This is a genomic window from Xanthobacter autotrophicus (assembly GCF_005871085.1).
GTDB lineage: Bacteria > Pseudomonadota > Alphaproteobacteria > Rhizobiales > Xanthobacteraceae > Xanthobacter > Xanthobacter autotrophicus.
In genome coordinates this window covers 1-113,874 of record NZ_VAUP01000004.1, presented here as the reverse complement: position 1 = coordinate 113,874, position 113,874 = coordinate 1, and the positions used below count along the sequence as shown (strand labels likewise).

Below are 113,874 nucleotides of genomic sequence, written 5' to 3'. Positions count from 1 at the left end.
GTCTATGTCCACAAGGTGCGCGCGGCGGTGGATGCCTCCGGCAAGCCGGTGGCCTGGCATCACCATGTGGTCGGCCAGTCCATCATCGCGGGCACCTTCTTCGAGCCCATGCTCGTGAAGGACGGCATCGACGACACCTCCGTCGAGGGCACCCACGGCGCCTACGACATCCCCAACATGAAAGTGGAGCTCACCACCATGAAGGCCGGCGTGCCGGTGCTGTGGTGGCGCTCGGTGGGCCACACCCACACCGCCTATGCGGTGGAGGTGGTGATGGACCAGCTCGCCCGCGCGGCGGGGCAGGACCCGGTGGCCTTCCGCCTCGCCCATGCCACGGACGAACGGCTGAAGGCCGTCATCCGCCTTGCCGCCGACAAGGCCGGCTGGGGCACGCCGCTGCCGGCAGGCCGCACCCGCGGCATCGCCGCCCACAAGAGCTTCAACACCTATGTGGCGGAGGTGGTGGAGATTTCCCTCGCCGATTCCGGCGTGAAGGTGGAGCGCGTGGTGGCGGCGGTGGATTGCGGCGTGGTGGTCAATCCGGACGTGGTGCGGGCCCAGATCGAGGGCGGCATCGGCTTCGGCCTCGGCGCCGCGCTGCATGATGCCATCACCCTCGACAAGGGCGCCGTGGAGCAGGGCAACTTCGACACCTATGCCCCCCTGCGCATGTCCGAAATGCCGAAGGTGGAAGTACACATCGTGGCCTCGGATGTCGCGCCCACCGGTGTGGGCGAGCCGGGCGTGCCGCCCCTCGCGCCCGCCGTGGCCAATGCGGTGCTCGCCGCCACCGGCCGGCCGGTCCACCGCCTGCCCTTCGCCGGGCAGGCATTCAAGCCGGCCTGATCGAGGCGCCCTGTCGCCACGCTCCGGGGGATGGACCCTTCCGTTCCCCGGAGCAGCTTTCCCCCAGAACAGCTCCGGGATGCCCCGGCCACCGCCGGACGCATTGTCCCGGCTGTGCGATGAGATCCGCGTCCGCGATCAGGCTTCAGGCACGCGCCCGGGTTGTCCGCCGAAGACGGGCGGCCGCTTCTGGGTGAAGGCGCGCACGCCCTCGGCATAATCCGGCGCGTATCCCGCCAGCCGCTGAAGGTCCCGTTCCAGATCCAGTTGCTGGTCCAGCGTATTGCCGGGCGAGGCATTGAGCGCCTGCTTCACCAGGCCCAGGGCATGGGTGGCGCGGGCGGCGAGGCGGGCGGTGATCGCCTCGGCTTCGCCGGCGAGGGCCTCGTCCTCCGCCACCGCCCAGATGAGCCCCCATTGGGCGGCCGTGGCGGCATCAAGCGGCAGGCCCAGCAGGGCGAGGGCGCGCGCCCGGGCATCGCCGATCAGGCGTGGCAGGAAGAAGGTGCCGCCGGAATCCGGGATGAGGCCGATATTGGAGAAGGCCTGGATGAAGGTCGCGGAGCGCGCCGCCAGCACGATGTCGCAGGCCAGCGCAATATTGGCGCCGGCGCCCGCCGCCACCCCGTTGACCGCGCACACCACCGGCTTGTCCAGCGCCCGCAGCTGCCGCACCAGCGGGTTGTAAAGCCGGTCGAGGGAGGCGCCGAGATCCGGCGCGCCGCCGGTCTGGACCCGCTCCGCGAGATCCTGCCCGGCGCAGAAGGCCCGCCCGGCGCCCGTCAGCAGCACCGCCCGACATGCGGCATCGCCGGCGGCCTCTTCGAGCGCCCGCCGCAAGGCGAGGTGCATCTCTTCATTGAATGCGTTCAGCCGCGCTGGCCGGTTCAGTGTCAGAACCATCCAGCCCGCGCGGCGATCGACCAGAACCGTCTCCATACCACCGTCCCCTTCCTGCTCCATGGTCGCCCTGACACCCGATCCTCATCCGGCCCGGGGCCCGCTGCGAGCGAGATCGCACGTGCCGAAGCGCCCGCCGCTGCACGCGAGCTCCAGCAGGAGCGGGGCGGGCTCGGAGCCGGTGCCGCCGGCGGCATGGGCCGCCTCCACCTCCTTGAACACCTCCAGCAGGCCCAGTTCGTCCGCTGCCCACATGGGCCCTCCCTTTGTGCGTGGGAAGCCGTAGCCATGGATGAAGGCGAGATCAATGTCGGATGCGCGCAACGCGACGCCCTCGCCCAACGCCTTCGCCCCCTCGTTGGCCATCACCGCCAGCGCCGCGAACAGATAGAGCGCATGCTGGCTCGGCCGCAGGGCCGGGTTGAGGAACAGGCCGACCGCGCCGCCGGTCACGTCCGGCAGCATCAGGGCGGCGATGCGCAGGCCCTCGGACAAGGCGAGGGTGGCGATGGCGAAGACGATTCCTTTCAGGGTTCCCGTCACCGACGCCAGGATCGCCCCCAGGACGGCGCCCATCACCAGGGCCGCGAGGACGGTGGCAAAGGGGCCCGCCTGTGGAAACCCATGAAAGGCGAGATCGCGCCAAGGAAGCTCATGATGACGCCGGTGGCCGCACCAAGGGCCGCCGACCGGCCGAAGGCGAGGGCATGCATCTGGGACACGTTGATGCCCACCAGCACCGCCGCCTCGCGCTGCTCGGCCAGGCACGGGTGGCCCGCCCGAACTCGGCGCGTTTCAGCCACAGGAACAGCGCCACCACCAGGGCGAGCGCCACGCCGGCCGCCCTGTGAATGATTGACGGGATTTGCGCACGGCGCCGGTAGGTAAGCGGTTGCGCGACCATCCGAAGCAGGCAATAATTCAATGTCTAACGATGTGCATGGCAATATATGCTGCGCTGTATTACGGTATATATTGAATGCACCGCAACTAGGATTTGGCTGCGCGGAGGACAAATGGCAATGCCTGCTTTTGACGACGACATGATTTCTGACAGCTACGTATCCACAGGTCATCTGCCTGAAGCTGAGATGGTGGAAGGGTTGGTGAATTCGGCCTACCACCGCTTCAAATCCAACGACGAGGGAGAAAACTCGCAGGTCTATCCTGCGCTGGCCCGGGTGTCGCGCGACCTGTTCGGCGTCTGCGTCGTGGGCACCAGCGGACGAGTCTATGCCGCGGGCGACACCGACCACGACTTCTCCATCATGAGCGTATCGAAGCCCTTCATCTTCGCCCTGGTCTGCCAGCTCTTCGGCCCCGCCGAGGCGCGCGCGAAGCTCGGCGCCAATGCCACGGGACGCGCCTTCAACTCGTTGGCCGCCATCGAGACCATGCCCGGCGGCCTGACCAACCCGATGGTGAATGCCGGCGCCATCGCCGCCACCAGCCTCGTTCCAGGGGCGACGCGAGAGGAGAAATGGGCCTTCATCCACGAGGGTCTTTCCCGCTTCGCCGGGCGCCGCCTGTCGATGAACGAGGAGGTCTGCGCCTCTGCCCTCGACACCAATTTCCGCAACCGCGCCATTGCCCGGATGCTGCAAAGCATGGGGCGCATCTATTGCGATCCGGGCGAGGCGGTCGACCTCTACACCCGCCAGTGCTCCCTCAACGTGAATGCGAAGGATCTGGCGGTGATGGGGGCGACCCTCGCCGACGGCGGCGTCAATCCGGTCACCGGTGAGCGCGTCGTGAATGCGCATGTCTGCCACTACGCCCTCGCGGTGATGACCACGGCGGGGCTCTACGAGACCTCCGGCGACTGGCTCTACGAGATCGGACTGCCGGGCAAGAGCGGCATTGGCGGCGGCATCGTCACTGTCTCGCCGGGCAAGGGCGGCCTCGGCACTTTCGCGCCCCCTCTCGACGGGGCCGGCAACAGCATCAAGGGCCAGTTGGCGGCGCGCTATCTATCCCAGCGCCTCGGCATGGACCTCTTCGTCTCCGCACCGGAGGTCTGAGGCCGCGCGCCACCCCAGACCGTGCCTCGAGCCCGCAAAAAAAGAAGAACGAGAGGAAGCACTCATGACCAGTCTTTCGACGCCCCGACCTGGCACCGGCGTGGAAGTGCGGGATTCCTGGGTCCCCATGATCGCCATCGCGCTCGGCCAGGTGCTGATGTCCTTCAACGTCGCCTCGCTGCCCGTGGCCCTCGGCGGCATGGTGGCGAGCTTCAATGTTCCGCCCACCACGGTCGCCACCGGCATCATCATGTACTCCATGCTCGTGGCTGGCTTCGTCATGCTCGGTGCCAAGCTGAACCAGCGTTTCGGCGCGGTCCGGGTGTTCCGGATCGTGGTGCTGCTGTTCGGCCTCGCGCAGGTGCTGATGACCTTCAGCCCCAACGCCACGGTCATGATCATCGCCCAGGCCCTCTCGGGCGCCGCAGGGGCGGCGCTGTTGCCCTCGCTGGTGGCATTGATCGCGGAAAACTATCGCGGGGCGCAGCAGGCCACGACCCTCGGAGCGCTGGTCTGGCTCGCCTTCGTCGTCCGCACCACCTGGATACCATGACCTGGCGACAACTCACGCCTTTCGGTGAGCCGACCTTTTCAACCCTCCCCTTTGGTACGCCGATGGCGGTGGCCCATGCAGCGGAACACAACCGGCCCCATGTCGTTGTGGCCTTAGTCCGTGCAGGCCCAGGCTGCCTCCGGCAAGCTTTGATCAAACAAACGGGAGCGTACATCATGGCACAGGACAAGTCCCTGCATGACCTTTTCACGGAAACGCTCAAGGATATCTATTACGCCGAGAAACAGATCCTGAAGGCCCTGCCGAAGATGGCGAAGAGCGCCCAATCGCCAGAGCTGAAGTCGGCCTTCCAGCATCACCAGGAGCAGACCGAAGGCCAGATCGAGCGGCTGGAGCGGGTATTCGAACTGCTGGGGAAGGCGGCACGCGGCAAGCATTGCCCCGCCATCGTCGGGATCATCGACGAGGGGAAGGAAATCATGGAGGATTTCGCTGGCTCGGATGCGCTCGACGCCGGCCTGCTTGCGGGGGCGCAAGCGGTGGAGCACTACGAGATTTCCCGTTATGGCACGCTGAAGACCTGGGCGGCGCAACTCGGCATGCAGGAGGCGGTTCCCCTCCTTGAGGCGACGCTGAAGGAGGAGGAGGAGACTGACGCTCTTCTCACGCGCCTGGCCAACGCCGACGTGAACAGAAAGGCGGCCTGAGGCGCCACGCTCCGCCCGCCGCCGCCCATAGATCCGGCGGCAGGCGCGGCGTCGCCATTGGCGCCGCAGCTGATGGGTTCAAGCAGCCGTCGGACGATTGTTGAAGTCGCCCGACGGCTCCCCGCCGGCATCTCCACGGATGGCGTGCCGAGGCGCTGGAAAAGGCCGGGTCGGGGGACGCCTTGTCAGGCGGCCATTCCTCCGACGAGGGGATCCGCGAAAGCTGCAATCCGATGTGCAAACCTTCGGTCTGGCCGGCGAACACGTTGCCTTTCTCGCGCTGGAAGGCCGTGCTGCCGGTCAGCATCCTCGGGACATGCCCGCACCCGTCCTGACCTGAAAACCTGTTCAAGCTCGTCCCTGATTGGAAACACCGGATTCACGCCGCATAGCGGGCGACCGCCTCTTCGCTCCATTCGATCCCGAGGCCCGGCTCTTCGCTTGCGCGGACCCTGCCGTCGATGGCCTGCAAGGGAACCCGGAGGATCGGGCCGGCAATGTCGAAAAACTCGACGAGATGAGCGGTGGGCGTCGCCGCCATGAGATGGGCGCTCGCCTCCTGGAAGAAGTGGTTGCTCACCGGCATGCGCGCCGCTTGGCAGATGGCGGAGGCGGCAAGCCACCCGGTTACGCCGCCCACCTTGATCAGGTCCGGCATCATCAGGTCGGAGGCCCCGCCCCGGATGCTGTCCGCGATGGCCTGCGGCCCAAACAGGCTTTCACCCAGCTGAAGCGGCGTCTCGATCTCGGCGGCGATACGGGCGTGCCCCGCCGTGTCGTCGGCCCGGGTCGGCTCCTCGATCCACGACAGGCCCTCATGGTCGAGCGCGCGGCAGCGCAGGACCGCTTCGGGAACGGTGAGGCTCTGGTTGTAGTCAACGAGCAACGCGACGGCATCCCCCAAGGCGTGCTTCGTCGCCCGGACCACGGCAAGGTCCTGCGCGAATGTCTCGTAGCCGATCTTGATCTTGACCGCGCCGAACCCTTCCGCCGCCGCGCCGGCGGCCGCCGAGGCAGTGTCCTCCAACCCATCCATGCCGAAGCTCGCATAGGCTGGAAGGGGGGCGACATCACCGCCGAGAAGGCGCGCGAGTGGCAATCCGGCAAGCTTGGCGTGGGCGTCCCAAGCGGCAATGTCCAGTACGGCGAGAGCCATGTCGAGCAGGCCGGACGTACCGGCGATGACGAAGCGCCCGCGCAGCCAGCGGGTGAGATCGGCGGGATAGATCGCGCGTCCTTCCAGCAGCGTCCCCACATCGCCCGTCAGCCGCGCCAGGGCGCCCAGCAGCACCGGCGTGTAGGCGAAGGCATAGGCATGCCCCGTGATGCCGGCCGAGGTTTCGATATCCACGAGAACCAGTGGCGCGCTCTCCATCATGCCGCTCGCGGTTCGCAGCGGGCGAGGCAGAGGGGCGACGACCGGGCGCACGACAACGCGGGTGATGGCGGGAGCAGGCATGGCAGTTCTCCGGAATGTCAGGTCGGGCACAAACGCGCCGGGGGGATCAGGGCAGCGGCGAGAACGCAGGCGACATGCCGCGCCTCCACTTGCGCGCAGTCGAGGATCTGGTGGCGGCAGCTCGTGCCATCGGCGATGACGATCGTCCCGGGCGAGGCCTCCCGCACGGCCGGCAGCAAGGTGAGTTCGCCCATGGCGCGAGACATGGCGTAATGCTCCGCTTCGTAGCCGAAGCTTCCGGCCATGCCGCAGCACGAGCCTTCCACCTCGCGGACCTCGAGCCCCGGGATCCAGGACAAGACGGCTCGTACCGGCCGCATGGCGTCGAATGCCTTCTGGTGACAATGGCCATGCAGCAGGGCGGTCGTGGCGTCGAGGGGATGGAGAGCCAGCTGCATGCGGCCGGCGGCGCGTTCGCACACCAGAAATTCCTCGAACAGATACGCGCTCTGCGACAGCTTGTGGGCCGCATCGCCGAAGCCGTAGCCGAGAAATTCGTCCCGGAGTGTCAGGAGGCACGACGGCTCCAGCCCGACGATCGGAACACCCCGCTCCACGAAAGGCAGAAGCGTGTCCAAGACCCGCCGGGCTTGGGCCTTCGCCGCGTCGACGAGGCCGGCAGCCAGCAGGGTGCGCCCGCAACACAAGGGTTGCTTGCCCCTGCCGCCATGCAAATGCACCCGATAGCCCGCCGCCTGAAGCACGTCGCGAGCAGCGGCCGCGTTCTCGGGCTCCATGGAATTGTTGAAGGTGTCGATGAACAGGAACACCTCCCTGTCGGCGGGCGCGGCGTGGCGTGGCGCGGGCCTCGCAAGGAACGGCCGGCGGAAGCGCGGCAGCGAGCGTTCGGGTGCAAGGCCGATGCGCCGCTTCAGCCACGGCGAAACGACGGGAATGTTCTCGCCGATCGCCAACAGCCAGGACAGGCGGCTGACGACAGGCGCATAGAACGGCATGTAGGCCACGAGCCGGTCCCGCAGGCGAAGGCCGTGCCGTGCGGTCCAGGCGGCCCGCGCCTCGATTTTCACGCGGGCCATGTCCACCCCGGTGGGGCAGTCTCGCTTGCAGCCCTTGCAGCTCACGCAAAGGTCCAGAGCTTCCTTGACCAGCGGGCTGGCAAGCCCGTCGCGGCCGATCTGGCCCGACAGGGCGAGGCGCAGCGTGTTGGCGCGCCCGCGCGTGACGTGTTTCTCGTCCCGGGTGACACGGTAGGAGGGGCACATGGTGCCCGCATCGAATTTACGGCAATGCCCGTTGTTGTTGCACATCTCGACGGCCTTGGCCAAGCCACCGGTGCGATCGCCGCCGGTGCCAGGTGCGCTCTCGATGCCTGTCGCCGCATCGCGCCGCACGTTCCACCGTGACCAGTCGAGCCTGGGCTCAAGCGGCGTTTCGCCATAGCCCGGCGGAAACCGGAACAGCCGGGCATCATCCATGCGCGGCGGATCGACGATGCGGTCCGGGCTGAAGCGGTTGTCCGGGTCGAACAGGGCCTTGATGGCCCGGAACGCGGCGTTGACCTTCGGCCCGTATTGCCAGGCGACCCACTCGCCCCGGCAGATGCCGTCGCCATGCTCGCCCGAATAGGCCCCCTTGAAGCGGCGCACCAGCGCGGAGGCTTCCTCCGCCATAGCCCGCATTTTCGCCGCCCCGTCGCGCCGCATGTCGAGGATCGGGCGCACATGCAGCAACCCCACTCCTGCATGGGCATACCAGGTACCCTCGGTGCCGTATCGGCGGAACAGCTCGGTCAGGGTCTGTGTGTATTCGGCGAGATGTTCGAGAGGAACCGCGCAATCCTCGATAAAGGAAATCGGCTTGCCGTCCCCCTTCATGCTCATCATGATGTTGAGCCCGGCCTTGCGCACGTCCCACAGGGCCTTCTGCTCCGCAGCGCCGGCCATTTCCACCACCGAGCCGGGCAGGCCGAGGTCGCCCATGAGGGTGGCGAGATGCTTCAGGGCTCGCCTCTGGACATCCAGATCGTCGCCGGCGAACTCCACCAGCAGCAGGGCCTGGGGCGAGCCCACCAGCGCGCTCTCGATCACTGGACGGAAGGCGGGATTGTGGAGCGCCAGATCGATCATGGTGCGGTCCACCAGCTCCACCGCCATGGGGGCGAGGCCGACGATGTGCCGCGTCAGATCCATGGCCTGGTGGAACGTGGGAAAGTTCACCACCCCGAGCACCTTGTTAACCGGCAGGGGAGAAAGGCGCAGGGTGATCTGCCGGCTGAAGGCAAGCGTGCCCTCGGAGCCCACCAGCAGGTGGGACAGATTGGGCATTCCGTCCAGCGTGTAGGGCTTCGGATTCTGGCAGTTGAACAAGTCGAGGTTGTAGCCGGCGACGCGGCGCAGCACCTTGGGCGTGTTGGCGGCAAGCTCGCCATCCACGCCCCGCGCGATGGACTGAATGGCCCCGACGAGATGCTGCGCGTATGGCGTCGCCTCCATCTGCGCAAGGGGACCGAACTCCAGCTCCTTGCCGTCCGGCAGCACCGCGTCGATGGCCTCCACATTGTGAACCATGTTGCCGTAGTGCAGCGAGCGCGAGCCGCACGAGTTGTTGCCCGCCATGCCGCCGATGGTGGCTTGCGCGCTGGTGGAGACATCCACCGGATACCACAAGCCATGGGGCTTCAGGATCGCGTTGAGATGATCGAGGACGATGCCGGGCTCCACGGTCACCATCCGCCGCGACGGATCGAAGTGGATGACCTTGTTGAGCCACCGCGTGGTGTCGAGGACAAGCGCCTCACCTATGGTCTGACCGCACTGGCTCGACCCCGCACCCCGGGCCAGGAACGGCATGCCATGGTCGCGCGCGATATCGAGTGCGATGCGCGCGTCGGCCTGGTCGCGGGGCACGACCACGCCGATGGGCATGATCTGGTAGATGGAAGCATCGGTGGCATAGCGTCCCCGGCTCCCCTCATCGAACAGCACGTCGCCGCGCATTTCCCTGGCGAGGCATCGGGCGAACGGGGATGCAGAACCCTGGCCGGTCTCCCGTCTCGGTGAACGTCCGGGGAGGACTGTGTGCGTCATGGCGCGTCCGATCACAGATGGCCGGGCCGTTCAGGCGACCTTGGTGAGGCTGTGCACCTCGGTGCGCGCGAGCAGATCCATGGCAGCGACCACCCCGCTGCCGGCGAGCCGCACGCCAGACAGCTTCAGCCCCATCTCGCAGCCGGTGAGCGCAGCCATGAGCGACAGGTCGTTGCAGTCGCCGAGGTGACCGATGCGGAACATGCGGCCGGCCATCCTGCCGAGGCCAGTGCCAAGGGAAAGGTCGAACGTCTCCGCAATACACTGGCGAACGGCATTGGCGTCCACACCCTCGGGCATCATCACGCCGGTGAGCACGGGGGAATAGACCTGTGGGTCCGCGCACTGGATGTCGAGGCCCCAGCCGCGCACCGCCGCCCGGCAGGCCTCGGCAAGGCGCGCGTGGCGCGCGAACACGCGATCAAGGCCCTCCTCCTCGATCATCTCGATGGCTTCGGACAGCGCATAGAGCAGGTTCGTGTTGGGAGTGGTCGGCCAGTATCCCGTCTCGTTAGCCTTCAGGATCGGCGTCCAATCCCAGTAGCTACGGGGTAGCCGCGCGGCGGCGTGGGCGTGCAGGGCCTTCTGCGACACGGCATTGAAGCCGAGGCCGGGTGGCAGCATCAGCCCCTTCTGCGATCCCGAGACCGTCACGTCCGCGCCCCAAGCGTCATGCCGGTAGTCAGCCGAGGCGAGGCCGGAGATGGTGTCGACGAGAAGCAAGGCAGGGTGGCCGGCGGCATCGATGGCGCGCCGCACCGACGCAATGTCGGACGTCACGCCGGTGGAGGTCTCGTTATGGACCACGCAGACTGCCTTGATGGCGTGACCACCATCCGCCCTCAGGCGTTGCTCGATCAGGTCGGCTTCAACCCCCCGGCGCCAGCCCTCGACGCCGTCGCGCCCGATGCGTTCCGGCCTCAGGCCGAGGTTTTCCGCCATCTCACGCCACAGGCTGGCGAAGTGACCGGTCTCGTACATGAGAATGTGGTCGCCCGGGCAGAGAGTATTGACCAGCGCACCCTCCCAAGCACCGGTCCCCGACGAAGAATAAATGATGACCGGCTGGGTGGTCTTGAAGATGCGCTTGATTCCGGCAAGGACCTTCAGTCCGAGCATGGCGAATTCCGGGCCGCGATGGTCGATCGTCGGGTAGCTCATGGCTCGCAGGAGGCGGGCGGGCACCGGGCTCGGGCCTGGGATCTGGAGGACGTGGCGGCCGGACGGATGAAAATCGAGCTTGAGCATGGAGGTCTCCGGGCGCCAGCGGCGCGCGGCACCGGCCACGGCTGCGGGCAGAAATTCTTGGAAACAACTATTTCATCATCGATTATTTCTGTGAATTCATGATATTCAGCGAAATAATTTCCTGCCGGAGAATTTAGCGGCGTGGCATCGCCGGTGTTTCCTCGCCAGGACACCGGACAGCCGCACGGATCTGCGCGATAAAGGCCTTCGTCGCCGGAGCCCATTCGGTACGCCGGAAAGCCGCCGCGATCTCCGACAGGATCGGAGATGTCGAAAGCTGGCGATACACCACGTGCTCCACGCTCACCGCACGGAACAATGAACCCGGCACGATGGCGATCCCGGCGCCAAGCGACACCAGAATGACCACAGCGGCAAGGCTGCCCGGCCTCGGGCCAAGCTTGGGATCGAAGCCCCCGCGTCGTGCCACTTCCCAGGTCCCCGCATCCTGTTCGGGAAGCACGAAGATCTCACCCGCGAGATCGCGCGGCTCGATCACCGCGCGGGTGCCGAGCGGGTGCCTTTCCGGGAGCGCGACCACGAATGGATCGCGCAGCAGCGGCACAGCGAAGATGCCGGGCGGATACGCCATGGGTGGACGCAGAAAGGCAATGTCGATACGCCCGTCGTCGAGCATCTCGGGCAGGAGGTCCATCGCCACCTCCCTGAATTCGAGGTCGATGCTGGGGTGCGTGCAGCGGAAGGCTGCCACCTGCTCCTGGAGCACGCCGGCATAGCCGGTGGACGCGACATAGCCGATGACGATGCGGCCCAGTTCCCCCCGACCGGCGCGGCGGGCGGTGTCTTGGGCCCGCTCTGCCTGTTCCAGAACCCGCCGCGCGTCATCCAGGAACAACGACCCGGCGGCAGTGAGCTGGACCGACCGCTTGGTCCGGTGGAAGAGGCGCACGCCCAGGGCGCGCTCCATGTCCTGGATCTGCTTCGTCATGGAGGGGGCCGCCATGCCGAGTTGCTCTGCCGCCCGGCTGAAATGCAGTTGCTCCGCGACGGCGACAAAGCAGCGGAATTGACGGATTTCCATGTGCACCTCGCTCTTCATGTGCACCTTGCTCGGGGCCGATGCGGGCCAGGGATTTCGCTAGAATGAAAGAGGCTACCCAGAATAGAGGCGGCGTGATGCGCTCGATTTAACGGCACCCTGACCCACATTTGAGCGATCCTGACAGCGGTCGCACGGCCCGAGGATCTCCCTGCATCACACGGAAATGCCACCGGGCTTCGAAAAAGCTTGCCTTGCAGCCGGGGTATGCATTTTGCTTGTCCATAGCCTCGGCCCTCGCGAACCAGACGGCAGCGTGCTTTTTCCCATTGGCATCTGGCGTGCCCGGCGTCCGGCATCGAGCCATAAAACCTTGAACCATCAGATGATATGAGCACCAGATACCAGCTTCCGCCCACCCATTGCCTGCTCGCCTTCGAGGCGCGGGCGCGTCTCGGCACGGGGGTTCTGGCGGCACGGGAATTGTGCATCACGCCGAGCGCCCTGAGCCACCGGATCAAGCAACTCGAAACTTTGATCGGCACGCCGTTATTCGCCAAGACCGAAGGCGACCTCATCCTGACCGCAAAAGGCCACGAATATCTCGGCGCGGTGCGAGAAGCGCTGGGCGTGCTCAGCCACCTGTCGGATGGCGCCGCCCAGCGCGTCCAGCGCCGGCGCCGGATCCAGGTCTGCGCGCCACCCACCTTCGCGACGCAGATCCTGGTCCCCCGGCTCGATCGCATCCGCGAAGCTTTTCCTGATGTCGACCTTGAACTCCATCTGTCGGTGCCACTGGTCGGGCTGAAGGCCGAGCATGCGGACGTGGAAATCCGCTTCGGCAACGGGGTCTACCCGGGCTTCAACGCCGTCAGCATCCTTGAGGAGCAGGTCTTTCCGGTCTGCAGCCCCGCCTACGCCAGGGCGCACGGGCCGTTCATGGAGCCCATCGACATTCTCAAGGGCAGCCTGCTGCAATGCATCATCGAACCGTGGCAACCCTGGTTCCGCGCGGCGTCGCTCCAATTCCCCGAACCGTGCTCCGCCATCCAGTTCGTCGATATCGGCCTGGTCGTGGAAGCCGCGGCCTGCCACCAGGGCATCGCGCTGGCGCGTCAGAGCATGATCGTGAACTACCTGTCCGCCGGCCGGCTGGTTCGCCTGTTCGATCTGGAAGCGGTTCCGGCTTACGCCTATTACGCGACGGCCACGCCGGAGGCCCTGGCGCGCCCACAGGTCAGCGCCTTCATTGCGTGGCTCCAGGCGAACCTTCAGCATGATCCGCCTGAACGGTTGCCGACGGCCATCAACACTGAAAGCCAACCGGTCGCGCAGCGGCGGGGCTCCCGCATCGCCAGGTGAGCGGCGCGCCCGCAAGGGCGCGCCGCCTTCTGTCTGGAGCGTACCCTGGGTCACGACGCCTGGGCGACCGCGGTGAATGGCGTCGTCTCGCTCAACGGCCAAGATCCGCCCGTGCTGCCGCCCGTCCCGCCATTCGTGGCGGAGCTCTCGGAGAAGGAGCCGTCCTGGAACTGCGCCGGTGCGAGCGCACGCCGGTTCACCTTGAACTCGAACACGTCGAAACGGTTGTAGTAACCGACCACGTCCTGGAATTGCTTGGGAACGACACAACGCGAGAGGTCGATGTCGCCGTAGACGATACCCTCCTGATCGCGGATCACGTCGCTGACGGGCGTGCCGTCGGGGCCGAGGATCATGGAGATGCTCTTCGACGCGCCTTCCAGCAACTCATGGACACGCGCGTTGCCGCGGCTGATCATATCGATGGCCTCGGGCGGCAGGAAGCCGGATACCACCACGTTGAACAACTTGCCTTCAAACGCGTGGGCCCCGGTGCGTAGCCGGATGGAGGCCTCCAGATCATAGGCCGCCTCGCCCGGGGGATGGGTCGGATAACGCGGCGAGAAGCAGGAAATGTGAACGCTCTCCCCCTGCGACATGAGCGCGAAGCGGGCGAGGGCATTGGTGTTCTCGCCGCAGATCAACGCGCCGATGCGGCCGATGCTGGTGTCCACCACGCGCAGGCCGCTGCCATCGCCCGGGGCCCATGCCAGGCGCTCCCAATGGGTCGGCATCAGCTTGCGATGGCGGTTCAGGATCGTGCCGTCATCGCCGATCAGCACGTTGGTGTCCCACACGCAGCCAAGGCTGATGGGCGTGCCCTCGTTGATGCCGATGGAGACAAACACCTGGTGACGCCGCGCGGCTTCCCGCAGGCGCGCCATCTCCGGGCCGTCGATGCGGATCGCGGAGCCGGCGAACTTTGCGAAGAACTCGTGGGTGTCCACCGGCGCCCATACACCGCACCAGACCGGGAAGGAGGAGATGTAGGCCTCCGGAAAAGTCACCAACGTGGCCCCGTTGCGCGCGGCCTCGGCGATCAGGGCGCAGGCCTTGTCCACCGTGGCTGGCGTATCGAAATAGATGGGGGCTACGTGGCACGCGGCCGCCTTGAACCTTGGATAGGAAGTCACGATCTGTTCCTTCAGCTGATGGAAAAATGGAGCCGCTGATTTGGTGGGGCTTGTCTTGACGCATTTTCTTCACGCGAACCGGTATCCACTTCGCGCGAAAATGCTTTAGTTCGCTGCCAGGGCACCGGCGATAAAGCGGCCGCCGACGAACGTTTCGAAATCAGGCTGGGCATTCAGGTTGCCGAGGGAAATCTGGGTTTCCATGGCGATCTTCAGGGCGGCGGGGGAAATCTCCACCGATGCCGGATAGACCTGCTCGTCGAGCATACGCCCCACCGCGCTCTCGATCACCGCGGGCTCGATGCTCGGAAACTGCGCCTTCGCCACCTCCGTTGCAGCTTTTGGATTGGCACGCATGAAGGCCAGCGCGTGCTGAAGACCCGTCACGAACCGCTGCACCATGTCAGGGTCGGCGTCGCGGCGGGTGGTGATGGCCGACAGCAGATAAGGTCCGTACTGGGCCGGGAAGCTGTGGATCACCTTCATGCCCTTGGCCGCCACCTGGTCGAGGGCTGGCTCGTACAGCACCGCCACATCGGCCTTGCCCGCCAGCAATGGGCCGAGCTCGGAACCGGCCTGAACCTGCATCACCTGGATGTGCTCTTTGGCCGGATCAACGCCGCTCTCTCGGAGCAGCTTGGTGAACAACGAGGTACTGGCGATCGGCATCATGCCGGTTGCGACAGTCTTGCCGGAGAAGCTCGCCGGGTCCTTGTAGTCGATGTCGGGCCGGGCCGCGATCCAGACGGCGGCCCGGTTCACCACCCCGGCGACGATCTGCACCGGCGCTCCCTTGGACGCGGCTATGGCGGTCCATTCGGGTCCATGGAGCGAGAAGTCGGCGCTCCTGGCGATAACCGCCGACAGGGAGGCATTGGGCGAGCCGGAGGTGTCCTTGCGCACATCAAGCCCCTCCTGGGCGAAGAAGCCCTTGTCGATGGCCACGTAGACCGGCAGGAACATGACCGACTGGAACAGCTGGGACAGGACCACCTTGCGGTTTTCGGCGGCGGCGGGTGCGGCCACGCCGATGGCCAGCGTCGCGGCAATGATGCCGGCAAGCAGGCGTTGGAAAAGCGAAGTCATGCTTCGATCCTTCATCTGTGGGAGGACGACGGACATCTCAGGTCAGTTCGCCGAGAGACCCTTGCGCGTGTGGGTGTCCTTGCGCGCATGGGTGTCCTTGCGCGCGTAGGTGTCGTTGACCACGTCGGTGTAGCCGGGCATGGCCTTCAGGTTGCCGAGGTCGACCTGGGTCTGCATGGCCGCCTCGAAGGCCTTCTGCGAGATGGCGACCGAAGTGGAGTAGATGTGCTCGTTCAGCATGCGCGTGACCGCGGCATCGACCACCGCGGGCGGCAGGCTCGGAAACTCCTGCCGGGCGATGTCCTTCGTGCGCTCGGGATTGTCCTGCATGAACACAAGCGCGTTCTGGAGCCCGGTGACGAAGCGCTGAGCGGTGTCGGGATCCACGTCCTTACGGGTGGAGATCGCGGCAACGGTGTATTCGTCATAGAGCTGAGAAAAGCCGTAGACGACTTTCATGCCCTGTGCCACCGCCTGGTCCAGGCCCGGCTGGTAAAGCACCGCGACGCGCGCCTGCCCAGCCAGCAGAGGTCCAAGCTCGGACCCGATCTGGACCTGCGTGATCTTCACGTCTGTCTTGGGCTCCAGCCCGTTCTGCTTGAGCAGCTTCATGAAGAGGGAGGTGCTGGTGGTCGGCATGAGGCCAGCCACGACGGTCTCCCCCTTGAGGTCGGACACGCTCTGGAACTTGAAGTCCGGAGCCGCCGCGATCCAGAACGACGGCCGCGATACGACGCTGGCGACCACCTGCACCGAAGCGCCCTTCTCGGCCGCGATGGCCGTCCATTCCGGCCCATGAAGGGAGAAATCGGCGCTCTTGGATATCAGGGCCGACAGCGCGGCGTTGGCCGACCCCGCGGTCTGCTTCGTCACGTCCAGGCCCTGGGCACGGAAGAAGCCGCCATCGATGGCGACATAGACCGGCAACAACTGAATGGACTGGAACAACTGGGAAAGCACGACCTTGCGATATTCCGCGCGGGCGGGGGCCATCGCGCCACAGGCACAGGCCAGGGCCACGAACGCGCAACTCAGTATATTTCTCACATTTTTCATGATGTCACCTGTTCGTATCAGACGTGAAACGCGTTAGCCGTGGCAGCTTCCTTCCAGGGCAACAGGCGGCGTTCGATGAAGTCTATGACGAAGTACAGCAGGAAGCCGATCAGCATCAGCATGAACAGTCCCGCCCACACCGTGTTGAGATCGTAAAGTCCCGAGGCCGTGAAGATGAGATGCCCAAGGCCGCGTTCGGAGGATATGAATTCACCGACTACCGCCCCCACGAGACCGAAGCCGATGTTGATGTGGAAGGTGGCGATGATGGCCGGCAGGGAGGACGGCACCACGAGATTGAAGAACACCTGGTTCTTGTCCGCGCCCAGCGTGAGCAACAGGGCCTGAAGGTCCCGGTCGGCAGTCTTGGCCGCCTGATAGGCGGCGATGAGTGCCACGATGGCGGTGAGCGAGACGGCCAGCGCCACCTTGGAGACCAGGCCGGTTCCAAACCACAGGATCACGATCGGCCCGAAGGCGATTTTCGGCACGCTGTTGATGGCGATGAGGAACGGCTCCGTCAGCCGCGCCACGAGGGGCGAGTACCACAGGGCAAGGCCGGCGAACGAGCCCAGCGCCGTGCCGATGACGAAGCCAAGGACCGCTTCGACCACCGTGTAGTACGTGTCCACGAGCAGACTGCCGGATACGATGCCATCCACCAGAACCTTCAGGATCTGGCGCGGAGCGCCCACCATGAAGGCGGAGACCCAGCCCATTTCGACCCCGACCTGCCACAGGGCAAGGACAGCGGCGACGGAAACGAGCTGGATGAGGCCTCGGCCGAGGGAGGTGTTGATCAAGCCATGCCTGGTGCGGCGCGGATTCATAGACCGGGCGCGGGAGCGGGAGAGGGCTGTGGCGCGGCTCATTGCTTCACCTTCGTCTGGATATCGAGTTCCCCGCAGAGCGTATGGAAGTATTCAGAGAAATGGGGGTCGCTGCGTGCCCCGACGGGAGAACGGCTTCCAAGATCGATCTGGTGAACGCTCTTGACCTGGGAAGGCTTGCCGCCCAGCACCACCACCCTCTTGGACAGCGCAACGGCCTCGTCGATGTCATGAGTCACGAGGATCACGGTCTTGTTGAAGGTCTCCACGGCATCGACCAGCACGCCTTCGAGATAGAGCCGCGTCTGGTAGTCGAGCGCGGAAAAGGGCTCGTCGAGCAAGAGAATATCGGGATCCGTAAGCAGAGTGCGGATCAGCGCCACCCGCTGGCGCATGCCACCCGAAAGCATTTTCGGATAGGCATTCTCGACCCCCGCGAGCCCGAACGTGTTGAGATACTCCATCGCGTTGTCGCGGGCCTCGGCCTTGGGCAGCCGCTGCATCTCCGGACCCAGCATGATGTTCTCAAGCACCGTACGCCACGGAAACAACAGGTCCCGCTGCATCATGTAGCCGACGCGTCCACGCAGGTTGGAGACCCGTTCGTGCCGATAGATGATGTCCCCGTCGTCCGGCGCGAGCAGGCCGGCGACGATATTGAAGACCGTCGACTTTCCGCAGCCGCTTGGCCCGATAATGCTAACGAAGTCACGCTCGTAGACATCGAAGTCGACGCCCTTCAGGACATCAATCCTGCCATTTTGCCCATCGAACGACTTTCGTATCGACCGAAGTCTGAGTTGAATATCTTGTGCCATAATTTCCCCATCTGGACCTGTCCTTCCAATCTCTTGTCCGGATCGGATTGAACGACGGGATTATGACCTGCGCGGCGCCCGTTGTGCGCTGCCGCATAGTTGAAATTGTTCGAACGGTGCATCGCAATTTTTGCCATCCCTCGACATCGCCTCGGGACAAGGGTGCCGCAGATCAGCGAGCCCCTGGAGTGGCATGGACGTCGTCGCGCGCAAGTCCCGCTGCAGCGGGAGAAACGGATGGCGGTTCGGGTGCATCACCCTCCGAAATGACAGAAGATTCGCTTCGGTTCGATGTCCGCACGGCGCCTTCATGCCATGCCGTCGTTGACCCAGACGCCCCATATTGGGATTGGGGCGCAATCGAAGTTGCGCTCCGGGTTCCAGCACGCGGCCAACGCCGGGGAAGTCGCTTTAAGCGAGCCTGCCACCGGGGCACTGGGCAAACTGGCGAAATGGGGTACGTCGCGTTCCCAAGAGAACGCGTTTATTCGGTTGCCTCGCGTCAACCGGATCCGCCCACGTCGCAACTCCCGGCACCTGCATGTAACTTCGCCAGCTTCGCTACTTTATGGCGATCGCCGACCAGGGCTCATTGTCGAGTGCCGTCGGTGTGCTCAACGTCGCACGAGCCGCCCTCTCCTCTGCCATCAGCTTCGCCCCTTGGAGACGAGTGGGCACTCAGCTGCTCCATCGTTCCGCCCAGGGCGTCAAGCCCACCGAGGCAGGGTAGACCTTCTATGAGCACGCTCAGACGATCCTGAAGCAAATCGACAATATGAAGGCTGCGGTCGCCACTTCGGGTTCAAAACCTGCGGGCATTGTTTTCTCGGTCTCCCGGCGCGTGTCTCGCCGCAACGGGCTCTTCCCCTCCTTCGCGCCGTGAAGATGCATTATCCCGATATCAACCGCGCTTGACCGAAGAGCTGACCGCAACGACGACCGAACAGCTCAAGGCCGCTCGTATCGCTTTGGATATTTTGTTCGACGATGGCCAGCTCACATCATTTTTGTTCAGCAGCGCGTTGAATAAAACGCTTTTCACTGTCAGAGTGAAAAGTAATTTTTGCCGCAAATAGCATACGACCATCCAATTCGCCGACACCCTAAGCTATCTTTTATTGCTCGCAGACCACGAACAGGGCGCCCATCCACGTGCGCGAACCTCATCATGGCCTGACTGCAACAGCAGCCCACGCGCGCGAGAGCGGATGCATTATGCAACCGGTATCGTCATCACCGATGTCCCGAACCCTCGCACGGACGGGGCGGAGCTTACGTTGGAAGAGTTGGAGGCTTGTCTCGCCTTCCGAGCGTGCCGATTCGTGCTTCGGCGAGCGCGATACGGCCGGATCGCAAACTTTGGCGAAAGCCGTTTCAGGTCGTGAGACCGAAACGGCGAAACCGCCCGAAGTCGTTGATTTAAGTGGTGGGCGCACTAGGGCTCGAACCTAGGACCCGCTGATTAAGAGTCAGCTGCTCTACCAACTGAGCTATGCGCCCGTTCCGAAGGTGTGCCCCCGGAAGGAGGCGTTCGTGTACCAAATGCATTCGGGGCTGGCAAGAGCGGGAGGGGTGGTTTTTCCACAGGGATGTCGTTACCCCGTTCTGGAACCCGCCCCTCCCCGCTTGCGTCCTATTCCTTGAACGCCTCCTCGCGGGTCTTCTGCACGGAGGGCAGGAGCACCACCACCAGGGCCGCCACCGCCAATCCCAGCAGGACGGCGGAGATGGGCCGCGTCACGAACACCATGGGATCGCCACGGGAGATCAGCATGGCGCGGCGCAGATATTCCTCCAGCATGGGGCCGATGACGAAGCCCAGCAGCAGCGGCGCCGGCTCGCAGTCGAGCTTCACCAGCGCGTAGCCCAGCACCCCGAACAGGGCCATGGAATAAACGTCGAACGTATTGTTGTTCACGCTGTATACGCCGATGCAGCAGAACGCGATGATGGCCGGGAACATCACGTGGTACGGCACGGTCAGGAGCCGCACCCACAGCCCGATCAGCGGCAGGTTCAGCAGCACCAGCATGAAATTGCCGATCCACATGGAGGCGATGACGCCCCAGAACAGGTCTGGCTTCTCGGTGACCACGTTCGGCCCCGGCGTGATGCCCTGGATGATCAGCGCGCCGATCATCAGCGCCATCACCGGGTTGGAGGGGATGCCCAGCGTCAGCATGGGGATGAAGGAGGTCTGCGCGCCGGCATTGTTGGCGCTTTCCGGCCCCGCCACGCCCTCGATGGCGCCGCGTCCGAACTCCCGCGGGGTCTTCGAGATCTTCTTCTCGATGGAATAGGACGCGAAGGACGACAGCATGGCCCCGCCGCCGGGCAGGATGCCGAGGAAGGAGCCCAGCGCCGTGCCGCGCAGCACCGGGCCGATGATGCGCTTGAACTCTTCCCTTGTCAGCATCAGGCTCTTCACCTTGGCCGCCACCAGCGAGCGCTGGTGCTCGTCCTCCAGGTTGCGGATGATCTCGCTGATGCCGAACATGCCCATGGCCAGCGCCACGAAATCGAAGCCATCGGAGAGTTCCGGCAGGTCGAAGGTGAAGCGCGGGGCGCCGGTGTAGATGTCCTGCCCCGACAGGCCCAGCAGCAGGCCCAGAACGATCATCGCGATGGCCTTCACCACCGATCCCGACGCCAGCGTCACCGAGGCGATGAGGCCCAGCACCATCAGCGAGAAATATTCCGGCGGGCCGAACTGGAGCGCCAGCTCCGCCAGCGGAGGCGCGAACACCGCGAGCAGGAAGGTGGCCACCGTGCCGGCGAAGAAGGAGCCCAACGCGGCGGTGGCCAGCGCCGCCCCGGCGCGGCCCTTCCGCGCCATCTGGTGGCCGTCGATGGCGGTCACCACAGAAGAGGATTCGCCCGGCAGGTTGATGAGGATGGCGGTGGTGGAGCCGCCATATTGGGCGCCGTAATAGATGCCCGACAGCATGATGAGCGCCGACACCGGGGGCAGCCCGAAGGTGATGGGCAGGAGCATGGCGATGGTGGCGATGGGGCCGAGGCCCGGCAGCACGCCGATGAGGGTGCCGAGCAATACGCCCACGAAGCAGTAGAGGACATTCTGCAGCGAGAGGGCGACGGAGAAGCCGAGGGCGAGATTGTCGATGAGTTCCATGATCGCCCCCTCAATAGCCGCCGAGCCACGGGCCGAGCAGCGGCAGCGGCAGGCCCAGCCCCTTGATGAACACCGCCCAGGCGAACACCACCATCACCGCGGTGATGGCCAGCGCGGTCACCACGTGGAACTTGCGGCTGGCCAGCGCCGAGACGAACACCGAGGCGGCGAGCGCCGGCAGGAAGCCGAGCGGACGTACCGCAAAGCCGAAGAAGACGACGGCGAGGGTGATGATGCCGAGCGCCCGCCAGGCGATGCCGCTCGGCATCTCGCCGGGAAAGCGCAGGCCGTTGACGAGCACCACCAGCCCCAGCCCCCCGAGCAGGATGGCGAGCAGCAGCGGGAAGTAGCCCGGCCCCATGCGCACCGCCGTGCCCATGGGCAACTCCTGCGTCTGCCAGGCGAACAGCAGCGCAAGGACGATGAACAGAATGCCCGAAAGGACGTCCTTGGGATTGCGGATGATCTGCATGAGCCCCTCGGCAGCGAGGTGGAAGGTGAGGACGCGGCCGGGCACAAGGGTGCCGGGACGGGTACGCCCGGAGGATGTCTCCCCCGGGCGGAGCGTTTGGCAGCCCGTTCAGGCCGTCTGTTGTTGGGTTCCATATGTCGGCGCCGGCTTTGCCGCCGTGCGCTTCACCAGAGACCACACCGTTCGCCGGACAGCGTCCGGCGGATCGACCGATCAGTCGGCGTAGACGCCGGCGGACTGGATCACGGGCTTCCACTTGGCGATCTCGGCGATCACGAAGTCCTTGTGGAAGGCCGGGCTGCGGCGATCCTTGGGCTCCGGCTCGGTGCCGAGGTCGGCGAAGCGGGCGATCACCTTGGGATCATCCAGCGCCGTGTTCAGGGCGGCGTTCAGCTTGTCCACGATGTCCTTCGGCGTGCCCTTGGGCACATAAACGCCGTGCCACACCGCCACCTCGAAGTCCTTCAGCCCGCTTTCCTGCATGGTGGGCACGTCGGGCAGCGACTTCACCCGGTCCTTGGTGGTGACGCCATAGACCTTCACCTTGCCGCCCTTGATCTGGCCGGTGGTGTTGGTGGTCTGGTCGCACATGAGGTCGATCTGGCCGCCCACCAGGTCATTCATGGCCGGGCCCGTGCCCTGATAGGGCACCGTGGTCATCTGCGCGCCCATGGAGGACATCAGCAGCATGCCGCACAGGTGCGAGGCCGAGCCGACGCCGGCATTGCCGTAAGTGACCTTGTCCTTGTTCACCTTTACGAATTCCACCACCTCGCCCATGGTCTTGGGGGCGAAGCCGGTCTTGGCGATGAGGGTCATGGGCACGGCGGTGACGAGGCCCACCGCCTCGAAATCCGTGGCGGGATTATAGGGCAGCTTGCGGTAGAGGCTGGCGGCGGTGGCGTGGCCGATATGGTGGAGCAGCAGCGTGTATCCGTCCGGCGCGGCCTTGGCCACCTGGCCCGCGCCACGGGTGCCGCCGGCGCCGCCCACATTCTCCACGATCACCTGCTGGCCCAGCGACTTCGACATGGATTCGGCCACCAGCCGCGCCACCGTGTCGGTGGGCCCGCCGGCGGCGAAGGGCACCACCATGGTGATGGGGCGGCTGGGGTAGGCCTGGGCGCCGGCGACGGTGGCAGTTCCGGTCGAAAGTCCGAGCGCGGCCGCGAAGGCCAGCGCCGCTGACAGGATACGCATGGGATTTCCTCCTTGAGGGTGTTTCTGACGAACGCCCTTCTCTCTTTTGAAGGTCGCGTAGCGGCAACCGTCAAGTGCGAAATGGAGGTAACCCTCCCCGTGGGATGCCGCTCGGGAATGGACGCCGGCCCGTCACCTGCCGCGCGGGCGTCCGAACGCACCGCACAATCTCCAACAGGTCATTGAACCCAATAGGTGTTTCTCAAGACCTCATGCGGCGCCGCAATACAGAAGTCCGCTCCGAAGACGCCAGCAGAATTTCACAGCCCCCTCGCCGCAATGCACGGCGCACGGCCGGCGAAGTCTATTGGCGCGATCCCCCGCCCAAAGAAAAAGGCCGCCCAAACGGGCGGCCTTTCGCATCAGGACAGGGCCGAAGGGCTCAGCCCACGGCGCTCTGCGGGTTCATGGTCTGGCGCTTCATGTGCAGCTTGTTGAGCGCGGTGATGTAGGCCTGCGCCGAGGCGACCAGCGTGTCCGGGTCCGCCGCGCGGGCGGTGACGGCCTTGCCGTTCTCCTCCAGCCGCACCGAGACCTCGGCCTGGGCGTCGGTGCCCTCGGTCACGGCGTGGACCTGGTAGAGGTCGAGCTTCACCTGGTGGGGCACCAGCGCCTTGATGGCGTTGAAGGTGGCGTCCACCGGGCCGTTGCCCTCGGCCTCCTCGGTCTTCACCACGCCGTCCACCTCCAGCCGCATGGTGGCGCGCTGCGGGCCGCGAGTGCCGGCGATGACCGACAGGGAGATGAGCTTGATGCGGTCGTAGGCCGCCGCGATGCCCTGGTCCACCAGCGCCTCGATGTCCTCGTCGTAGACCACCTTCTTGCGGTCGGCGAGGTCCTTGAAGCGGGTGAAGGCATCGTTCAGGGCGTTCTCGCCCAGCTCGTAGCCCATGGTCTTGAGCTTGTCGCGGAAGGCGGCGCGGCCCGAATGCTTGCCCATGACCAGCGAGGTCTTGGAGACGCCGACACTCTCCGGCGTCATGATCTCGTAGGTCTGGGTGTGCTTGAGCATGCCGTCCTGGTGGATGCCGCTCTCATGGGCGAAGGCGTTCCGGCCCACGATGGCCTTGTTGTACTGCACCGGGAACGAAGTCACCGCCGACACCAGCTTGGAGGCGCGGGTCAACATCTTGGTGTTGATGCCCGAGCGATAGGGCAGCACGTCCGAGCGGGTCTCGATGGCCATGACCACTTCTTCGAGCGCCGCATTGCCCGCGCGCTCGCCGATGCCGTTGATGGTGCATTCGATCTGCCGCGCGCCGCCGGCGAGGCCGGCCAGCGAATTGGCCACCGCCATGCCGAGGTCGTCATGGCAATGCACCGAGAAGATGGCCTTGTCCGAGTTCGGCACGCGCTCGATCACGGTGCGGAACAGGGCCTGGTACTCGGCCGGGGTGGTGTAGCCCACGGTGTCGGGGATGTTGATGGTGGTGGCGCCGGCCTTGATGGCGGCTTCCACGCAGCGGCACAGGAAATCGATCTCGGTGCGGGTGCCGTCCTCGGACGACCACTCCACGTCCTCCACATGGTTGCGGGCGCGGGTGACGGACGCCACCACCATCTCCAGCACCTCGTGGGGCTGCTTCTGAAGCTTGTACTTCATGTGCACCGGCGAGGTGGACAGGAAGGTGTGGATGCGCCCGCGGCGGGCGTGCTTCACCGCCTCGGCGCAGCGGTCGATGTCGTTGAGCGCGGCGCGGGAGAGGCCGGCGATGGTGGCGTTCTTCGTCCGGCGGGCGATCTCCGCCACGCTCTCGAAATCGCCGATGGAGGCGATGGGAAAGCCGGCCTCGATCACGTCCACGCCCATCTCGTCGAGGAGCGCGGCCACTTCCAGCTTCTCCTCGAAGGTCATGGAGGCGCCGGGGCACTGCTCGCCGTCGCGCAGGGTGGTGTCGAAGATGACCACGCGGTCGCGGTCGGATACGGGCTTCCCGGAGACGGGGGCAGAGGAAGTGTCGGTCATCGGAAACGGTCCTTCTGGCGGTCCGGCGGTGCCCTTCATCGGTCGGGCGCGGTTTTGCCGGATCATAAGCCGAAACGGGCGCCGGGTCTTCAACCCGGCGGCGGCGTGTCCCCTGAGTGCCCAGGCAAAGCCCGGCCGGCCCTCAGGGGCGGCTAAGGAGAAGAAGCGCGCGCAGAATCAGAGCGTTGCCCGGAACCTTGATGGTCCGGGGGGCAGAGGCGGCAGTCTTGGTCGCACGGGACGACACGGGGCGCTCTACTCTTCGCTCAATAGATCGGGAGGAAGCTCATACCGGAGGGAGGGCGCGGGCGCAAGGGGGTAACGACCGCCGCGTGGCCCCCTACCCCCGCTCCGCCCAGCGCGCCCGCATGTAGTCCACCGCGAACGGCGCCATCTGCGGGGTGATGTCGGCTTCCGAATGCACCACCGCCACGTCGGACAGTTCCGGCTGCTCCTCCCGCGCCAGGAACGCGCGGATGCGTGCGGCCAAAGCGTCGGCCGGGGCGTCGAAGACCAGGCGGCCCAGCAGCGCCACGCGCGGGCCGTCGAACAGGCCGGTGAAGCCGTCGTCGCGGGCGATGTCGGAGGGCAAAAGGCCGGTCTCCTCCTCCAGTTCGCGGAGCATGGAGGCGTGGAGGTCCACCCGCCCGTCGGCGGTGATGTCGGAAGGATCGGGGGTGCCGCCGGGAAAATAGGTGCGCCCGGCCGAGGCCGTGGTCGGCCCCATCACCCCCAGGATGAAGCCGCCGTCCGCCCCCTCGATGGCGGCGAGTGCGAAGGCGTTGACCATGCCGAGGTCGCGCCACCCCTCATCCCGCCAGAAGGTGAAGGCGGCAAAATCCGTGTGCCGGAAACCGCCGGAGAGCACCCCGTCGGCAAAGGCATAATCGCGCAGCAGCAATATGGGACCGTTCCACAAATGCGGATTGTCCGCCGCCCTCCGGGCGAAATGGGCGTCCACCTCCGCGCGCTGAGCCTCCAGCTCGGGCCAGCCGCCCGGCTCGGCGCGCAGATCAAGGCGATGGACCGGCGCGATACGCCGGTCCACGTTCCATTTGAAACCCCAGCCGGCGTCGGTGGTCACGCCGCCGCATCCGCGAGGGTGGGATAGTCCGTATAGCCCTTGGCGCCGCCGCCGTAGAAAGTGTCGCGGTCGGGCTCGTTCAGCGGGGCGTTGCGGCGCAGACGCTCCACCAGGTCCGGATTGGCGATGAACGGCTTGCCGAAGGCGACGAGGTCCGCCTTGCCGTCGCCGATGGCGCGCTGGGCCAGCTCCAGGTCATAGCCGTTGTTGACGATCCAGGGGCCGGTGAAACGCTGGCGCAGCGCATCGAAGGAGAAGTCCGGGGCCACGTCGCGCGGGCCGCCGGTGGCGCCCTCCACCACATGGACGAAGAGCAGGTGGCGCTTCTCCAACTGCTCGGCCACGTAGTTGAAGAGAGCCTGCGGATTGGAATCGCTTACGCCGTTGGCCGGGGAGACGGGCGACAGGCGCAGGCCGGTCCGGTTGGCGCCGATCTCGGCGACGATGGTGTCCACCACCTCCAGCAGGAAGCGGGCGCGGTTCTCGATGGAGCCGCCGTAATCGTCGGTGCGCTGGTTCGAGCCATCCTTCAGGAACTGATCGATCAGGTAGCCGTTGGCGCCGTGGATCTCCACGCCGTCGAAGCCGGCCTTGATGGCGTTGGCGGCGGCGCGGCGATAATCCTCAAGGATGCCGGGGATCTCGGCAAGCTCCAGCGCGCGGGGCTCGGAGGTCTCGACGAAGCCGTTGTTCACGAAGGTCTTGGTGGCGGCCGTGATGGCGGAGGGCGCCACCGGCGCGCCGCCGTTCGGCTGCAGCGCGGTGTGGGAGACACGGCCCACATGCCAGAGCTGGATGACGATGTGCCCGCCGCGCGCATGCACGGCGTCGGTCACGGCCTTCCAGCCCTCGACCTGGGCGTCGGTATAGATGCCGGGGGTGTCCTGATAGCCCTGACCCTGCTGGGAGATCTGCGAGGCCTCGGTGATGAGCAGGCCCGCATCGGCGCGCTGGGCGTAATATTCCGGGGCCAGCGGGCTCGGCACGAAGCCGGCGCCGGCGCGATTGCGGGTCAGAGGGGCCATGACGATGCGGTTGGGCAGGGTCATGCCGCCGAGTTGGAAGCTGTCGAACAGGGTGGGTGCGCTCATGATGATACCCTCCGGAAGGGCCAGTGGGAGTGTTGCGATGCAGCACACATAGGAGCGATCCCGCCATCGCCAAGGTCACACTGCACGCTATTCCCCACGCTTTCCGTGAGTTCTGTCAAATCCACATATTGATAAGTCTCAGATGTGGAGCACGCCCTCGGCGATCACCACGGCGGAGCCGCCGATGGTGGCATCGAGCACCTGCCCGCCCTTCACCGTGAAGCCGAGGTCCACCCGGCTGGGGCGGCCCATCTCGAAGCCCTGGTCGATGCGCACCTTGTGGTGGCCATCCACCCGGTTCTCGGCATCGAGCAGGACGCAGGGGAAGGCGGCGGCGGCGGCACCGGTGGCGGGGTCCTCCTCGGTGCCGAGGCCGGGGGAGAACATGCGGGCGCGGAAGTCGGCGTCGCCCTCCTCATCCAGGGTGTAGAGGTAGAGCGCCTCGCCGAAGCCGCCCAGGGAATTGATGAAGGCCGCCTCGTCCGGCCGTGCACGCGCCAGCGCCGTGAGGTCGGCCAGCGGCACGAACAGGAAGGGCACCCCGGCCGAGGCCACCACCGGACGGTGGGCGTCGAAGCCGATGTCGCTCTCATCGAGACTGAGCGCCTCGGCGCAGGCGGCGCGGGAGATGTCGATCTCCTCCAGCTCACCCTTGCGCGGCGCGGTGAACACCGCCGCCCCCTTGCGCGAGCCGGCGCCGAGGGTCGTCACCTCGCAGGTGACGGTGCCGATGGGCTCCTCGATCTTCAGGGTGCCCTTGACCAGCTTGTCCTCCAGCGCCAGCAGCACCGCCGCCCCCACCGTGGGATGGCCGGCGAACGGCATCTCGTGGGCCACCGAGAAGATGCGGATGCGGGCGCGATTGGCCGGGTTCTTCGGCGGCAGCACAAACACCGTCTCGGACACGTTGAACTCGCGGGAGATCTGCTGCATCGCCGCCTCGTCGAGCCCCTGGGCATCGAGCACCACGGCGAGCGGATTGCCCCCGAACGGGCGGGAGGTGAACACATCCAGGGTCACGAAGCGGCGCGGCATACGAGCAGTTCTCTGCGGCAAGGTCTCGGTGACAGGGCAACCCCACGCCTCTGGGCACGGCGTCTTCCGGTCATGGTAGCCACGGGGGTGGCTGCCACATTTTTGCCTCAGATCACCGAGGCAGGAAAGAGCCGGGAGGGCCGCACGAACTCGTCCTGGGCCTCCACCAGCAGCAATTCCGCAGACTGTGCTTTTTCCGTCCGCTCCAGCACCCCGTAAATGGAGGATGCGGCAGCGGAAACGGCCTCCGCCGTCGAGCCCGTGCGCTGCACGTGGAAGAAGAACAGGGCGGCGATGGCATCTCCCGCCCCGTTGAGCGACACCGCGAGGCGCGGCGTGCGCACCAGGAAGCGCCCGTCCGGCCCCGAGGCGATCAGGTCGATGCAGTCGGGCGGCGTCTCCGCCACGTTGAGGCTGGTGACGAGAATCACCTTCGGCCCGCGCGCGTGCAGGGCCTCGCAGGCGGCGATGGCATCGTCGAGGAAAGCGCAGCTGCGGCCCGAGAGCAGCTCCAGCTCGAACTGGTTGGGGGTGATCACATCCGCCGCCGGCACCGCGAGATCGCGCATCAGCTCGGGAATGCCGGGGCGCACGAAGATGCCGCGCCCCACGTCGCCAATCACCGGGTCGCAGCAATAGGCGGCATTGCGGTTGGCCGCCTTCACCCGCGCCACCGCATCGAGGATGGCGGCGCCGATGTCCGCCGAGCCCATGTAGCCCGACAGCACGCCGTCGCAGCGCGGCAGCACCCCGCGCTCGGTGATGCCCTCCACCAGATCGCCGATGACGGCCGCGTCGAACACCTGCCCACGCCACGCCCCATAGCCGGTGTGGTTGGAGAACTGCACGGTGTTGATGGCCCACACCTCCACCCCGAGCCGCTGGAGCGGGAACACGGCGGAGGCATTGCCCACATGGCCGTATGCGACATGGGACTGGATGGAGAGGAGGTTCATGGGCTTTTGATCCTGCGATCAGGGCCGTCCGATGGTGGGCGCACGCCGTCCCGCCGGTTAGCCTGCCGCCGCGCCCTTCTCAAATGGAATCTGTTGATCGGCCCCCCTGCTCGCGCTGATGTTTCCGCGCGCAACAGCTCGTGACCGGCCTGCTCTGGCCAAGGGCGGCGCGGGCGCCTATGCCGATGGCCAATCCTTCGCACCTGTCGAGTTTGCCGTGTCCGTCCGATCCATCTGCCTCGCGCTCCTGCTGCTGCCCGTCTCCTTTCCGGTTCTTGCCGGGCCGGCGGCGGGGCCGGCCTGCTATTCGCCTGCGGCGCTGGCCGCGAAGCCGGGGGAGGAGATCGTGCGCCCGCGCGCCGGCGGCCCGATCAACCTGCCCGACATGGCGGCACCTTCCCTGCCCCCGGTGCCGACGGCGCTCCGCGGCTCCATCCGGCGGGTCGAGCTGCCGCCGGGGGAAAAGCTGGTCGCCCTCACCTTCGACCTGTGCGAAGCCTCCAGCGAAATTTCCGGCTATGACGGTGCGCTGGTGGACTATCTGCGCGCCGAGAACGTCGCCGCCACCTTCTTCGCCGGCGGCAAATGGCTGATGAGCCATGCGGAGCGCGGAGACCAGCTCACAGCTGACCACACGTTCGAGATGGGCAACCACACCTGGTCCCACGCCAACCTCACCGTGCGCACCGGGGACGCCATGCGCCGGCAGGTGGACGACGCGGACGTGGCCCTCGCCCTGCGCCGCACCGAGGTGAAGGCCAAGGGCTGCATGCTGCCCAGCGCGCCGGCGCAAGCCCAGGGTGGGGCGACCGGCGGGGCGGCGCTGTTTCGCTTCCCCTACGGCTCGTGCAGCGCCGAATCGCTGAATTATGTGAACGACACCGGCCACCTCGCCATCCAGTGGGACGTGGATTCGGGCGATCCCGCCTTCATCGGCGCCAAGGGCATGGCCGACGACATGCTGCGCGGCATCCGTCCCGGCTCCATCGTGCTGATGCATGCCAACGGGCGCGGCAAACACACCGCCGAGGCGCTCAAGATCCTGATCCCGGCGCTGCGGGCCAAGGGCTACCGTTTCGCCACGGTGAGCCAGCTTCTGGCGGCGGGCCGGCCGGTGATCGCCGACACCTGCTATTCCCTGAAGCCCGGCGACACCCGCGTCTATGACGATGCCGCCCGCACCGGCAAGCGCATCCTGCCGGTGCAGTAGGCGTAGAGGGGGCTATGCCCGCAGGGTCGTGTCTCCGTCGGAAAAGCGGGGCGGTCGCCCCCTCTCCCGCCTGCGGGGGAGGATTGGGGAGGGGGCGCGGCGGCGAGGCAGAACACCGACGCGCTGGATTGCGGACACAGCCCGCCCCCTGCCTGCCCTCCCCCGCACGCGGGAGAGGGTTCCGGGACTGCCCGATCAAAGCAGCCGACTTTCAAATTGAGACTCCCCCACCATTGCGCCCCCGCCGCCGCCTGCGCATGGTGGGCGCCCTTTGCGTCACCCCCCCGAGTAGATCCATGAGCCTCCTTCTCGCCCGCGACCTCGCCGCCGACCTCCACGCCGGGCAGACCACGCCCCGCGCCGTGCTGGAACAGGTGGCGCGCGCCATCGCCGCCCACGAGGGCGAGGTGCAGGCCTTCGCCGCCCTCGACCTCGACCGGGCGCGCGCGGCGGCGGATCAGGCGGGCCTTGCGGGGCTGCCCCTCGCCGGCCTGCCGGTGGGGGTGAAGGACATCATCGACACGCGGGACCTGCCCACCGCCTATGGCAGCCCGCTTTATGCCGGCCATCGCCCGCGCAACGACGCCCCCGTGGTGGCCATGACGCGCCGCGCCGGCGGCATCATCGTGGGCAAGACCGTGACCACGGAATTCGCCTTCCTGAAGCCGTCGCAAACCCGCAACCCGCGCCGGCTCACCCATTCGCCGGGCGGCTCCTCGGCGGGCTCGGCGGCGGCGGTGGCGGCGGGCATGCTGCCATTCGCCATCGGCACCCAGACCGCCGGCTCGGTCATCCGCCCGGCCGCCTTCTGCGGGGTCACCGGCTACAAGCCCACCTTCCGCCTCTTGCCCACGCTGGGCATGAAAACCTTCTCCTGGCACCTCGACACCATGGGCCTGTTCGCCGCGCGGGTGCGCGATGCCGCCTTCGCCGCCGCCGCCATCACCGGCCGCGATCTCGACATCGGGGCCGAAATCGCCGAGCGCCCGCGCATCGGCATCGTGCGCACCGCCCGCGCCGGCAGCGCCTCCGCCGAGGCCCATGCCGCGCTGGACGCCGCCGCCCGCGCCGCCGAGGCCAAAGGCGCCCGCGTCTTCGACCTCGACCTGCCGGAGGAGCTGGAGGCCGCCGACGCCGCCCAGCCCATCATCCAGGATTTCGAGGCCGCCCTCGCCTTCGCCGACGAGCTGGCCTACGACCGCGCCGGCCTCTCGCCGCTGCTCGCCGCCCATCTCGATGCCGCGCAGCAGATCGCGCCCGACACCTACGACCAGGCGCGCCGCACGGCCAAGCGCGCGCGGCAGAAGCTGGGCGATGTGTTCTCCGAGGTGGACGCGCTCCTCACCTTCTCCGCGCCCGGCCCGGCGCCGGAGGGCTTCGCCACCACCGGCTCGGCCATGTTCTGCCGGCTGTGGACCCTGCTGGGCTGCCCGGCCATCAACATCGCCGGCCTTGAGACGGCGGACGGACTGCCCGTGGGCGTGCAGCTGGTGGGCCGTTTCGGCCGCGACCGGCAGGCACTGACGGTGGCAAATCTGGTCGAAAGCGCCATTGCCCGCTGAAATACAATATTTCACGGTATTTTCCCAACGCCGCCGCTTGCGTCGCAGCGTCGATAAAAAGGCAGAACGGGGGCACACTTGCCGCCTGATAGTCATGCGCCGCAACACAATACCCGCCGCGTTGCAGCACATCTTACCTCTTTCCGCGTTCTGAGAATTTGTTAAGGTTCCTTGCGAGATCGACTTTGCGAGGACAAGGTGACCTTTGGCCATCTGCTCACTGTGATCGAGACCTGTGCCGCCTTCGCCTTCATTGGCGCGGTACTCCTCGGAATGGTTTGAGCCGCTGGCCGCACCGCCCGCCGGATCGAAGAACACAACAAAGCGTGGTCCGGTCGATCCGCGGCGCCGGGGAGGCATGCCTCCCCGGCGTCTCCACGCGGAACAGCGGGGCGTCATGTGGGGCGATCCGGCCTGGATGCGCTCTTGTCACAATCGCCGATCCCATGACGCTTTTCTGACGCCCCCCCTACGACGGTCGCGCGACGGTCGCGCGGCAACCTTGAAGACAGACTGAAAACCCATCAGCGACCGTTGGCCGGCCAAGCGTCACACGGCTGTTGCGCTCGCCCCTTATGAGCGGTCGGGACGCGCAACGGAGCGACCCGATGCTGGTAATCGAGGGCCTCACCCGCCGCTTCGGCGACAAAGAGGCCGTGTCCAACGTTGACCTTCAGATCGGGGCGGGGGCCTTCGTCGGCGTCATCGGACGATCCGGCGCCGGCAAATCGACCCTGCTGCGCATGATCAACCGCCTTCAGGATCCTTCGTCCGGCCGCATCCTCCATGATGGCCGCGACGTGACCGCCCTCAGCGGCCGCGCCCTGCGCGCGTGGCGGGCCGAGGCGGCCATGATCTTCCAGCAGTTCAATCTCGTGGGCCGGCTCGACGTGCTCACCAACGTGCTCATGGGCCGGCTCGCCACCGCGCCGGCGTGGCGCGCCCTCACCAAGAGCTGGAGCGCGGAGGACCGGGCCATCGCCCTCTCCGCCCTCGACCAGTTCGACATCGCGTCTCTGGCCGCCCAACGCGCCGACAGCCTGTCCGGCGGGCAGCAGCAGCGCGTGGCCATCGCCCGTGCGCTGGCGCAGGAGCCGGCGCTCATCCTCGCCGACGAGCCCATCGCCTCCCTCGACCCGCGCAACACCCGCATTGTGATGGACGCGCTTTTGCGCATCAACAAGCACTTCGGCATCACCGTGTTGTGCAACCTGCATTCCCTCGACCTCGCCCGCACCTATTGCGACCGCCTGGTAGGCATGGCGCAGGGCCGGGTGGTGTTCGACGGCGCGCCGGCCGCCCTCACCGAGCAGGTGGCCCACGACCTCTACGGCCTGGAGGCCGGCGAGGTGATGGACCTGCCCGCGGCAAAGCCCGCCTACGGCGACGCCATTCCGCAAGCTGCGGCGCTGGCCTGACAGTTGCCGCCAAACCGGCCAGCCGATGGCCGGTTGCACCCGTTCGTTCGAAATCCAGACCTGCCGACAGGAGCCCTGAATGCTGAACCGTCGTACCCTGATCGCGGCTGCCGCCGCGCTCGCCGTTTCTGCCGGCGCCGCCGCCGCGCAGGACTGGAAGGCGAAGTATCCCGAGCTGGTGTTCGCCATCATCCCGGCCGAGAACGCCTCCGGCGTCACCGAGCGCTTCACCCCCCTCACGGACTATCTCACCAAGCAGCTCGGCACCAAGGTGACCCTGCGCATCGCCAATGATTATGCGGCGGTGATCGAGGGCCAGCGCGCCGGCAACATCCACATCGCTTCCTACGGCCCCTCCTCCTTCGCCCGCGCGCTGATGACCGGCGCCAAGATCGAGGCCTTCGCCATCGAGGTGAACGCGGACGGCACCAAGGGCTATCACTCGGTGCTCTACGTGAAGGCCGACAGCCCCTACAAGTCGATCGAGGACCTGAAGGGCAAGAACCTGTGCCTGGTGGACCCCAATTCCACCTCCGGCAACAACGTGCCGCGCTTCTCCCTGAACAAGATGGGCATCAAGCCGGACGAATTCTTCGGCAAGGTGGTCTATGCCGGCTCCCACGAGAATGCGGTGATCGCCGTGCAGCAGGGCACCTGCGATGCCGCCTTCAACTGGTGGAACGACGAGCAGGAATCCAACCTCAAGCGCATGGAGCGCAAGGGGATGGCGAAGTACGACGACTACCGGATCATCTTCAAGTCCGACCAGATCGTGAACTCGCCCTACGCCTATCTCGCCGACATGCCGGCCGAGCTGAAGGCGAAGATCCGCGACGCCTTCTTCTCCATCGACAAGAACGACAAGGCCGCCTTCGACAAGATCTATGAAGGCAAGCAGCAGATGTGGCAGCCGGTGGATAATGAATCCTACGTCTCCATCATCGAGCTGAACAAGTTCGTGGACGAGCTGCGCAAGAAGAAGAGCTGAGGCAACTCCTCGCCCACAGGGCCCTCGCCCTCGCCCTCGCGTGCCGCGGGCCCCTCTCCCCGTCGTCCTCCGGCTTGACCGGAGGACCCATGGAAGGGCCGGGTACGCTGCCCGGCAGAAGGATCGATGCTCCGGTCAAGCCGGAGCATGACGGCGGGGAAAGCCCGCGCCCCGGACAAGCGACGGCGCAGCCGGAGCGCTGATCCGGGGCCCAGGATAAGGTCCGGCGATGCCGGCAAGAACAACCGGTCGCCTCGCTTGAAGCGCCTTCGGCGCCGTCTTGCGCTGGGCACCGGGTCTGCGTCCAATGCGCTCGCGCTCCGTTCCAGTCGGCCGGGGCGCGAGAGGGGGAAAAAACGTGGCCCACGCCGTCACCCGCCTGCCCGACGCGCAGCTCGCGCCCATGCTGGCCGCCTACGAGGCGGCGGTGCGGGAACGTCGGCGGCATTCTTTCATCGCTGCCGCGGTGGTGACGGTGTGCATCGCCCTGGCCGCCTGGATGGGCGAGGTGAAGCCCGGCGTGCTGTTCGCCAATGCCGGCCGCCTCACCACCTATTTCGCTTCCATCGTGCCCACCCTGCGCTGGGACAGCCTGGGGGCAGACCTCGCCGAGTGGTACTGGAACCTCGACCACTGGCTGAAGCTGCTGCTCGACACCATCCTCATCGCCTATCTCGGCACACTGATCGGCGGCATCGGCGCCTTCTTCCTGTGCTTCCTGGCCTGCGCCAACCTGGTGCGCAGCCGGATCATCCGCCTCGCCGCACGGCGTTATCTGGAATTCTGCCGCACCGTGCCGGAACTGGTATTCGCCCTGCTGTTCGTGGTGGCGTTCGGGCTCGGGCCCATGCCCGGCGTGCTGGCCCTCGCCATCCACACCATGGGAGCGCTGGGAAAGCTGTTCGCCGAGGTGGTGGAGAACATCGACATGAACCCGGTGGAAGGCGCGATTGCCGCCGGCGCCTCCTGGCCCAAGATGGTGCGTTTCGCCGTGGTGCCGCAGGTGACCTCCAATTTCGCCTCCTACGGGCTGCTGCGCTTCGAGATCAACGTGCGGGAGGCCTCCATCATGGGCTTCGTGGGGGCCGGCGGCATCGGGCAGGATCTGGTGGAGGCGATCCGCAAATTCTACTATTCGGATGTCTCCGCCATCCTGCTGCTCATCATCGCTGCGGTGATGATCATAGACCTTGTCACCGAGCAGGTCCGCCACCGGCTCTTGGGCGTGGGAGGCGGGCGATGAGCCGCGCCCGCATCACCCTCGACGCGGAGGCGCGGGCGCGCCTTGCCGCCGCCTATCCTGAGGCGCTCGCCCCCTCCCCGGCGCAGCGGCTGCGCATGATCGCCATCGTCGCCGCGCTGGCGGGTATGGCCATGTTCGGCTTCTGGCGGCTGGATTTCAACCTGGACCGCATCGGCTCGGGCCTTGTCCAGCTCGGCCATTTCCTCACGCTGATGATCCCGCCGGACCCCGGCACCCAGCTGCCGCTCTATATCCACGCCTTGGGCGAGACGCTGGCCATCGCCTTCCTCGGCACGCTTTTGGGGGCGCTGGTGGCGTTCCCGTTCGGCTTCCTCGCGGCCAAGAACGTGATCCCCAACATCTTCGCCCATTTCGCCGTGCGCCGCCTGCTCGATACGGTGCGCGGGGTGGACCGGCTGATCTGGGCGCTGATCTTCGTCACCGTGGTGGGGCTCGGCCCGTTCGCCGGCATCCTCGCCATCGCCACGGCGAGCTTCGCGGAGCTGGGCAAATTGTTCTCGGAGGCGGTGGAAGCACTGGATCGCAAGCCGGTGGAAGGCATCGTCTCCACCGGCGGGTCGGAGGTGGAAGCGGTGCGCTTCGGCATGCTGCCGCAGGTGCTCCCCGTGCTGGCGAGCCAGCTGCTCTATTACTTCGAATCCAACGCCCGCCAGTCCACCATCGTCGGCATCGTGGGCGCGGGCGGGCTGGGCCTGCACCTCGCCGAGCAGATCCGCGTGCTGGAATGGCAGAAGGTGTCGTTCCTCATCCTGATGATGCTGGTGATGGTGGCGGTGATCGACTTCATCTCCTCGCGCCTGCGCTTCTCCATCATCGGCAAGACCCGGCTGGAGCCGTGAGGCGCGCTCAGTACAGAATGGCGCGATAGCGCTCCACCATCGCCTCCTGGCTTTCCGCCTCGACGACCACCGACGGCCCGGACGTGCTGCCGCTCTCATTGGCGATCTTGCCGGCGATCTGGTCGCGCAGCATTTCGCCCATGGTGGGCAGGCTGGAGCGCGCCACCTGCGCCTCAACGTCCCACAGGCGCGAGCGCATGAAGGCCTTGGCGCAGTGGAGATAGGCCTCCTCCACCTCCACCTTCAGCACCGTGCGCGGCGCCTTGCCGCCCACGGCGAAACGGGCCGTCAGCTCGGCGTCGTCGTGGATGGCGGCGCGCCCGTTCACGCGCAGGGTCTCGTCCACGCCGGGAACGAGGAAGAGCAGGCCCACCCGCCCCGTCGCGAGGATGTTGGTGAGGGAATCCAGCCGGTTGTTGCCGGGACGGTCGGGGATGAGCAGGTCGTGGGCGCGCGCGGCGACGAAGCCCGGCAGGTCGCCACGGGGCGACACGTCGGCGGCGCCGTGCGCGTCCGCCGTTGCGATCAGCACGAAGGGGCTCAACGCGATGAAATCCAGGCAATGGCGATCCAGCCGGTCGAGCTGCTTGGCGACGCTGCGTCCCCCCGGATGGCCATAAAGGCGGCGCAGTGCGTCTTCGTCTCGAATCTCGGCCATGGTGTCGTCCCTACGCTGAATTGAAGAGCATGCCGCGCCCTGCCCTCCGAGCCGGCGCGGACGCGCTCACGCCTTGAACACCAGTTGCACCCGGTCCGCGGCGAAGGAGGAGCGGCCCCATTGCAGGGGTACGCCGTTCGGCTCCACGTCGAGCCGCTCCAGCACCAGCACCGCCCGGCCGGGGGCCAGCGACAGCAGTTCCAGCTCCCGCGCATTGGCGGGCCGCGCGGTGATGCGGGTCTCGCGGCGGCGATAATCCTCGATGCCGAGGGTCGCGAGCGCCCGTGTCAGCGAGCCGGTGGCGGCATAGACCAGGTCGAGGTCGCGCAGGCGCGCGTGCGGAAACCAGGCGGTGCCAAACGAGATGGGCACCCCGTCCGCCTCATGGATGCTCTCGATGCGCAGCACCGGCGTGCCCTCGGGTACGGCGAGTTCGCGCGCCACGTCCGGGCAGGCATCCTCCACCTTCGAGCCGAGGAAGCGACCGAACGGCTCGCGCCCGCCCGCCGAGACGATCTCCGAGAAGCGGGTGCGCGCGCCGATGGGATAGCGTAGGGGCGGCTCCTTCACGAAGGTGCCACGCCCGGCGGTGGCCTCGATCAGCCCCTGCTCGGCCAGATGCGCCAGCGCCCGGCGCAGGGTGTGGCGGTTGACCCCGAAAGTCTCCGACAGCTCCGCCTCCACCGGCAGGCGGGCACCGGGCTTCAGGATGCCGGAATGGATTTCCTCCTCCAGCCGCTGGGCGATCTGCCGCCACAGGGTGACGCCCGATCCGCGGGCCACGCCCTCGCGCCCTTCGGATGCCCCACCGTCCGCCTCCGTTTGGGTCGCCTGCGTCATCGGGTTGTGACCCTTGGCTGAGAGACTGCGCGACGTCCCCGACATTTCTGCCTCCCTGACGGCCTCGCCGTCTTGTCTATTTGTATAGATTATTATACAAATGAAGTCCAGCGGAGCCTCGGCTCTCACATCCCTTCCGCGTGCCTGCCCCGGCGGGCACCTGCATTCGAGGCGATCATGGGGCCCGACGCACCCGTTTCCGAACCAAAGACGCCCCCGCCCGTCCCCGAGGCGACGGCCGACAGCACCGAGCGGCAGGCCATGATGGCGCTCTATGCCCGCGCCACCCGCGCCGAGCTGGAGGCAGCGGTGGAGCGCTTCTCACCTCTGCCTCAGGTCAGGAAGCTGCGGCCGCCTGAGGCCGGGCTGGTGATGGTGCAGGGCCGCACCGGCGGCGATGGCGCGCCCTTCAACATGGGGGAGGCCACGGTGACCCGCGCCGCCGTGCAGCTGGAGGGCGGCGCCACCGGCGTCTCCTACATGCTGGGCCGCGCGCCGGAGAAGGCGGAGGCTGCGGCCATCCTCGACGCCTTGTGGCAGGACCCGGCGCTGAAGCTCGCGGTCAACGACGCCCTCGCCCCCATCCGCCGCCGCCTCGCCGCCGAAGAGGCAACCGCCGCGGCCGAGGCGGAGGCCACCAAGGTCAACTTCTTCACCATGACGCGGGGCGAGGACTGATGGCCGCGCTCGCCCCCGCCCTCTCCGCCGGCTTCGCCGATCCGGTGCACGACGCCCAGCGCGCCTTCGCCGCGCTGATGCGGGCCATGGCCGAGCCGGCCCGCTTGGTGCCGCTGGCGAGCGCTCTTGCGCCCCCCGCCCCGCTCTCGCCGGAAATGGCGGCGGCGGCGCTGGCGCTGCTGGATTACGAGACGCCGGTCTATCTCGACGCCACACTGGCTGCGGTGCCGGACGTGGCCGCCTTCCTGCGCTTCCACACCGGCGCGCCGCTGGTGACGGACCCCGCCGCCGCCCGCTTCGCCCTGATGGGCGATGGCGCAGGGCTGCCGGATTTCGCCCGCTTCGCCCAAGGCGAGCCGGACTATCCCGACCGCTCGGCGACGCTGATCGTGCAGGTTGCGCGCATGGATGAACAGAGCGAAGGCGCTCTGGTGCTGGAAGGCCCCGGCATCAAGGGCCGGCGCACCTTTTCCGCGGCGCCTTTGCCGGCGGATTTCGGCAGGCGCCTTGCCGCCAACCGGGCGCTTTACCCCCTCGGCATCGACCTCATCCTGTGCGCGCCCGGCCTCGTCGCCGGCCTGCCGCGCACGCTTGCTCCCCACACACAGGATTGACCCCATGTATGTGGCCGTGAAAGGCGGCGAGGCCGCCATCCGCAATGCCCACGCGCTGCTCGCCCAGCGCCGGCGGGGCGATGCATCCGTGCCCGAGATCGGGCTCGACCAGATCACCGGGCAATTATCCCTCGCGGTGGACCGGGTGATGGCCGAGGGCTCGCTCTATGACCGCGAACTGGCGGCACTGGCCATCAAGCAGGCGCGGGGCGACCTGATCGAGGCGATCTTCCTCGCCCGCGCCTTCCGCACCACCCTGCCCCGCTTCGGCGCCTCGGTGCCAGTGGATACCGGCGCCATGCGGGTGCGCCGGCGCATCTCCGCCACCTTCAAGGACCTGCCCGGCGGCCAGGTGCTGGGCCCGACCTTCGACTACACCCACCGCCTGCTGGACGAGCGGCTGGCAACGCAGGCGGGGGACGACGCCGACCGCACGGCGGCAGAGACCACCACCTCCGCCCGACCCAACGTGCCCCCTCTCCCGCCTGCGGGGGAGGGCTGGGGAGGGGGCACGGCCCCCACGCCTGACGCCTCACCCGCCGGAGAGATCCCGGCCCCCTCACTGCCCTCCTCCGACCGAACTCGGCTGTTGCCGAGTTCGACTCCAGAGACCGAAGCCGGAAACATCCGGCTTCGGAGCGGGAGAGGGTTCACCGGAGCGCGGGTCCATACATCCGGAGAGGCTGCCGAAGCGCCAGCGGGGCCCATGCCCCGCGTCACCGACCTGCTGGGCGACGAAGGCCTCATCGAGCCCGCCCCGGCGGACGATGGCACGCCGCCGCGCGACCTCACCCGCGAGCCGTTGTCTTTCCCCGCCGACCGGCCGCTGCGCCTCCAGGCGTTGGCGCGGGGCGACGAGGGCTTTCTCCTGGCGCTCGGCTATTCCACCCAGCGCGGCTATGCGCGCACGCATCCCTTCGTGGGCGAGATTCGCTTTGGCGAGGTGGAGGTGAGCCTCCACGCGGAAGAGCTGGGCTTTGCCGTGCCGCTGGGGGAAATCAGCGTCACCGAATGCCAGAGCGTGAACCAGTTCAAGGGCTCGGCCACCCAGCCGCCGCAATTCACCCGCGGCTACGGCCTCGTGTTCGGCCAGCTGGAGCGCAAGGCCATGTCCATGGCGCTGGTGGACCGATCGCTGCGCTTCGCCGAGCTGGGCGAGGAGAAGAGCGCCCCGGCGCAGGACGAGGAATTCGTGCTCTCCCATTGCGACAACGTGCAGGCCACCGGCTTCGTGGAGCACTTGAAGCTACCCCACTATGTGGACTTCCAGGCCGAGCTGGACCTCATCCGCCGCATGCGTGCGGAGCACGCGGCCGAAGCAGAGGCACAAGCGCCGGACGTGGCCGAAGCCCCCCACAAGGAGGCCGCCGAATGACCGCCCTCGCCCGCACCGCCTCCGGCATGCCCGCCATCACCTACAATTTCGCCTATCTCGACGAGCAGACGAAGCGGATGATCCGCCGGGCCATCCTGAAGGCCATCGCCATTCCCGGCTATCAGGTGCCCTTCGCCTCGCGCGAGATGCCCATGCCCTACGGCTGGGGCACCGGCGGCGTGCAGGTGACCGCCGCCATCCTCGGCGCGAACGATGTGCTGAAGGTGATCGACCAGGGCTCGGACGACACCACCAACGCGGTGGCCATCCGCTCCTTCTTCGAGACCACGGCGGGGGTAGCCACCACCACCCGCACGCGGGACGCCACCATCATCCAGACCCGCCACCGCATTCCCGAGGCGCCGCTGCGCGCAGGTCAGGTGATCGTCTACCAGGTGCCCATCCCCGAGCCGCTGCGCTTCCTGGAGCCGCGCGAGACCGAGACCCGGCGTCTGCATGCACTTTCCGACTACGGCCTGATGCAGGTGAAGCTTTACGAGGACATCGCAAGGCATGGCCACATCGCCACGACTTATGCCTATCCGGTGAAGGTGGCGGGCCGCTATGTGATGGACCCCTCCCCCATCCCCAAGTTCGACAATCCGAAGATGGACGACAGCCCGGCGCTGCAATTGTTCGGCGCGGGGCGCGAGAAGCGCATCTATGCCATCCCGCCCTATACCCGCGTGGTGTCGCTGGATTTCGAGGACCATCCGTTCGCGGTGCAGGCCTTCGCCGAGCCCTGCGCCCTGTGCGGCGCCAAGGGTGTCTATCTCGACGAGGTGATCCTCGACGACAAGGGTGGCCGCATGTTCGTGTGCTCCGACACCGACCATTGCGCCACCCGGCAGGCCGAAGGCCACACCGGCTCCATGAGCGCGCCTTATGGGGAGGGCCAGCCATGAGCCAGGAGATGACCTCGCTCCCCGATGCCCCCCTCCTCGTCGCCGAGGGGCTGGCGAAATATTACGGCTCCCGCCTCGGCTGCCGCGACGTGGACCTCACCCTGCACGCGGGCGAAGTGCTGGCCATCGTGGGCGAGAGCGGCTCCGGCAAGTCCACCCTTCTGAGCCTCCTCTCCACCGAGCTTGCCCCCAGTGCCGGGCACGTGTCCTACCGCATGCGCGATGGCGAGATGCGCGACCTCGCGGCGCTGTCGGAGGCCGAGCGGCGCCTGCTCTTGCGCACAGACTGGGGCTTCGTGCGCCAGCATGCGGAACAGGGCCTGCGCATGGCGGTCTCGGCCGGCGGCAATGTGGGCGAGCGCCTCATGGCCGTGGGCTGGCGCCACTACGGCAACATCCGCCAGGAGGCCGCCGACTGGCTCGTCCGCGTGGAGATCGCCACCGAGCGCATGGACGATGACCCGCGCACCTTTTCCGGCGGCATGCGCCAGCGGCTCCAGATCGCGCGCAACCTCGTCACCCGCCCGCGCCTGGTGTTCATGGACGAGCCCACCTCCGGCCTCGACGTGTCGGTGCAGGCGCGGCTGCTGGATCTCATCCGCCAGTTGGTGGAGGAATTCGGCCTCGCGGTGGTCATCGTCACCCACGACCTTGCTGTGGCGCGGCTGCTCTCCCACCGCATCATGGTGATGAAATCCGGCCGCGTGATCGAACAGGGCCTCACCGACCAGGTGCTCGACGACCCGCGCGAACCCTACACCCAGCTCCTCGTCTCCTCGGTGCTCGCCGCATGATGACCGATCCGAACCCTGAGGCTAAGCTCAGTGGAGACGCCCCGGCCCCCTCCCTGCCCTCCCCCGCAAGCGGGAGAGGGTTCCGCCCGCGATCCAGCCCTGTCATGCACGCTCCGGACGCGCAGTCCGGGCTAACGTCGAACGCCGCGGCCGCCACCCGCACAGATGCGCCCCCTCTCCCGCTTGCGGGGGAGGGTTGGGGAGGGGGCACGCCGGCCTCGTCCCAAGGCACCCCCCTCCTCCTCGTCGACAACCTCGGCAAGAGCTTCACCCTGCACCTTCAGGGCGGCCTCAGCCTGCCCGTGGTGGCCGCCGTCTCCTTCGCCGTCCATGCGGGAGAGTGCGTGGCGCTGGGCGGGCCGTCGGGGGCGGGGAAAAGTTCCATCCTCAAGATGGTCTACGGCAATTACCGGGTGGATCAGGGCTCCGTGCAGGTGGCCGATGCCGGCGCTTTGGTGGAGGTGGCAGGCGCCGACCCGCGCCTGATGCTGCGGCTGCGGCGCGCACGCATCGGCTATGTCAGCCAGTTCCTGCGCGTCATCCCCCGCGTGTCGGCCCTCGACGTGGTGGCCGCCCCCCTGCGCGCGGAAGGCGTGGACGCCGAGACCGCCAAGGCCCGCGCCGGCGCGGGCCTGGCCCGGCTCAACCTGCCGGAGCGGCTGTGGGGCCTGCCCCCCGCCACCTTCTCCGGCGGCGAGCAGCAGCGGGTGAACGTGGCGCGCGGCTTCATCGGCTCCCAGCCCCTGCTGCTGCTGGACGAGCCCACCGCATCGCTGGACGCCGCCAACCGGGCGGTGGTGATCGACCTCATCCACGAGAAGAAGGCGCAGGGCTGCGGCCTGCTGGGCATTTTCCACGATGCCGAGACCCGCGACGCCGTCGCCGACCGGGTGGTGGACGTCACCCGTTTTTCCGCCTGAGCCAGGATTGAAGACATGACCGAACAGGTGTTCGCCAATGCCCGCCTCGTCCTCGCCGACGAGATCGTCACCGGACACCTCACGGTGCGCGACGGCCGCATCCATGCGATCGGCACCGGCACGGCGCCGCAATGCGCGGTGGACCTGGAGGGCGATTTTCTCCTGCCCGGCCTCGTGGAACTGCACACCGACCATGTGGAAGGCCACCTCGCCCCGCGCCCCAAGGTGCGCTGGAACCCGCTCGCCGCCGTGCTCGCCCATGACGCACAGATCGCATCGTCCGGCATCACCACCGTGTTCGACAGCCTGCGGGTGTGGCCGGACAAGAAGGCGGTGGGCATGGACGGCGACGCGCCCGTCCTCATCCGCGCCCTGAAGGAGGCCCGCGCCGCCGGCGTGCTGCGGGCCGACCACCTCATCCACCTGCGCTGCGAGGTGCCCACCGACACGGTGGTGGAGGATGCCGCCGCCATCCTCGACACCACCGACGTGCACCTGATCTCGCTCATGGACCACACGCCGGGCCAGAGGCAGTTTGCGAGCGTGGACCAGTTCCGCTCCTATTACATGAAGAAGAGCGGAATCACGGCCGAGGAGATGGATGTGATCGTGGCGACGCGGCTCGATTTCCACGCGCGGTTCGCGCGGGAGAACCGCGCCGGGCTGGTGGCGTTGGCCCACGCCCACGGCTGCGTGGTGGCGAGCCACGACGACGGCACCCCCGAGCATGTGGCCGAAGCCATCGGCGACGGGGTGGCCGTGGCCGAATTTCCCACCACGGAGGAGGCGGCGAAGCTCTCCCACGACGCCGGCATCCGCGTGCTCATGGGCGCGCCGAACCTGGTGCGCGGCGGCTCCCACACCGGCAACGTCTCCGCCGAGGCGCTGGCCCGCGCCGGGCTGCTGGACATCCTCTCGTCCGACTATGTGCCCTCCTCCCTGTTGTGGTCGGCGTTCGACCTCAACCGCCGGGTGCCGTCCATCGATCTGCCGCGGGCGGTGCGCATGGTGACGAAGACCCCGGCCGAGGTGGCGGGCCTCACCGACCGGGGCGAAATCGCCCAGGGCCGGCGCGCCGACCTTGTGCGGGTGACGCTGGCCGGTGACATGCCGGTGGTGCGGAGCGTCCATCGCGCGGGGCAAAGGGTGGCATGACCACGCGGGAGACCGGCGCAGGGGCGACCCTCGACCACAGGCCAGCCGACACGGGGCCGGACGCGCTGCTGGGTCCGGGAACGCTGCTGCTGGTGGTCGGCCCCTCGGGCGCCGGCAAGGACACGCTGATCGACATCGCCCGCACCCGCTTCGCCGACAACACCCGCGTGCTGTTCGCCCGCCGGCTCGTCACCCGCGCGGCCGGCGCGGGGGAGGCCCACGGCACCCTCAGCGAGGCGGAGTTCGAGGCGCTCAGGGTCGAGGGGCGCTTCCCCCTGTTCTGGCGGGCGCATGGGCTCTGCTATGCGCTGGGTCCGGAGGTGGCGCAGGCCATCGCGGAAGGCGGCGTGGTGGTGGCCAACGGCTCCCGCGCCACCTTGCCGGAGGCGCGAACGCGCTTTCAACGGGTGCGCGTGGTGGAGGTGACGGCGCCGGTGGCGGTGCGTGCCGGGCGCCTCGCCGCCCGTGGCCGCGAGGACGCGGCCGATATCGAGGAGCGCCTGTCGCGCGCGCCGGAGGTGGACGTGGCCCCCGACCTCGTCATCGACAATGTGGGCACGCCCGCGGACGGCGGGGAACAGCTCGGCGCCTTCATCGCGGCCGAGCTGGCGGCGGGGTGAGGCTGGATTATTACCCGTGCCACTGCCCTGCCCCCTCTCCCGCTTGCGGGGGAGGGTTGGGGAGGGGGCACACCCGCGCCATAAGCACCGTCGCTGCCAGGCCTGAGAAGACCGCTTGACCCCCACCCTGCCCTCCCCCGCAAGCGGGAGAGGGTTCGCGGTGGCTCCCAGTCAGGGCCGCAGCTTTTCAAACTGAGACATCACTGGGCCGCGCCCGCCCCTATTGCCGGTAATGCTGGATGCGCGTGGTGCGCAGGCCGGGCAGGCCGTGGCGGTCGATGGAGGCCTGCCACGACAAAAATTCATCCACGGTGAGGGTATAGCGCCTGCACGCCTCCTCAAGGGACAGGAGCCCGCCGCGCACGGCGGCCACCACCTCCGCCTTGCGGCGGATGACCCAACGTCGCGTATCCGGCGGCGGCAGGTCGGCGATGGTCAACGGACCGCCGTCCGGGCCGATCACATATTTCACCCTCGGCCGATAGGCATCGGTCATCGCTACGCACCTGCTACACATCAAAACGCAATACAAGATTGCAGCAGCCGATGAAAACTTTGCTAAAGCCGCAGAAAAACAGGATGTTTACTTGTATTAACAGCACATGAACAAGATATTCTCGAAACGTAAAGACCCCGATGTTTTCGCAGAATGCAAATCCGGTAAGATTTCGGGAAGGAATTGGGATGCGCCGCGTGGCGGCAGGGCCCGCCCCGGAGCCCATCCCGGCACACGCGAAACCGTGTCCCGCCTCCGCGCGACCGCATCCGGGCCGAGACACCGGGCCGGATGCTTCCCGCTTCCACCCCTGAGGGGGGTGGCACCCAAGCCCCGCTCCGGCAGCGGAAGGCCGGGCAGGCAAGGCCTTCCGGGCATGGGCCGCGCTCCATTTCCAATGAAGGGGGACCCGGCGAGTTGCCATCCCGCCAACGCCTCTCTAGTGTCCCGCGCGCCTGCGGCGCTGCCGCCCGGCCGTCCCACGAACGGGACGACCGGGCCGCACAGCCGCCGGAAATGGCCTTGCGAGCACATGATGATTGATCCCGCCCTTCCCGCCCACATGCGGCCCGACCGTTCCTTCCAGGCCCTGCTGCTGACCCTTCAGCGCTTCTGGGCAGACCAGGGCTGCGTGGTTCTCCAGCCCTACGACATGGAAGTGGGCGCCGGCACCTTCCATCCCGCCACCACCCTGCGGGCGCTGGGGCCGAAGCCCTGGAAGGCGGCCTATGTGCAGCCCTCCCGCCGCCCCAAGGACGGCCGCTATGGCGAGAACCCCAACCGCCTGCAGCATTATTACCAGTTCCAGGTGATCCTGAAGCCGTCCCCGGACAACCTCCAGGAGCTGTACCTCAAGTCGCTTCAGGCCATCGGCGTGGATCTGGGCCTGCACGACGTGCGCTTCGTGGAGGACGACTGGGAAAGCCCGACGCTGGGCGCCTGGGGCCTTGGCTGGGAATGCTGGTGCGACGGCATGGAGGTGTCGCAGTTCACCTACTTCCAGCAGGTGGCCGGCATCGAGTGCGCCCCCGTCTCCGGCGAGCTGACCTATGGGCTGGAGCGCCTCGCCATGTATGTGCAGGGGGTCGAGAACGTCTACGACCTCAATTTCAACGGTCGCGAGGGGGCTGAGAAGATCAGCTACGGCGACGTGTTCCTCCAGGCCGAGCAGGAATATTCGCGGCACAATTTCGAGGCCGCCGACACCGAGATGCTGCTGGAGCAGTTCCGCATGGCCGAGAAGGCCTGCCACAAGTATCTCGCCTTCGGCGACAAGGGCGAACGCCATGAGATGGCGCTGCCGGCCTATGACCAGTGCATCAAGGCTTCCCACGTCTTCAACCTGCTCGACGCGCGCGGCGTGATCTCGGTGACCGAGCGGCAGAGCTACATCCTGCGGGTGCGCGAGCTGGCGAAGGCCTGCGGCGCCGCCTGGCTCAAGACGGCGGCCGGCGGGGCGGCCTGACGGTCCCTCCCCCGCTTCCGGCCCCCTTCATCGCCCCGCGCGACCCAGATTGATCAAGATTGATCCCATGCCCGACCTTCTCATCGAACTCTTCTCCGAGGAAATCCCCGCCCGCATGCAGGCCCAGGCGGCCGACGGGCTGAAGAAGCTCGTCACCGACGCGCTGGTGGAGCGGGGCCTGCTCTATGAGGGCGCGAAGGCCTTCGTGACCCCGCGCCGGCTGGCGCTGGCGGTACACGGCCTGCCCGGCCGGCAGGCGGACCAGCGGGAGGAGAAGAAGGGTCCGCGCGTCGGCGCGCCGGAAGGCGCCATCGCCGGCTTCCTGAAATCGGCGGGGCTCGCCTCCCTCGATCAGGCCAGTGTGCAGAGCGACCCCAAGAAGGGCGATTTCTATGTCGCCGTGGTGGAAAAGCCCGGCCGCCCCACCCCGGAGGTGATCGCTGACATCATCCCCGCCATCATCCGCGGCTTCCCGTGGCCGAAATCCATGCGCTGGGGGTCTGGCTCCCTGCGCTGGGTGCGGCCGCTGCATTCCATCGTCGCCACCTTCGGGGCGGAGGGGGACGAGCCGGAGGTGGTGCGCTTCGAGGTGGACGGCATCGTCTCGTCCAACGTCACCTACGGCCACCGTTTCCTTGCCCCGGCGCCGATCACGGTGAAGCGGCTGGACGACTGGATGGCGAAGCTTGAGGCCGCGAAAGTGGTGGTCGACCGCGACCGCCGCAAGGACATCATCCTCAACGATGCCAAGGACCTGGCGCTAGCAAACGGGCTTGAGCTGGTGGAGGACGAGGGCCTTTTGGACGAGGTGGCGGGCCTGGTGGAATGGCCCGTGGTGCTCATGGGCGCGTTCGAGGAGCGCTTCCTCGACATCCCGGACGAGGTGATCCGCGCCACCATCCGCGCCAACCAGAAGTGCTTCGTGCTGAAGAACCCGGCCACCGGGCGCCTCGCCAACCGCTTCCTGCTCATCTCGAACTTGGTGGCGAGCGACGGCGGCGCGGCCATCGTCGCTGGCAACGAGCGCGTCATCCGCGCCCGCCTGTCGGATGCGAAATTCTTCTGGGACACGGACCGGGTGAACGGGCTGGAAAGCCGGATGCCCCGGTTCCAGTCCATCACCTTCCACGAGAAATTGGGCTCGCAGGCCGAGCGCATCGAGCGGATCCGCCGCCTCGCGGTGGAGATCGCGCCGAAGGTGGGCGCGCAGCCGGCTTTAGCCGAGGAAGCCGCGCTCTACGCCAAGGCCGACCTGCTCACGGAAGTGGTGGGCGAGTTCCCCGAGCTTCAGGGCCTCATGGGCCGCTATTACGCGCAGGACGAGAACCTGCCGCCGGAAGTCGCCGCCGCCTGCGAGGAGCACTACAAGCCGCAAGGCCCCGGCGACCGTGTGCCCACCGCACCGGTCTCCATCGCCGTGGCGCTGGCGGACAAGATCGACACCTTGGTGGGCTTCTGGGCCATTGATGAAAAGCCCACCGGGAGCAAGGACCCCTACGCGCTCCGCCGGGCGGCACTGGGGGTGATCCGGATCGTGCTGGAGAATGGGCTGCGGATAAGGCTTTGGAGCATTCTGCGTAACAGGGCAATCGAAGTTCTTCAAACCATCAAGCAGCTTCCATTTGAAGAAGCTATTGACTCTATTTCAGCGCTTCCGCCTGATATCCGCACGCTCAAGGGAGTTCAGGCGGCAGAGGATGAGCTGTTGTTTAAGTTCGCATCTTCTGGCTTAAGGCTGACAGTATTCGGCGAGGCTGTGAAGATCGCAGATGACCTCCTCTCCTTCTTCGCCGACCGGCTGAAGGTCCACCTGCGCGAGCATGGTGCGCGCCATGACCTCGTGGATGCGGTCTTCGCCCTGGAGGGCCAGGACGACCTGTTCCTGCTGGTGGAGCGCATGACGGCGCTGGCCCGCTTCCTCGAGACCGAGGACGGCAAGACCCTGCTGGCCGGCTATCGCCGCGCAGTGAACATCCTGCGCATCGAGGAGAAGAAGGACGGCCGCGCCTTCACCGGCCCCACCAATGCCGCCCTGCTCAAGGAGCCGGCCGAGGAGCGCCTCGCCGATGCCATCGAGCAGGTGAAGCGCCGCGTGGCCACCGCCGTGGCCGCCGAGGACTTCGAGACCGCCATGACTGCGCTGGCGGACCTGCGCGCGCCGGTGGATGCCTTCTTCGACGCGGTCACGGTGAATGATCCAGACCCGGCCCTGCGCGAGAACCGCCTGAAGCTGCTGGATGAAATCCGCGCCGCCACCCGCGGCATCGCCGATTTCGACCGCATCGGCGGTTGAGGCTTCCCCTGCCCCGCCGCTTCTCCGGGCGCGGCGGGTTCCCGGCGGCCCATCACATTACGGTGCGTGAACCAAACGCCTCCTGCGCTGTTGACCCGGCATACCGGCACCATCAGGAGACAGGTTCATGAGCGTCATGAAGTTCGCCATTCCGGCCGCCGCCGCCGCCCTCATCGCCCTTTCGGGTGCGAGCCAGGCGCAGACCAGCGGCACTGCGGCCAGCCCCAATACCCAGCACGGCCCCGCCCAGGAAGGCGGCCGCACCCAGGCCACCCCGGGCGTGACCGGCGGCAGCGTCCCCCTGCCCGAGGCTGGCATTCCGCCCACCCCGCGCTCCGGCATCGCGCCCGGTCCCAACACCCATGCCGGTCCCGCCCAGGAAGGCGGCCGCACCCAGGCCACCCCGGGCACGAGCAGCGCCCCCGGCACGCCCACCGTGGACACCACCGGCTCGGTTACGCCGCGTTCCGGCACCGCCCCCGGCCCCAACACCCAGCATGGCCCCGCGCAGGAAGGCGGCCGCACCCAGGCCACCCCGGGCGTGAGCCGCTAAACAAAAAGCCCCGGAGCAGCGCTCCGGGGCTTTTCTGGTCAGCTCAGGCGCGGCTCAGCCGCGGGTGCGGGCGCGCACCATGAAGTCGTCATAGGTGAACTCGACAATCTGCCACCACAGATAGGCGTTGTTGCGGAACGCCTTCATGTCTTCGTAGACCTTTTTGAAGTCTTCGTTCTTGGTGGCAATGTCGTCATAAAGCTGATGCGACGCCTTGTAGGCGGCATCCATCACGTCGTTGGGGTAGCGGCGCAGCTGGGTGCCGGCCTTCACCAGGCTCTGGATCGCCACCGGGTTCTTGGCGTCGTAGCTGGCCAGCATGCTCTCGTTGGCCTGCGCCATGGCGGTGGTCAGCGCCGCGCGATAGTTCTTCGGCAGCTCGGCGAGCTTTTCCTGGTTGACGAAGAAGTTCAGCGCCGCCGAACCTTCCCACCAGCCGGGGAAGTAGTAATACTGCGCCACCTTGTAGAGGCCGAGGCGCTCGTCGTCATAGGGGCCGACCCATTCGGCGGCATCGATGGTGCCCTTTTCCAGCGCCGGATAGATGTCGCCGCCGGCGAGCTGCTGCGGCACCACGCCGAGCTTGGCCAGCACCTGCCCGCCGATGCCGGCGATGCGCATCTTGAGGCCCTGGAGATCGGCCACGGTCTTGATTTCCTTGCGGAACCAGCCGCCCATCTGGCCGCCGGTGTTGCCACCGGGGAACATCACCACGCCGTACTTCTTGTAGAAGTCGTTCATCAGGGTCAGGCCGTTCCCGAACAGGAACCAGGCATTGATCTGGCGGGCGTTGAGGCCGAACGGCACGGCGGTGCCGAAGCCGAAGGTGGGGTCCTTGCCCACATAATAATAGGACGCCGAGTGGCTCATCTCGACGGTCTTGTTCTGGGTGGCGTCCAGCGCCTGCAGGCCGGGGACGATCTCGCCCGCCGCGAACACCTGGATCTGGAACTTGCCGTCGGTGATCTCGGCCACCTGCTTCGCCATCAGCTCGGCGGCGCCATAGATGGTGTCCAGCGACTTGGGGAAGGAGGAGGTGCAGCGCCATTTCACTTCCGGCGCCGACTGGGCGATGGCCGGCATGGCGACAGCGGCGGACGCGGCAACGCCCGCACCGGCGGCGGTCAGGAAATCACGGCGTTTCATGAAGGGCTCCCTAGGCTCTTTGGCGGCTCAGCCTCTCGCAAGGGCCGGCATAGCGCTGTTCTAGAGCACCCCATCACCGGCTGGCAACGCACGGCGGCGGGATCACGGCCCGACTTATCCTAAAGTCACAGAAGCTTGGCTGGTGCGATTGGGCACGCCCGGCGACCCTCCCCCGCAGGCGGGGGAGGGCAGGGTGAGGGCAACGGTGGTTTTCACCGGCACCGCCGGCACCTCTTGGCAAGGGCCGGCCCCCTCACGTCACTCGATGACGATGCGCGGAGCCTGCTTGCTGGACGAGGTGACGCGATCCAGCGCCGCCTTCACGCCCTGCGCCACATGGCGATAGGCGGCGGCCTGCGGGCTCTCAGGATCGGACACGACGATGGGCAGGCCCGCGTCCGACATCTCGCGGATGCGCATGTGGAGCGGGATCTCGCCCAGGAAGGGCACGCCCATCTTGTCCGCCTCGGCATGGGCGCCGCCATGGCCGAAGATGTCGGACCGCCCGCCGCAATGGGGGCAGATGAAATGGGACATGTTCTCCACCACGCCGAGGATGGGAATGTTCACCTTCTCGAACATGGCGACGCCTCGCCGCGCGTCGATGAGGGCGAGATCCTGCGGGGTGGAGACGATGACCGCGCCGGCCAGATTCACCTGCTGCGCCATGGTGAGCTGGGCGTCGCCGGTGCCGGGGGGCATGTCCACCACCAGCACGTCGAGGGGGCCCCACTTCACTTCCTTCAGCATCTGCGAGATGGCGGACATGACCATGGGCCCGCGCCAGATCATCGGCGTGTCTTCCTCCACCAGGAAGCCGATGGACATCAGCTGGAGGCCGAAATTCTCCAGCGGGATCATGGTGCGGCCGTCCGCCGTGGTCTCCGGCTTCTGGGCGACGCCGGAAAGGCGCGGCACCGAGGGGCCGTAGATGTCGGCGTCGAGCAGGCCCACCTTCAGGCCCATGTCGCGCAGGGCGAGGGCGAGGTTGATGGAGGTGGTGGACTTGCCCACGCCCCCCTTGCCCGAGGCCACCGCGATGATGGAGGCGACGCCCGGCACCGAGATGCCGCGCGGGGCCGGCGCGCCATGGGAGTGGCCGTGGCCATGCCCGTGGGCGGCCTGGGGCGCGGGGGCCGGCGGGGCCATCTTGCGCTCGGCGGTGAGGGTCACCAGCGCCGAGACGACGCCGGGAACCGCCTTCACCGCATCCTCGGCGGCGGCGCGCACGCCTTCCCAGGCGCGGGCCTGGGCCGGGTCCACATTGATGGAAAGATAGACCTTGCCCGCGGTGACCACCACGCCGGAGAGGGCGGGCGACACCGAGAGGGCGACGCCCTCCGGGGTGCGCACCGAGGCAAGGGTGGAGCGGACCAGGTCTTCGCTGAGTTCGGCTGTATTGCTCATGGTCTCAACTCTGTTGCCGGTCTCCCGCGCCGTCGACGTTCCGGGGGCAGGCGCGCGGGCCCGGTGTGTGAAAAAGGGAAGTCGCCAATTGAGTCGCATGACATCTCTGAACTACAAAGCCCGACATATGAGCGCTGATGAAAGGTTGGGCAAGGGAGGGGAGTGTCGCGGACAGGTCTGTGGCCGAAAAGAAGCGCTGCTGCTCGCCACCCTGAACCAGCCGGCCCCCTCTCCCGCTTGCGGGGGAGGGCCGGGGAGGGGGCAGGTCCGCGCCACCACCCACGGCTATACGCATTGGAGGCATCGTTGCCCCCTCCCTGCCCTCCCCCGCACGCGGGAGAGGGTTCATACCATTCTGGGTCGTGCAGCAGTTTTTACTACCGGCGGCCCATCCTAACCCCTACCCGCCCGGCCCCAGCGCGCGGGCGATGTCGGCCTGAAGCTGCGGCAGCAGGTCGGCTTCGAAGAAAGGGTTGCGCTTGAGCCAGCCGGTGTTGCGCCAGGAGGGATGCGGCAGGGTATAGACCGCCACCGGGTTCGCCAGCGCCAGCCCGGCGGCGCGCACCTCCCGCCAGTGGTGCACGGTCTGGGTCAGGTTCGCCTTCAGGTGGGCGCCTAGGCCGAGCCGCGCCAGATGATAGGCCTGCGCCGGGCGGCCCACCGCCAGGATCAGCCGGAACGCCGGCAGGGTCGCGAACAAGGTGTCGTGCCAGGTGGCCGCGCATTCGCGCCGGGGCGGCAGGTCGCCGCCGGCCGCATCCTGCCCCGGAAAGCAGAAGCCCATGGGCGCGATGGCGATTCGGGACGCGTCGTAAAACTCGTCGTCGCTCACCCCCATCCATTGGCGCAGCCGGTCGCCGGAGGCATCGGTGAAGGGCCGCCCGCTGGCATGCACCTTGGTGCCCGGCGCCTGGCTCGCCACCAGGATGGCGGCCGTGGCCGACACCCACAGCACCGGACGGGGCTCGTGGGGCAGCGGGGCACCGCGCGGCGCCTCCACGCACACCCGGCAGGCGCGGATTCGCGCCACCAGGGCGTCGACAGCGGGTTCAGATGTCGAGTTCGAGCCCATCCTCAGCCACGATGAAATGGGTGGGGTCCACCTCCCCCCGGCGCGCCCACATGGCGTCGCCCATGTGGGTGAGCAGGATGCGCCGGGCGCCCAGATCCGCCCGCCGGTGGGCGATGGTGCGGTAGGCAAGATGGCCGTAGGGCTCGCCCTCGAAGGCGAAGCTCTCGCAGATGAAGAGATCCGCCCCCTGCGCGATGGGCAGCAAAGCGTCGGTCCACTGGGTGTCGCCGGAGAAGGCGAGGGTACGGGCGCCATCCTCCAGCCGCAGGGCGGTGGAGGGCGCGCCGGAGGGATGGACCACCGCCGCGGTGGTGAGGGTTAGGGCGCCATGGCGGGAGGTGGAGCCGGGCTCCACCTCGGTCACGCTCCAGGCGAATCGCCAGTCGATCTCCCCCATGCCGGGGAACAGCACCTCCATGGCCGCCGTCAGCCGCGCCCGGGTTCCGGGCGGGCCGACGATGGCCAGCGGCCGCTCCCGCAGATGGACAAACTGACCATCCAGTAGGAGGAATGGAATACCACCGAAATGATCTCCATGAAGGTGGCTGATGAACACCGTGTCGATGTCCGCCGAACTCATGTTGAACCTGTTGAAGTTCACGAGGGCGCTGGCACCGAAGTCGAGGGTGGCCTTGTGCCCCTGTGAGGTCAGCAGGAAGCAGCTGTTGCCGCGTCCGCCCGAGCCGAACGCGTCGCCGCAGCCGACCACCTTTAGCTTCATGATATCAAGCCTTTGCGCTCGGCCGGGCCGAGACGGCTGCATGCCAGCGGGCAAGATTTTCGTGGGTGGGGGAAAGCGCCACGCGGATCACGCGCATGAAATCCACAGCCACTAGCAGCGTAATATCCGCCACGGTGAAGCGATCGCCCGCGAGGAACTCCCGGCCGGCCAGGGCATCGTTGAAAAAATCAAGCGCTGCCAATACCTTGGGCTTGTTCGCCTCGCCCCATTCCGGCACCTGCGGCACCTCCATGGTGGCCATACCGGGATTAAGGTGCCTCAATACCATCATGATGGGATAAAGCAGGTCCAGTTCCACCCGGCGCTGCCACATTTCCACCAGCCCCTGCTCCGTCGGCGTCGCGCCGAACAGGTTGGGCTCGGGCTGCAGCGCCTCGAAAAAGCGATAGATTGCAATGGTTTCGCAGATGACGGTGCCGTCATCCAGCACTAGAACAGGCACGCGCTGGCGGGGGTTGAGGCGGGTGAAGTCGCCCGACTTGTGCTCCAGTTTGCCGAGGTCCACCTGGACGGTCGGAACCGAAATACCCTTTTCCGCCAGGAAGATGCGGACACGGCGCGGATTCGGCGCGCGACTTGAATCGTAAAGTTTCATGCCCCTGGCGCCTCCAGCCTCGCCTTCTTTTGCCCAGCGAAAGACCATGCCTGTCCCGGCCGTGCAAGGGCTCCAGCGCAGTGGCGAAGAGCGGAGGCATGCGGCGGCGGCATCCCTGCCCGACCCCTCAGGAGCCGTGGGGATGGGCGGCCCGCCAATCCACCGGCGGCTCGAAGCTGCCGCCCCAGATGCCCCGCCCCGCCGCCCGCGCCTCAGCCTCCATCCCGGCGTAGGCACGGCCGAGATAGGCCACCGCAAAGCCTTGCTGCACCATATGTTCCGACAGATCCACACCGGCCGCCTGGCATACGGCCACAGGCCGGCCATACTGGTCACGCCGGGAGGCGGCGCAGGTCACCGGCGCCGCCCGGAGCGCCTCCTGGAGCATCCGCCGGGCCGCCTCGCCGCAGGCCCATGGCCGGCCCGCCCGCACGCATTCCTGCTTCAGCTCCGGCGCATCGATGCCCTTGAGCCGCACCCGGGTGCCGGCGATGTCCAGGGTGTCGCCATCCACAGCAAACGCATGCCCCGCAAGCGTTTCCTCCCGCTTGAGCAGGTCCACCAGAAGCGCGAGCGCGCCGAGGATCAGCACCGCCAAAACAAGGTCCTTGATGCGCATGCGCAAGCCCTGAAGGTTAAGGGGCCGGACTTTCGGCGACCGCCCGTTAACCCCCCGTTAACCGCGACGGCCCCAGGAGTTGGGAACGCGTTATCCGTCTGGCCCGGTGCCGGTCTCCTGAAAGGACCGCGCCGTCCGCGAAGGGCTCCTGCCGCATGTCCGGCCCCTTTTGCCCCCCGCTCGACGCCGCCGCCAGCTCCCCGCCGGAGCTCGCGGCGCAGGCGGCCGGACTCCCCCTCCCGCCTCCCCTGCCCCTTGCCCGCCCCACCCGCAGCCTTGCCGGTTCCTGGCTCGTGGCCGGTCTGGGCAGCTTCGGCCTGGCGCTGGCGGGCGGGGCGTTGGCCGGAGGTCCCGGCGCCGTCGCCGGTGGTGCGGCTGCACTGATCGCCGCCAGCCTCCTCGTCCTGCGGTCCCAGCGGCTGGAAACCGCCCTGCGCGCGGCCGAGGCGAGGGCCGATGCGGCGGAGGCGGCAGCACGGCAGGCGACGGCCGAAAACCTTGCCAAATCACGGTTCCTGGCCGAGATGAGCCATGAGCTGCGCACCCCGCTGAACACCGTGATGGGCTTTTCCGAGATGATGGCGGACGAGGTGCTGGGCCCCCACCGGGTGCAGGCCTATGGCAGCTATGCGCGGGACATCCACGCCTCCGGCCAGCATCTGCTGGCCCTCGCCGACGACCTGCTCGACCTCGCCCGCATCGAGAGCGGCCACCGCACCCTCATGGAAACGCCGGTACGGCTCGATGCCCTGGCGGAGGACTGCGTCGCCATGATGCGGCCCCTGGCGGCCGGCGCCCGCGTGACCCTGACCGCCGAGGTGACGGGCACGCCGCGCCTGTGGGGCGACGAGCGGGCGCTGCGCCAGATCGCCCTCAACCTCCTGGCCAACGCGGTGAAATTCACACCGCACGACGGCTCGGTGCGGCTGCTCGCGGGGCTGGGCGCCGGGGGCATGCCCTTCGTCGCAGTGGAAGATACCGGCCCGGGCATCACCGAGCGCGAGCTGCCGCTGGGGGCGGCCCATCCCCGGGAAAGCCGCCTCGACCTTGCCACCGGACGCGGCGCCGGGCTGGGCCTTGCCATCGTGCGCGGCCTCGCCGGCCTGCACGGCGGCGCATTGGCGCTGGAGCGGCGGCCGGGCGGCGGCACGCGGGCCGAAGTGACCTTCCCGCCCGCGCGCGCCCTTCAATCCTGAGCTTCAGCCCTCGGAAACTCCGGCCTCGGCGAAGGTGGCCATGCCGCGATGGCAGGCCACCGCCGCCTTCACCACGCCGATGGCCAGCGCCGCGCCCGAGCCCTCGCCCAGCCGCATGTCGAGGTCGAGGATGGGGCGCAGGCCCAGCCGGTCGAGCAGCGCGCGATGGGCCTTCTCCGCCGAGACGTGCCCGGCGAGGCAATGGTCGAGAGAGGACGGGTCGAGGGCGTGGAGCACGGCGGCGGCGGCGGTGACCACGAAACCATCCAGCACCACCGGCACCTTCTCATGACGCGCGGCGATGATGGCGCCGGCGATGGCGGCGATCTCACGCCCGCCGAGCCGCCGCAGCACCTCCAGCGGATCCGACAGATGATCCTTGTGGAACGCCACGGCGTCGCGCACCGCCGCGATCTTGCGCTCCAGCACCTCGCCCGTGGAACCGGTGCCGGCGCCCACCCACTCCTCCGGCGTGCCGCCGTAGAGGCCGTGGCACAAGGCAGCGGCGATGGTGGTGTTGCCGATTCCCATCTCGCCGAGGCACAAAAGATCCGAGCCGCCGGCGATGGCCTCCATGCCGAAGGCCATGGTGGCCGCGCAGGCCTTCTCATCAAGCGCAGCGCCCTGCGTGATGTCCGGGGTGGGATAGTCGAGGGCGAGGTCGAACACCCGCAGCCCGGCGTCGAAGGTGGCGCAGATCTGGTTCACCGCCGCCTTGCCGGCGGTGAAGGTGGCCATCATCTGCTTGGTCACCGCGCCGGGATAGGGCGAGACGCCGCGATCGGCGATGCCGTGAGTCGCGGCGAACACCGCCACCATGGGCCGATTGACCGTGGGCATGGAATTACCCTGCCAGGCGGCGAGGTGGGCGGCGATGGCCTCCAGCCGGCCCAGCGCACCGAGCGGCTTCACCAGCTGTTCCTGCCGGGCCAGGGCTGCCTCCCGCGCGCCCTCGGACGGGCCGGGCATGGTGGCAACGAGTTGGCGGATATCATCGAAGGGCAGGCCGGAGTCGCTGGGATACATGGGCAGGCTACCTGAAGCGGTGCCGGGGCGGTAAGCCCGGCGCGGGAACGGAAAGCCGCTCCATAGAGCCAAAGCGCCTGCGAGCGAAGGGGGAAGAAGGACGAACCGGCTTGGGCAAAGCCGCGAGTCGCGGCTCGGAAGGCGCGGCCTCGGCCCGCCGTCAGGCCTTCCCCAGGCACGCCGCTGGCCTCACCCGCCGGGTGCGGCCAGCCGAAGGTTGCCCGTCCTGCTCAGCGCTCGCTTTGCGACTGCGCCACGTGGTCGCGCAGTTCCTGAAGCGAGGCGAAGCGCACCACGCCATCGGGCAGGTCGGCCTGGATCGAGCCGTCCGAATAGAGCGTATAGGCCATGCCGCCGACGATGCCGGACTTCAGGATGCGCGGCTCCTCCGGCTCGCGGCGGGGTGGCGGAGCGGGGGGCACTGCCGGGGCTGGCTGCTGCTCGGGCGCCGGACGGGCCGGGCGCGGGGGCGGCTCGTAGCCGGTGCGCGGACGCGGCGGGCCGGGAGGCGGCGTCACGGCAGGCTGGGGCTGCTGCGGCTCGGCCCGGCGCTGCAACCGCTGGCGGCGCGCCTCCAGCATGGGATCGGCGGCTTCGGCCTCCGGCTCGGCCGGCGGCGGAAGCGGGGCGTTGCGCGGGGGCGGCGCGATCCGCTCGCGGGTCTCGACCGGCGGCAGGGCAGCAGGCGCGGGCTCAGCGGCGATGGCCTCAGGTTCCGGCGGCGCCAGATCATCCACGGAGAGGCGGGCCTGTGCGCCACGGCCGCCGACGCGCGCCGGATAGGTGCCTTCGGCAGGCGCTTCCGCGCCGGGATAGCTCCGCTCGATCTGCTGGGAGAGGCGCTCAAGCTGGCGCAGCACCAGCCCCATGGCGGTGAGGACGAACCCACCCGAGGCGGCCACCGCGCCGGTGGTGATCAGCGAATTGCCGAAGGTGGACTGGTAGATGACGACGCCGAGCGCGATCACCACAAGCCCGGCCAGTGCGATCAGAACGCCGAGAAGGACCAGGAACCACCACATCTCGCACCCCACTCCCGCTTGCCAGCCTAAAGGCCGCTATACACCAAAGGTGGTACCTCGCCGGGAAAATCGGCCGCATCAAGGTTGTTTGAAGGCAGGCGCCACCCTATCTAGGTGCTCGCTCGGACATGTCGTATACCCGGTGTGGCGCCGGGGCAGCGATTTCGCCCCGAGCACGACGCCGGATAGATTGCGGAGATGTTTCATGTCCTTCACGCTGCCCGAACTGCCTTATGCCTATGACGCCCTCGCCCCCTACATGTCGCGCGAGACGCTGGAATACCACCACGACAAGCACCACCTCGCTTACGTGAACAATGGCAACAATCTCCTAAAGGGAACTGAATTTGAAGGAAAATCCCTTGAGGAGATCGTCAAGGGCTCGTTCGGCAAGAACGCCCCGCTCTTCAACAATGCCGGCCAGCACTACAACCACCTGCATTTCTGGAACTGGATGAAGCCGAACGGTGGCGGCGCCATCCCCGGCGAGATCGAAAAGAAGATCATCGAGGACATCGGCTCGGTCGAGAAGTTCAAGGAAGACTTCATCGCCGCCGGCGTCGGCCAGTTCGGCTCGGGCTGGGCCTGGCTCGCCCTCAAGGACGGCAAGCTGGTGGTGCTCAAGTCCCCGAACGGCGAGAATCCGCTGGTGCAGGGCGCGACCCCCATCCTCGGCGTCGACGTGTGGGAGCACTCCTACTACATCGATTACCGCAACCGCCGCCCCGACTATCTCAAGGCGTTCGTCGACCATCTGGTGAACTGGGATTACGTAGCGGAATTGTACAGCAAGGCTGTCTGATCCGACCGGGTCCAGCGCCTCTTGCCTCCCGGCCCCTGCCGGGAGGCACCTTTGCCGACAAAGCAACAGCGCTGAGCAAATGCTTCTCTTCATGGTGAACGCGTCAACGCGCTCAAGATGATCCGGACACCTCTCCTTGTGTCACGAGGGCAATCCGCCGCAATTTCACACCGGATTTGCCTCAAAATTTTGCAATGCACAGCATAATTTTGTTGCGATTGGACGCTACTCCATCTTAGCTGTGACGCGCCTCATCGGCTGCGGTAGGATAATACGCCTACCCGAAGAATAAGGAAGCATTCGGCTTCAACCGGTGGGTGTGCACAGGAAGATTTGGTCGTCCGTCGGGGTCCTCCTTTCATGTCGTTCCTAGAGATCGATCGTCGGCCAGGCGCGGTTGCGGATGCCTGCGCCGTCATCCTGCTTGCGGCCGTAACCGTCATCGCTGCCCTCACCTTCTCCGATTACGGGCTAGGCTGGGATGACTTCACCCATTCCCAGTACGGCGATCTGCTGTACAATTACTTTTCTTCAGGTCTGACGCAGCGGAAGGTCTTTTCCTTCGTCAACCTGTATTATTATGGCGGCGGCTTCGATCTGCTCGCCGCCACCCTCGCCAAGGCCATGCCCTTCGTCGACGTGTTCGACATCCGCCGCCTTTTGGGCGCGCTGGTGGGCGTCGGCGGCTTCTTCATCGTCTGGCGCACCGGGCGCCGCCTCGCCGGCCCCTGGGGCGGCTTCGCGGCGATGGCGCTGCTGATGATCTGCCCACTATTCTACGGGCATATCTTCATGAACGTGAAGGACGCGCCCTTCGCCGTGGCCGTCGCCGGCGTGCTCTACGCGACGGTGCGGGCCTTTGACGAATTCCCCAATCCCTCCCCGCGTACGGTCACCCTGTTCGGCCTCTCTCTCGGCCTTGCCATCGGCACCCGGGTGATGGGGCTGATGTGCGGCGTCTATATCCTTGCCGCCATCGGCTTCCTGGCCATCACGGAGGCCCGCCATCTGGGCCTGAAGGTGGCGCTGAAGCGCAGCCTCGGCTTCACCGGCCTGCTCGCCCTCGGCCTGCCCCTCGCCTATTTCGTGCTGGGCATCCTGTGGCCCTGGGGTGTGGCTGAGCCGCTCAACCCCCTTGTGGCACTGAAATATTATTCCAACTTCTGGGAAGTGCCCTGGCGCGAGATGTTCGAGGGTCGGCCGATCCTCGTCCCCGATATGCCGCGCTCCTATGTGCCCACGCTGTTCTCGGTGCAGATGCCGGAACTGTTCCTGGGCCTTGCCCTGGCCGGTGCTGCAGGCGCCGTGGTGTCGGCCCTGTTCGGCAAGGACACGCCGGCCAAGCGCGCCCGGCTGGTGCTGGTTGTCACCGCCGCCTTCTTCCCCGTGCTGCTCACGGTGACGGCGCGACCGGTGGTCTATAACGGCATCCGCCACTTCGTGTTCGTGACGCCGGCCCTGGCCCTGCTCGGCGGTATCGCCGCCGCCTGGCTTTGGGAGAAGGCGCAGCGCTTGCCGCGCCTTGCCCGCGGCGCCGTGGCGGCCGCCTTCCTGGTGGGCCTCGCCATGCCAGCGGCGGCTTTCCGCAACCTGCACCCCTATGAATACACTTACTACAACCACATGGCCGGCGGCATCCAGGGCGCCGACAGCAAGTTCATGCTCGATTACTGGGGCCTCGCCTTCAAGCAGGCGACCGAAGAGCTGGACGAATATGTGGAACAGCACCGCCGGTCCCTGCCCCAGGGCCGCAAGCTGCGGGTGGCGGTGTGCGGGCCCTATTTCGCTGCGGCAGCCGAACTCGGCCCCCGCTACGAAACCACCTATGACAGCAGCAACGCGGACTTCTATCTGCGCCTCGGCGAGTTCTACTGCGCCGATGTGAAGGCGCCGACCCTGGTCAAGATCGAGCGGGAAGGCGTCACCTACGCCACTGTCTTTGATGTGCGCGGCCGGCCCTTCCCCAGCGTGTTCGCCGCCGGCCAATAGGCGAGCGGGGATCCCCGAACGATGAAGGCCGGGCACTCAGGTGCCCGGCCTTCATCGTTTGCGAGCCATCATCCGGCTTGAGCGCGGGGGCTAAAACGATCGCCGGTGAGATGGTCTCACCCGCCATCGCTCAAGCCCGAGCGGCGTTCGAGCGTAGCCTGATTGACCTCAGTCGAAGACCGAGGCCGAAAGGCTCAGTTGCCCTTCAGCAGTTCCGGCACCGAAAGGAGGACGAACTCGTTGTCGTCGTTCTTCTGCGGGCTGCGGCCGGCGGAGTACGGCAGGTTGTTGTCGTTGCCCACCACGATCTCGGTGGGGCTCACCATCACCACGTTCTCGATGGTGAAGAAGGGCATGTCGAGCACGCCCTCGGTGCCGCCCTGGCGCGCCTTGCCGTTGGGATCCTTGATGGCCAGCAGGTCGATATAGCCCACCTTGCGCACCAGCTGACCGGCGGTCTCGGGGGAGAACTCCACCTTGTAGACGCGCTTGAACTTGGCGGGCTTGTCGAAGCAGGTCGGCTCCACCTTGCTCTCGGCGCAGGCCTTGAAGCGCGAGCCCTCCAGGCTGTCGCGCTCGATGATGAGGCCGTGGGTGTCGTCAATCATGTTGAAGTCGCCGATGGCGTTGCCGGCCACCGCCAGCGGGTATTTCCAGGACCGGCCGGTCCAGTCGCGCTTGGCGATGTCGAACTCGACGATGCGCAGCACCTCGCTCTCGCCCACCTTCTCCTTGCCGCCGGCGGCCGCATCGAACAGCGGGCCTTCGAGCAGGGCGTAGAGCTTGGTCTTGTCGGGCGACATTGCCATGCCCTCGAAGCCCTTGGAGCGATAGACGTTGAACGCCACCTTGCCGTCCGGCGCAGAGGGGGTGCTGACCGCCGGATGGTCGGGCGAGCGGGCCGGCTTGCCGTCCACCTTGGTCTCGAACACGCCCTTCACCTTGCCGGCAAGGTCGGTCTCGACGAGGAAGGGGCCGAACTCCTCGCCGAACCAGATGCTGTCGCCCACCACCTGGATCGATTCGAGGTCAAAGTCGGCACCGGTGAGATAGCGCTTCTCGGTGCCCTCCATGACGATGGGATAGGGCACCTTCCGATCCGGGTCATGCAGGAAGATGGTGGCGAGCCGCTCGATCTTGCCGTCCTTGAAGTCCATCTTCAGGCGGTGGGCCATCAGCATGGCGTCGGGCGAATTGGCCTTGGAGCCGAAGCCGTTATCGGTGAGCACCCAGAACCGGCCGTCGCCTTCCGAGACGATGCCGGAGAAGCCCTGCACCGGCTGCCCCTCGAACGGCAGGGACAGTCCGGTCTCGCGCGGGGCGGCCTTGTCGGAGAGGACGCTGACGCCCTTCACGCTGCCCACCTGGTCGATGCGCTTGCGGTCGGCATTGGTGAATTTGCCGGAGGTCTTCAGATCGGCCGGCGCATCCGCGGGCGCGGGCACGAAGCTGGCGGCGGGCAGCACCGCCTGTCCCACCAGGGTCGCCGGATAGGCCGAGCCTTCCGCTGAAACAGCCTTGTCAGATGCCACCTTATCCTGGGCGAAGCCGGGCGTGGCGAGGGCGACGCCGGCGAGCAGCACGAGGGCAAACGATTTCAGGGTAAACGATTTCACGGTGCGCATGGGGAAAGCCTCCCGAGGGTCCGATGCGCACACCACCTGCCGCGCAAGCGTTGACGGCCCAGCGACAGGCCGACGACACTTCCGTAACGTTCAGCTATTGCGGCCTCAGATCCACTTCAGCTTCCGGAACAGCCACAGCAGGATGAAGCCCAGCACCAGCATGGCGATGGCCAGTGCCCAGAAAGCCTCGGGATCCGAATTGCCGGGAATGCCGCCCACATTCATGCCGAACATGCCGGAAATCAGCGTCATGGGGGCGAACACCACGGTCACCACGGCGAGCACGAGCATGGACTTGTTCATCTGCTCGGCCCGGGTATCCACCATTTGCTCGCGGATGATGCCGGCGCGCTCGCGCACGCTGTCCAGCTCCTCGGCGAAGCGCGTCACCCGGTCGGCGGCGTCGCGTAAGCGGTTCCTGTCCTTCGGCCCCATCCAGGGGTCGTCTTCCAGGGCGAAATGGTTGAGCGCCTCGCGCTGGGGCGCGATGTGACGGCGCAGCTTGATGGCCACCCGGCGCAGGATGGCGATCTTCGGCAGCATCTCGGAGGCGACGACGGACAGCACCGCGTCTTCCAGCTCGTCCGCCTCGTCGATCAACTTGTCCACCACCGCATCCACCCGCTCCACGAGACGCGTGGACAGGTCGGCCACGAACTCGCCCTGCGAACGCGGGCAGCGGCCACGGGCGAGCGCGTCCTCGAAATCCGCGATGGCGGAAAGGAAATCGTGCTGCACCGAAAGCACGCGCCGCGCATCCACCCACAGATGCACGGTGATCAGCTCTTCCGGCAGGGCATTGCGCTGCAAATTGATACCGCGCAGGGACAAGAGCGAGCCTTCCGCGAACATGGCGCAGCGCGGCCGGCAATCATCCTCGGCGATGGACTCCACCACCGAGGGGTCAAGGCTGCTCTCCTGCCGCAGCCAGGTCTGTGGCGCGCGTGGCAGATAGCGGAAATGCAGCCAGATGAAGCCGCCGCCTTCCGGCGCCGGTTCCACCAGCGCCCGATCGAGTGGCAGACGGGTTGCACCGCCCCGGCCGTCAAATTGCCAGGCTGAGAGCAGGCCTTCGGCATCCATCTTGGGCGCAGGGCGTTCCATGGGGGGCGTCCTTGGGGCGTCTGAAGGCTACGTCTGGCGCATCCTTGGGGGGCATTCCGCCGATCTGGCCCGGCCTTCCTCGCACGATTGCGCGCCGCACAAAAGTGGGCGCGCAACGTCAGGTGCAAGAGATCGGAACCATGACCATTAGCCTCAGGCGAGGGCGTTAAGAATGCGCACCCAGCTGCGGGTGCCCTTGTGGAATGACGTGAGGTCGTATTTCTCGTTGGGGGAATGTACCCGATCGTCATCAAGTCCGAAGCCGATGAGCAGGGTGTCGACCCCCAAAAGGTCCTTGAACTGGCCCACCACGGGAATCGACCCGCCCGAGCCGACGGTGACCGGTGCGACGCCCCACTCCGCTGAAAGGGCTGCGGCGGCACGGGAGAGGTCCGGGCTCTCCGGCGGCACCAGGAAGGCGCGAGCGCCCTCGCCCCAGGTGAAGACGGCTTCGCAATCCGCCGGCACCCGCGCGGCGACGAAGGCCTCGAAGCCGGCGCGGATCGTCGCCGGGTCCTGGTCCGCCACCAGCCGGAACGAGATCTTGGCGGTGGCCCGCGCGGGAATGATGGTCTTGGTGCCGGCGCCGGTATAGCCGCCGAACATGCCGTTCACCTCGAAGGTGGGCCGCGACTGGATCTGCTCGATGACCAGTCGGTCGCTCTCGCCTGCGGCAATCCCAAGGCCCACCGGATTAAGGAAAGCCTCGGCGGTGAGGCCGAGGCTTTCCCAGCGCTGGCGCACCTCGGCGGGCATCTCGCGCACGTCGTCGTAGAAGCCCGGCAGCGTCACCCGGCCGGACGCATCATGGGCGTCGGCGATGAGGCCTGCCAGCACATGGATAGGGTTGCGCGCCGCTCCGCCGAACAGGCCGGAGTGCAGGTCCCGGTCAGCGCCCACGATGGTCAGCTCGGTATGGAGAATGCCGCGCAGCGCCGTGGTGATGGAGGGCGTCCTGGGGTCCCACATGCCGGTGTCGCAGACCAGGGCAAGGTCGGCGGAAAGCTCGGAGGCGTGGGCCGCGAGGAAGGCCGGCAGGTTGGGCGAGCCGCACTCCTCCTCCCCCTCCAGCAGCACGGTGACATCCACCGGCGCGCCGGTCCCGGACGATTTGAAGGCGCGCAAGGCCTCAAGGAAGGTCAGCACCTGCCCCTTGTCGTCGCAGGCGCCGCGGGCAACGATGGTCTTGCGGCCGTCCGGCGTCGCGCCAAGGCGCGGCTCGAACGGCGGGGTCTCCCACAGGCTCAGCGGGTCCACCGGCTGCACGTCGTAATGGCCGTAGAACAGCACCCGACGCGGCGCCCCCGTGTCGGTGCGGGCAACCACCACCGGATGGCCGGGCGTCGGGTGAACCGTGGCGGCGAAGCCGAGCGCGCGCAATTCGCCAGCCGCCCATTCCGCAGCTTGCGCGCAGGCCGCCTTGTGGGCGGGATCCGTGGAGATGGACGCGATCTTCAAAAAATCGAACAGCCGCGCGAGCGCGGTGTCCAGCCCGTCGTCGACGGCCTTGAGGGTTGCATCAAGCTGCGCTGCATTGAGGCGCATCGCGTCGAGGGTTTCATCCGCCATCAGGGCCTCCGTCGCGGGCCATGCCCGGCCCGGAATCGCGACGGATGCTGGCTTCCTCACACGCTTCTGGCAAGACGCCATCATGGGAGAGCCCCCTGCACGGGGAAGCCCTGACCGGCAGGATATCATGGTGGACAAGATATCACGGCGGACATGACACGCCGCGCCCCGTTGAGTTGGGGCGGCGCACCAGAATCGGGCACCAGCCGGATTTGGTCCGGCTGATGCGAAGATCTCGTCTTAAGCGAAAAACGCGATCACCGGCGGGAAGATCAGCCGGCGCTGACGAGGTCCCCGGTCGGCTGCGCAACGGCGGCTAGAGCCGGACGCGCCAGCCGGCGTGCGCGTTGCATCACCGAGCCGATTCGTCGGTAGAGCAGCCGCGGCGCGAGCGGCGCGCCAAGCGCGGCGTCATAGCCGGCACGGCTTGCGGCCCGCACGAGAAGCTGGGCCGGGACTTCCGCGATGAGCACGGCAGGAATGCCGGCCCCGAAGCGGAAGGGATTGGCAGGAGCATCCTCTGGATCATCCACCTGAACGACGAGCACGTCCGCCGATCCCAGAACTGCGGGATCAGTCACTTCGTCGAACGCAGCGACCTCGCGCACTGATCCCACGCCGAGCGCGGTCAGGGCGGCTTTGGTCGCAAGGCGACGTTCCATATGGGAATCAACCAGAAGAATGCGGGCGATCGGCAACACCTTCATGAGGCGCTCCAAGTCGAGGCGCGCCGGAGAAGATTCCGCCTGAAGGGCAGGGCTCTGGCACGCGCGTTGAGCAGCTCCCCAGTGCGACCCCGCAATCCCACTGGAATACCATGATTATACCGCCTGGAGCGCACCAAAGCAACAGAATACGTTTCCCGACCTCCTGAACGGCACAAAATGTCGTTCAAACCCGCGCGGCTACGCCTTAGCGACGGATGGAGCCGAGGATGCCGCGCAGGATGGCCCGGCCGAGTCCCGAGGCCACGGTTCGTGCCACCTGATTCACCACGACCTCGGTGGTGGTCATGCGGGTGCTGGCCCGGCCGCCGCTGCGCGCCGTGCCGGAAGGCGCCTTGCCGGCGGATGCACCTGTGCCAAGCACGCTGTCGAGCACCCCGCCGAGAAAGCCACCGCCATCGGAAGCCGCGGCCTCCTGCGGGGCAGCCTTCTCCTCGATGCGCTTCTGCAACATCTCGAACGCCGATTCGCGATCGATGGGCGCATCATAGATGTGTCCCACCGGGCTCCCGGCCATGACCGCCGCGCGCTCGTCCGCGCTCAGCGGACCGATGCGGCCGGAGGGCGGGCGGATGAGGGTGCGCTCCACCATGGAAGGCACGCCATTGCCCTCCAGCATGGACACCAGCGCCTCGCCCTTGCCCAGTTCCATGATGACCTGTGCGGTGTCGAGATCGGGATTGGGCCGGAAGGTCTCGGCCGCGGCCTTCACCGCCTTCTGGTCGCGGGGGGTGAAAGCGCGCAAGGCATGCTGAACCCGGTTGCCGAGCTGGGCGAGCACGCTCTCGGGAATGTCCAGTGGGTTCTGCGAGACGAAATAAACGCCAACGCCCTTGGAGCGGATGAGACGGACCACCTGCTCCACCTTGTCGAGCAGCGCCTTGGGCGCCTCGTCGAACAGGAGGTGCGCCTCGTCGAAGAAGAAGACAAGCTTCGGCTTGTCCGGGTCGCCCACCTCGGGCAGACGCTCGAAGAGTTCGGACAGAAGCCACAGCAGGAAGCAGGCATAGAGCCGCGGCGCGCCCATCAGCTTGTCCGCCGCCAGCACCGAGATGGTGCCATAGCCCGAGCGGTCCACCCGCATGAGGTCGGCGATGTTCAGGGCTGGCTCGCCGAAGAACTTGTCCGCCCCCTGATTTTCCAGAACCAGCAGTTGGCGCTGTATGGCCCCGACGCTCTGGGTGGAGACGTTGCCATACTTGGCGGTGAGGGTGGCGGCGCTCTGGGCCACCTCGGCCAGCATCGCTCTGAGATCCTTCAGGTCGAGGATCGGCAGGCCCTGCTCGTCGGCCAGGCGGAACACGATGTTGAGCACGCCCTCCTGGGTGTCGTTGAGGCCCATGAGGCGCGCGAGAAGCAGCGGCCCCATCTCCGACACGGTGGCACGGATGGGGTGGCCCTGCTCGCCGAAAAGGTCCCAGAAGATCACCGGGAAGCTGTCGGGGGTGTAGGTGAGCCCCACCTCGTGCGCCCGCTCGATGAGGAAGTCCTTGGCCACACCGAGGGCCGCCACGCCGGAGAGGTCGCCCTTGATGTCGGCGGCGAACACCGGCACCCCGGCCCGCGCGAATCCCTCCGCCAGGACCTGCAGCGTCACGGTCTTGCCGGTGCCGGTGGCGCCGGTCACCAGGCCGTGGCGGTTGGCGAGGCGCAAGGTGAGATATTCATCCTTGGCACTGGTGCCCGCCTTGGCGGCTTCGCTGCGGCCGAGGAAGCTGCGGCCCACCAGGATACGGCCGTCGCCTTCGCTCTGCACCGCCGGCCCCCAGGGATTGGCCTTCGGCTGGGCCGGCTCCGCAGAGGTCGGGGCCGCCGCGCCCGACGCCGGCACCTTGCCCGTTCGCGGGCCGGTGGCGGGGGTGCGGGTGGCGGGCGAGCGGCTGGAAGGGGTGCGTGCCATTCGGTACTCCTCGACGCGAGCCTCGCATCGGCGCATGCGGCAGCGACGAATCGCCGGATGCGGCCGGGGTCTCCTCAATCCGGAGTTTTCACCTGCCCCTGCCCGGCCGGCAAGCAAATTGAACCGGCGCCCCGGGCCGTCCCCTGCCCTGCATCCGGCCCGGACCCGCCCTTGCGTGCGGGCCCGGGCGCCTGCACTGTGCCGACCCGCCTGCCCGGCGATGCGGTGCAAGGCGCAGGCGAAGGAGCGTGCATGGACGATCTGGTCGCATACCTTCGGACGCGGCTCGACGTGGACGAGACCACGGCGCGCGCGGTGGTGGTCATCGTCATCCAGTTTCTCGGCAAGGAGGCGCCCGCCGACCTGCTCGCGCCCCTGTTCGCGGTGCATCCCTGGGCCGAAGCCCTGACAGCCGAGGCCCCCGAGGTGGACGTCACCGAACTTTCCGAGCGCCATTTCGGCGGAATGGCCCGCCTGATGCTGGTGGCCGACCGGATGATGGCCCACGGCCTCACCATGGCCCAGGTCCAGTTCGCGGTGCACGAGATCGTAGCCTATGCCCGCACGACAGTTGGCGAAGAGCCCGTGAATCGTCTGGTGCGTGCCGTCCCCGGCCTGCGGCAGGTGGTGTGACCGGCAGCGATTGACTCGGCCGCAGGTTGTGGCGTGATCTTACCCGCCGGCGCGCAAGCCGGCCGCGATAAGGGGAAACGCATGTCCTATCCGATTATCGACATCGAGGGCATCGGGGCGGTGTTCGCGGACAAGCTGAAGAGCGCCGGCATCACCACCACGGATGCTCTGCTGGAAAAGGCCAAGTCGCCCAAGGGTCGCAAGGAGCTTGCGGCCGCTACCGGTATCGACGAGAGCCGCATCCTCAAATGGGCCAACATGGCCGACCTGATGCGCATCAAGGGCGTGGGCGAGGAATATTCCGAGCTTCTGGAAGCCGCCGGCGTCGACACCGTGAAGGAGCTGAAGACGCGCGTTCCCGCCAACCTCACCAAGGCCCTGGCGGACGTGAACGCCCAGAAGAAGCTGGTGCGCGCCCTGCCCACCGCCAGCATGGTGGAGAAGTGGGTCGCGCAGGCCAAGGACCTGCCGTCGGTCCTCACCTATTGACGGAGTCGTCGGACCGGCTTGCTGCCGCCGATCCATACACCGTGCCCGCCGGAAGGGCTCCGTCCTCCGGCGGGCATCGCGCGCACACCGGCCCGCCTCCTTTCTGCCGCCGCGCCGCCCCCCTCGACGGAGCATCGCTGCCGAGCAGCGGAAGGCGGGCGTACACAGCGCGGCTTTGACGCAGAGAGGGCCTTGAAAACATCCCGCCCTACCCGTAAAGAGTGCCTCCGTGCCGCGGTAGCTCAGCTGGTAGAGCAACGCATTCGTAATGCGTGGGTCGGAGGTTCGAATCCTCTCCGCGGCACCACAAAATCAAAGGCTTATCTGGATTTTGCACTCTGCGACCGAGCCGCAGGCAAGCGCAATGTCCGCAAATGGCATGACACCGTCGGTTCTCCGCGCCGATTGATATGCGGTTGTGGCGCATCGAACGCACCCTGACGAGCCCGTCGTGTTCATAAGCTCGATTGCGGTCATGCTCGCCCTCAGCAGGCGCAGACACACCGCAGTTGCCACCAGCGCGGAAGGGGACAATCGAGCCCGGTCCACTTTCTGGCGGAAGATCAGCTGCCGTCCCCCGCTCTTCGCAGTACCTTTGCCCGCGGGCACGGGCGCCGCGCGCACCCTGGATCTGGGAGCCCAACCTCGACCAGATCGTGAAGAATGGCGGCGAGATCTTCCTCACCAGCGGCGAGATGGCAAAGCGCGGCTACCCCACGTGGGACGTGGGCGTCGTGATGAACGAATTCGCCGCCAAGTATCCCGATCAGGTGGTGGCCTATGTGAAGGCGGAGTGCGAGGGCATCGACTACTGGCTGAAGCATCCGAAGGAGACGGTGGACATCATCGCCAAGGAACTGTCCCTGCCGGCCGAGGATGCCGAGCGCATGATGAAGGGCACCACGATCGTGCCCTGCCCGGAGCAACTCACGAAGGACTATCTGGGCACGCCGGGCCAGATCGGCCAGTTCGCCGACACCGTGCTCGCTACCGCCACCTTCCTGAAGGACCAGGGACGGCTCCCGTCGGTGACGGTGCGCGCCGGCTATGCGGCCTTCATCGATCCGTCCTACCTCGTGAAGGCGCTCGGCAAATGAGCGCCTTCACGGAAGGCGCGCCGATGGCCGCGCCCGTCCCCGCGCCCTCGCACCTCGCCCCGCTGCCGGGGCGGGGAGGGCGCGGCCCGGCGCACCGTGGTGGAGCGCTTCGACCTTGACGTGGCACCGGGCGAATTCGTCTGCGTGCTCGGTCCGTCCGGCTGCGGCAAGTCCACGGTGCTCAATGCGGTAGCCGGATTCGTTCCGGCCGCGCGCGGGCTTCTGGAGGTGGATGGCGAAACCATCGCGGGGCAGGGTGCCGACCGGGGCATGGTCTTCCAGCAGGCGACGCTGTTTCCCTGGAAAAGCGTCCTGGACAACGTGGCCTTCGGTCCCCTGACGTCCAGCGGCAGTCCCGCCGCGGCGGAGCGTACGGCGCGCACCTTCCTGTCCCTCGTGGGCTTGTCGTCCTTCGAGAAACACTATCCGTCCGAGCTGTCCGGCGGCATGCAGCAGCGCGCTGGCATCGCGCGGGCGCTCGCCAATTATCCCCGGGTGCTGCTCATGGACGAGCCCTTCGGCGCCCTCGATGCCCAGACCCGGGCGGATCTGGCCAACAAGCGCGCGTGCTTCCCCCACATCCGCTCAGAGACCTTGAAGGCCTTCGCCCAGCAGCAGGGCGCCACCGTGCCGAGGTCATAATCAGCGCGGCAACACTGGCGACGCGGCTGGGCATCACCCTTCCGGCCGCCGCGCGCCAAGCCCGTGTGCAAAAGCCCGTGTGCCAAGCCCGGCACCGCCCCCAATCGGTCGAGCAGGGGCGGCGGCGCGCTTTCAGTCAGGCTGCAGGAACCGTGCGGCGAGGCCGGCGACCACGCCATCGCGTCCGGCGAGGCCGATAAAGCTGAGCGAGGACGGCAAGCCCGCGCGCGCCGGGGCGCCAGGCGCCGCCACGACACACAGATCCATGGGATTGACGAAATAGGTGTAGGCACCCATCGCCGCATTGCGCGTCATGGGATCGGCCAGCATCTCCTCGATGGTGTAGATGGTCGGCACCGTGGGCGTAACAAAAGCGGCATAATCGACGAGCGCGAGCTCGGCAGCGCGCTTAAGCTCGCGCATCCGATAGAGCGTCTCGAACGCCTCCTTGGCGGAATAGCCGCGTCCCGGCTCGATGGCGGCGAGCGCGGCGGGGTGGATGGCGTCGCGGTGGGCGGTGATCACCTCATCATATTCCACGAGACGCTCGGCCACGAGGGCGGACTGGAAAACCAGCCGGCCGGCCTCCTCGAATGGGGCGAAATCGATCTCGTCCAGCGTGAAACCGAGGCTCCGCAGGCGGTCGAGATTGGCGGCGAAGGCCGCCTCCGCCTCGACGTCGCCGAAGAAGCGCATCTGGTCGCGGCGCGGGATGACGAGGCGCATGGATGGCGCCGGGACCGGCGCGATCTGGATGTCGTCGGCATCGCGGCGGCTCCAGGGATCGAGCGGGTCGTAGCCGGCGATCAAGGCGAGGATCTCGCTCGCGTCCTCCACGTTGGCGGCGAAGATGGGAATGCAATCCAGCAGGCGGCTGTTGTAGACGGCGCCGCGCGTGCTCACGAGCCCCACCGTGGGCTTCATGCCGACGATGCCGTTGCAGGCGGCGGGAACGCGGCCCGATCCGCCGGTGTCGCTGCCGAGCGAGAAGGAGACGATGCCTGCCGCCACCGCCACCGCGGAGCCGGAACTGGACCCGCCGGGAATGAAGGCGGGGTCGATAGCGTTCCGGCACAGGGGATCGGGGCTGCGCGTGCCGTTCAGGCCCGTCGCGAACTGGTCCATGGTGTTCTTGCCGATGAGCACTGCACCCGCCGCCTCCAGCCGGGTGATGGCGAGCGCGCTCTCCTGCGGCATCAGCGCGACGACCGGACAATTGAGCGTGGTCGCCATGCCAGCGACATGCAGATTGTCCTTCACCGCGAAGGTGAGGCCGAGCAGCGGCAGATGTTCACCTGCGGCGGCGCGGGCCGCGGCGGCGGCAGCGTTTCGCTCAACCACGTCGCGGGGCACGAGCGCGGTGAAGATGCCGTCCCCCGCGGCGGCCTGCGCGCGATCCGCCGCCGCGAGCGCCAGCGCGACCGGATCTGCACCGTCCGCAAGCGCTGCGCGCGCCGTCGCGAAGCCGTCGCGCGCGGGGCGGGCCTTGGCGGCAACGATATCAAGCATCAGTGTTCCCTTCGAAAGCCTTCTGGCTCTGCTGGCGGATAAGATCGAGACATTCCCGGCGGAGCGCCTGGAAATCGGCGCCCAGAGTCGTCTCGATGGTGCGTGGCCGCGGAATGTCCACGGCCACGTCACGGATGATCCGGCCGGGGCCCGCCGACATGACCAGAACCCGGTCCGCCAGCAGCACGGCCTCGTCGATGTCGTGGGTGACGAAGAGGATGGTCGTGTCCAGCTGCGCCCACAGCCGGAGCAGGCTTTCCTGCATCACCGACCGGGTCTGGGCGTCGAGAGCGCCGAACGGCTCGTCCATCAGGAGAATGCCCGGCCGGTTGGCCAGCGCCCGGGCGATGGCGACGCGCTGCTGCATGCCACCAGAGAGGGTATGCGGCAGAGCGTTGGCGGAGCGGGTGAGGCCGACCATCTCGATCAGCTCGTCGGCGATGGCGCCGGCCTCGGCACGGGACTTGCCGGCCATGCGCGGGCCGTGCGCCACGTTCGCCTTCACCGACTTCCACGGGAACAGACGGGGCTGCTGGAAGACCACGCCGCGATCCGGTCCAGGCCCGGTCACGGACTTTCCGGCCACAACCACCTCGCCCTCATATGGGCTCTCGAAACCGGCGACGGCGTTGAGCAGGGTGGACTTGCCACATCCCGAAGGTCCCAGCAGGCAGATGAACTCGCCCCGGCGCACCTGGAACGAGACACGGTCCACAGCGGGCACGAGTTCGCCGCCGTCGCGCTCGAAGGCGATGGTGACATCGCGGACGTCTATCTCGACCTCGCCGGTCTGGCGCAGCGGGATAGGCGCGGGCTTGCGGATCATGGAGATGATGCTCATCGCCACCACACCAGCCGCTGCGCCAGCATCGCAAAGCAGCGATCGGCGATGAAGGAGATCAGCCCCAGCGCGGCCAGGCCGGCGAAGACAAGCCCGGTCTGCATGTTCTGCTGGGCCAGCTGGATGCGATAGAAGATGCCGGCGAAGGCCCCCGCCAGCTCGGCCGCCACCAGCGTGTAGAAGGAAATTCCGACCGCCGTGCGCAGCCCGACCACGATGAAGGGCAGCGCGCTGAGCAGCACCACCTCGCCGACCAGCCTGCGCCGTGGCGTGCCCAGCATCTGGGCGGCGCGCACCAGCCCCTGGTCCACCTTCTGAACGCCGAGATGGGTGGAGAGCCAGACGGTGAAGAAGACGCCCCAGACGATCAGGAAGACCTTGCCGCTCTCCGACAATCCGAACCACAGGATGACGATGGAAACGAAGGCGATGGGCGGGATGGGCCGCAACACCTGGAACAGCGGGCCGAGCAGGCCGGAGAAGAAGGCCGAGCGCCCGGTGAGCAGGCCGCATCCCACTCCGACGATGGAGCCGACCACGTAGCCGGTGGCGACCCGTTTCAGGCTCGCTGCCAGGTCTTGGGCGAACTCGCCGCTCGCCACCCACTCCATCGCCGCCCGCGCCACCACGGTGGGCGCGGGGAAGAGGATTGGATTGACGATCTTTGCCTGCGCGATCAGCTGCCATAGCAGCAGGAACAGGGGGATGGAGACGAGGCCCACGGCCATATTGAGCCGTTGGCGCAGCCGGGCATCGCGCCGCCGCTTAGCCCCCGAAGCAGCCAGCGAGCCTGCCGCGCGTGGCGGAACGACCGCCGAGGTGGATATGTCCGCCATGACGCCGGCGCTTCAGTTGAGCTTGTAGTTGACGCGGGCGGCGTCAAGCGCACGCAGGGGCTCGGGAAAGAGCACCACGGCGAAGTCCGGCACGGCAGTTACGCCGGGCGGATGGTTCTTGGTATCAAGACGCCACTGGGCGTGCGCCTTGAGGGCGTCGATCTGCTTGGGGCCGATACCAACCTTGTAGACGTAGTCGTTCCAGATCGGCTTCAGCTCTTCGGCCTTCATGCCCACCGCCTTGGAGACGATCTCCATGGCCTCTTCGGGATGCGCCTTCACCCATGCCTCGGCGGCGATGAGCGCGGCGAGGAATTTCGTGACGATTTGCGGATTGGCCTTCAGGTAATCCTGCATCACCACGATGTTGAAGGTCTCGGAATAGACGCCCTTGGTGTCCAGCAGCACGACCTCGTCGCCGAGCGCCTTCTTGCCGTTGGCGATGTGGGGCTCCCAGGTGTCGAATGCGTCGATGCTGCCGGCGGCGAGCGCGGGCAGCATCTCCTGCGGCTTCAGATTGACGAGCGTCACGTCCTTGGCGGTGAGCCCGGCCTTCTTCAGGAGCTCGGTCGTATAGACCTCGCTGCCGGTGCCGGCGGTGTAGGCAATCTTCTTACCCTTGAGATCGGCGATGGTCCTGATGGCCGCCTTCTTCGCGGTCAGCGTCTTCACATCCGAATATTCCATGCCCGCGACGAAGGCGATGGGCTGCCCTGCCATGGCGGCGGCCGTTACCGGCGCTTCCGCGGTGGTGGCGATGTCCGCGCCGCCGCCGATCACCGTGTCGAGCGCCTGCTTGCCACTGGTGAAATTGCTCACCGTTACGTCCAGCCCCTCCTTCTCGAACAGGCCCTGCGCCTTGGCCACGATCGGGAGGGCCGAGATCGGCGACAGGTTCTGCGCCAGACGGGTCTTCACCAGTTCGGCCGAATCGGCACCTGAAAGCGGCGCCATCAGGAGTGCCGCAGCCAAAAGGCTGCAGAGCTTGAAATGCTGCATGTCCCGGTCTTTCTGGTGGAGGTGTCTGATTATCTTGGCATCGAAAGCGCTATCGCCCCGGCTTAGAAGCAATTAATTGCTGTTCGCCATGACCTCGCCCGACAATTCCTCTCGGCAGGCCGACGTCCCGTGGCTGGTTGACACGCCTTCTGGCCCACATTTGCGCGAATGAAACACCTGCGACACGGTCGAATTCGCCCGCCTGATCGCAGGCTCGCGCGTCTCCGCCTCTGCAGCGGTCAAAAGTGCCTCGCGCCGGTTTGAGGATACAGAGCCGCAGATCACGCCTTCGGCGCCCCCTCGCCGCTCGCGCGGCAGGAGGCAACCCGCGTTCGCAGAAGCGCCGCTGGCAGACGCCATCCACCCTCTGCTTGGCGAACAGCAGCAGGCGCTGGAGCGCGAAACCGCGAGCCTCGGCAGGCCAACGAGCTTCTGCGCAAGTCACGCGCCGATCGGCCCAGGCGGGCGGACACAAGCAGCGACGATCAGACCTTGAAACCGCCGTGATCTCCCCGGCCCGGGGGCCGGGCTCAGGTTGCTCCCGCAGAAACGCCCCCTAATTTAATGGTAGAGAACGCGTCATCAGATCGGCTTTTGAGGCAGGGCGATCGGCGCGTCCTTTCGGCTGCCGTTCCATGTCAGGTGCCGCCGCCTGGCTTACGGTATGGAACCGGCTGCGATAGGCCGCCGGCGTTACCCCTATCGTCTTCGCGAAGATGCGCCGCATTGTGTTCATGTCGGCAAAGCCACAACTCGCGGCAATGCGTTGCAATGGCTGGGCCGTATCTTCGAGCAGCCGGCGCGCGGCATCGACGCGGGCCATAGCAACAAAGTCGGCCGGGGTCGTGCCCACCTCGCGGCGGAACACGCGGGCGAAGTTCCGTGGGCTCATGCCGACGGTCTGTGCCACATGATCGACCGACAGGGGATGGTCTATGTTGGCGAGGATGTAGGCCTGCGCCTTCTGGATCATGGTGGTCTCGGCCATCTGCCCGACCAGATGCGCGCTGAACTGTGATTGCCCCCCTGGCCGGCGCAGGAACACCACCATGTAACGCGCGGTGATCATGGCGATATGCCGCCCGTGGTCTTCCTCCACCAGCGCCAGGGCGAGGTCGATGCCCGCGGTAACGCCGGCAGCGGTAATCAGCGGTCCGTCGCGCAGATAGATGGCATCCGCATCCACCGCGATATCAGGGAACTGCCGATTGAACCGTTCGGCGCACTCCCAGTGGGTGGTTACGCGCTTGTCCTGGAGCAGGCCGGCGGCAGCGAGCAGGAACACGCCGGTGCAGATGGAGCCGAAGCGCCGTGCGGTGGGCACCCGGCGCTGCAGCCAGGCGATGACCTCGGGGTCGATGTCCTGGAATGAGGGGTCGCCAGCCACCAGCAGCGTGTCGATAGGCTCGTCGGGGTCAAAGATGGTGCGGTCGGCGAGGAAACGCAGTTTCCCGGTGCCTCCGATGGTGGGCCCGCCGGTGGAGATAACCTGAACGTCATAGGCGCCCGGATCGCCCAGGCGGCGGGCCGCCTCCCAGAAGATCTCAGCGGGGCCGACCACATCGAGGGACTGAACGCCCGGCGGGGCGAGTATCGCGATGCGCATGTCCTTCCCTCCTCTGGCTCATTACTTAGCGGACCAAGCCACCGTGCCGAGGCGCCCCCCGGAACGGTACCATGTCCTTCGTTCCTCGGCGGCGCAACTCAGCGCGGCTGGAACAGCCGGCGCTCCAGCGCCGCACTTCCAGTGAGGCCCCTGAGCGCCTTGGCAGCCGCCAGCACGGCGAGGTCCACCAGTGGCTCGATGGCGATGACCAGCAGATAGGCGCCGCCGAACGATGCAATGGCGGAGACATTAGCCACCGTGAAGCCCTGGCCATAGAACGCCCAGAACGCGACCCAGGCGACGATGCCGCCCTGGTAGGTGGCCGACAGGGCGAAAGCCTGGCGGTAGCTCAGCTCCACATAAGGTGTATCGGCGGCGATGATGCGCTTGGCGACGCCGGTGAGGGCAAACAGCGGCACCAGCAAGGTAGTGACGTTCATGCCGTATTGCGGCAGGTCGAAGGGCGCGAAGAACAGGCCCTGCAGCAGCAGCCCCAGCGCGAGGCCAACGGCGGCGGGCGCCGCGCCGAACACCAGGAACAGCGTCGAGCCGAGGATCAGGTGTACCTCGGAGACACCGACCGGGTGATGCGGCAAAATCTCGAAAAAGGAGAAGACCAATGCAGTGGTGGCAAGGCTGCGCACGACGATCGAGAGCGGGCCGCGCACGGGGGCGCTCTCCAGGCAGAGCTTTGCCGTGTACAGCAGGGCAGCGCCGCCCGTCGCGGAGCTGAGGACGATCTTAGTACCGTCCACGAGGCCGGGTTCGATATGCATGCATGTGCTCCGTCGGGTCGGAAGGGTCTTGGGGGATACCGTGGCCGGCGTCAGGCGGCGTGCGGCTCGGCAGGAGAGGCGGACAGGGCTGCGGAAAGCTCCGCCGGATCGAGGAGGCCCGACTTCACCACCGCCTTTTCCAGTGCGGCGAGCCAGCGCTCGTAATAGTTCCAGGACGATCGATCGATGGGGTGCTCCGCCTCCCATGTGCCGATCTGCGTAATGAGCTCGTCGCGGAAGTCGTCCCATTCGAAATAGCCGTTCCGGGCGAGTGTGAGGGCAACGCCGAAGGCCGTGCGCTCCCAGTCGTTGGCAAAGCAGAGCGTGCCGTTGGCGCGCGGCGGCGTGTCCGGCTTGCCCATCATCTCGTTAACGGCGAACTGCTCGAAGCGTGTGAGCATGGCCTTGCCTCACGCTGCGCCGGCGACGCCCATCATCGCCTCTGGCGTGACAAGGGCTTCCAGCTCCGCCTCGCTGAGGCCCTCGGTGCCTTCGGGGCGCTCTGGCACGACAAACCAGCGGATCTGCGCACTGGAATCCCACACCTTCACCTCGGTGCTCTCGGGCACGGCCAGGCCAAATTCCTTGAGCACCGCCCGCGGCTCACGCGCCGCGCGGCTGCGGAAGGTGGGATCCTTGTACCAGTAGGGCGGCAGGCCCAGCACAGGCCAAGGATAGCAGGAACAAAGCGTGCAGATGATGAGGTTGTGAACGCCCGGGGCGTTGGCCACCGCCCGCATGTGCTCGCCCTCGGCACCTGCCATCCCCTCGGGCAGCGCGAGTTCGGCGATGGCCGCCGGCGTGTCGGCGACGAGGCGTTCCTTGAAGGCGTGATCGACCCAGGCCCGGGCAACGATCTTGGCGCCGTTGAAGGGGCCCATCTTCGTCTCGAAATAGTCGAGCACCGTATCCACCGAGCGGTCGGTGATGATGCCTTTCTTGATCAGCAGCGCCTCGAGCGCCCGGACGCGGGCGGCGCTGTAGGCCTCGCGATCCTCGCGGTACTTGAACTGGTCAGCCATGGAAAGGTCTCCCGATTGAGTGCCGCCGTTGCTCACGCCGCCTGCCGCGCAGAGGCCCGCGCGGCCACGTAATGGGCGTAGAGATCGGCATAGATGGCGAAGTTCGGCTCGGCATTGCCGGGCCAGATCGTGGCCGGATCGAAGCGCACGCAATAGACTGACATGGCCGCGCCGATACCGTCTGGCCCGGTGTCGCAGAGGTAGGTGTAGGCCCCCTCGTAGACCGTCTCGACCGTGCCGGTCTTGTTACGCAGGTAACCTGGCAATCGGGTGTGCTCAATGGTCGGCACGTCGCAGACGACGATCTCCTCGCCGACGGCGAAGGCGTGGCTCACTGCAGCCTCCCGCTTCGGGCTGTCGCCATCCACCAGATACTGGACGATGCGAGCATCGATGGCTTCTTCGCCGGCGGAAGGGAGCGCCTTGCCCGGCTCGGCGTAGTAATCCTCCGTCAGCGCATCGAGCTCTTCAGCGGTGATGTAGCCGTGGGCGATGAAGTAACCACAGATGCCGCCCAGCCACTTCTCGTAATAGCGAAAGCGGAAGTAATCGAAGGGATTGAGCGATTCCGCCCCCTTGCGCAGGTCGGCCCAGGTCCACACCGTGCTGAAGGTGGAGGGCGTCACCGGCAGCGGCAGTTGGGAGGAGAGCGCCATCATCGCCGTGTGGATGCCGAAGATGCGCTTTTCCCACGGCTCCACGAACACGCGTGTTTCAGTGCTGACCGGCCCGAGGCCTTCGAGGCCGCCAAGATAATGCTGGAGTTTCACGTCAGGCTCCCTTGGGTATGAAGCGATCAGGCGGTGACCGGCGTCTTCGCCGCGAGCAGTTGCGTGCCCCGCTCCGAGACGAAGCCGAACAAGGCGCCAACCAGCATTGCCACCATGGCAACGAGGGTCGGATGGGCAAGGCCCGTCGTGCCCGTGATGCTGGTTCCGGTAGCAGCGCCCGTGCCCACCAGCGATGCGAAGCCGAACACGATGGCCGGCGGAAAATCGAATAGGCGGATGGCCGAGGCAAGGATCATAGCCGAGGTGCCGAGGCCGACGAGAACAGCGGCAAAGGCCGGATGGGCAGGGCCCGCCTCGACGATCAGCAGCGTCAGCGAGGCGATGAGGATGCCGGTCCAGTTGGAGGCGACCGACTTCACCAGCCCGTTCTGGCCGCCGCCGCAGGAGAAGAAGGAGGCCCAGGCGATGAACGTCACCCAGACCGGCACAGGAAGAACGGTTGCGGTGAGATAGGTATCGACGGCGCCGAGAACGCCTAGACTGACCATGGCGGCGACAAGCGGAGGCATGCTGTTTCTCCTCTGGAAGGTTATCGTATTATTGATTTCTGTTTGCTTGGTCTTCAGCTCGGCCAGCAACGTGCCCGCTCATCAACCTGCGAGAGCGGCGCGCGCGGCCCGTTCAACCGCCGGCTCCTGCCGGCAGGCGTCGAGCCCGTGGCGTAGCATCTCCGCGTCGAGGTTGCGGCCGATGAAGACGATCTCGCTGAGACGCGTCTCGCCGGCGCGCCAGACGCGGCCCGGACGTCCCTCCAGCGTCATGTGCACGCCATGGAACACGTAGCGCCTGGGCTCGTCCGCGAAGTTGAGAACCCCCTTGATCCGAAACAGGTCCTTGCCCGCGGCCTGCACCAGCCGGTTGAGCCAGATGTTGAACGCCGCCGGATCAAGCGGCACCCGCTCACGCAGGGCGACGCAGCCGATGCTTTCGTCATGTTCATGGGCATGGTCGGCGAGGATGTCGGGATCAATGGCGAGCACGTTGCGCAGGTCGAAGGCGCGCAGGTCGAGCACGGCGGCGCGCGGCACGTCGCAGGTGTGCGTGCGGATGATCCGCGCCAGCGGGTTCAGCCGGTGCAGCATGTCCTGCGTCGCGGCAAGGCTTGCCTCGTCCGCAAGGTCGATCTTGTTCAGCAGGAGCACGTCGGCGAAGCAAATCTGCTCGCGCGCCTCATCGAGGGCGAGCTGGTCGGCCACGTGGCGGGCATCCACCACGGTGACGATGGCATCGAGCTGGATGCGCTGGCGCAGCACCTCGTCGAGCATGAAGGACTGGATGACCGGCGCCGGATCGGCAAGGCCGGATGTTTCGATGATGATCCGGTCCACGGCACGACCGGAAGCCAGCAATCCCTGCATGGCGGCGATCAAATCGCCCCGGACGGTGCAGCAGATGCAGCCGTTGTTCAGTTCAACCACATCGTCCTGCGTCTCGACGATGAGTTTTCCGTCGATGCCCACCTCGCCATATTCGTTGACAATGACGAAGATCCGTTCACCGGGCGAGGCCTCAAGGAGGGTGTTGAGGAGCGTCGTCTTGCCGGAGCCCAGGAATCCGGTGAGAATCGTCGCCGATATCCTATCCATCGGTGTCCCCCAGCATCAACTAATCGTCTCGAATTCGACAGAATTGAAGGCGAGCAACGGCGATGGGGCAATATGGTCGACGCTTCAGATTCTGCCAAAGCAGCATTAAAAACGGACAACTCGGAGCTTCATTGAAGAATTGATAGCGTATATGGCAACTCGATTATTATTTAGGCATTGAATGCACAAGCCAAGTGCAGCACCCTATATTGGGAGCGCATGAGGCCAGCGGCAGGGGAACACGTGGTGCGGGTGAGCTCGCCGTTGTGGGCAGCATCGGCGGCCTCCGCCTTACCGGAGAACACCGTGACCATCCCCTCGACGGCCCGCTTCTTCGAGACGTTGACCATGGTCGGGTGGACGCCGTGCTTCGCCGCCGGGGCCACCTTCGCCTTGCACTCCCAGGAATACCACTTCCTCTTCCCGGTCATCGGGCTCGTCCGTCCATCAGGCTGAACCAAGCTTAATTTCGCCTTCGCGTTTCGGGGACCACCTCACTTGAGGCGGGGCACCACGTGACCCTTGGTTGAACTGCACGTGAGAAGGTCAATCAGCCGCGTTGGCTTGAGACCTGTCTCAGGATTTTCTCGATCGCGGCGGGGACAGGCTCGACGATCCGGGTGGGAAAGCGCAGGCGCAGTCTTGCGGCGGCGTCGCTGAGTGGGCCGCCTCCGATTACCACGGCGTCCGCGCCGTCCTGCTCGATGCAGGCGGTCGCCGCCGCGGCCAGGGCCTGATCCTGCGCGGGAGGATCCGCCGCAAGCGAGAGGGGATCGCCATCCGGCACGCGAACGCCAGTGAATTGACCCTGAAGGCCAAGGTCGCGGACCCCGGCCTCGATGGAGCGCACGAGATCCGGCGTTGTCGTGGCGATCCCGAAGCGGGATCCCGTCGCCGCTGCCTTTAGGATGGCCGCTTCGCCGATACCAATCACCGGAACCCGCAGGAGCGCGCGCAGCGACCCCACGCCCGGATTGCCGAAGGCCGATACGATGACGGCATTTATGCGCGATGCCTCCGCGAGCCCGATGCGGACGACTTCGTCGGCGGCTTCGGCAAGGGCGGCCTCGTCCACGATCATGGCCGCCCCAGTCGTGGCCGTCATCCCTCGCAGGGTGACGTCGTGGGGCAGGAGTGGCCCGGCGACCGAGAGCATCATCTCGGTCGACCGGGTTGAGGTATTGGGATTGATGAGGAGGATCGTCGTCACGCCAGGCTCCTGAAACCCGGGCCGGATCTCGGTCCGGGGAGAGGTGTCACGCAGTCTGAAGGGGGCGTTCGGCCGACTCGGCGTCCGGCACTGCTTCCATCGACCTCCCGAAGGTCTCAGGCGCGAACTGCACCGCGATGGCGAAGATCGCGTACATGCCCGCCATCATGGTGAACATGCCGGCGACACCAGCCACGTCGAACACCCGGCCGGCGAGCAGAGGCATCCACGCGCCCGCCATGGTCCCGAGCGCGAGGATGAACGCCGTGCCGAAGCCGCGAACCCGGGTGGGGTAGTTTTCCGGCGCGAAGATCCAGATGGTTGTGTTAAGGAGCAGCACGAAAAACTGGAATGCGGCGCCGAACGCGAGGATCAGCGCGTCGGTCGTGGCCAGGAAGCCAAAGCCGAGACCCGCCGCCACGGCGCACAGAGCGCCCGTCGTCAGCACGATCTTGCGCGGGACGCGCGCTGCCAGCACCGCCGCCGTGAGCGCGCCGAACAGGCTGCCGCTCTGCAGGATGATCGTGTACAGGAAGCTCCGCGTGATCGTATGGCCCTGCGAAACGAGGATCGTCGGCATAAGGGTCAGCACGGTGAGCTGCGCGCCGAAGGTCATCCAGGACGCGATCCCCACGGCTAGGGTGCGGCGAAGAAGGCCGTCGCGGAAGATGTCAGCCACGATCGCGCCGAGCCTGGGTGTCTCAATCACCGGCTGCGAGGTGACGTGATCGGTCACCCTGACGTTCTTGGTCGAGAAGGACCCGGTCGCAAGTTGCGACAACACGCGATTGGCTTCTGCCACCCGGCCTCGTGCGACCAGGAAGCGTGGCGTCTCCGGCACGAAGCGCCGATAGAACACGACGAGGACCGCCGGCAGCACGAGCGCGCCGAACAGCCACCTCCAGCCGTCCCCGCCCGGGAACAGGGTGAAGATCAGGAGGGCGAAGGCCGGGGCCAGCATGTTGCCGAGGCCGCCTCCTCCCACATTGATGAGCCCGACCGCCGTGCCCCGGAACTTGGAGGAGCAGAACTCGGCAAGCAGGGTGACCGCCGTCACGATCTCGCCGCCGAGCCCGAGGCCGACCACGAAACGGCCGATGGCCATCGTGGTGTAACCCGGCGCGAGGGCGCAGATCGCGGCGCCGACCGTGAACAGCAGCAGGTTGACGTTCAGCATGAAGCGGCGGCCCACCCTGTCGGCCAGGACGCCGGAGCATAGCCGCCCCATGGCGGCCGCGACGAAGGTCATCGTGTTGAGAAACCCGATGTCGGCCGCGGAGAGATGCCACTGTTCCCGCAGGAACGGAGCAATCAGCCCCACGGTGTTCTGCTCGAAGACGTCGAACATCACCCCGAAAAGCACCAGCAGCACGATGAGCTTGTGCGCGTTGGTCACACCGATCTTGTCGAGCGCCGTCTCAACCTGTACCGCCGCCTCCGATGCGGGAGCGGAAAGCTGCACGTTTTCCCCGGCCATGGTCAGTCCCTTCTTTGGTTCGAGAAACCCGCAGGACGGCCGCTTCGATATTTTCAATTAATCCGTTCTGCAAAATTTTTTTCAGCAACTTCCATGCCAGCGCAACGATCCGCATGGTGCCGCGCAGCGCTTTGGGTCATACAGGAGCTGTGACGCCTGCCCAGGGCAGGCCGGCCAAACCGCGGTTCGGCTGAAGACACAAGATGATAGGAACAGGTGAAGCGCGGTGAGCACGACAATCTCGGCCAAGGACTCGCTGGTGGCGCGCATCGCACGCCATAGGGATGGTCTGTCTCCGACCGAGAGGCGGCTCGCCGAATTCTTGATCGATTTCCCAGGCAACCTGCCTGCTTATACGGCAACCGAACTTGCCAATGCCGCACGGGTCTCCAACGCGGCGGTGACCCGTTTCTTCCACCGGCTCGGCTATGAAAGCTACAACGACGCGAGACGGCAGGTGCGGCTGGAGCAGAAGGCGGGCTCGCCGTTGCTGCTGCTGAGCGGCGATAGTAATGCCAGCGACACGCTGCGCGCCCACCTCGAACTCAGCGTCCAGAACCTGTCCGAAACCTACGGCGGATTGTCCGAGGACATGATCGACCGGATCGCGCAGGCCATGCTCGCGGCAAAGCGGGTCTGGTTCGTGGGCTTCCGCAACAATCAATCCTTCGCGGCCTATCTACGCTGGCAGGTCTTCCGCGTCATTCAGACCAGCATCCTCCTGCCGGTTGCCGGGGAGACCATCGCCGAATATGCGGTGACCCTGAAAAAGGGCGACGTCCTCATCGTCTTCGCCCTGCGGCGTTCGACGCCCGCCTCCTCCCGCCTGATCGCGCGAGCGGTCGAGGCCGGGGCGGAGGTCCTGTGCGTGGTGGACTCGGCCACGGAGAACCCCGGCCCGGCCACATGGCTCATCACCTGCCAGGCACGGGCGGCCGGCCCCCTGGACAACCACGTGGCGGTGATCGGGCTTTCGCATTTTCTGGCCAACCGCGTCCTGGAACTCAGCGGCCGTGAAGGCCGGCGCCGCATGGCCGCAATCGAGGCGGCGCACGATGCCTTCGACGAGGAGCCGTAATATGCTCAGGAGTCAGTGAACCGCCCCTGGTTTTCTAGACGCCCTGTGCTTTCGCGTTGTGCTGGCGTTCGAACTCGACGGGCGACAGCATGCCGTTCCGTGCGTGCTTGCGGGTCGGATTGTCCAGCATCGCGTCGGCCAGCATGCGCTTTAGTTTGGCGTTCTCATCCTCGAGCGCCCGCAGCCGCTTGGCCTCCGACACCTCCATCCCCCCGAAACGGGCCTTCCACTTATAGATGCTGGCGTCACTGACCCCCGTGCTTACGGCACAGGTCCGAGACCGGCACTCCGGCCTCGTGCTCCTTCAGGATGCCGATGATCTGCTCTTCCGTGAAGCGGCTGCGCCTCATGTTCTGGTCCTCTCATTGGGCCAGAACGAACTTCAAACCGGATTAGGCACGAGGGGCAACGTCACCATGTCCGATCCGGTGCGCCGCTTCGCCGCCGATGTGCGGGCAAAAGTGCAGAAGGGGCAGCGCAATAAGGGGCTCCACCGCATGGCCTCGAAGACGCCGGCATGCTCTCCATCGCGCAGGATGGCAATGGTTCGGATATGAGACCGGAGTGGATCGTCGGAGTGCCTTTTTCCGAGCCCGCCGTTTGAGGTACTGATTTAGCTGGCCGACCTTTTTCCACCGGGCGACTCGGGCGGGTGACTTCAGGCCGGCATCTGGCCTCGCCCCGGTGATCGTGGAAGACGCTTCGTGGAAAACGGCGCCGCAGGCTGTCCCTCCCAGGGCCCGCGAGGCTCGCCGGGTTATCTCACTTCCACCATATTGACTCCAGGACGGTAGATGCATAACGGTTCGGCATTAGTTATATCCAACTGACTATAGCTTTGTGCCGATCAGGGATTGCGCCATGACCGTTGCCAACCGCGCCGGACGATGCCGTCGCTTGCGCCTAGCTTCACCCAATTTGTCACCCGCAATGCGCCGTATCCTGTCCGATTTCCCGTCTCCCGCGTTTGGATGCTCCGGGCGGACGAGGCTCGCCACCACCCTCGCCACCTCCGCCGCCATCAGTGCCCTTCTCGTCTTCCACCAGCCCGTCTGGGCGGCCCCCCAGGGGGGGACGGTGGTCTCGGGAACGGCGATCATTTCCACTTCAGGCACCACCACCAACGTCAATCAATCCACCAACAAAGCCATCATCAACTGGACGAACTTCTCGGTCACCGCGTCCGAGACCGTGAACTTCAACCAGCCCTCCGCCGCCTCCGTCACGCTGAACCGCGTGATCGGCAACGAAAGTTCGGTCATCGCCGGCGCCATCAACGCCAACGGACAGGTGTTCCTGGTCAATTCCAACGGCATCCTCTTCACCGGCACCTCGCAGGTGAATGTGGGTGGCCTCGTCGCCTCCACGCTGGACATCAGCAACGCCGACTTCCTCGCCGGCAACTACGTCTTCTCCGGCTCCTCCGCCGCTTCGGTGGTGAACCGGGGCAACATCAGCGCGGCGAGCGGCGGCTATGTCTCGCTCATGGGCAAGAGCGTCTCCAACGAAGGCGTCATCACCGCCACGCTGGGCACCGTCGCCCTGAACGCCGGTTCGAAGATGACCCTCAATTTCGAGGGCAATTCCCTCGTGGATGTCACAATCGACGCGGGCGTGCTGAACGCGCTGGTGGAGAACAAGCAGCTCATCAAGGCCGACGGCGGCAAGGTGATCATGACCGCCAAGGCGGCGGATGCTGTATTGTCGGCGCAGGTGAACAATTCGGGCATCGTCCAGGCCCGCACCATGGCCGCGCTGACCGGCGGGTCATCGGCCAAGACCTACAAGAAGGGCTCCATCACCCTGAAGGCGGACGGCGGCACCACCAAGGTGACCGGCACATTGGATGCCTCCGCCCCTAATGGCGGCGACGGCGGCTTCATCGAAACCTCCGGCAACACGGTGAAGATCAGTGATGCCGCCACCATCACCACGCTCGCCAGCAGCGGCACCACCGGCAGTTGGCTCATCGATCCCGATGGATTCACCATCGGCCATTACGCCTATTGGACCCGGCCATGGGTCCGCCGGGCGCATGATGATGGCGGCGACATCAGCGCTGGTAAGTTAAGCTCCCTGCTCGCCACCACCAGTGTTGAGATACAGTCCACCGACGGCAGCGGCACCGACGGCGATATCACTGTCAATGCTGCGGTCTCGTGGTCGGCCAACACCACGTTGACCCTCACCGCCACCAATGACATCAACATCAATGCACCGATCACCGCCACCGGGACCAGTGCCGGGCTTAATCTGAACTACGGCGGCGATTATTACATCGCCAACGGCGCTGCGGTGACCTTGAGCGGGGGCAACGCCAGCCTCGCCATGAACGGCCAAGCCTATACGCTCATCCACACCATGGCGCAGTTGGCGGCCCTCGACGATGCCACCGGGACCGCATCGGGCCTTTACGCCGTCGCCAACGACATCGACGCCGGCGCCACCGCCTACGACGGCCCGGTGATGGCCAGGCTCAGCGGGACGCTGGCAGGCCTGGGCCACACCGTCAGCGGGCTCACCATCTCCTCTGGCGGCAGTTATGTGGGCCTGATCGGCTCCATCGGCGCCGACAGCACCGTCCGCGACCTCGGCCTGCTTAACGCGGATATCACTGGAAATTCCACAGTCGGCGCCCTAGCGGGCGAAAACAACGGCATCGTCAGCAACAGCTATGCGACCGGCGCCGTGACGAGCCTGTCCAGCGGCTGGGCCGGCACCGGCGGGCTGATCGGCGAAAACTACGGCACCATCACCGGCTCCCACGCGGCCGTGACAGTCACCAGCTCGGGCAATTATGTTGGCGGATTAGTGGGTTTCAGCTACGGCGTCATTGCCAGCTCTTACGCCACCGGCGATGTCTCGGGCTACATGACCGTCGGCGGGCTGATCGGCGGCGGTGGTGGTACCGTGAGCGATGCTTATGCCACCGGCGACGTAACCGGGAATAATTATGTCGGCGGACTGGCCGGAACCGCCGGTGGCACATACACCAACGTCCATGCGACCGGAAATGTGACCGGTGTCGAAACCGTGGGTGGCCTCATCGGCTACAGCAACGGTGTCACGTTGAACACTGCCTATGCGAGTGGAAATGTTACGGGCGCGGGCCAGGATGTCGGCGGGCTGCTCGGCATGAGCAATTATGGAACGCTCACCAACGTTTCGGCATCCGGTACCGTGACCAATACTGGAAGCTATACCGGCGGACTCGTCGGAAGGACCGACGGAACCACGATCAGCAATGCGTCCTTCTCCGGGACAGTGAGCGGGGCCTTCGGCACCGGCGGCATCGCGGGCTTCAATGGGGGAACCATCACCGATGCCCAGGTGACGGGGACTGTGACGGGAACCGCCGCCGTAGGTGGCATCGCCGGTCTCAATCTCGGCGGAACCCTTAGTAACGTGCTGTTTGCCGGCAGCGTGACAGGTATCCTGACGGTGGGCGGTGTGGCCGGTGCGAGCACCGGTACCATCGACCATGCCACCTCGACAGGAACAGTCTCCGGAACGAGCAATGTCGGCGGTATCGCCGGCAATAATCTCGGCGGCATCACCAATTCGTCTGTCACCGGCGCAGTCACCGGAACGGAGAACACCGGGGGGCTGGTCGGCAACAACATCGGCGCGGGCGAGGTTTCCAACAGCACCTGGAACACCACATCCACCGGTCAGGCCGGAGGCGTCGGAAACGGCGAGGGGATCGGCAGCTCGGTGGTGGGCGTGACGCCGCCAACGATCCCAGCTTATGCAACGGATGCTGTGCAAACGGCAGTGCGCGCAGCCACCGTCAGTGCTACCACCGGCGTGCAGGAGACGGCGGACAACCCGCCCTCGGCCTCGGACGCTGCCGCGGGGAGTTCGGCGACGGCGGCTCTGGCGGGGCCTTCGGTGGCCTCCCAGATCGACAGCAGCGCGGCACCGGCGCCCACCACCTCGTGGCGGCAGTTGCAGGAGCAGGAGGAGCGGCGCAGGACGCGCGCGGCTCAGCAGGCCCACCCGGCGGTGGCGCCGGCCGGCGGCTATGGCGGCGCCATCCGCTCCATCGACGTGGACGGCCAGCATTTCGATCTAGAGAAGGACTCAGCGCCGGCGTCTTCAGCGCCCACCACACCGGCTGCTCCCGCTCCGGTGGCCGCCCCGGCCCAGTAGGCGCACCCATCCGGCCCGCGCCCACCGCCGGTGGACCGCCCGCGGGGAGCGGCGTTGCTTCCAGCGCCGCCGCGGGCGCGCGTCGGCGGCGGCGGGGATCTCATGCCAAAGGCCGGTGCCCCATGGGCTTTTCCTGAAGGTCCCGGCGCTTCGGCCGTGCGTTTCACCTGCCCTCTTGGTCCCATTTGTTCATCTGCACCTTGCTTTCCGAGAGCCTTGCCATGACCCGTTCCAGGATTTCCGCCGGCTCGTCCCGGCCAGGACACATACGTGTTCGAGGCATCGCGAGCACTTCAGGCCTCGCCCGCGCGGCGGCGGTCGCTCTGCTCGTCCCGGCACCGGCCCTCGCCCAGGGCCTGCCCTTCAACATCGGCGATGCGGTGCGCGACGCGCAGCAGTCCCAGCAGGCCGCACCCCAGCCGCAGCAGGTCGCGCCCCTGGTCCTGCCCAAGCTGGCCGAGCCGCAGTTGGTGCTCCCCGACAAGACCACCCTCCACGTGCGCCACATCGCCGTCACCGGCACCGAAGGGCTTACGGTGAGCGAGGAAAAGCTGCGCGCGGCGCTCACGCCCTATGAGGGCAAAAAGCTCACCCTCGCCGAGATCTACGCTGCCGCCGACAAGGTCACCGCGCTTTATCGCGAGGCCGGATACCTGGTGGCCAAAGTCTATGTGCCGCAGCAGGACGCGCGGAAAGGCACGCTCACCTTCAAGCTGGTGCCCGGCCGCTACGGCCAAGTGACCGTCAAGAACGACAGCCGGGTGAAGGACTTCATGCTTCAGGGCACGCTCGACACCCAGAAGGTCACGACCGGCGAACTGATCGAGCAGGCCCGGCTGGAACGGGCCATGCTGCTGATCTCCGACCTCGCCGGCGCCGGCATGCCGCGGGCGGTGATCGGCGCGGGCGCGACCCAGGGCGCCTCGGACTTCCTGTTCGACGTGCCCGAGCAGCGCCTCATCGACGGCTTTCTCATGGGCGACAATTTCGGCACGCTCTATACCGGCATCTGGCGCGCCTCGGGCGGCTTCAACATCAATTCGCCTCTGGGCATCGGCGACCGGCTCTCCGCCTTCGGCCTCGTCTCCAACTCCACCGACATGCTCAACGGGCGCGTGGCCTATGCCCTGCCGCTTGGGTACGACGGCCTGAGGGCGGAGGTGGCGGCCTTCCGCACCACCTATGCGCTGGGCGACACCTATGCCGACCTCAACGCCACCGGCGTCGCCGACGGCGTCTCCGGCACCCTGCTCTATCCGGTGCTGCGCTCGCGGGCGGCCTCGGTCTGGGGCAGCGCGGCCTACACCTACAAGAACCTCAATGACGAGACCCTGGGCGTGTCCTACGCCAACCGCTCTATCAACGAGGGCATAGTGGGCCTCAACGGAGACACCTCCGGCGTGTTGCCCTGGCTGAACATGCCGGTGGTGACCTCCACGGCGGTGGCCGTTACCTTCGGCAACGTGGACTTCCCCGACGCCGACCAGGCGCTCGCCAATCTGCTCGGCGCCGACACCCAGGGCGACTTCTCCAAGCTCACCTTGTCCTTCGTGATGACGGTCGCGCTGCTGGAGAAGCTGTCCCTGTCGGTGAACGTGCGCGGGCAGAAGTCGTTCTCGGGCAACCTGGATTCCTCCGAGCAATTCTCCCTCACCGGCATCTTCGGCGTGCGCAGCTATTATGAGGGGCTCTCGGGAGACAGTGGCTGGCTGGTGACGCCGGAACTGAAATACGCCCTGCCGGACATCTACGGCTGGCACCATGCCGTGAGCGCCTTTGCCGACGTGGGCGGGGTGGCGCTGGAAAACGGCGCCTACACCATCACCCAGCCCGACTATGTGCAGCTCGGCGACATGGGCCTCGGCTATTACGGCAACTACGAATACATGCCCGGCCGCAACCTGCTTTTGAAGGCGTATCTCGCCTGGAGCGTGGGCGGCAACGAGGCCCAGGCCGGCTACAGCCGTGGCAACACCGTGGGCCTGGTCCAGGCCGGCATCACCTTCTGAGGACAGCACCATGGCAAGCATGAGCTGGCTGAAGGAAGCCATCGACTACGGCGTCATCGGGCTGCTGCTGGTGCTGAGTGTCCTGGTGGTGGCGGTGGTGCTGGAGCGCATCGTCTTCTTCGCGCGGGTGAGGCCTGAGGCCTACACCTCGTCCAAGGTGCTGGAGCTGGAGCTGTCAAAGCGCCTGGTGGTGGTGGCCTCGGTGGCCTCCAACGCGCCTTATATCGGGCTGCTGGGCACCGTGCTGGGCATCATGCTCACCTTCTCCAGCATGGACCTGTCCGCCGGGGCGGACCCGGGCAAGATCATGGTGGGCCTGGCTTTGGCGCTGAAGGCCACGGCGGCGGGCCTCGTGGTCGCGCTGGTGGCGGTGGTGGCCTACAACGCGCTGCTGCGCCGGGCCAAGGTGCTGATGCTCAGGTGGGAGATCGCACGGGAAGGCACGAAGCCTGAAGTGGGAGCGGCGTCCCATGGATGAGAAGCCGTTCGAGACCATGAACGTCATCCCGTTCGTGGACATCATGCTGGTGCTGCTGACCATGGTGCTGACCACGGCGAGCTTCATCGCGGTGGGCCGGATCCCGGTGAGCCTGCCGCAGGCCGCGCCCATGAAGGTGGAGCAGCAGAAGGACACCCTGATCGAGATCACGGCGGACGGCACCCTGCACCTGGAGGGGGCGGCGCTGTCGGTGGCGGAGCTGAAGGGCCGGCTCGGCGCGATGCCGAAGGACACCTCCATCCTGATCCGGGCCGACAAGGCCGTGGCCTTCCAGAGCTTCGTGGACGTGGCCGACGTGCTGAAGACCCTCGCCTTCACCAAGGTGGGGGTGCAGACCAGGGGCGTCGCAGCAGGGGCGGGCGCCGCGCCGGGGGGAGCGGCGTCGCAGGGAACCCCGCCGCAGGGAACCCCGCCATGAGCTTCACCCTCGGCCACGGCCTCGCCGCGTCCCTCGCCTTGCACGGGGCGCTCATCCTGCCCTTCGTCGTGGTGCTGGATGAGCCGCCGCCGCAGGACAGCCAGTTGCTGGTGGTGGAGCTTCAGGGCCTCGTCTCCGACACCCAGTCGGAACAGCAGGTGCTCCAGCAGACCAGGGGCGCGCAGGAGCAGAAGCAGCAGGAGGAGACTCAGGAGGAACAGAAGACCCAGACCGCCCAAGCGGCGTCTCCCGATCGGCCGCCGGAGGACCAGACCCCAGACGGCACCCTCGCGTCGGCTCCTCCCCCATCGCCTGAGCAGCAGGCGCAGGATGCTCCGCCCCAGGAGAGCGCCAAGCCCACCGACGCGCAGTCGGGCACGCCCGGCCTTGCCGACGTGCAGGGTGCGCAGGAGCAGAAGCAGGCGCAGACGGTGGCGCCCGATGTCGACGAGGCGCAGATCCTCCGGGCCTATGTGCGGGACCTGACGAAAAAGATGAGGGACCACCTCGTTTATCCGCCCGAGGCCCAGCGCACGATCCGCAAAAAGGGCACAACCTATGTGTCCTTCACGGTGGAGGCGGACGGCCAGGTGCGTCCCGGCTCACTGAAGGTCCAGATCTCCAGCGGGAACCCTGCCTATGACGCTGCGGCACTCCGCACGGTGGAGAAGAATGCCCCCTTCGACGCCCCGCCGCGCCCCATGCGCGTGGGCGTGCCCGTCGACTACTTCCCGAACTGAGGCGCCAGCTGTGCCCCTCCTGATCCCGCGCCCGGCGCGCGGCGCCACCCTGCTCCTATTTCTCTTTCGGGGCCTTGCCACCCTCGCCGCCGGTCCGCCGTTGGCGCGGCGACGGTACCTGCTGGCCTCTTTCACCACGAACACGCCGCAGAGAAGCTGGTGGAGCGCGTCGCAGGTGTATGGGTACCAGCCGTTTCCTCTCCCGCGCCACGCGCGTAAAAAACGCCGCAAAGGAGCGCGCAATGAAAATTGGTATCTTCTTCGGCCTGCTCTCTGCCGGACTTTTCGGCGCGAGCACGCCGTTCGCACAGCTCCTCCTCGGGACCATCGACCCCTGGATGATGGCCGGCCTGCTCTATCTCGGCGCGGGAGCCGGCCTCGCGGTGATCCAACTGTCGCGCGTGTCACTCAGCCTGACAGCGTCGGAAGCGCCGCTGCGGCGCGCCGACGTGCCATGGCTCGCGCTGGTGATCCTCGCCGGCGGCGTCCTCGGCCCGCTACTGCTCATGTTCGGGCTCGCCCGGACCGATGCCACGAGCGCTTCCCTTGACAGAACACCGTAATGACCCGGTGATGACCCAAGCCGAGACATCAAGCTTGACGCCATTGCCTCGGCGTCAAAAACTCTTTTATTGTCTTGGAGTTGGGTGGCGCGCCGGGGAAGATTCGAACTCCCGACCCCCAGATTCGTAGTTTACTATTATCGCTCGCCGCCTCTATCCGGCTTTCGCCCAAGTCAAAAATTCATCTTGTTTATCATGCGATTGTGAGAAATCTCGCATTCTGGCGTGGACATACCACCTGCCCCTGTGCGAGTCTAAAACCGGCTGAAAAACCGGCTGAATTTTGGGCCGACATACGCTGGAATTGCAGGATTTGCGCTATGGCCGACATCCGTATCCTCCTCAACGACAGGTCGGTCGGCGACCTGAAACCACCCGGTTCGGGGCAGTACCGCGCCCGCGACACCCAGCTCAAGGGCTTCCACGTCGTGGTCGGCAGGCGAACCAAGGTCTTCGCCGTTCAAGGAGACCTCCGGAAGGATGGCAAGCGCGTCGCTTCGGTCTCAGTGCGCATTGGCGACACGACCACCATGTCCACTCGTGAGGCCCGCGCAACTGCAAAAACATACCTCGCGCAGATCTCCAACGGCGAGCATCCCAATCCGAAAGCGGCTGACACCCAAGCGTCCGGAGAAGAGATTATACAGAGCCCTGGGGAGGCAGCTCAGGGGTCAGATCAGAACATGACTCCCAAAGGCGTCACCCTGCGACAAGCATGGGAACGCTATCGGGATGCGCACCTGATCCGGAAGGGGCGAAGCGAAGGAACGATCGAAGGCTACCGCGATCACGTCGAGCGCCTCTTCAAGGATTGGCTCGACCTCCCCTTCCAGGAACTCGCCGACGATCCCGGAAAGGTCATTGCTCGGCACGACGAGATCACAGCGGAGCACGGTCCCTACATTGCCAATGGCAGCATGCGGACGCTTCGCGCCATCTACAATCACGCGCGCAAGGCGCATCGCTCCCTCCCACCGGACAATCCGGCAAGCGTCGTTGACTGGAATTCGGAGGAACGCCGGAACACCGCCATGGGACTGGATGACCTGCCGCACTGGTTCCAGCAAGCGGCGGCCCTGCCCAACCCTATTCGGCGTGAGTTCCACCTGTTCTCCCTGCTCTCAGGATGCCGGCCTACGGCGTTGATGGAGGCGAAGCCGAAGCACCTCAACCTGCGCCGCCGGGTCCTGCACATTCCCCGCCCCAAAGGTGGCGCCGACCGCGCGTTCGACATTCCACTATCGCGGCAGATGATCCTTTGCCTCATGCGGGTGATCCGATTCGCCCGACATTTCTATCCGGCCGAGGCTAACGACTGGCTGTTCCCAGCGGACAGCGACAGCGGACATCTGGCCGAGCAGAAGGAGGATCGGGACGTCCTGGCGAAGTGGGGCAATGATTTGCGCCAGACGTTCCGCACCCTCGCAACCCCTGCTGGTGTTTCGGAGTTTGACGCGCGTCTGCTGATGAACCACGCTATTCCGGGCGTCAATGCGGGCTATATTTCCCGGCACAAGCTGTTGGAGGATCACCTTCGCACCCAGCAGCAGGCGATCAGCAACACGATGTTCGGCGCACTGGGCGACCTGATCGGAAAGGACAACCCCGTTCGCTCCTGGCTTGGTGAACGTGCGACACAACGGGCAATAGAGGCTGCCAGAAGGGAAGCCAACATAGAGCCTCCCACGTTGCCGCCTGGAAAATGATGGCCTCGCAAGCTTGGACAACGCCTGCCGCAGCAGACTCGACGTCGAACGAGCATCCAACTGCATTCATAGGAAAGCACACTGCGGTCCCAGCCCGGATCCTAGCTTTGGAAATCCATTTGCCATGCGGTCCATGACAAGCTCGGATGGAGTGAGCGGCGGGTTTCTATAGCCCTCTCACACTACATTGAGAGTTGCGAGCGCTGCAGCGGGATAAAGGTCGAAAATCCTCGACAGGAACTCGTCGGCATTGATGGTGAAAGCTTCAAGGGCATGATCGGGAAAGTTGGCAAGATTTTCCGTCACGATGTGCTGGACACCGCAACGGATAGCCGCAGCGAGAACATGCCTGTCATCCGGATCGGGAAGTACCAGAGCCTCGATCAATGGTTCATAGCCGGTCACCAGGGCTTCCGGGAAACCATCCCGATAGAGCCCGGCCATGCAGGCGGCGATCTCCGCCATCTTGTCCCGCAGCTCCGGCAATCGGCATGTTCAACCAACTTGATAAGCGTTGAGCATGGGGTATGTTCAACGAGATTCGGAACTGTTGAACATGGCCATCGCTCGGCACTCAACCATCGCTCACGCGGCCTACCTCGATCTCATCCGCTCGCTTGAGGATGAGGCGGTCTCGGACATTCGCGGAACCCCCACTAGGGTTCAACGGGGTGCGCGGACCTATTGGTACGACACCTACCGGGTCGGCTCCGATGTCATGAAGAAATACATCGGCGAGGACAGCGATGAATTGCGGGCCCGTCTCAATCGTTTGAGCGAGCTGCGCCGGGATGCCGATGAACGCAGAAAGCAGCGTTCGCGACTGATCCGCATCCTGCGCGCCGAGCGGTTCATGACCGTCGATCCCGGAACTGGAAGTCTGCTCGCGAGCATGGAGAGCGCGGGCGTGTTTCGCCTCGGCGGGACCATCGTGGGCACCCATGCCTTCAGGCTCTACGAAGGGGAGTTGGGTGTGACCTACGGGTTCGAGGACGCAGCGATGACCGATGATCTGGACATCGCAAGCTTCGAGCGCCTGTCGTTGGCGCTAGCGGACACCGTGTCCCCCACCCTCCAGCAGGTGCTGTCCGACTTCTCCTTCGAACCCGTTCCGACATTGGAACCCGAGAAAGTGTGGCGCTGGCGGCAGACGAGAAGCAACCTGCTCGTCGAGTTCCTGACGCCCTCGTTCGAGGACGACGAGGGACTGAAGCCGCTCGCCGCTCTCGGCGTGTACGCACAGTCGTTGCACTACCTCAACTATCTGGTCGCCGAGCCCATCAACGCCGCGGTTCCCTATCGATCCGGCGTCCTCGTTCGGATTCCGCGTCCGGAGCGCTTCGCGATCCACAAGCTCATCATTGCAGACCGGCGCCAGACGGGGCCGGACAGCCTCAAATCCGTGAAGGATCGCCGTCAGGCGGCTTTCCTGATCCGGATCCTCGCCGAGGATCGCCCGGACGATCTTGCAGAGGCCCACGAGGTCGTCCTGAGGAGCGGCTCGAGCTGGCGGAAGCGGTTGGAGGCAAGCCTCAGCCGCGAGCCGGAAATTGCCGAGATTCTCACGGGGCTGGGCAAGTGAGGGCGAGAAACGGAATGACGATGATGACCCTTAGGCGACCTTGGGAAGGTCGGGTTCCGGGAGTGACGCTCGGCTTTGAACCTCAGTTGAGCTCGGCGGCGATCGCCTGGGTCGTGTTGATCGCTCTCTGGCGATAAACACTTCCGTCGGTCAGGTCTTCTTAAGGGCCGGGAACACTGTTGCCACCCCGCTGAAGAGGGCGGCAATGAACATGACCGCAGCGAGCCCGAGCGATCCCTTGCCGGCTGCATAGGCGCCGATCACAGCAGGAGTCGCTGTACCGATTACGATCATGGCGACCCGGGTGATCGCTAGACGCAATGATCCCCGAAACCGGAGGTCAAGCATGATATCGCAGTGCGGTTCCAGATCCTTGTCGTCCGGCTTCTTGGGCACCCCCAAGGCGAGCTTTAGCTCGGCGGGAAGTTCGAACAGCTGTTGCTCGGTGATCTGTTCCTCTGTGAACCGTGAGGCTCGCATCGTCCGTCTCCATGATCGACGGACTCTACCTAAATCTGGAGGAGGATCAGGGTCTCAGGTCACCCACGCTCAAAATCAGCCCGCAGTCGTCAAAGAAGCGCGAGCCCGCCAAAATGGCCGATCGAACGCTTCCGCGCCGGCCAGGTAGAGCCGCTGGCGCGCGATCCGATAACGCGCGATCTCGACCGAAACCGGCTGAAGATAGGTCTCGGCGTCAAACGTTTCCGTCATGCAGGCCGCCTTGAGATGAAGCGCGGATTGCACCGCGAAGGTCAGCCCGTGTGAGGCTAGCGGATCGCGCGCCAGCGCCGCATCCCCGACCGCGGCCCAGGAAGCGCCCCCGCAAGGCTCCAGATAGCTTGATGCCGCTGATGATCGCGTCAGGCCAACGGAGATGTCGACTGCGAAATGTCCCGACAACAAAACGGTCTTCGCCAGACGAGCTGCGAGATTCTCGGCCGTCTGGATCGTTGCCGCCTCGGCCGCATCGGTGAAATAGGTCGTTGCCGCCTGATCACCGCCGATCGCGAACCACCAGCCATCCGGGCCGGCTTCGACGACGGGCGTGGTGGGCCAGGCGAAATGCCCTCGAGCCGAAATGGCGACCAAGCCGGTGATCGGCACGAGTCTTGCGCCTATTCGGCGCGCCACGGCCGCAGCTCGTCCTGTCGCGTCGACAACCAGACCTCGGATCTCGTCCGGCCGAAGCTTGTCGCCGCCGGGGGCTATTTCAATTCCGTGGGCTAGGACCGACCGTCGAAGTGCGGCTTCCAGCGCCGACCGGTCGATCGCCCATCGGCGCTCGGCTGGCCGGAAGACCGCGGCCCAGTCCAGCCCTGAATTGCCGGGCCAATGGGTCGTGATCGCGTCGACAGGGATCAGCGGCTGAAGTTCGCTGCGCAGGTCTGGATGGCCTGCCGCGGCCATCAACCTGAAGAACTCGTCGCCGACGACCTCCCGAGCATCGCTCGGGCGCGGGCTCCCGCGCTCCACCATCAATATCCGCGTGCCACCGGCCTGAAGCGCAAGCGCCGCCGACAAGCCGGCGACGCCTGTACCGAATACCGTCACCTGATCCCGCATCTCCTAGTGCAGGGACCCGACGCCGATGTGCTGGCGACGGACACCGTAGGGCACCGCCTCCCGATCATCCGGCGCAAGCAGGTTCGGCAGGGCGAAGTTCACCTTCTCAATGAAGAGGCCGGCCGCGACGTGCGCGCCCCGCGCCGGGCACCGGTCCTTGATCCAGCTGCGGAAGGCGTCGACCTCGTCGGCTGTCAGCACCCCGACCATCTGGCCGGTGAAGATGGTAATCAGCTGGCTGCCGTCAGCGTTGCCAGCCACGATATACCGGCTTGCAGCCAGGGCGGTCATCAAGGCGTCGACGTCGCCCGCCGCGAACCAGTCGGCAAGCGCCTTCGGCTTGCCCGCCGGATCGGGGAGCATCGGCTCTTTGTGCTCCGGCGCCTGGGCGGCGCGAGCGATGTGGTCGCTGATCACCTTGAAGACGCGATCCGCGCTCTTGCCCGGCGCCGGCCCCGGACTGGGCGGCGCCTCCTTCCGCAGGCTGCCGATCCAGTCGAGGACGACGTCCAGTTCCTTCGGATTGAACACCTTGTACATGGGGCCGCGGAAGCTGATCGTATCGGTGATGAACTTGCTGTCGCGCGGGCTGTCGGGATTGACCAGCGTCGAGGCTGCTAGCGCATCCATCAGCGCATCGGGATCGGCGAACAACTCGCCGAGGGGCTTGGCGCCGAGCACCCTCGCACCGTGCGCGGTGCGGGCATACTGTGCCTTTTTGCGGATGAGATCGGCCATGCGGGCGCGGGCGTAATCCGGGGTCGGTACGCCAGCGTTGCCCTCGAATTTGTCGAGATAGACGCCAAGGTCCTTTCCGAAGGTGCCGAGAGTGGACCAGGCCACATAGCCGTTCCATATCCGACGCCACTCGGCCTGGACTGCGTCGTCACCACCCCCACGGCGGACTTCGTCCAGGTGAAGCTCGATCGCTTCACGCGCCAAGGCGCCGTGGCCGGTGGTGACGTTGTCGATCCCGGCGTGCATCCGGTAGAATTGCGGATCGATGCCAATCCCCTGGTAGAACTTGGCTGCAGGTAACAGGGTCGGCGTCGCTTCCCACTCCAGGTAAAGCGTCATCCCGAGCAGTTCCGGAAAGAAGCTCTCGGGAAACATCCCGACCGCTACCTGGAACACCGGACTTTCCCAGGCCGACGGAATGAAGTCGAGATCACGGAAAGCCTCCGTGGTGATCGGCGGCAGGTAGACATCGACGCTGCGAAGCAGCGCGTCATAGACGTTGCAGTGGTTGAGTTCGGTCGTGCCGTTGCCGACCTCGTCGTTCCAGATCGAGAACAACCGGGCCCGCACGTCGTCGCACGGGCCGACCGACATGATGTTGGCAAGCCATGCCCCATCGACGAGGTTCATCGGCGCCTTCTGGCGCAGGTTCTCCACGACCGTCGCCTTTGAATATTTGGTAAGGCCGACCGGGTCGTCCATGACCGCAACGTCGCCGTCGTAGATGGCGTTCATGCGGGCGCGGAACGCGTCGACCGTGTAGGGGAACGGCAAAAGTAGCGAATCAGCCCCGTAGTTCGCCTTGCTCAGCATCTCCTCGGCGATGAGCTTCGCCATCGGCCTGAACTCGGGGAAACGCTCGATGTTGACCAGCCGATAGAAGGCTTCGGCGAGGCTCATGTCGGAGCCGAGCGCACGGTCGGTCTCCAGCAGGACTGGCTCGCCGTCCACCTTATAGGGCGTGCCGTCATCCGCGATCGCCACGACGAACCCGAGCCTGTTCCACGCCTTTACCATCGCATGGTCACCGTCGTGTACGGCCAAGCTGGCGGCGTCCGGGTCGGCGAGGCCGCGGCTCCAGAGCTCGCGTCGCTTAATGAGCGTCGCACGTTCGCTGGTGAGTTCGTCGCGGATCACCTGATCCCCGCCGGTCGTGCCCAGAGCGGCATTGGCGAGTTCAGCCTCGATCTGCTCGATCCGTCGGTAGACGTCCGCCGGCACCACGTAATCCGGACGCTGCGCCGGCCACCACCACGTGTTGCATTCGAAGAAGTCGGCCTGCCACGGCACTGCCATGCGCTTGGTGAGGTCGCCCGCCACGAATTTTGCCGGGTCGAGCCGCCCCATCGCGACGTATGAAGCGGGATTGCGGGTGATCCAGCCCGCCTCGATTCCCGGATAGAAGGCCCCGCCGGCGCACGCCTCCAGTGCGGCCCTGTCGAGACCTTCGGGCGTGATGCGATTATCGACCTGGACAGGCGTCCCGGTCTTGAAGTCGCCCTTCGTCCAGCGGACCAGCATGTCGTATTGCGTGACCGTCAGGTGCAACCAATGATCGGGCTTGCCGTCGGCGCAGTCGCCATTGTCGCCCGCAAGGGCGGGCATGAAGCGCTCGTTGGCCTGCGCCACGGCCTCGGCGCCGGTCAGATGCGGGTTGCGGATGCGCGCCAGCATCGCCTCGCGGGCCTTTTTCGTCTCCTTCGCGGGATTGCCGAGAATCTGCCAGTCGAACATGTCACTGCTAGCATGGCCCTCATACGCCCGGCCGCTGGTCCAGGCGGCCTGCAGCCCCCGGTTCAGGATCGGCTGGATGTCGCGATAGAAGTCAATTTCTTTGGGCGCCTTGGCGAAGCCGGCCTTGATGGCGGTGTCGACGACTACGTCGAACAGGGTGACGACATTGATGGTGTCGGGCGAGAAGTCGGGCGGCGCGCAGATCACCCAGGCAGGATCGGCCACAAGCTCGCGGCCGTCACCGAGCTTCACCTTCGCAGTGACCGGGCCGTCGCTGACGTCATCGTGCCACCAGTCATTGTTCGCATAGTTCGAGATGCGTTGGCCCGGCATATACGGCGCGGAAACGCCGCGCCCACCCAAGACCAAGAGGCGGCCGTCTTCATCGGTCCGCGCCTCGCCGAGCGGGACCACCATATCGAAGAACCGGCCGTCGTCGAACGCTCCGCGCTGATTGGGACCCTGAAGTGTTACGGCTTGAGGCGTGATCTTGAGCTGATCCCTGGCCCTGCGGCCGTCGTCGGTATCGAGGTCGCCGACATCGCGATTCCGGTAGGCACCGGGCCGCCGGCCGTTGATCGGCAGTTCCTCGCCGCTGGTGCCCTCGAACCGGTCCCATTCGGCCTTGGTGTTGGCGAGCGTCACCGACCATTCGATCTGCCCATCGGTAGGCGACAACTCGCCGACACAGGCGCCGGTTTCGTCGAAACTGAAAACCCGGAACCGTGCGGCTTCGCGCTTGACCTTGCTCGACGTACCGTCGTTATCTTTGAAGCCGCCTTCCGCCCGGATGCGCGCGCCAGGAACTTCAGGGCCAACGAAATAGCCGTCTTCGCTGTTACCGACCCGCATGATGCCGATCGCAGGATGAATCGCCACGCGTGCAATTGCCATCGCCCCCTCCGACCTCGATGAAATTCGGGAGTATCTCGCGAGAATTTCAACGATTAATTGCATAAAATGTCAATATACATCTGCGGGGATTCGTGATGGCGAGGGCGCATGCACGACAGAGCAGTTGCGAAGCCTCCGCAAGGTCATCTGAAATGTAGTATTGATTGGACGGCCACGTCATTGAATATTCACGAATATTATGAAGCTGGATACCCTTGCCGCAGGCGCGACGATGAGAAGTGGATGACTTCAAGGGCGCAGTCGCGCGCAATGGGCTGGGAGCTGACGGAAGTTGGCAACCAGCGCAGAACGGGGGGATCAGTCCCGCTGTGCACCCATCTTTTGGCCGGTTGGGTTCGCGATGAAGCTGCGGGTGGCATAGAACGCCAAATGTCCGCATCAAGTGCTCACCCTCTTGGCTCAAGACCGCAACGAGTTGGTCGCTGCGGCGGCTGCTGAACGGCTCGTAAGGTAACTTCGGCTTTGAAAGCGGACGCCGATCGGGGCAACACCTGAAGGTCCGCTTACGCCCGCCCGCCAATGTCCGCTTCTGGCGGATTCCGTTGAAAAAGTCGGCATCGCTGCAGGGGTGAAGTCCTGATTCAGTTGTCCTGTAATGGGAGGCCGGGCAGATGATGGGCGAGCGGATGGTGATGCAGGAGGCGCTGTTCTACGAGTTCAGCCTCGAACGCCATGTTCCTGCCGGCCACCTCGTGCGGGCCATCGACAGGTTCGTCGACCTTGTTGGCATCCGGGCGCACCTCAAGCCGTTCTATAGCGAGACGGGCCGGCCTTCGATCGATCCCGAGTTGATGATCCGGATGCTGCTCATCGGCTATTGCTTCGGCATTCGTTCGGAGCGGCGGCTGTGCGAAGAGGTCCATCTCAACCTTGCCTATCGGTGGTTCTGCCGGTTCGGCCTCGAAGGCGCTGTGCCCGACCACTCCACCTTCTCCAAGAACCGCCACGGACGCTTCCGCGACAGTGACCTGCTGCGGGAGCTGTGCGAAACCACGGTGCGGCGTTGCATCGAAGAGGGGCTGGTCGGCGGCGAGGGTTTCGCCGTCGATGCCAGCCTGATCAAGACCGATGCCAACAAGCAGCGGTCCGCCGCGGCCTCGGAACAGGTGAACTGGGAGGGTCTCGCCGAGACGCGCCGTTCGGTCCGGGAATATCTCGACACGCTCGACGAGGCCGCCTGGGGCGCAGCGAGCGAGGTGAAGCCGAAGTTCGTCTCCAGGTCGATCCGGCGGCGCAATGGACCGGAGCCCTGAAAGGCCATGCCTTCTTCGCTTACGCCACCAACTACCTGATCGACCTCGATCACGCCGTCATCGTCGATGTGGAGGCCTGCCGCGCCATCCGGCAGGCGGAGGTCGGGGCATCGCGCACCATGATCGAGCGCACCCAGGATCGCTTCGACCTGTGGCCTGTGCGCCTCGCCGCCGACAGCGCCTATGGTTCGGCCAAGAACCTCGCCTAGCTGGTCCACGAGCGCGGGATCGAGCCGCACATCCCGGTGTTCGACAAATCCGACCGGCAGGACGGCACCTTCAGCCGGTCGGACTTCACCTACGATCGCGATGCGGATGCCTATATCTGTCCGGCCGGCAAGCCGTTGCGGCAGCGGCAGAAGGCCTACCGGATGCCGCGTCCGCTTGTCGACGATGACGGCATGATGCGGTACCGCGCTAGCAAACTGGACTGTGAGGTTTGCGCATTGAAGCCGAAGTGCTGTCCCAATACGCCCGCCCGCAAAATCCCGCGTTCGATCCACGAAGGGGCCCGAGACATGGCGAGGGACATCGCCGCTACGGACGACTACGTCACCTCACGCCGGCAGCGGAAGAAGGTTGAGATGCTCTTCGCTCACCTCAAGCGCATTTTGAGGCTCGACCGCCTGCGACTACGCGGGCCCAACGGAGCCCAGGACGAGTTCCACCTCGCGGCCGCCGCCCAGAACCTCAGGAAGCTCGCAAAGCTGCTACCCGATGGGCCGAGAGCGGCGACGGCGTGAAGGAGGAGGCGCACGCCCGACACCAACGCCCCTGTCAGCGGGCCTCCAGCGCCGACTTTTTCAACGACATCGGCGCTTAGAGGCGCTAAGCCTGACATTTTCCGAGGCCACGCTATTAATTGGGCCAATAGCACTACGTAGCCGTCGTGCGGTTCTGAAGGGTGCAGATCCGGGTTGAGGGAGCCGCCATCGCCAGGCGGCCCTGACCTCGGCACGCGGGCTCAGCGACGGCTACTCGGCGTTCGCCTGATCCTTTCGCTCGCTGTCGCACGCCGCCTTAGTGTCGAAAACCATATAGCCGCCGCGGCCGCCCGGCGGGCGCGAGCACAACAGCGCGGTCTTTCCCGACGAGAGAGGCGTGCGCTCGCATTGGTAAGGGGACGATGCGAGACGCAATGCCGTCGCCTGCGTGAGCCGGACGCACGACGCCTTCTCCAGATTGCCATCCGTCGGGAAGGCAAACTTTCCGGCAAGCTGAAGATCCTTCGCGCCGGCCGGCACCGACAGCACGGCCGCAAATAGGCACCCGAGCAGCAACGATTTGGAGCGGGTCTGCCGCCCGCACCTTCTCGCCAAATTGTTGCGGCCAGCCATCATGGTGGAATGCATCTCTTGCCCCTACGTTCCTGCTTGGTGACGCCATATCGCCACCCTATTTCGATGAGACGTCGTTCAAACTGAGCTTGGAAACTGGCCCGCTTTGGACATTGCGGTTGAGCGCGTGGCGTCGAACTCGTCGTAAGCCTGCATCGGGTCGAAATCAGTCGGGGCTGCCTCGCCCTGCCGAATGTCTGAAAACTGGCGCCCGGCCAATGTCTGCTGCTGGCGCGACCAAGCCTCCCACACTCCCGGCGCACCTTGCCCGTTGCGTGGGCGGCATGGAGGCAAAGGTTAACCCCCTAGCGCTCCAGGGCTTACGGCTCTTCTGCCGCTCCCGCTAGCTTCAGATAATAGAGCGTATATCGGCGTTCACCGATTCGTGTCAGGGCCCCTTTTCGACCAGTCGGCAAGTCCGGCGTTCCAATAATGGCCGCCCCGTGTGGTCATGAGCGCGGTTTTGGGCATCCACGCGATCCGGCAGCCGTCGACATCCGACGCAGATCAGGACATAGGCATGCGGTCGACATTGCCGGAAGCCTCGCCATGGTGCGCAAGCCCGCCCTTTCCATCGAAGCCTTGACGGCCCTGGGTGCCGCGAAGCTGGCGCGGCTGGTGCTGGACGAGGCGGAGCGCAGCGTGCCGTTCCGCAGGCTGGTCTCGGCGGCGCTGGCCGGGCAGAAGGGGCCCGACGCCATCGCCGGGATTGTCGATCAGCGCCTGTCCGCTCTGGAAAAAGCGCGCGGCTTCATCGACTGGGAGAGGGCGCGGGCCTTCCGCGACGACCTGGCCACGACCGTCGCGGTGATCTGCGACGAGCTGGGGGAGGCCTCGCCGGTGATGGCCCTCGATCGGCTGCTGCGCTTCATCGCCACCCATGAGAGCGTGTTCGAGCGGATTGACGATTCCTCCGGCCGTATCCAGAGTGTCTATGACCAGGCCATCACCGCCGCCGGCATGCTGACGCCGAGGCTTGCGCAGGCCGATGCCACGCAATTGCCGGCGCGGATCATGGCGGCGTTGGGAAACACGTCCCATGGCTATCTGGTGGATGTCGCGCGGGCTGTGGCGGACCACCTGCCGAGGGGCACGCTTTGCGCTTGGGATGCCGATCTCGATGCGCACCAGCGTGCGCAGGACGCGACGGCGCATCGCAACCATTTTTCGAATGGCTCGCAAGTTCGCGAGATCCGTCAGATCATCGCCGAGAAGCTCGGCGATCTCGACGGGCTGATCGCCCTGGAGGCGAAGAAGCCTCCGAACCTGCAGGACACCATCGACGTTGCCACACGCCTGCTGGAGGCAGGCCGGGCGCAAGAGGCGCTCGACTGGATCCACCGTCCCGCATCCCGGCGGATCGCCTATCTGTCAGCCATGGATCTTGCCGATGGGCTGGGGCCGGACCCTGACCCGTTCTCGCGACGCACCAGCATCGAGGCGAAGATCCTGGAAGCGCTTGACAGGAAGGGTGATGCGCAGGCGCTGCGCTGGTCGGCGTTCGAGGCTTCGCTCGATGCCGGCATCCTGCGCGAATACATCGCCGCGCTTCCCGATTTCGAGGACTTTCCCACCCTCGACCGGGCCTTTGCCCACGCGCTTGCCTCCGGGCACATCTACAACGCGCTCGCATTCCTCATGGAATGGCCGCGGCTCGATCTCGCCGCCGGACTTGTGATCGCGCACCGGGGCGAATGGGAGGGCCGCCAATATTATATGTTGCCGCCGGTGGCCGACGCGCTGGCAGCCGATCACCCCCTGGCCTCCACCATCCTGTACCGAGCACTTTTGGACGACATCCTCGCCCGTGCCCGCTCCAAGGCCTATCCGCATGCGGCGCGCCACCTCGCCCGGCTCGACGAACTGACGCCCGGCGCCGCCGCAGAGGCCGGCACACTCAAGGATTGGGTGTCTCATGCGGACTACCGTGCCAGCCTGGAAAAGGCCCACGGTCGAAAATCCGGCTTCTGGTCGCTGGTGAAGTCCCGCTGACGCGCTTCTCCCTGACCAAGCGGATGCCGATCGAGCGACAAGGCCGCCCCGCGATGAGCATTCCGGCCGAGCTTGCGCCCGAATTCCGTTCTCTCCTCCCGGACACGCGCTTTGCGCCCGAGAGTGAGAGGTTGGATCGGGTTTCCGTGACGGGTTGAGGGCCGGAGGAGAGGCTTCCGGCGCCCGTCATGGAGGTTGGTCCCATGACCCAGGTGGTGACTCTGGACGCGGCGCCCTCGAGTGCCGGTGCCTACAAGGTGGATGTGAGCCGCGGCGAGCGGATTGGCCGCGTGTCCTCGGAGTGGTTCTCCCGGCCCGACGACGAGCGGTACCTGTCCCTGTCGGACCTGTTCGCCGCCGTGTCCCGCCGGACCGAGCGCAGCCGCACCCGGACGGTGGAGAGCGCGGCGATCCGGGTGGAAGCGAGCCGAGAGGACGCCGAGCGCCTCTCCCTGATGCTGCCGGGCTCGGACGCCCCCCTCGCCCCGACGCACTGGAGCTTCGGCCAGCTTGCGAGCCTCGTCGGGGCGCCGGCGGCGTATCTGCGCCAGCTCCCGGCACCGCTCGCCGGCATCAACCTGCAGTATGGCCTCACCTCCCACCGTGCCGAGCAGGTCAAGACTTTCGAGATCGAGGACGGCCGGATCGAGCTGCGTGCCGTCACCGGTGCGGAATATGGCCGGATCTACGACCATGAGCTGGTCGCAGCCGTGCAGCGGATCGCCGGCAATGGCACCGGGGATACCCGCTGGAAGGTGCCCGGCGTCCTCGACTGGTCGACCGGCCTCTACAATCCCAGCGTCGACATCACGAGGGACACCACCACCCTTTATGCCTCGGACCGGGACGTCTTCCTGTTCCTGGTGGACGATCTCAATCCCATTGAGGCCGGCCGGCTGCCGGATGGCTCACCCGACCTCTTCTTCCGCGGCTTTTATTGCTGGAACTCGGAGGTGGGCGCGAAGACCCTCGGCATCGCGAGCTTCTATCTCAGGGCCGTGTGCCAGAACCGCAATCTGTGGGGCGTCGAGGATTTCGAAGAGATCACCATCCGCCACTCGAAGTACGCCGCCTCGCGCTTTGCCCACGAGGCAGAGCCCGCTTTGACCCGTTTCGCCAACTCCTCCCCCCTCCCCTTCGTCAACGGCATCAAGGCGGCGCGGGAGAAGATCGTGGCCCGCTCCGACGAGGACCGCAGCGATTTCCTGCGCAAGCGCGGCTTCTCCAAGGCCGAGACCTCGAAAATCATCGAGACTGTGCTCGCCGAAGAGGGGCGCAAGCCCGAGAGCGTCTTCGACTTCGTGCAGGGCATCACCGCGGTGGCACGGGACAAGCCCCACCAGGACGCCCGTCTCGACCTGGAGGCACGAGCGAAGAAGCTCCTCGACCGGGCTTCCTGACTTCTGCAAAGCCGGAGACACGCAGAGCCGTGTCTCCGGCTTTGTGCCTTCCCGTTCTCCCGGCTTTCCGGATCGTCGGCTTTGCGGCGCCGTCCTCAGAGGCAGAGGGCGGCGCTTCGCTTCGTGACGGGCTTGGAGCTGAGAGAGAGGCTCTCGGCCGCCCGTCGCGGAGATCATCCCGATGGCCATCGCGAAGAAGAAGATCACCCTGTCGCCCTCGCGCGACATTCCCTTCCATCATCTCGTGCTCAGTCAGGCGAATGTCCGACACGTGCGAGCCGGCGTCTCCGTCGAGGAGCTGGCCGAGGACATCGCCCGCCGCGGCCTCCTGCAGGGCCTGAGCGTCCGGCCGGTGGTCGACGCCGATGGCGTCGAGACCGGCCTATTCGAGATCCCGGCCGGCGGCCGCCGTTACCGGGCGCTTGAACTGCTGGTGAAGCAGAAGCGCCTCGCCAGGAGCGCGCCCGTGCCGTGCGTCGTGCGCGAGGATGGCATCGCCGAGGAGGACTCCCTCGCCGAGAACGTCCAGCGCGCACCGCTCCATCCCCTCGACCAGTTTCGGGCCTTCCTCGCCTTGCGGAAGAAAGGGCAGTCCGAGGAGGAGATCGCCGCCGCCTTCTTCGTCTCGGTGGGCGTCGTGAAGCAACGCCTGAAGCTCGCCTCGGTCTCGCCCAGGCTGCTGGACACCTACGCCGAGGATGGCATGTCGCTGGACCAGCTCATGGCCTTCACTGTGTCGGGCGACCACGAGCGCCAGGAGCAGGTGTTCGAGCGGCTGCAGCAATCCTATGACAAGCAGCCCCATGTCATCCGCCGCATGCTGACCGAAGGCGCGGTGCGCGCCTCCGACAAGCGGGCCCGGTTCATCGGCGTTGAGGCCTACGTGGAGGCCGGCGGCACAATCCTGCGTGACCTGTTCCAGGGTGATGACGGCGGCTGGCTGCAGGATGTGGCCTTGGTGGACCGGATGGTGGGCGACAAGCTGAGGGCGGACTCCGAGGTGATCGCCGCCGAGGGGTGGAAATGGATCGAGGTCGCGCCCGACTTCGCCTATGGCCACACCTTCGGCCTGCGCCAGCTGCGCGGCGAGCCGGTTCCCCTGACGACCGAGGAGGAAGCCGCCCGGGACGCCGTACAGGCGGAATACGATCGTCTGTCGGAGGACTATGACGCCTCCGACGAGCTGCCGGACGACATCGACGCCCGCCTCGGCGAGCTGGAGGCCGAGCTCGAAGCCTGGGAGGATCGGCCGCTCGCCTTCGATCCATCCGATATTGCCCGGGCCGGCGCCTTCGTCAGCATCGCCCATGACGGCAGCCTGCGGGTCGAGCGCGGCTATGTCCGCCCCGAGGACGAAGCGCCGGCCGAACCGGAGGCTGACCTGGGCGCGGGCGACGGCGGGCGTGTGGTCGCCGCGGACAGCCACGATGCGGATGCCGTCACCACGGACGCCGAAGCACCGGAGCCCGAAGAAGATGACGGCCTGTCGCCGCTCTCGGACCGGCTGATGACGGAGCTCGCCCACCTCAAGAAGGGCGACATGGCCACCGAGGCGGAGACGTTGCTCGCCGAGACCGGCTGGCTGCCCGAGCCGCTGCGCACGCCAGGGTACGCCGAGACCGACGGGAGGCTCGCGCCGGAACCGGCCAGTGAAGAAACGGTGAGAAAAGACGGCGAAACGGCCATGGGCCAAAGCGACGGCTTCGCGGACACTGACGAAGCCGAACCTGCGGTCCACGCGACCCTGGCCGGCTGACAGGTCCTCCCTCCTCTCCTTGACCCGCAGGGCTTCACGCCCTGCGGGCTTTTCTTTTGGAGGCGCATCATGTCGGGATCACCACATGATCTCGCGCGCCGTCTCGCCGACCAGGCCGAAGCCGTCTGTCGCCGCTATCTCTCCAACGGCCGGCGCGAGGGCCATTACTGGCTAGTCGGCGATGTGCGCAACACGCCGGGCCGCTCCCTGTTCGTCCGGCTCAGAGACTCGATGAAAGGCCCGGCCGGTAAGTGGACCGATGCCGCGACCTCAGAGCATGGTGATCTCCTCGACGTCATTCGCGAAGCCCTGGGCCTCGTCGACTTCCGGGACGTCGCTGAGGAGGCTCGCACCTTCCTCGCTCTGCCACGGACCGAGCCAGAACCGAGGAACGCCCGGCGACCCGTCGCCTCTGCGCCGGCCGGCTCGGTGGACGCAGCACGCCGGCTCATCGCCATGACGCAGCCGATTTCGGGCACAATCGTGGAAGCCTATCTGCGGAACCGCGGCATTACGGCTTTGCACGGACCCGGAAGCCTGCGCTTTCATCCGCGCTGCTACTACCGGCCCGACCTGCATGCACCCACTGAGGTCTGGCCGGCAATGATCGCCGCCGTCACTGATCTCGATGGCAAGCTCACCGGCGCCCACCGCACCTGGCTCGACCCCGATGGCTTTGATCCCATCCGGCTCGGCAAGGCACCGATCGACACGCCGCGGCGGGCCATGGGCGATCTCCTCGGCAATGCGGCCCGGTTCGGTGTGCCGAACGATGTCATGGCCGCCGGCGAGGGCATCGAGACCGTACTCTCGCTCCGCTGTGTCCTGCCCGGCATGGCGATGGCCGCGACGCTCTCGGCGGCTCATCTTGCCGCTGTCCTGTTCCCGGACACGCTGCGCCGGCTCTACATCGTGCGCGACAATGATCCGGCCGGCGATGGCGCGCGGGACCGCCTCATCGAGCGGGCAGAAGCGGTCGGGATCGAGGCCATGGTGCTGTCGCCGGCGCTCGGCGACTTCAACGAGGATCTGCGCGCGCTCGGCATCGACGCTCTCCGGGCCAGCACGCGGGTCCAGCTCGCCCCACAGGACGTCAGCCGCTTCCTGGCATCGGCAGCGTAGCCGGGAAAGGAAGTGGGGGGCGGCTGCGTTCACGCTCGCTCGGATGCGACCACGCCGAAGAGGACCGCGCCTCGGCCTTCCAGAGGGCAATCGAGCCCACAAGCGAGCCGGCCCGGCAATGGCTGCGGCCGACGATTTTCCGGCGCGCGGGCGAAGCCCGCGCTTTCCATCGCGAAGCAAAATCGCCGGCCTTCGCCCTCCTCCGCTGACGCTTCGCCCCTCAGCCGGGCTTCGGGTGCAGGTCCGTCCCGCCTGGGGCTTCCGCCGCCACGAAGGCCGCGACGGTCGCGGTCCAGCCGACGGAGCATCCCATGAGCGAGCACGACGACGAGCCGCATCACGTCTCTTCCCCAACCGACCATGTCCTGACCGAACTCCAGCTCTATGGCTACCGCCCCTTCCTCGATGACCCTGATCCCCGGCCACTCCCGGAAGGCCATCGTCTCGCCGGCGCCGTCGCCGACATCTTCGACGCCTTCATCTCCACCCTGACCGACTCCCGCCTCGAGCCAGACCTCGACGACCTCCTCTGGTCGACGGTCAACCTCTTCCACCGCGCCACCGGCCGGATCGAACGCGCGCTCGACGACAATGAGCAGGGCCAGCGCCGGTCCCAGCAGGCACAGGACGGCAGCGAGGTCAGATCCGTCGAGCTGGAACACCTCACCACCGAAGGGCAGACGCTGATCGAGCGCCGCGACGCCTTCGAGTTGATGCGCGACGAGGCCGCCGAGCACTACGAGCGTCACGCCGGGATGCCTTGGCGTCCTCGCACCGGGTCGATGGTCAACCACAAGGCCATGACGGCGGCGATGATCGACAGCCGCGACTTCCTGATGGCGAAGAAGCGCGCCGAACAGGAGGTGCTCCTGCCGCCGGGTCCGAAGGTTGCCTTCACCGGCGGGCTGGACTTCAACGATCACCGGCTCATCTGGGACGCCCTCGACAAGGTCCACGCCAAGCACCCGGACATGGTGCTGATGCACGGCAAGTCGCCGAAGGGCGCCGAGAAGATCGCCTCCCGCTGGGCCGACCACCGCAATGTGCCGCAGATCGGCTTCGCGCCAGACTGGACGAAGCACGGCCGCGCCGCTCCCTTCAAGCGTAACGACCAGATGCTCGCAGTGCTGCCGATCGGGGTCTTGGTGTTTCCAGGCACCGGCATCCAGCAGAACCTCGCCGACAAGGCGAAGACCCTCGGCATCCCGGTCTGGAGGTTCGGTGGCGCATGAGCGCCACCGTTCACCAACCTTCCGCAAATGTCTGCGCACGTCGCCGCGCGCTGCAACGTCGCCTTTATACTAATGGAAGCCCAGCTCAGCGCGCATCTTTCTCGAGAGGCCCCGCGAGACGATGGCGTGCGACTGCCCGATGTAGTCGCACAGTTCCGCGTCCGATAGGCCGGGCTTGGCGTGGTGCTGGATCCACTTCAGGCCACGTGAGGCGAGATAGGGGGCCGGGCGTAGGCCCGGCTGCGCCTGGAGCACCTCATAGGAGATGTCGCTGACCTTAAAGGTGAAGCTGGCCTCGTCGTCCTGCCATCCGCCGATAGCGAAAACCTTGCCGCCGACCTTCCAGACGTGTGATCCGCCCCACTGCACCACATGGGTCGTGGCCGGCAACCTCGCGCAGAAGGCATTGAACTCCTCGTAGGTCATGCCTCTCGTCACCATGTGGTTGGCCAAGGGCCCCATCGCCGTGTCGGCCTCGAGCCCCCTCTTGTAGCGAGCGAAGCCCGGGCTTTGAACCGCGTCATCCGGATACGTCTCGCTGTCCGCGCAGGTCCACCCCCGCTTTTGTGCGCTGATCCTTGGTCGGACCGATCGCCTCGGGCCATCAACCCACAAGGGGTCGGCAACGCGATGCGTGCCGCCGCATCGGCTGACGCCTTCGCGGTGACTGCGGCTCTCGGCCCGACACGTCGGGCGCCTGTCAGCGGGGGATGGCCCCGCTCGGAACAGGAGCCGGACCATGTCCCTCAACGATGCTCACGCCTTCGCCTTCAGCCTCGCCACCACGCTGATGGTCGCCATCGTCATCTTCGAAGCCGGCGACGGCAGCCTCTCGGTCATGCCCGCCAACGAGTTCGATGGCGATGCCACCGCGATCCTGTGCGAGATCGACCCCTTCACCCCCTGACCGGGCGAGCCACGGTGAGCGGGGATCGCAACGATCTCCGCTCCCGCACCTGCGCGATCTCGGCTATCATTCTGGCTGCGCCGCGGTGGTGGTGAAAGGCGCGACCGTCAGCTTTTTTGTGCACGGGAGACCACCACCATGATCGTCCTCTCCATCCTCGGATCGCTCGCGGCCATCGGCGTTCTCTGCTGGCTGCTGTTCACGCTCGCCGTCTTTGCCCTGCCGTTCTTCTTAGGGCTGACCGCCGGCAGCTGGGCCTACGGCTCCGGCGCGGGCTGGCTCGGCGCCGGAGCCGTCGGCCTGGTCGCCGCCGGTGCGACATTCGGCATCGGTCAGCTCATGCTCGCCGTCGTACGGCCGCTCTGGCTGAAGCTCCTCGTCGTGCTCGCCTTCGTCGCTCCCGCTGTCGCCGCTGGCTACGCCGCCACCCATGGCATCGTCAAGCACACCCTGCCGTCGGAGACCTGGCAGTTGGTCTTCTCAGGTGTCGGCGCGATTGCCGTGGGCATCGTGGCATTCGTGCGGTTGACCGCGCTGATCCCGTCCGAACCGCCCGGGCGGGGCATCACCAGGGCCTGATCCTCTTTCTCGGCTGGGGCGGCGGGCACAAGGTAGCTTCGGCTCTGCCGTCATCGCCCGATGTCGGGCAACGCCGAGGCATTCAAGCTCGGCTCGGAGCCGGCTCCGCCCCGCAAGCGGCCCGTCGACGTGTTGCCCGGAAGCGTCCCGTTCCGTCGTCCGGTGACCTCGAGAGGGGTCGAACCCCTGAGCGGCCGGGGACATCGAGGACGATGCAAGCCGTGCCCAAACCTGGGTGAGCAGCCGATCCCTTGAACATCACGCCGCTCTTGGAGCGGTACAGTGAGCCTCGCCACGTCTCCGTGATCGATCCCTGTCGGTCCGAGCGCACTGAAGCGGCCTCTGCGATGGGTGGATCTGGCCAGACGACGGCTGCGCCTCGATCGCCTGTGCCGCAATGGCGCCAATCAACTTTCTTCCCCTGGGCGACCACCCCACACGGCACGCCGTGCGGGGACCCCGGATCCCCCATTCCTCGCGCGAGCCAAGAAAGTCGTCTGGCTGCCATCCTCCGCTGGCGCTGCGGCCCCAGAGCCACCCCGTTGCGCAAGCGCAGCGGGGACCCCGGCGGGTGCGGCGTCGATCGCCTCCGGCCCTTTGATCCCCATCGAGGCCGCATGGTGCGGGCTCGGGACAGACATCAGGAGACGTAACATGGCGACCATCGGCACCTTCAAGAAGACCGGCGCGAACGAGTTCAGCGGCGAGATCGTCACCCTTTCGGTCCAGGCGCGGGGCGTGCGCATCGTCCCCGAGGTCCGGGCCACCGGCGAGAACGCCCCCAGCCACCGGGTCTTCGTCGGCCGCGTCGATTATGCGGAGAGCGGGATTATGCAGAGCGCCGGCCTGTAAGGTCTGTGTTGCCGCCGGTTTCGGCGGGGGTTCTGCTCCGCATAATTGCGGGCTGGAAGGTGGGCGCCCCGCGGGAAGCGGAG

Annotated in this window: 99 protein-coding genes, 2 tRNA genes and 7 pseudogenes (1 of these 108 only partly in view); 51 read left to right on the top strand and 57 right to left on the bottom strand. The window is 66.6% G+C overall.

Annotation, left to right across the window (positions count from 1 at the left end):
* A protein-coding gene (locus tag FBQ73_RS01560; RefSeq protein ID WP_210236638.1) for a xanthine dehydrogenase family protein molybdopterin-binding subunit crosses the window boundary here: on the top strand, positions 1–846 show its 3' end. Its footprint begins 1,380 nt before the window's first position; only the last 846 of its 2,226 coding nucleotides appear in the window; its start codon lies off the left edge, out of view; it ends in the stop codon at positions 844–846.
* A 138-nt stretch (positions 847–984) separates the two neighbouring features.
* On the opposite strand, the gene paaG is transcribed toward FBQ73_RS01560, so the two are convergent.
* Positions 985–1,785 carry a 2-(1,2-epoxy-1,2-dihydrophenyl)acetyl-CoA isomerase PaaG gene (paaG, locus tag FBQ73_RS01555; RefSeq protein ID WP_138397763.1) on the bottom strand — a complete coding sequence of 267 codons (801 nt, stop codon included), beginning with the start codon at positions 1,783–1,785 and terminating at the stop codon, positions 985–987.
* Between the two features lie 45 nt (positions 1,786–1,830).
* Positions 1,831–2,325, bottom strand: coding sequence for a hypothetical protein (locus FBQ73_RS23015; RefSeq protein WP_246089507.1), 495 nt, complete (start codon positions 2,323–2,325; stop codon positions 1,831–1,833).
* Between the two features lie 128 nt (positions 2,326–2,453).
* On the opposite strand from FBQ73_RS23015, the gene FBQ73_RS22650 reads away from it, so the two are divergent.
* The 4 genes from FBQ73_RS22650 to FBQ73_RS01530 all read left to right on the top strand — a co-directional run bounded on the left by FBQ73_RS22650 (position 2,454) and on the right by FBQ73_RS01530 (position 4,988).
* Positions 2,454–2,597 carry a hypothetical protein gene (locus FBQ73_RS22650; RefSeq protein ID WP_170218704.1) on the top strand — a complete coding sequence of 48 codons (144 nt, stop codon included), beginning with the start codon at positions 2,454–2,456 and terminating at the stop codon, positions 2,595–2,597.
* Between the two features lie 171 nt (positions 2,598–2,768).
* On the top strand, positions 2,769–3,767 hold the full coding sequence (gene glsA, locus FBQ73_RS01540) for a glutaminase A (protein WP_138397761.1): 999 nt from the start codon (positions 2,769–2,771) through the stop codon (positions 3,765–3,767).
* A gap of 64 nt (positions 3,768–3,831) precedes the next feature.
* On the top strand, positions 3,832–4,320 hold the full coding sequence (locus FBQ73_RS01535; protein ID WP_246089506.1) for an MFS transporter: 489 nt from the start codon (positions 3,832–3,834) through the stop codon (positions 4,318–4,320).
* Between the two features lie 176 nt (positions 4,321–4,496).
* Entirely contained in the window at positions 4,497–4,988 is a 492-nt protein-coding gene (locus tag FBQ73_RS01530) for a YciE/YciF ferroxidase family protein (protein ID WP_138397854.1), read from the top strand.
* 379 nt (positions 4,989–5,367) lie between these two features.
* Here FBQ73_RS01530 and FBQ73_RS01525 read toward each other — a convergent pair whose 3' ends face one another.
* From FBQ73_RS01525 to FBQ73_RS01510, 4 genes are all read right to left on the bottom strand, one after another.
* Complete coding sequence (locus tag FBQ73_RS01525) at positions 5,368–6,447, bottom strand: enolase C-terminal domain-like protein (RefSeq protein WP_138397760.1); 1,080 nt, start codon at positions 6,445–6,447, stop codon at positions 5,368–5,370.
* Positions 6,448–6,464: 17 nt separating this feature from the next.
* Complete coding sequence (locus FBQ73_RS01520) at positions 6,465–9,404, bottom strand: FAD-binding and (Fe-S)-binding domain-containing protein (RefSeq protein WP_246089505.1); 2,940 nt, start codon at positions 9,402–9,404, stop codon at positions 6,465–6,467.
* A 120-nt stretch (positions 9,405–9,524) separates the two neighbouring features.
* Positions 9,525–10,742, bottom strand: a complete 1,218-nt coding sequence (locus FBQ73_RS01515; RefSeq protein ID WP_138397758.1) for a pyridoxal-phosphate-dependent aminotransferase family protein — start codon at positions 10,740–10,742, stop codon at positions 9,525–9,527.
* Between the two features lie 133 nt (positions 10,743–10,875).
* The gene (locus FBQ73_RS01510) at positions 10,876–11,802 is read right to left on the bottom strand and encodes a LysR family transcriptional regulator (protein ID WP_246089504.1); all 927 of its coding nucleotides are present in this window, start codon (positions 11,800–11,802) and stop codon (positions 10,876–10,878) included.
* Positions 11,803–12,132: 330 nt separating this feature from the next.
* Between FBQ73_RS01510 and FBQ73_RS01505 the strand changes: the two genes are divergently transcribed.
* Positions 12,133–13,104 carry a LysR substrate-binding domain-containing protein gene (locus FBQ73_RS01505; protein WP_138397757.1) on the top strand — a complete coding sequence of 324 codons (972 nt, stop codon included), beginning with the start codon at positions 12,133–12,135 and terminating at the stop codon, positions 13,102–13,104.
* 50 nt (positions 13,105–13,154) lie between these two features.
* Here FBQ73_RS01505 and FBQ73_RS01500 read toward each other — a convergent pair whose 3' ends face one another.
* From FBQ73_RS01500 to FBQ73_RS01480, 5 genes are all read right to left on the bottom strand, one after another.
* Positions 13,155–14,237 (bottom strand): carbon-nitrogen hydrolase family protein, encoded by a 1,083-nt coding sequence (locus tag FBQ73_RS01500; RefSeq protein ID WP_138397756.1) that lies wholly within the window; start codon positions 14,235–14,237, stop codon positions 13,155–13,157.
* Between the two features lie 105 nt (positions 14,238–14,342).
* Entirely contained in the window at positions 14,343–15,323 is a 981-nt protein-coding gene (locus FBQ73_RS01495; RefSeq protein WP_138397755.1) for an ABC transporter substrate-binding protein, read from the bottom strand.
* Between the two features lie 42 nt (positions 15,324–15,365).
* A complete protein-coding gene (locus FBQ73_RS01490) occupies positions 15,366–16,343 on the bottom strand; it encodes an ABC transporter substrate-binding protein (RefSeq protein WP_210236637.1) in 978 nt (325 codons plus the stop codon).
* 53 nt (positions 16,344–16,396) lie between these two features.
* Entirely contained in the window at positions 16,397–17,251 is an 855-nt protein-coding gene (locus tag FBQ73_RS01485) for an ABC transporter permease (RefSeq protein ID WP_138397753.1), read from the bottom strand.
* Complete coding sequence (locus tag FBQ73_RS01480) at positions 17,248–18,027, bottom strand: ABC transporter ATP-binding protein (protein ID WP_138397752.1); 780 nt, start codon at positions 18,025–18,027, stop codon at positions 17,248–17,250. The genes FBQ73_RS01485 and FBQ73_RS01480 overlap by 4 nt, the downstream gene beginning before the upstream one ends.
* Before the next feature lie 559 nt (positions 18,028–18,586).
* On the opposite strand from FBQ73_RS01480, the pseudogene FBQ73_RS23485 reads away from it, so the two are divergent.
* Together FBQ73_RS23485 and FBQ73_RS22645 are read left to right on the top strand one after the other, a co-directional pair.
* Positions 18,587–18,757: pseudogene (locus tag FBQ73_RS23485) on the top strand (LysR family transcriptional regulator); the annotation flags it as partial.
* 181 nt (positions 18,758–18,938) lie between these two features.
* Positions 18,939–19,103 carry a hypothetical protein gene (locus FBQ73_RS22645; RefSeq protein ID WP_170218703.1) on the top strand — a complete coding sequence of 55 codons (165 nt, stop codon included), beginning with the start codon at positions 18,939–18,941 and terminating at the stop codon, positions 19,101–19,103.
* A gap of 348 nt (positions 19,104–19,451) precedes the next feature.
* Here the strand turns inward: FBQ73_RS22645 and FBQ73_RS01470 are convergent.
* The 9 genes from FBQ73_RS01470 to pdxY all read right to left on the bottom strand — a co-directional run bounded on the left by FBQ73_RS01470 (position 19,452) and on the right by pdxY (position 28,964).
* Positions 19,452–19,527, bottom strand: a tRNA-Lys gene (locus FBQ73_RS01470).
* A 133-nt stretch (positions 19,528–19,660) separates the two neighbouring features.
* Positions 19,661–21,160 (bottom strand): tripartite tricarboxylate transporter permease, encoded by a 1,500-nt coding sequence (locus FBQ73_RS01465; RefSeq protein ID WP_138397750.1) that lies wholly within the window; start codon positions 21,158–21,160, stop codon positions 19,661–19,663.
* Between the two features lie 10 nt (positions 21,161–21,170).
* Positions 21,171–21,677, bottom strand: coding sequence for a tripartite tricarboxylate transporter TctB family protein (locus tag FBQ73_RS01460; protein WP_246089503.1), 507 nt, complete (start codon positions 21,675–21,677; stop codon positions 21,171–21,173).
* Between the two features lie 168 nt (positions 21,678–21,845).
* A complete protein-coding gene (locus FBQ73_RS01455; protein ID WP_138397749.1) occupies positions 21,846–22,832 on the bottom strand; it encodes a tripartite tricarboxylate transporter substrate-binding protein in 987 nt (328 codons plus the stop codon).
* A 382-nt stretch (positions 22,833–23,214) separates the two neighbouring features.
* Positions 23,215–24,798 (bottom strand): 2-isopropylmalate synthase, encoded by a 1,584-nt coding sequence (locus tag FBQ73_RS01450; protein WP_138397748.1) that lies wholly within the window; start codon positions 24,796–24,798, stop codon positions 23,215–23,217.
* 340 nt (positions 24,799–25,138) lie between these two features.
* Positions 25,139–25,882, bottom strand: a complete 744-nt coding sequence (locus FBQ73_RS01445; protein WP_246089502.1) for an NUDIX hydrolase — start codon at positions 25,880–25,882, stop codon at positions 25,139–25,141.
* Positions 25,879–26,973, bottom strand: a complete 1,095-nt coding sequence (locus tag FBQ73_RS01440) for an alkene reductase (RefSeq protein ID WP_138397747.1) — start codon at positions 26,971–26,973, stop codon at positions 25,879–25,881. The genes FBQ73_RS01445 and FBQ73_RS01440 overlap by 4 nt, the downstream gene beginning before the upstream one ends.
* A 138-nt stretch (positions 26,974–27,111) precedes the next feature.
* Complete coding sequence (locus FBQ73_RS01435) at positions 27,112–28,008, bottom strand: PhzF family phenazine biosynthesis protein (RefSeq protein WP_138397746.1); 897 nt, start codon at positions 28,006–28,008, stop codon at positions 27,112–27,114.
* A gap of 107 nt (positions 28,009–28,115) precedes the next feature.
* Complete coding sequence (pdxY, locus tag FBQ73_RS01430) at positions 28,116–28,964, bottom strand: pyridoxal kinase PdxY (protein WP_138397745.1); 849 nt, start codon at positions 28,962–28,964, stop codon at positions 28,116–28,118.
* Between the two features lie 217 nt (positions 28,965–29,181).
* Between pdxY and FBQ73_RS01425 the strand changes: the two genes are divergently transcribed.
* The 6 genes from FBQ73_RS01425 to phnE (FBQ73_RS01400) all read left to right on the top strand — a co-directional run bounded on the left by FBQ73_RS01425 (position 29,182) and on the right by phnE (FBQ73_RS01400) (position 36,245).
* Positions 29,182–30,174, top strand: a complete 993-nt coding sequence (locus tag FBQ73_RS01425; protein WP_138397744.1) for a polysaccharide deacetylase family protein — start codon at positions 29,182–29,184, stop codon at positions 30,172–30,174.
* 296 nt (positions 30,175–30,470) lie between these two features.
* The gene (locus FBQ73_RS01420; RefSeq protein ID WP_138397743.1) at positions 30,471–31,736 is read left to right on the top strand and encodes an amidase; all 1,266 of its coding nucleotides are present in this window, start codon (positions 30,471–30,473) and stop codon (positions 31,734–31,736) included.
* Between the two features lie 608 nt (positions 31,737–32,344).
* Positions 32,345–33,154, top strand: coding sequence for a phosphonate ABC transporter ATP-binding protein (phnC, locus tag FBQ73_RS01415; RefSeq protein ID WP_138397742.1), 810 nt, complete (start codon positions 32,345–32,347; stop codon positions 33,152–33,154).
* Positions 33,155–33,233: 79 nt separating this feature from the next.
* Positions 33,234–34,142, top strand: coding sequence for a phosphonate ABC transporter substrate-binding protein (gene phnD, locus FBQ73_RS01410; RefSeq protein WP_138397741.1), 909 nt, complete (start codon positions 33,234–33,236; stop codon positions 34,140–34,142).
* 358 nt (positions 34,143–34,500) lie between these two features.
* Positions 34,501–35,385 (top strand): phosphonate ABC transporter, permease protein PhnE, encoded by an 885-nt coding sequence (phnE, locus tag FBQ73_RS01405; RefSeq protein ID WP_138397740.1) that lies wholly within the window; start codon positions 34,501–34,503, stop codon positions 35,383–35,385.
* Positions 35,382–36,245 carry a phosphonate ABC transporter, permease protein PhnE gene (gene phnE, locus FBQ73_RS01400; RefSeq protein WP_138397739.1) on the top strand — a complete coding sequence of 288 codons (864 nt, stop codon included), beginning with the start codon at positions 35,382–35,384 and terminating at the stop codon, positions 36,243–36,245. The genes phnE (FBQ73_RS01405) and phnE (FBQ73_RS01400) overlap by 4 nt, the downstream gene beginning before the upstream one ends.
* A gap of 7 nt (positions 36,246–36,252) precedes the next feature.
* Here the strand turns inward: phnE (FBQ73_RS01400) and FBQ73_RS01395 are convergent, their stop codons facing one another.
* Positions 36,253–36,903 (bottom strand): pyridoxamine 5'-phosphate oxidase family protein, encoded by a 651-nt coding sequence (locus tag FBQ73_RS01395; protein ID WP_138397738.1) that lies wholly within the window; start codon positions 36,901–36,903, stop codon positions 36,253–36,255.
* A 66-nt stretch (positions 36,904–36,969) separates the two neighbouring features.
* A complete protein-coding gene (gene phnF, locus FBQ73_RS01390; RefSeq protein WP_246089501.1) occupies positions 36,970–37,788 on the bottom strand; it encodes a phosphonate metabolism transcriptional regulator PhnF in 819 nt (272 codons plus the stop codon).
* 132 nt (positions 37,789–37,920) lie between these two features.
* On the opposite strand from phnF, the gene phnG reads away from it, so the two are divergent.
* The 8 genes from phnG (at position 37,921) to phnN (ending at position 44,804) form a co-directional block, all read left to right on the top strand.
* On the top strand, positions 37,921–38,421 hold the full coding sequence (gene phnG / locus FBQ73_RS01385) for a phosphonate C-P lyase system protein PhnG (RefSeq protein ID WP_210236636.1): 501 nt from the start codon (positions 37,921–37,923) through the stop codon (positions 38,419–38,421).
* The gene (phnH, locus tag FBQ73_RS01380) at positions 38,421–39,035 is read left to right on the top strand and encodes a phosphonate C-P lyase system protein PhnH (protein ID WP_138397737.1); all 615 of its coding nucleotides are present in this window, start codon (positions 38,421–38,423) and stop codon (positions 39,033–39,035) included. Before phnG ends, phnH begins: the two co-directional genes overlap by 1 nt.
* A gap of 4 nt (positions 39,036–39,039) precedes the next feature.
* Complete coding sequence (locus FBQ73_RS01375; protein ID WP_138397736.1) at positions 39,040–40,410, top strand: carbon-phosphorus lyase complex subunit PhnI; 1,371 nt, start codon at positions 39,040–39,042, stop codon at positions 40,408–40,410.
* Positions 40,411–40,436: 26 nt separating this feature from the next.
* On the top strand, positions 40,437–41,315 hold the full coding sequence (locus FBQ73_RS01370; RefSeq protein ID WP_138397848.1) for an alpha-D-ribose 1-methylphosphonate 5-phosphate C-P-lyase PhnJ: 879 nt from the start codon (positions 40,437–40,439) through the stop codon (positions 41,313–41,315).
* The gene (gene phnK / locus FBQ73_RS01365) at positions 41,312–42,109 is read left to right on the top strand and encodes a phosphonate C-P lyase system protein PhnK (RefSeq protein WP_138397735.1); all 798 of its coding nucleotides are present in this window, start codon (positions 41,312–41,314) and stop codon (positions 42,107–42,109) included. Before FBQ73_RS01370 ends, phnK begins: the two co-directional genes overlap by 4 nt.
* 104 nt (positions 42,110–42,213) lie before the next feature.
* On the top strand, positions 42,214–43,029 hold the full coding sequence (phnL, locus tag FBQ73_RS01360; RefSeq protein WP_246089500.1) for a phosphonate C-P lyase system protein PhnL: 816 nt from the start codon (positions 42,214–42,216) through the stop codon (positions 43,027–43,029).
* Between the two features lie 15 nt (positions 43,030–43,044).
* Positions 43,045–44,184: an alpha-D-ribose 1-methylphosphonate 5-triphosphate diphosphatase gene (locus FBQ73_RS01355; RefSeq protein ID WP_138397734.1), complete on the top strand. Its 1,140-nt coding sequence runs from the start codon at positions 43,045–43,047 to the stop codon at positions 44,182–44,184.
* Positions 44,181–44,804, top strand: a complete 624-nt coding sequence (gene phnN / locus FBQ73_RS01350) for a phosphonate metabolism protein/1,5-bisphosphokinase (PRPP-forming) PhnN (protein WP_210236635.1) — start codon at positions 44,181–44,183, stop codon at positions 44,802–44,804. Before FBQ73_RS01355 ends, phnN begins: the two co-directional genes overlap by 4 nt.
* A gap of 220 nt (positions 44,805–45,024) precedes the next feature.
* Here phnN and sciP read toward each other — a convergent pair whose 3' ends face one another.
* A complete protein-coding gene (gene sciP / locus FBQ73_RS01345; RefSeq protein WP_138397733.1) occupies positions 45,025–45,300 on the bottom strand; it encodes a CtrA inhibitor SciP in 276 nt (91 codons plus the stop codon).
* Between the two features lie 538 nt (positions 45,301–45,838).
* On the opposite strand from sciP, the gene FBQ73_RS01340 reads away from it, so the two are divergent.
* From FBQ73_RS01340 to FBQ73_RS01330, 3 genes are all read left to right on the top strand, one after another.
* Positions 45,839–46,765 (top strand): glycine--tRNA ligase subunit alpha, encoded by a 927-nt coding sequence (locus tag FBQ73_RS01340; protein WP_210236640.1) that lies wholly within the window; start codon positions 45,839–45,841, stop codon positions 46,763–46,765.
* Between the two features lie 67 nt (positions 46,766–46,832).
* Positions 46,833–49,058, top strand: coding sequence for a glycine--tRNA ligase subunit beta (glyS, locus tag FBQ73_RS01335; protein ID WP_138397732.1), 2,226 nt, complete (start codon positions 46,833–46,835; stop codon positions 49,056–49,058).
* 127 nt (positions 49,059–49,185) lie between these two features.
* A complete protein-coding gene (locus tag FBQ73_RS01330) occupies positions 49,186–49,611 on the top strand; it encodes a hypothetical protein (protein ID WP_138397731.1) in 426 nt (141 codons plus the stop codon).
* A gap of 54 nt (positions 49,612–49,665) precedes the next feature.
* Here the strand turns inward: FBQ73_RS01330 and FBQ73_RS01325 are convergent, their stop codons facing one another.
* The 6 genes from FBQ73_RS01325 to FBQ73_RS01300 all read right to left on the bottom strand — a co-directional run bounded on the left by FBQ73_RS01325 (position 49,666) and on the right by FBQ73_RS01300 (position 55,192).
* Positions 49,666–50,757 carry a TRAP transporter substrate-binding protein gene (locus FBQ73_RS01325; protein ID WP_138397730.1) on the bottom strand — a complete coding sequence of 364 codons (1,092 nt, stop codon included), beginning with the start codon at positions 50,755–50,757 and terminating at the stop codon, positions 49,666–49,668.
* 258 nt (positions 50,758–51,015) lie between these two features.
* Entirely contained in the window at positions 51,016–52,164 is a 1,149-nt protein-coding gene (gene apbC / locus FBQ73_RS01320) for an iron-sulfur cluster carrier protein ApbC (RefSeq protein ID WP_170218702.1), read from the bottom strand.
* A gap of 400 nt (positions 52,165–52,564) precedes the next feature.
* Positions 52,565–53,236 (bottom strand): uracil-DNA glycosylase family protein, encoded by a 672-nt coding sequence (locus FBQ73_RS01315; RefSeq protein WP_138397728.1) that lies wholly within the window; start codon positions 53,234–53,236, stop codon positions 52,565–52,567.
* Positions 53,214–53,957 carry an MBL fold metallo-hydrolase gene (locus tag FBQ73_RS01310; RefSeq protein WP_170218701.1) on the bottom strand — a complete coding sequence of 248 codons (744 nt, stop codon included), beginning with the start codon at positions 53,955–53,957 and terminating at the stop codon, positions 53,214–53,216. Before FBQ73_RS01310 ends, FBQ73_RS01315 begins: the two co-directional genes overlap by 23 nt.
* A gap of 4 nt (positions 53,958–53,961) precedes the next feature.
* Positions 53,962–54,573, bottom strand: a complete 612-nt coding sequence (locus tag FBQ73_RS01305) for a glutathione S-transferase family protein (RefSeq protein ID WP_170218700.1) — start codon at positions 54,571–54,573, stop codon at positions 53,962–53,964.
* 127 nt (positions 54,574–54,700) lie between these two features.
* Complete coding sequence (locus tag FBQ73_RS01300; RefSeq protein WP_138397725.1) at positions 54,701–55,192, bottom strand: thermonuclease family protein; 492 nt, start codon at positions 55,190–55,192, stop codon at positions 54,701–54,703.
* Positions 55,193–55,347: 155 nt separating this feature from the next.
* On the opposite strand from FBQ73_RS01300, the gene FBQ73_RS01295 reads away from it, so the two are divergent.
* The gene (locus FBQ73_RS01295; RefSeq protein WP_138397724.1) at positions 55,348–56,388 is read left to right on the top strand and encodes a sensor histidine kinase; all 1,041 of its coding nucleotides are present in this window, start codon (positions 55,348–55,350) and stop codon (positions 56,386–56,388) included.
* Between the two features lie 3 nt (positions 56,389–56,391).
* Here the strand turns inward: FBQ73_RS01295 and cobT are convergent, their stop codons facing one another.
* Both cobT and FBQ73_RS22640 read right to left on the bottom strand, forming a co-directional pair.
* Positions 56,392–57,414 (bottom strand): nicotinate-nucleotide--dimethylbenzimidazole phosphoribosyltransferase, encoded by a 1,023-nt coding sequence (cobT, locus tag FBQ73_RS01290; RefSeq protein WP_138397723.1) that lies wholly within the window; start codon positions 57,412–57,414, stop codon positions 56,392–56,394.
* Between the two features lie 230 nt (positions 57,415–57,644).
* Positions 57,645–58,436 carry a hypothetical protein gene (locus tag FBQ73_RS22640; protein WP_170218699.1) on the bottom strand — a complete coding sequence of 264 codons (792 nt, stop codon included), beginning with the start codon at positions 58,434–58,436 and terminating at the stop codon, positions 57,645–57,647.
* A gap of 205 nt (positions 58,437–58,641) precedes the next feature.
* On the opposite strand from FBQ73_RS22640, the gene FBQ73_RS01280 reads away from it, so the two are divergent.
* Both FBQ73_RS01280 and FBQ73_RS01275 read left to right on the top strand, forming a co-directional pair.
* Entirely contained in the window at positions 58,642–59,238 is a 597-nt protein-coding gene (locus tag FBQ73_RS01280) for a superoxide dismutase (RefSeq protein WP_012115295.1), read from the top strand.
* A 360-nt stretch (positions 59,239–59,598) separates the two neighbouring features.
* On the top strand, positions 59,599–61,227 hold the full coding sequence (locus tag FBQ73_RS01275) for an ArnT family glycosyltransferase (protein WP_138397721.1): 1,629 nt from the start codon (positions 59,599–59,601) through the stop codon (positions 61,225–61,227).
* Between the two features lie 194 nt (positions 61,228–61,421).
* Here the strand turns inward: FBQ73_RS01275 and FBQ73_RS01270 are convergent, their stop codons facing one another.
* From FBQ73_RS01270 to FBQ73_RS01250, 5 genes are all read right to left on the bottom strand, one after another.
* Positions 61,422–62,852 carry an esterase-like activity of phytase family protein gene (locus FBQ73_RS01270; RefSeq protein ID WP_138397720.1) on the bottom strand — a complete coding sequence of 477 codons (1,431 nt, stop codon included), beginning with the start codon at positions 62,850–62,852 and terminating at the stop codon, positions 61,422–61,424.
* A 105-nt stretch (positions 62,853–62,957) separates the two neighbouring features.
* Positions 62,958–63,956 (bottom strand): zinc transporter ZntB, encoded by a 999-nt coding sequence (locus FBQ73_RS01265; RefSeq protein ID WP_138397719.1) that lies wholly within the window; start codon positions 63,954–63,956, stop codon positions 62,958–62,960.
* 153 nt (positions 63,957–64,109) lie between these two features.
* On the bottom strand, positions 64,110–65,525 hold the full coding sequence (locus FBQ73_RS01260) for a M20/M25/M40 family metallo-hydrolase (RefSeq protein WP_392567211.1): 1,416 nt from the start codon (positions 65,523–65,525) through the stop codon (positions 64,110–64,112).
* 272 nt (positions 65,526–65,797) lie between these two features.
* Positions 65,798–66,232 carry an ANTAR domain-containing protein gene (locus FBQ73_RS01255; protein ID WP_138397718.1) on the bottom strand — a complete coding sequence of 145 codons (435 nt, stop codon included), beginning with the start codon at positions 66,230–66,232 and terminating at the stop codon, positions 65,798–65,800.
* Between the two features lie 205 nt (positions 66,233–66,437).
* Positions 66,438–68,150, bottom strand: coding sequence for a helicase HerA-like C-terminal domain-containing protein (locus FBQ73_RS01250; RefSeq protein WP_138397717.1), 1,713 nt, complete (start codon positions 68,148–68,150; stop codon positions 66,438–66,440).
* A gap of 252 nt (positions 68,151–68,402) precedes the next feature.
* Here FBQ73_RS01250 and FBQ73_RS01245 point away from each other — a divergent pair, with 252 nt between their 5' ends.
* The 5 genes and pseudogenes from FBQ73_RS01245 to FBQ73_RS01225 form a co-directional block, all read left to right on the top strand.
* Positions 68,403–68,783 carry a hypothetical protein gene (locus FBQ73_RS01245; RefSeq protein WP_138397716.1) on the top strand — a complete coding sequence of 127 codons (381 nt, stop codon included), beginning with the start codon at positions 68,403–68,405 and terminating at the stop codon, positions 68,781–68,783.
* An 81-nt stretch (positions 68,784–68,864) separates the two neighbouring features.
* A complete protein-coding gene (locus FBQ73_RS01240; protein ID WP_138397715.1) occupies positions 68,865–69,272 on the top strand; it encodes a DUF4332 domain-containing protein in 408 nt (135 codons plus the stop codon).
* 231 nt (positions 69,273–69,503) lie between these two features.
* Positions 69,504–69,579 (top strand) — tRNA-Thr (locus FBQ73_RS01235).
* Between the two features lie 349 nt (positions 69,580–69,928).
* On the top strand, positions 69,929–70,369 hold the full coding sequence (locus tag FBQ73_RS01230) for a hypothetical protein (RefSeq protein ID WP_138397714.1): 441 nt from the start codon (positions 69,929–69,931) through the stop codon (positions 70,367–70,369).
* Between the two features lie 96 nt (positions 70,370–70,465).
* A pseudogene (locus FBQ73_RS01225) lies at positions 70,466–70,912 on the top strand (ABC transporter ATP-binding protein); the annotation flags it as partial.
* 231 nt (positions 70,913–71,143) lie between these two features.
* On the opposite strand, the gene FBQ73_RS01220 reads toward FBQ73_RS01225, so the two are convergent.
* From FBQ73_RS01220 to FBQ73_RS01155, 14 genes and pseudogenes are all read right to left on the bottom strand, one after another.
* Complete coding sequence (locus FBQ73_RS01220; RefSeq protein WP_138397712.1) at positions 71,144–72,520, bottom strand: amidase family protein; 1,377 nt, start codon at positions 72,518–72,520, stop codon at positions 71,144–71,146.
* On the bottom strand, positions 72,513–73,361 hold the full coding sequence (locus FBQ73_RS01215; protein ID WP_138397711.1) for an ABC transporter ATP-binding protein: 849 nt from the start codon (positions 73,359–73,361) through the stop codon (positions 72,513–72,515). Before FBQ73_RS01215 ends, FBQ73_RS01220 begins: the two co-directional genes overlap by 8 nt.
* On the bottom strand, positions 73,358–74,197 hold the full coding sequence (locus FBQ73_RS01210) for an ABC transporter permease (RefSeq protein WP_138397710.1): 840 nt from the start codon (positions 74,195–74,197) through the stop codon (positions 73,358–73,360). The genes FBQ73_RS01215 and FBQ73_RS01210 overlap by 4 nt, the downstream gene beginning before the upstream one ends.
* Before the next feature lie 12 nt (positions 74,198–74,209).
* Positions 74,210–75,196 carry an ABC transporter substrate-binding protein gene (locus tag FBQ73_RS01205; protein WP_138397709.1) on the bottom strand — a complete coding sequence of 329 codons (987 nt, stop codon included), beginning with the start codon at positions 75,194–75,196 and terminating at the stop codon, positions 74,210–74,212.
* Positions 75,197–75,752: 556 nt separating this feature from the next.
* Positions 75,753–76,802, bottom strand: a complete 1,050-nt coding sequence (locus tag FBQ73_RS01200; protein WP_138397708.1) for a GlxA family transcriptional regulator — start codon at positions 76,800–76,802, stop codon at positions 75,753–75,755.
* Between the two features lie 98 nt (positions 76,803–76,900).
* Complete coding sequence (locus FBQ73_RS01195) at positions 76,901–77,578, bottom strand: energy-coupling factor ABC transporter permease (RefSeq protein WP_138397707.1); 678 nt, start codon at positions 77,576–77,578, stop codon at positions 76,901–76,903.
* Between the two features lie 50 nt (positions 77,579–77,628).
* A complete protein-coding gene (locus FBQ73_RS01190; RefSeq protein WP_138397706.1) occupies positions 77,629–77,979 on the bottom strand; it encodes a nitrile hydratase accessory protein in 351 nt (116 codons plus the stop codon).
* Positions 77,980–77,988: 9 nt separating this feature from the next.
* Positions 77,989–78,600: a nitrile hydratase subunit alpha gene (nthA, locus tag FBQ73_RS01185; RefSeq protein WP_138397705.1), complete on the bottom strand. Its 612-nt coding sequence runs from the start codon at positions 78,598–78,600 to the stop codon at positions 77,989–77,991.
* Between the two features lie 32 nt (positions 78,601–78,632).
* Entirely contained in the window at positions 78,633–79,370 is a 738-nt protein-coding gene (gene nthB, locus FBQ73_RS01180) for a nitrile hydratase subunit beta (RefSeq protein ID WP_138397704.1), read from the bottom strand.
* A 26-nt stretch (positions 79,371–79,396) separates the two neighbouring features.
* Positions 79,397–79,900 carry a DUF1097 domain-containing protein gene (locus tag FBQ73_RS01175; protein ID WP_138397703.1) on the bottom strand — a complete coding sequence of 168 codons (504 nt, stop codon included), beginning with the start codon at positions 79,898–79,900 and terminating at the stop codon, positions 79,397–79,399.
* An 81-nt stretch (positions 79,901–79,981) separates the two neighbouring features.
* Positions 79,982–80,977: a CobW family GTP-binding protein gene (locus tag FBQ73_RS01170; RefSeq protein WP_138397702.1), complete on the bottom strand. Its 996-nt coding sequence runs from the start codon at positions 80,975–80,977 to the stop codon at positions 79,982–79,984.
* A 248-nt stretch (positions 80,978–81,225) separates the two neighbouring features.
* Positions 81,226–81,408: pseudogene (locus FBQ73_RS01165) on the bottom strand (IS3 family transposase); the annotation flags it as partial.
* Positions 81,409–81,527: 119 nt separating this feature from the next.
* The gene (locus tag FBQ73_RS01160) at positions 81,528–82,187 is read right to left on the bottom strand and encodes an aspartate/glutamate racemase family protein (protein ID WP_138397700.1); all 660 of its coding nucleotides are present in this window, start codon (positions 82,185–82,187) and stop codon (positions 81,528–81,530) included.
* 46 nt (positions 82,188–82,233) lie between these two features.
* Positions 82,234–83,664, bottom strand: a complete 1,431-nt coding sequence (locus FBQ73_RS01155; protein WP_138397699.1) for an MFS transporter — start codon at positions 83,662–83,664, stop codon at positions 82,234–82,236.
* 226 nt (positions 83,665–83,890) lie between these two features.
* On the opposite strand from FBQ73_RS01155, the gene FBQ73_RS01150 reads away from it, so the two are divergent.
* Positions 83,891–84,742 (top strand): MurR/RpiR family transcriptional regulator, encoded by an 852-nt coding sequence (locus FBQ73_RS01150; RefSeq protein ID WP_138397698.1) that lies wholly within the window; start codon positions 83,891–83,893, stop codon positions 84,740–84,742.
* A 106-nt stretch (positions 84,743–84,848) separates the two neighbouring features.
* Here the strand turns inward: FBQ73_RS01150 and FBQ73_RS01145 are convergent.
* A pseudogene (locus FBQ73_RS01145) lies at positions 84,849–85,092 on the bottom strand (transposase); the annotation flags it as partial.
* Positions 85,093–85,672: 580 nt separating this feature from the next.
* Here FBQ73_RS01145 and FBQ73_RS01140 point away from each other — a divergent pair.
* The 7 genes from FBQ73_RS01140 to FBQ73_RS01110 all read left to right on the top strand — a co-directional run bounded on the left by FBQ73_RS01140 (position 85,673) and on the right by FBQ73_RS01110 (position 94,829).
* On the top strand, positions 85,673–88,894 hold the full coding sequence (locus tag FBQ73_RS01140; protein ID WP_170218698.1) for a beta strand repeat-containing protein: 3,222 nt from the start codon (positions 85,673–85,675) through the stop codon (positions 88,892–88,894).
* A 221-nt stretch (positions 88,895–89,115) separates the two neighbouring features.
* Complete coding sequence (locus FBQ73_RS01135) at positions 89,116–90,903, top strand: ShlB/FhaC/HecB family hemolysin secretion/activation protein (protein ID WP_138397696.1); 1,788 nt, start codon at positions 89,116–89,118, stop codon at positions 90,901–90,903.
* Positions 90,904–90,913: 10 nt separating this feature from the next.
* Positions 90,914–91,381: a TonB-system energizer ExbB gene (gene exbB / locus FBQ73_RS01130; protein WP_138397695.1), complete on the top strand. Its 468-nt coding sequence runs from the start codon at positions 90,914–90,916 to the stop codon at positions 91,379–91,381.
* Positions 91,374–91,820 carry an ExbD/TolR family protein gene (locus FBQ73_RS01125; protein WP_138397694.1) on the top strand — a complete coding sequence of 149 codons (447 nt, stop codon included), beginning with the start codon at positions 91,374–91,376 and terminating at the stop codon, positions 91,818–91,820. Before exbB ends, FBQ73_RS01125 begins: the two co-directional genes overlap by 8 nt.
* Complete coding sequence (locus FBQ73_RS01120; protein WP_138397693.1) at positions 91,817–92,560, top strand: energy transducer TonB family protein; 744 nt, start codon at positions 91,817–91,819, stop codon at positions 92,558–92,560. The genes FBQ73_RS01125 and FBQ73_RS01120 overlap by 4 nt, the downstream gene beginning before the upstream one ends.
* A gap of 179 nt (positions 92,561–92,739) precedes the next feature.
* Positions 92,740–93,123, top strand: a complete 384-nt coding sequence (locus FBQ73_RS01115; RefSeq protein WP_342780519.1) for a DMT family transporter — start codon at positions 92,740–92,742, stop codon at positions 93,121–93,123.
* A gap of 320 nt (positions 93,124–93,443) precedes the next feature.
* Positions 93,444–94,829, top strand: coding sequence for a tyrosine-type recombinase/integrase (locus FBQ73_RS01110; protein WP_138397692.1), 1,386 nt, complete (start codon positions 93,444–93,446; stop codon positions 94,827–94,829).
* Positions 94,830–95,006: 177 nt separating this feature from the next.
* On the opposite strand, the gene FBQ73_RS22880 is transcribed toward FBQ73_RS01110, so the two are convergent.
* Entirely contained in the window at positions 95,007–95,294 is a 288-nt protein-coding gene (locus tag FBQ73_RS22880; RefSeq protein ID WP_210236634.1) for a hypothetical protein, read from the bottom strand.
* A gap of 91 nt (positions 95,295–95,385) precedes the next feature.
* On the opposite strand from FBQ73_RS22880, the gene FBQ73_RS01100 reads away from it, so the two are divergent.
* Positions 95,386–96,411 carry a nucleotidyltransferase family protein gene (locus FBQ73_RS01100; protein WP_138397691.1) on the top strand — a complete coding sequence of 342 codons (1,026 nt, stop codon included), beginning with the start codon at positions 95,386–95,388 and terminating at the stop codon, positions 96,409–96,411.
* A 150-nt stretch (positions 96,412–96,561) separates the two neighbouring features.
* On the opposite strand, the gene FBQ73_RS01095 is transcribed toward FBQ73_RS01100, so the two are convergent.
* From FBQ73_RS01095 to FBQ73_RS01085, 3 genes are all read right to left on the bottom strand, one after another.
* Entirely contained in the window at positions 96,562–96,891 is a 330-nt protein-coding gene (locus FBQ73_RS01095) for a hypothetical protein (protein WP_138397690.1), read from the bottom strand.
* 75 nt (positions 96,892–96,966) lie between these two features.
* Positions 96,967–97,974, bottom strand: coding sequence for an NAD(P)/FAD-dependent oxidoreductase (locus FBQ73_RS01090; protein ID WP_138397689.1), 1,008 nt, complete (start codon positions 97,972–97,974; stop codon positions 96,967–96,969).
* Between the two features lie 3 nt (positions 97,975–97,977).
* On the bottom strand, positions 97,978–101,340 hold the full coding sequence (locus FBQ73_RS01085) for a LodA/GoxA family CTQ-dependent oxidase (RefSeq protein WP_170218697.1): 3,363 nt from the start codon (positions 101,338–101,340) through the stop codon (positions 97,978–97,980).
* 632 nt (positions 101,341–101,972) lie between these two features.
* Between FBQ73_RS01085 and FBQ73_RS01080 the strand changes: the two are divergent.
* Positions 101,973–103,357, top strand: a pseudogene (locus FBQ73_RS01080) (transposase).
* Between the two features lie 231 nt (positions 103,358–103,588).
* Here FBQ73_RS01080 and FBQ73_RS01075 read toward each other — a convergent pair.
* Positions 103,589–103,966, bottom strand: a complete 378-nt coding sequence (locus tag FBQ73_RS01075; RefSeq protein ID WP_138397687.1) for a hypothetical protein — start codon at positions 103,964–103,966, stop codon at positions 103,589–103,591.
* A 534-nt stretch (positions 103,967–104,500) separates the two neighbouring features.
* On the opposite strand from FBQ73_RS01075, the gene FBQ73_RS01070 reads away from it, so the two are divergent.
* The 5 genes and pseudogenes from FBQ73_RS01070 (at position 104,501) to FBQ73_RS01050 (ending at position 111,453) form a co-directional block, all read left to right on the top strand.
* Positions 104,501–105,943 (top strand): DUF6880 family protein, encoded by a 1,443-nt coding sequence (locus tag FBQ73_RS01070; RefSeq protein WP_138397686.1) that lies wholly within the window; start codon positions 104,501–104,503, stop codon positions 105,941–105,943.
* A 203-nt stretch (positions 105,944–106,146) separates the two neighbouring features.
* Positions 106,147–107,343 carry a DUF932 domain-containing protein gene (locus FBQ73_RS01065; protein ID WP_138397685.1) on the top strand — a complete coding sequence of 399 codons (1,197 nt, stop codon included), beginning with the start codon at positions 106,147–106,149 and terminating at the stop codon, positions 107,341–107,343.
* A gap of 181 nt (positions 107,344–107,524) precedes the next feature.
* A pseudogene (locus tag FBQ73_RS01060) lies at positions 107,525–108,862 on the top strand (ParB/RepB/Spo0J family partition protein); the annotation flags it as partial.
* Between the two features lie 306 nt (positions 108,863–109,168).
* Positions 109,169–110,221 carry a DUF7146 domain-containing protein gene (locus tag FBQ73_RS01055; RefSeq protein ID WP_138397683.1) on the top strand — a complete coding sequence of 351 codons (1,053 nt, stop codon included), beginning with the start codon at positions 109,169–109,171 and terminating at the stop codon, positions 110,219–110,221.
* A 311-nt stretch (positions 110,222–110,532) separates the two neighbouring features.
* Entirely contained in the window at positions 110,533–111,453 is a 921-nt protein-coding gene (locus FBQ73_RS01050; RefSeq protein WP_138397682.1) for a DUF2493 domain-containing protein, read from the top strand.
* Between the two features lie 69 nt (positions 111,454–111,522).
* Here FBQ73_RS01050 and FBQ73_RS01045 read toward each other — a convergent pair whose 3' ends face one another.
* On the bottom strand, positions 111,523–111,879 hold the full coding sequence (locus FBQ73_RS01045) for an MmcQ/YjbR family DNA-binding protein (protein WP_138397681.1): 357 nt from the start codon (positions 111,877–111,879) through the stop codon (positions 111,523–111,525).
* Between the two features lie 313 nt (positions 111,880–112,192).
* Between FBQ73_RS01045 and FBQ73_RS22635 the strand changes: the two genes are divergently transcribed.
* The 3 genes and pseudogenes from FBQ73_RS22635 to FBQ73_RS01035 all read left to right on the top strand — a co-directional run.
* Positions 112,193–112,360, top strand: a complete 168-nt coding sequence (locus FBQ73_RS22635; RefSeq protein ID WP_170218696.1) for a hypothetical protein — start codon at positions 112,193–112,195, stop codon at positions 112,358–112,360.
* Positions 112,361–112,498: 138 nt separating this feature from the next.
* Positions 112,499–112,939, top strand: a complete 441-nt coding sequence (locus tag FBQ73_RS01040) for a hypothetical protein (protein WP_138397680.1) — start codon at positions 112,499–112,501, stop codon at positions 112,937–112,939.
* A 654-nt stretch (positions 112,940–113,593) separates the two neighbouring features.
* Positions 113,594–113,752: pseudogene (locus tag FBQ73_RS01035) on the top strand (DUF736 family protein); the annotation flags it as partial.
* Positions 113,753–113,874 lie beyond the last annotated feature (122 nt).

Bases quoted from the DNA above. Each gene is read 5' to 3' on its own strand.
- FBQ73_RS01155 (WP_138397699.1), bottom strand. From the start codon at position 83,664: ATGGCCGGGGAAAACGTGCAGCTTTCCGCTCCCGCATCGGAGGCGGCG.
- FBQ73_RS01115 (WP_342780519.1), top strand. From the start codon at position 92,740: ATGGGTACCAGCCGTTTCCTCTCCCGCGCCACGCGCGTAAAAAACGCC.
- FBQ73_RS01205 (WP_138397709.1), bottom strand. From the start codon at position 75,196: ATGCAGCATTTCAAGCTCTGCAGCCTTTTGGCTGCGGCACTCCTGATG.
- FBQ73_RS01175 (WP_138397703.1), bottom strand. From the start codon at position 79,900: ATGCCTCCGCTTGTCGCCGCCATGGTCAGTCTAGGCGTTCTCGGCGCC.
- FBQ73_RS01070 (WP_138397686.1), top strand. From the start codon at position 104,501: ATGGTGCGCAAGCCCGCCCTTTCCATCGAAGCCTTGACGGCCCTGGGT.
- FBQ73_RS01110 (WP_138397692.1), top strand. From the start codon at position 93,444: ATGGCCGACATCCGTATCCTCCTCAACGACAGGTCGGTCGGCGACCTG.
- FBQ73_RS01090 (WP_138397689.1), bottom strand. From the start codon at position 97,974: ATGCGGGATCAGGTGACGGTATTCGGTACAGGCGTCGCCGGCTTGTCG.
- FBQ73_RS01170 (WP_138397702.1), bottom strand. From the start codon at position 80,977: ATGGATAGGATATCGGCGACGATTCTCACCGGATTCCTGGGCTCCGGC.
- phnC (WP_138397742.1), top strand. From the start codon at position 32,345: ATGCTGGTAATCGAGGGCCTCACCCGCCGCTTCGGCGACAAAGAGGCC.
- FBQ73_RS22635 (WP_170218696.1), top strand. From the start codon at position 112,193: ATGTCCCTCAACGATGCTCACGCCTTCGCCTTCAGCCTCGCCACCACG.
- FBQ73_RS01280 (WP_012115295.1), top strand. From the start codon at position 58,642: ATGTCCTTCACGCTGCCCGAACTGCCTTATGCCTATGACGCCCTCGCC.
- FBQ73_RS01045 (WP_138397681.1), bottom strand. From the start codon at position 111,879: ATGACCTACGAGGAGTTCAATGCCTTCTGCGCGAGGTTGCCGGCCACG.
- FBQ73_RS01075 (WP_138397687.1), bottom strand. From the start codon at position 103,966: ATGCATTCCACCATGATGGCTGGCCGCAACAATTTGGCGAGAAGGTGC.
- FBQ73_RS01215 (WP_138397711.1), bottom strand. From the start codon at position 73,361: ATGAGCATCATCTCCATGATCCGCAAGCCCGCGCCTATCCCGCTGCGC.
- FBQ73_RS01295 (WP_138397724.1), top strand. From the start codon at position 55,348: ATGTCCGGCCCCTTTTGCCCCCCGCTCGACGCCGCCGCCAGCTCCCCG.
- FBQ73_RS01465 (WP_138397750.1), bottom strand. From the start codon at position 21,160: ATGGAACTCATCGACAATCTCGCCCTCGGCTTCTCCGTCGCCCTCTCG.
- FBQ73_RS01220 (WP_138397712.1), bottom strand. From the start codon at position 72,520: ATGCTTGATATCGTTGCCGCCAAGGCCCGCCCCGCGCGCGACGGCTTC.
- FBQ73_RS01315 (WP_138397728.1), bottom strand. From the start codon at position 53,236: ATGGGCTCGAACTCGACATCTGAACCCGCTGTCGACGCCCTGGTGGCG.
- FBQ73_RS01190 (WP_138397706.1), bottom strand. From the start codon at position 77,979: ATGCTCACACGCTTCGAGCAGTTCGCCGTTAACGAGATGATGGGCAAG.
- FBQ73_RS01275 (WP_138397721.1), top strand. From the start codon at position 59,599: ATGTCGTTCCTAGAGATCGATCGTCGGCCAGGCGCGGTTGCGGATGCC.
- FBQ73_RS01300 (WP_138397725.1), bottom strand. From the start codon at position 55,192: ATGCGCATCAAGGACCTTGTTTTGGCGGTGCTGATCCTCGGCGCGCTC.
- FBQ73_RS01210 (WP_138397710.1), bottom strand. From the start codon at position 74,197: ATGGCGGACATATCCACCTCGGCGGTCGTTCCGCCACGCGCGGCAGGC.
- phnD (WP_138397741.1), top strand. From the start codon at position 33,234: ATGCTGAACCGTCGTACCCTGATCGCGGCTGCCGCCGCGCTCGCCGTT.
- FBQ73_RS01270 (WP_138397720.1), bottom strand. From the start codon at position 62,852: ATGCGCACCGTGAAATCGTTTACCCTGAAATCGTTTGCCCTCGTGCTG.
- FBQ73_RS01525 (WP_138397760.1), bottom strand. From the start codon at position 6,447: ATGCCTGCTCCCGCCATCACCCGCGTTGTCGTGCGCCCGGTCGTCGCC.
- FBQ73_RS01370 (WP_138397848.1), top strand. From the start codon at position 40,437: ATGCCCGCCATCACCTACAATTTCGCCTATCTCGACGAGCAGACGAAG.
- FBQ73_RS01125 (WP_138397694.1), top strand. From the start codon at position 91,374: ATGGATGAGAAGCCGTTCGAGACCATGAACGTCATCCCGTTCGTGGAC.
- FBQ73_RS01305 (WP_170218700.1), bottom strand. From the start codon at position 54,573: ATGAAACTTTACGATTCAAGTCGCGCGCCGAATCCGCGCCGTGTCCGC.
- exbB (WP_138397695.1), top strand. From the start codon at position 90,914: ATGGCAAGCATGAGCTGGCTGAAGGAAGCCATCGACTACGGCGTCATC.
- FBQ73_RS01260 (WP_392567211.1), bottom strand. From the start codon at position 65,525: ATGGCGGATGAAACCCTCGACGCGATGCGCCTCAATGCAGCGCAGCTT.
- FBQ73_RS22640 (WP_170218699.1), bottom strand. From the start codon at position 58,436: ATGTGGTGGTTCCTGGTCCTTCTCGGCGTTCTGATCGCACTGGCCGGG.
- FBQ73_RS01355 (WP_138397734.1), top strand. From the start codon at position 43,045: ATGACCGAACAGGTGTTCGCCAATGCCCGCCTCGTCCTCGCCGACGAG.
- FBQ73_RS01135 (WP_138397696.1), top strand. From the start codon at position 89,116: ATGACCCGTTCCAGGATTTCCGCCGGCTCGTCCCGGCCAGGACACATA.
- FBQ73_RS01420 (WP_138397743.1), top strand. From the start codon at position 30,471: ATGAGCCTCCTTCTCGCCCGCGACCTCGCCGCCGACCTCCACGCCGGG.
- FBQ73_RS01240 (WP_138397715.1), top strand. From the start codon at position 68,865: ATGTCCTATCCGATTATCGACATCGAGGGCATCGGGGCGGTGTTCGCG.
- FBQ73_RS01310 (WP_170218701.1), bottom strand. From the start codon at position 53,957: ATGAAGCTAAAGGTGGTCGGCTGCGGCGACGCGTTCGGCTCGGGCGGA.
- FBQ73_RS22650 (WP_170218704.1), top strand. From the start codon at position 2,454: ATGCATCTGGGACACGTTGATGCCCACCAGCACCGCCGCCTCGCGCTG.
- phnN (WP_210236635.1), top strand. From the start codon at position 44,181: ATGACCACGCGGGAGACCGGCGCAGGGGCGACCCTCGACCACAGGCCA.
- FBQ73_RS01065 (WP_138397685.1), top strand. From the start codon at position 106,147: ATGACCCAGGTGGTGACTCTGGACGCGGCGCCCTCGAGTGCCGGTGCC.
- sciP (WP_138397733.1), bottom strand. From the start codon at position 45,300: ATGACCGATGCCTATCGGCCGAGGGTGAAATATGTGATCGGCCCGGAC.
- pdxY (WP_138397745.1), bottom strand. From the start codon at position 28,964: ATGAACCTCCTCTCCATCCAGTCCCATGTCGCATACGGCCATGTGGGC.
- FBQ73_RS01450 (WP_138397748.1), bottom strand. From the start codon at position 24,798: ATGACCGACACTTCCTCTGCCCCCGTCTCCGGGAAGCCCGTATCCGAC.
- phnG (WP_210236636.1), top strand. From the start codon at position 37,921: ATGGGGCCCGACGCACCCGTTTCCGAACCAAAGACGCCCCCGCCCGTC.
- nthA (WP_138397705.1), bottom strand. From the start codon at position 78,600: ATGGCTGACCAGTTCAAGTACCGCGAGGATCGCGAGGCCTACAGCGCC.
- FBQ73_RS01200 (WP_138397708.1), bottom strand. From the start codon at position 76,802: ATGCGCATCGCGATACTCGCCCCGCCGGGCGTTCAGTCCCTCGATGTG.
- FBQ73_RS01495 (WP_138397755.1), bottom strand. From the start codon at position 15,323: ATGACTTCGCTTTTCCAACGCCTGCTTGCCGGCATCATTGCCGCGACG.
- FBQ73_RS01250 (WP_138397717.1), bottom strand. From the start codon at position 68,150: ATGGCACGCACCCCTTCCAGCCGCTCGCCCGCCACCCGCACCCCCGCC.
- FBQ73_RS01140 (WP_170218698.1), top strand. From the start codon at position 85,673: ATGCGCCGTATCCTGTCCGATTTCCCGTCTCCCGCGTTTGGATGCTCC.
- FBQ73_RS01485 (WP_138397753.1), bottom strand. From the start codon at position 17,251: ATGAGCCGCGCCACAGCCCTCTCCCGCTCCCGCGCCCGGTCTATGAAT.
- phnF (WP_246089501.1), bottom strand. From the start codon at position 37,788: ATGTCGGGGACGTCGCGCAGTCTCTCAGCCAAGGGTCACAACCCGATG.
- phnK (WP_138397735.1), top strand. From the start codon at position 41,312: ATGAGCCAGGAGATGACCTCGCTCCCCGATGCCCCCCTCCTCGTCGCC.
- FBQ73_RS01455 (WP_138397749.1), bottom strand. From the start codon at position 22,832: ATGCGTATCCTGTCAGCGGCGCTGGCCTTCGCGGCCGCGCTCGGACTT.
- phnL (WP_246089500.1), top strand. From the start codon at position 42,214: ATGCACGCTCCGGACGCGCAGTCCGGGCTAACGTCGAACGCCGCGGCC.
- FBQ73_RS01095 (WP_138397690.1), bottom strand. From the start codon at position 96,891: ATGCGAGCCTCACGGTTCACAGAGGAACAGATCACCGAGCAACAGCTG.
- phnE (WP_138397739.1), top strand. From the start codon at position 35,382: ATGAGCCGCGCCCGCATCACCCTCGACGCGGAGGCGCGGGCGCGCCTT.
- FBQ73_RS01480 (WP_138397752.1), bottom strand. From the start codon at position 18,027: ATGGCACAAGATATTCAACTCAGACTTCGGTCGATACGAAAGTCGTTC.
- FBQ73_RS01085 (WP_170218697.1), bottom strand. From the start codon at position 101,340: ATGGCAATTGCACGCGTGGCGATTCATCCTGCGATCGGCATCATGCGG.
- FBQ73_RS01505 (WP_138397757.1), top strand. From the start codon at position 12,133: ATGAGCACCAGATACCAGCTTCCGCCCACCCATTGCCTGCTCGCCTTC.
- FBQ73_RS01510 (WP_246089504.1), bottom strand. From the start codon at position 11,802: ATGAAGAGCGAGGTGCACATGGAAATCCGTCAATTCCGCTGCTTTGTC.
- glsA (WP_138397761.1), top strand. From the start codon at position 2,769: ATGCCTGCTTTTGACGACGACATGATTTCTGACAGCTACGTATCCACA.
- FBQ73_RS01530 (WP_138397854.1), top strand. From the start codon at position 4,497: ATGGCACAGGACAAGTCCCTGCATGACCTTTTCACGGAAACGCTCAAG.
- apbC (WP_170218702.1), bottom strand. From the start codon at position 52,164: ATGAGCAATACAGCCGAACTCAGCGAAGACCTGGTCCGCTCCACCCTT.
- FBQ73_RS01265 (WP_138397719.1), bottom strand. From the start codon at position 63,956: ATGGAACGCCCTGCGCCCAAGATGGATGCCGAAGGCCTGCTCTCAGCC.
- FBQ73_RS01055 (WP_138397683.1), top strand. From the start codon at position 109,169: ATGTCGGGATCACCACATGATCTCGCGCGCCGTCTCGCCGACCAGGCC.
- FBQ73_RS01520 (WP_246089505.1), bottom strand. From the start codon at position 9,404: ATGCGCGGCGACGTGCTGTTCGATGAGGGGAGCCGGGGACGCTATGCC.
- glyS (WP_138397732.1), top strand. From the start codon at position 46,833: ATGCCCGACCTTCTCATCGAACTCTTCTCCGAGGAAATCCCCGCCCGC.
- FBQ73_RS01255 (WP_138397718.1), bottom strand. From the start codon at position 66,232: ATGAAGGTGTTGCCGATCGCCCGCATTCTTCTGGTTGATTCCCATATG.
- FBQ73_RS22880 (WP_210236634.1), bottom strand. From the start codon at position 95,294: ATGGCGGAGATCGCCGCCTGCATGGCCGGGCTCTATCGGGATGGTTTC.
- FBQ73_RS01440 (WP_138397747.1), bottom strand. From the start codon at position 26,973: ATGAGCGCACCCACCCTGTTCGACAGCTTCCAACTCGGCGGCATGACC.
- FBQ73_RS01325 (WP_138397730.1), bottom strand. From the start codon at position 50,757: ATGAAACGCCGTGATTTCCTGACCGCCGCCGGTGCGGGCGTTGCCGCG.
- FBQ73_RS01435 (WP_138397746.1), bottom strand. From the start codon at position 28,008: ATGCCGCGCCGCTTCGTGACCCTGGATGTGTTCACCTCCCGCCCGTTC.
- FBQ73_RS01535 (WP_246089506.1), top strand. From the start codon at position 3,832: ATGACCAGTCTTTCGACGCCCCGACCTGGCACCGGCGTGGAAGTGCGG.
- cobT (WP_138397723.1), bottom strand. From the start codon at position 57,414: ATGTATCCCAGCGACTCCGGCCTGCCCTTCGATGATATCCGCCAACTC.
- FBQ73_RS01050 (WP_138397682.1), top strand. From the start codon at position 110,533: ATGAGCGAGCACGACGACGAGCCGCATCACGTCTCTTCCCCAACCGAC.
- FBQ73_RS01395 (WP_138397738.1), bottom strand. From the start codon at position 36,903: ATGGCCGAGATTCGAGACGAAGACGCACTGCGCCGCCTTTATGGCCAT.
- FBQ73_RS01195 (WP_138397707.1), bottom strand. From the start codon at position 77,578: ATGCATATCGAACCCGGCCTCGTGGACGGTACTAAGATCGTCCTCAGC.
- FBQ73_RS01040 (WP_138397680.1), top strand. From the start codon at position 112,499: ATGATCGTCCTCTCCATCCTCGGATCGCTCGCGGCCATCGGCGTTCTC.
- FBQ73_RS01330 (WP_138397731.1), top strand. From the start codon at position 49,186: ATGAGCGTCATGAAGTTCGCCATTCCGGCCGCCGCCGCCGCCCTCATC.
- FBQ73_RS01515 (WP_138397758.1), bottom strand. From the start codon at position 10,742: ATGCTCAAGCTCGATTTTCATCCGTCCGGCCGCCACGTCCTCCAGATC.
- FBQ73_RS01100 (WP_138397691.1), top strand. From the start codon at position 95,386: ATGGCCATCGCTCGGCACTCAACCATCGCTCACGCGGCCTACCTCGAT.
- phnH (WP_138397737.1), top strand. From the start codon at position 38,421: ATGGCCGCGCTCGCCCCCGCCCTCTCCGCCGGCTTCGCCGATCCGGTG.
- paaG (WP_138397763.1), bottom strand. From the start codon at position 1,785: ATGGAGACGGTTCTGGTCGATCGCCGCGCGGGCTGGATGGTTCTGACA.
- FBQ73_RS01375 (WP_138397736.1), top strand. From the start codon at position 39,040: ATGTATGTGGCCGTGAAAGGCGGCGAGGCCGCCATCCGCAATGCCCAC.
- FBQ73_RS01245 (WP_138397716.1), top strand. From the start codon at position 68,403: ATGGACGATCTGGTCGCATACCTTCGGACGCGGCTCGACGTGGACGAG.
- FBQ73_RS01120 (WP_138397693.1), top strand. From the start codon at position 91,817: ATGAGCTTCACCCTCGGCCACGGCCTCGCCGCGTCCCTCGCCTTGCAC.